Raw genomic sequence first — 81,359 nt, forward strand, 5'->3', positions numbered from 1 at the left:
TGGCACCTATCGCTGGATGCTGAGCCGAGGGTTGGCAGTACGCGATGCCAAGGGTAAGGCGACCCGCATTGCAGGCTCTCAAACTGACATCACAACTCACAAACAGGCAGAAGAGCAGCTTTTACACGATGCTTTTTATGACGCACTGACAGGTTTGCCAAACCGTGCCCTGCTGACCGACCGGCTCAAACAGGTTGTCCAGATGGCAAAGCGTGATTCCAGCTATCAGTTTGCGGTTTTGTTTATCGATGTTGATCGCTTTAAAGTGATCAACGATAGCTTGGGTCACATGCTAGGCGACGAGTTGCTGATGGCGATCGCCCAGCGACTGTGTGACTGTCTCCGCCCCACTGACACGGTTGCCAGGTTAGGCGGCGATGAATTTGTGATCTTGCTAGAAGATATCAATGATGTCAATAGCGTTACCACCATTGCAGATCGGGTGCAGCAAGAACTCACGTTACCATTTAGCCTAAACGGGCATGAAGTGTTCACCAGCGCCAGCATTGGCATTGCTCTGAGTGAAACAGGGTATGAATTGCCAGAAGATCTGCTGCGCGATGCAGATACCGCCATGTATCGGGCAAAAGCTCAGGGCAGGGCGCGATACGAAATCTTTAATACCGGAATGCATGTTCGAGCGTTAGCCCTCCTGCATTTGGAGACTGACCTGCGGCGGGCGATCGCGGCTGACCAGTTAACGGGCGATCGCCAAGAATTTCAGCTTTATTATCAACCTATTGTTTCGCTCAAAACCCGCTGTGTGGTTGGGTTCGAGGCGCTGTTGCGCTGGCAACATCCCACTCGTGGTTTCATTTCTCCCATCGAATTCATTCCCATAGCGGAAGAGACGGGGCTAATTATTCCAATTGGAGATTGGGTTTTGCGAGAAGCCTGTCGTCAAATGCAGATTTGGCACGCTGAGTTTCCGATGAAACTGCCTTTGTCATTGAGCGTGAACCTATCAAGCAAACAATTCACACCGCGCTTGATTCGCCAAATCGAACGAGTTCTGCAAGATACGCATCTAGATACTCGATCCTTAAGACTTGAGATTACCGAAAGTGCGCTGATGGAAAACTTAGAATCAGCTGCAGACTTATTGGCACAAGTGCGATCGCTAGGAATTCAGCTTTCAATGGATGACTTTGGTACGGGCTATTCTTCGCTCAGCTATCTGCATCGTTTTCCAATCGATACTTTGAAAATTGATCGGTCTTTTATTAAAAAAGTGGATGCGGACGGCGAACAGTTGGCGATCGTTCGCACCATCATTACCCTTGCCTGGAATCTAGGTATGGATGTGGTTGCAGAGGGGGTAGAAACTCTCAAGCAACTGGCACAACTGCGATCGCTCAAATGTGAGTATGGACAGGGATACTTATTCTCAAAGCCGCTCGATAGCCAAGCCGCCGAACGGGTCATTGCAGCGCAATCGCAGCTAGGAATTGGCATCCCAAATCTGGGGCAGGACACGAGTCACTGCAACCTGTAATGGCAGAAGAGACATCGTTCTATACCAATCGTGCTAAAGCCCATCTGGGCGATCATTTGGATCTGAGCGGTGATGAAGATTTAGGCAATTCCCAAAATCTGAGCCGCGATATTGTCAATTGTGTACCAGTTGGTTTGATCATTTGGCACCTAAAAAATCTGGATGATCCTAATAGTTTTCAGCTCATTACGGCTAATTCGGTAATGAGCGAAATTCTAGAGATGCCGCTAGACCAATTGTTGCGTGAGGCGATCGCGGCTCCCTTTCCAGCTTTTTTGGGCATCGAACCTGCTGATTTCTACGCCGAGGTCGTTCGCTCTGCCCAAACTAGGAGCCTGGGCGAAGTTCGCTACCGAAACCGCCAAAAAATTCAGACCGTGCTGTCGCTCACCGCATTCCCCATGCCCAATCAGTGTGTTGGGGTCGTGGTAGAAGACATTACCGAGTTCAAACAGATTGAAGCAGGACTGCAAACTGATAGAAACCTATTTCAACGCATCGTCGCCACCACGCAGGAAGGAATCTGGCTGTTTGACGTTGAGGGCAAAACGAGCTACGTCAATCAGCAGATGGGCGACATGCTGGGCTATTCTGTGGCAGAGATGCTGGGCCGTTCGCTGCTGGACTTTGTCGATGATGAAGCCCGCACAGCGATCGCCGTTCCGTTTGCCAAACTGCATGGTCTGAGAGGGCAGCACGACTTGCGGTTTCGCTGCCGCAGTGGGGATTCTCTGTGGGCGATCGTCTCAGCCACCCCCATGTTTAACGAAGATGGCGAATTCGTCAGCACCCTCGTGATGGTGACAGACGTAACCGAGCGCAAACAGGCAGAAGTCAATCTGGCTGCCTCTGAAACCCTTTATCGACGGCTATTTGAAAGCGCTCAGGATGGCATTCTGGTTGTTGCGCCTGAGAATGGCAGCATCACAGATGCAAACCCATCGCTTCTCAAGTTGCTAGGCTATGCCTACCAGGAGCTAGTCGGGAAGAAACTATGGGAAATTGGTTTCGTTTCTGATGCAGAAGGACAACTGACTTTCCAAACGCTGATGGAGCAAGGCGACCTACGCTACGACAATTTGCTGCTACGGACACGCTACGGGCGGCACATTGAGGTAGAGTTTATCAGCAATGTCTATCAGGCGGGCAGCAGGCAGGTGATTCAGTGCAATGTTCGAGACATCACAGAACGCAGGCAAACGGAGGCAGAGTTACGGCAATTCACCACTCGACTGCAGCAGAGCAATCAAGAATTAGAAGATTTTGCGGCGATCGCCTCTCATGATTTACAGGAGCCGTTGCGAAAGATTCAGGCATTTGGCGATCGGCTCAAGAGCCAATACAGCCAAGCCCTCACCCACGAAGGGCAAGATTACCTGGAGCGAATGCAAACCGCTGCTAGGCGAATGCAAGTCCTGATCAACGACCTGTTGTCTGTCTCTCGCATCACGACCAGAGCAAAACCCTTCGTCAAAGTTAACCTTAACGAAGTGATTCAAGAAGTTTTGTCTGACCTGGAAATTCAAATTCAACGGGTAAAAGCACAGATAACCGTAGAAGAACTGCCCACCATTGATGCAGATCCGCTACAAATGCGCCAACTGCTGCAAAACTTGCTTAGCAATGCCCTTAAGTTTCACCAACCTGACGTTCCACCCATCGTTCTGATTCGCAGTCAGATCTTCAACTCTGCGTGTCCGGATGGTTCCAATCCTCTACAGAATGCCCGGTGCCAAATTATCGTTACCGACAATGGAATTGGCTTTGCTCAGAATTATACTGATCGAATTTTCACCGTGTTTCAACGTTTGCACAGTTCCAGCGAGTACGAAGGTACAGGAATTGGGCTAGCAATCTGCCGAAAAATAGCTGAGCGGCACGGTGGCACTATTACTGCCAGTAGCGTGCCTGGACAAGGCTCAACATTTACGATTGTGTTGCCGCTGCAACAGCCTAACTAATACGGAATCCACTTTGTAAAGAGACACTATCTTTGTGTAGGGGGCGAAAGCATTCGGGCATAAACTCTGCAACTTACAGCAATTTCTGTAAGGACGCACTGCGGTGCGTCCCTACCGATATCCCTACCCTGTAGGCGGATTCAATATTAAACGTCCTTCTGCAAAAGCTCTGCAAAGGAAAATTGCATTGCTTGAGCATAGGGCAGCAAAATTTCAAGATACTCAGACTGTATCCGGGCTTGAATCTCTTCGAGCAAAAGTTGGACTCCCTGGTGAGCTAGATCCCAGGAGACACCAACGGTTGGATAAACCATCATGCACAGAGGCACTAGCTCTTCTTCAATTGATGTTGTGCTGCCTTCAAGAATGGAAAGCCAGAGGTAGCCCTGAAACATCTGCATGTCGCGAATGCTAGATGTCATAATGCCCGGGTCGCTCAACGTTCCCCGCCGACTTTGATAATGCGGGTTTATCTCAAAGGCACGTTGAAATACAGCAACGGCAATGTCATGACTGTAGGGCAACATTTGTCGAACTAGAGCCAAACTGGGAGACTGCACAGTGTATCCCGCAGCTGCTTGACAGACGCGCTTCCAGGGAATGCAAACTTGCTCTTCAAGAAACCTGAAGTAAGGCGAGAGCAGTAATTGCTCGGTGGGGGTGAGTCTGCTCAGCAAAAATTGAGTGGTGAAATGAAACTGCGTACTCAAGAAGCCGATCGCCCTTGGGTCTTTTGCAGCAAAGTGCTGAAGCCGCAATTCTTGTAGGGAGGGTTCAAGTTCTTCTAATAGTTGTGCGATCGCCTGAATGGCCAACGACGGCATCAGCACAAACGACGAAGGCGACGGTGACTGCTGCTCGTAAAAGTCTAGAACCTGTGTGTAAAGTCGCGTTGCAGCAGTGGCAATTCGCTGGGCATCGCTGAGGTTGACTACATTGGGAATGTAAGAGAAGAGCGTATTAGTCTGAATTCCTGCTCGTTCACAGTTGAGTTGCAGCACTCGTTTTAGCTGCTTAACCGTTTGGCTGCGTCCCGTTGGAGAAGAAGTTTTGACGAGGGTTACAACTGCTTCTTGCCCTGTCTCTGAAGAGAGTATGGATAGATCGGTTGTATAGCAAGATGCCCATAGATTAGTCAGGCTTTCCACGGGTGTGTTATCCCGACAGGGGGTATAGATGGGTACATATTCTAGTAGCACGCTTTTCTCCATTGAAGATATCCAGGCTTAAAGAGCAAAGGCTGCGAAACACACCGATGGAGTAGATGATCTAAAAATGTGGCAACAGAATAAATGCTGCGACAGAATAAGTAGCGTCCAGGTAAGCGTACCTAGACCTACTTAGGAAATTTCGCAGATCTACGAAATTTCACAGAGGGCTACGTAATAATCTATGCCTCATTGTTGTGCAATGAGTTGAGCCATTTGGCTGAATTCGCAACACACCGTAATTGCACGCAACACAGGAGCCCTTTTGTACCAATCCATTTTTGAGCATAAACAAGTAGCACGGCTCAACCGCGCTACCGTTCACGTTGGAGGTCTAAGAAATTCTGACTATTTTGTAGTCATGGTGTGGACACCATCCCAGGCAGTAGGGGGCGGGCTGATTAGGTAAGCATTGGCGCGCTCTAGGTGGACCGCGATCGCCCGGTCGTCTTGCTGCAAGCGCTGCGCTTTCTCAAAGCAGCGAATCGCCTGCTGAAAGTTCATCTCTGTGTAGGCTGACCGTCCCTGCTCATAGAGCGCCAGGAACTCATGGGTCTGATCGTCGAGGGTATGGTGGCGATCGCCAATCAACTCGTAGATGCTGATCGGCTTTGTCTTACCCTTGACTCGAATTCGGTCTAGCTCTCGCACAACGATGTGTTCTTGACATAGCCCGTAGGTGTACTCGCTGAGAATGATGTCACAGCCATATTCCTTGGTGACTCCTTCCAGGCGAGAGCTGATGTCTACGCCATCGCCAATGACGGTATAGTCCATCCGCTTTTGGGAGCCGATGTTGCCCGATACAACTTCTCCAGAACTGATGCCGATGCCGATGCGGATTTGGGGTTGATGCTTAATCCGGCGATTTTGGTTAAATTCTGCCAGCCGCCGTCGCATATCCAGCGCCGACTGCACGGACATCCAGGCATGGTTTTCGGTTAATGGCAGCGGCGCACCAAATACCGCCATCAGGGCATCACCGATGAATTTGTCGAGCGTGCCTTCATAGTTAAAGACCGCTTCTACCATCGTTTCAAAGTAGTTGTTTAGCAGCGAGACGACCTCTGCCGCTTCCATCTTTTCGGTGAGGGAGGTGTAGCCGCGAATGTCAGAAAACAGGATGGTGACTTCTTTGCGTTCACCGACCATCAGCGCATCTTCGCCCAAGGCCATGACTCGCTCTGCTACTCCAGGCGTCATGTAGCGGTACATCGTCGCTTTCATCCGCTTTTCCTGGCTGATGTCTTCCAGCACCACCAGCCCACCTCGGACGGTGCCTTCTGGATTGGTCAATGGGTTGACGGTTAGGTTAATGCTGCGCTCTATTTCTCGCACCTGTTCTTGAGGAATGGGGGAGATGGGATGCGCTTTGCTTTTGGCTGTCGTCAGATTCCAAGGAAGGAAGCTGTTGGGGTTGTGGCGATCGCGCATTGCCATTGCATACATTCCTGCCCCACTTCCATTGCCATTTCGGTCGGCAGGATCGTCTGGCTGGTTGACAAATAACCCAACTGTCAGGCTTTGTTCAGGAACGTAGTGCTTTGCGCCAAGTTTAAGGCTGTCCTCAACACGCATTTGCAGATTGTCAATCGGCACTACTTCCCAAACCAGACGACCGACAAGCTGCTCTATCCAAAAATTTTCTTGGTGGCGATCGCCTTCCTTTTGGCGCGGACAGCCCAATAGCTCCAGTGCTGCGTCATTAATGGTGACAATTCTGCCCTGCATGTCGGTCGAGATTACAGCATCCGACAAGCTTTGCAGCATATCTTTTTGATACTGCTTTTCTAGCAACACGCTTTCAAACAGTTGAGCGTTTTCCAGTGCGATTCCCGCCTGAATGTTGAACGCCCGCATGAATTCTTCGTCGGAACTGGTAAAGCTGCCCTGGTGCTTGTTAATCAGTTGGGTGACACCAATCAGCACTCCTTCTGAGTTGTAGACGGGCATACAGAGAATGTTGCGGGTGCGGTAGCCCGTGCGTTTGTCAGTAGACGGATCAAAGCGCGGATCCTCGTAAGCATTGGGAATGTTTAACGCCTGCCCAGTGGAAGCAACATAGCCTGCAATGCCTCGATCTGCTGGAATGCGAATCTCCATCAGCGTGCTGCCATCAGCGGTTTCCACCTTTGACCAAAGTTGCCCCTGTTCTCGATCCAGCAGAAACAAGGTGCTGCGGTCAGCCTGCATGAGTCCACGAGCTTCGTCCATCACGGCTCGTAGGGTTTTTTCCAGATCCAGGCTTTGTGCTAGACAGGAGGTAGCTTTTAGCAGAGCCGCTACGCCTTTCTGGTTTCGGGCGGCAATGTAGAACGAGTTGCAGCTTTCTAGAATAATGCCAATTGACGAGGCAAACTCACGAAACTGACGTTCGTCATCAGAATCAAACGGTTCACTGCCCGCCTTGTTCATCAGTTGCACGACGGCAACAACGCGATTTTTGGTGCTAAAAATCGGCATGCAGAGGACGTTGCGGGTGCGATAGCCCGTCTGCCGATCAACATCCCGGTTGAATAGGGGATGGCTGTAAACATCGGCAATGTTGAGGCATTTCCCGGTTGCGGCGACGTGTCCGGCAATGCCAACATTCAGCGGCACCCGAATTTCTAAAGATTTCTCGCCTTCGCCCTGGGCAATCTTTGACCAGAGCTGCTCCCTTTCTTCGTCAACCAGAAAGATGGTAGTGCGATCGGCTTGCAAAATCTGCCCGATTTTCAGCGTGAATGCCTCTAGGATTTGCTCCAGCATCGTTTCCAGGGCTTCGTTGTTGATCATTTCGATCGCCCTGAGAAAATGCTCAAACTCTCTTGTAATTTGTTCGAGCAGGCTAGCAAATTGAGGAACGGGAAGATCCTTAACGCGGCGGGTGAGATCGCCTTTGCGATCGCCCTGTGACAAGGCTGCCAACATGCTGCCAGGAGAAGTGCCAGGAGTAGTCATGGTCATGGCCGCTAGTAGGGGTGTAGTGTTGCCCCGAATTAAGGAAACATTGAATGCAAATTGGGAGACACACCGTTACATATAGTTATACAGGAGATAGCTATACAGGCAGTTATCGCCTTGCTATCGACTGCTATCTCCTATATTCATCGCCGCAGTCGCCAATCAGTTGGTATAGGTCGCGGGATTGTCTGAGTACAGCATCAATTTGGGAGCGGTCGTCCTCGTCTAGCGTCAGGTCAAAAACTCTAGCATTGTCCTGCAAATGGTCTGACACACCTAACCGTGCCCCCACAATCACACCTGCTACCGTTGGCTGATCTAAAACGCAACGCGTTGCAATGTTGGCGATGCTCACCCCGTGCTTTTGGGCAATAAGCTGGAGTGCCGAGAGCAGGCTTTGAAATAACTCCCAACCACCCCACACATCGATCATGTTCTTGTACTTTCTCAACGAAGCCGTATCGAGTGCGCTTCGCTCGGGCTCGGGCTGCCCCAAATAACGCTCCGACAATAGCCCCCCACAGACTGTGCCGTAGGCAAGCAGCTTAACGTGGTGCTTCTGACAAAACGGTACCATACGAACCAGCGGACGGCGATCGATCAGAGAAAATTGCACCTGGTTGGAGACAATTGGAATGTCATTTTCTAGAACAGTTTGTAAATGCTCTGTGTCAAAGTTGGTTAGGGCCAGGCGTTTGATTTTGCCTTCATTTTGCAGTTCTGTGAGGTATTTGAGCGCATCCAGATAGCTTTTGTTGCGATATTCCCACCAATGAAACTGGAGCAGGTCTAGGGATGGCACATCCATTCGCCGCAGTGAGATGTCAACGTTTTCCTCAACCAGGTTGCGGGTCATGCGTTCAGGGCGCGGCACCCATTTGGTAAACGCTTGCAGGCTAAGCAAGACTGCCGTACCGCGCGTTGCAGAAATCTGTCGTCTAAACTCACCGATAAAATCCTCAGCCGGTCCGTAGTGATCTGCTAGGTCCCAGGTGGTAAAGCCTGCATCAAAGTAATCGAACATACTCTGAACCGCTCGTTGGGGAGCGATCGCCCCATGTGCTCCCGACACCTGCCACATGCCGTTGAGAATGCGGCAAATGTTTAACTCTGGAGTAAATTGCAGCCTGCGAGAATCAGGTGGATTCATCGTGAAGTTTTGTTAACGCTACACTCCTATAAGGTATCCCGTTTCCACAAAAGCGGGCTATGTAGGGAATTGATAGGGAACCAGGAATTTTTTTAACAGTCATACATTTCTGCAATTAATCTAGTATCTTTAGACTTGAATATTTTTCGTTCACCCGGCACAGCAGCAAAGTTAGCTTGCGCGTCTAGGAACATAAGTTAGGTTCGAGATTTCATAAAGACGAGGTATTTGGCAGATGTCCTGATCAATGCAAGGACTTTTATCAAACGCCGCGTTTGTGTAAACCAGTAAGAAGTGTTGCTTGATCCCCGTTCTTAGTCATTTACTCCTGAGGAATCACAAGAAGTCGCGCTGTTAATGATGCAAAAGAATTCTGTTCGGTTTGGGAAATTGCTGCTGTTGTTTGGGCTGGGTCTGACAGCGCTGGTTGTTTTAGAAACGCACCAGGAAATTGGTGGGGCGCTCGATCTTAGCCATGTACCTGGCAATGGTCTTTCAGATCTGGTTCGAGAGGCTGCTCCAGATGCGGCGGCCGATCCTCCTCTCGATGCAGAGGTGCGTACCGATGCAGAGGCAAAACCGGATGCGGATGCTGCTTCATCTGAATCAGAAAGGGAAACTTTGGCGATCGATGCGGATGTTGAGGCGGTGAATCCACAGGAGGTTGCTCAAATTGATCCCAGTGAGATGGCAGTAAACCAGTGGCAAGGGGCTTCCTTTCCGCTAGAAGGCTTTCAGGAGTACACGTCTCCATTCGGCTATCGCTCGTCTCCAATGGGTGGCTACAGCCAGGAATTTCACTACGGCTTAGACATGGCTGCCCCCTCTGGCAGCTACATTCGCAACTGGTGGTCAGGCACCGTCGTTGAGGTGACGGACGATAGCAACTGCGGTACTTCGGTCGTGGTGGAGTCTGGAAGCTGGCTGCACATCTACTGCCACATGCAGGGACATGTTGAGTCCAATAGCCAGGGGCGTTACATGATTGACCGAGAAGGCGGTTTGCAGATTTGGGAAGGGCGAGAAGTGCTGGCTGGGGCGCGCATTGGTCGGGTTGGCATGACGGGACGGACGACCGGACCTCACCTGCACTGGGGACTGAAATATAACGATAACTGGGTTGATCCGGCGCTGGTGCTGCGGGCTATGTATTCAGAACAGCAAACTGCTGCTTCTAATCGGGTTCAGTAGACCTAATTGATCTACGATCCCCATTCCCGATTACTATGACAGTGTTGCCTCTGATGCAGATTGGGTATGCGTTCTTTTTGGTCTGATCCTTACCTGTGGATTCACCTGGCGGGTATTGCTGCGCTACCGATTTTTTTGGAAATTTGTTTGTTAGGACTGGCGGCGGGTGATCCTCTCTTGCCTGCAGTGCTGGAGCTAGGGTTTGTTGCCGCAGTGGGAATTGCACCTATTTTTTGGATGCAATGGCAGCGTCCCTTTTACATTTTTAGTCTACTGGCGATCGCCATTCAGCCTGCCCAACTCACTGATGAAGAGCGGCGAATGCTGCGTTTCTTCAAGTCTCAAGAAGTGCGGGTGTTGACTGTGATCGCCCCAATCCTTCTGACAATCATCCTCTGGCAACTCTACAAACTTGCCCCGCTTGCGACGGAAGTAACCCCCTTTTCGGGGCGGCTGGTCGGGTTGCTGGTGGCAGCGAGCGCTTTTCTGGGCTGCAATCTGTTTTTGCAAGTTCCCTTGAGCGTTGTGCGGGTGCTGTTAGCGGGTGAAACTAAGTTTGCCGCTGCGGAACCCTATCCCTTAGAGCGAGTTGGGCAAGATTTTACCGTCTTGGGGTTGCGCGTCAAGCAGATTTTGCCTGCGATCGCCCCCCCTCCACAACTCGTAGCCGTTGCTAAGCCTGAAGCGGCTGCGGAGACAGAGAAAATACCTGTTGTAGAGGCGATCGCTTCAGATGCGGCAACCGTTGCAGCAGCAGTTCCTACAGGCGAAGAAACTGCCACAGCCGAAATTGCAGAAACTGAAACAGCGGAAAACCAAGTGGCTGTAGATGAGGCCGTCACCGTCGAAGCGGAAGTTGCACCCATTCCAGATCAGGAATTAGAAACGTCGCCCTCAGAGGCGGAGACGACTCCAGTCGGTCAGCCATTCCCTGATCCAACAGAGGCAGAAACGGTTACTGCGGCTGAGATTTCAGATGTTGAAGAGGCGATCGCACCTGAGGCAACTCCGGAGGCTGAAGCCGCCTCGGTGATTGAAGAACAGGCAGCAGAGGAAGTGATAGAAGAAATGCTGGCGTGGGAATCGCAAGACATTCAACCCGATGCTCAGCCAGATACTGAACCAGGCGCTCCTGCAGAATCGACATCTGAGCCTCCTCATTCATGAATTTTGCACTAATTTACCCAACCGTGTAGCTCAACACAGTCAAATAGATTGACTACGCTATGCTGTGATTAGGAGAAATTTCATTTCCCCTAAATCCTTGCACCATTCCTGAAACTTCTATGGCTATTACTTCTTTCCCTTCTGGTATACAGTCCCCTGGAGATGAACAGGTCTGGGATAGCTTAAAGCGGGCGATCGCCTCCAGTTCTGGGTTCAAGCGCTGGCAAACTGAGCGTAGCGACGAGCGGCATCCGCCACTCAGCCAAGATCAGCTTGTGCGTCGATACTTGCGCGAAACTTTAGAGACTTTGGCTTATTGAGGTTCCGCCCTTATCCCAATTCCCTTTAGAGCTGCATAGTTTGGAGTGTGCCCCATTTACGCTCCAGGCTGTGCAGCTTCAGATACAGACTGTATTGTCTCCAGTCTGTTACAAATATTGTTTATAAAGCTCTGCTTCTTGTACTTTCAGGAGGCAGAGCTTTTGATCTTCTCAAGCTTCTCAAAACTGAATATTATCGAACACGCCTTCTAGCCCACCTTCCAGAAGTCCGCCAAAGCGTTCTTGAATCGCTTGAAGCTGACCGTAGGCTGCAACGAGGCGATCGCCATCAACCACCACCTCATCAGTCGGGTAGTTTTGAATCACTTCGATTAAGCTAATCCGGTCGTCATCACTAGCCGAAAGGACCAGAGCCGATCGCAATGCCTCCCGGCTAGCTTCACCGGATGGTGGATAAATAGCTTCACCCACTTGGTCAAGCACGGTATCGCCGATTGGATTGTTCAAGCCGCGATCGACCAAAACCACGTTTACTTGGGCTTCTTCGGTTAAGGTCTGGCGCACTTCTTCAGGCTGTTTGCCCGCTAACCGCAAATAGCGACGCAGCGATCGCGACGTTTCTCCCGTTTCGGCTAGCGTGGTTAGTTCAGCGACAGAAACCGATTGTCTCAAAACGCTGTATTTAAGAACAACCCGTTCGGCGGCCATCGCTCCTGTTGCCCACAGCGGCACAGAAACGCCAATCCCTACAATCAGCGACAGTTTTGTAATTAACGAATTTAAACGCATGACCCGTGCAGCGAACTGCAAATTAGTGTTTTCCCTTATCTATCCTGATGATATCGATTCGGTAAAGTTCCAGTGAGGGCTGCGATCGCCTTGACTAACATTTCGGGGTCGATTGGTTTGGACATGTGCTGTTGAAATCCTGCGGCTAGCGCCTGTTGCTGGTTGAAATCACCTGCATAGGCCGTGAGGGCGATCGCCTTGACCTGTCCACCTTGCTCTGGAGGTAATGTTCGCACCTGGCGCATCAGCATATAGCCATCCATATCTGGCATACCAATGTCGCTCAGCAAGACATCGGGTGGCGAACGCTTCAATATTGATAGTGCTTCTCCTGCGGTCGTGACGGCTGTCACCTTTGCACCAGCCTGTTCTAACAGAAACTCAACAAGTTCACGGGTATCGGTATCATCATCTACTAGCAAAACGCAAACGTGGGCTAGGGGATGAGGGATGAAGGATGAGGGATGAAGGGGATCGGTTTCATTCATCCCTCCATTCTCGTGCTTTAAAAGCGGTAGCCTAACGATAAAAGTAGCTCCTAGTCCTTCCCCTTTGCTTTCGGCTTGAATGGTGCCACCATGCAGTTCAACCAGGTGCCGCACGATCGCCAATCCCAGTCCTAACCCGCCAAACTGCCGCGTAGTTGCACTATCTGCCTGCCGAAAGTAGTCAAAGATATAGGGAAGGAAGCTGGGGTCAATTCCTTTGCCCGTGTCGGTAATGGTAATTTGAGCCTCTCTATCGCTCTCAACTTGCTCTAGTCTCACTTTCACTAGTCCGCCTGGAGGCGTGAATTTGACGGCATTGGAGAGGAGGTTCCACATCACTTGCTGCAAACGTGTTGCATCACCTGCGGCTTGAGTGGTGGGAGCTAGATCTGACTCTAGGCGAATGGATTTAGCTTCTGCGGCGAGACGCACAGTTTCGATCGCCGCTCGAATGGTGGCTGCTAAATTGACTGGGCTAACTGCCAGACTGAGCTTGCCGCGCAAAATTCGAGAAACATCGAGCAAATCTTCGATTAGTTCTGCTTGCAGTTTGGCATTGCGTTCGATCGTTGCTAGAGCGTGTTTGGCTTTTGTCTCATCGAGCTTGCCATCTTGCAGCAGTCTCGACCAACCGAGAATGGGGTTGAGGGGCGATCGCAACTCATGGGACAGCACTGCCAGAAACTCATCTTTAACGCGGTTGGCGGATTCTGCTTCGGCACGGGCTGCTTGTTCCCGCTGCAGGAGATATTCCCGTTCTTGCTGCAATTGTTTCTGCTCTTCGATATCGGTTGCAGTGCCAAACCATTTGAGAATTTTGCCCTGAGCATCTTTCAACGGCACCGCCTGATGCAAATGCCAGCGATAGACTCCATCGGCTCGTCGCATTCGCCCTTCTGCCTGATAGTGGGTGTCGTTCTGTTGCGCGGCTGCCCAATCGTGGGTGAGTTCAGCTATATCATCAGGATGAATGACCGCTTGCCATCCTTCAGTTTGAACCTGCTCTAGCGTTAGCCCCGTATAGTCCATCCAGCGCTGATTGATATCCAACAAAATTCCTTCGGCGTTTGCTGTCCAGACCAGTTGGGGAATCGATTCAGCCAAATATCGATAGCGTTCTTCGCTTTGACGCAGAGCATTCTCGACCTGTTTGCGGTCGGCGATATCGATGAAGTAAGCAACGCCGCGATCGCTATAACCGGGCAACAAGGCTCCGCCAATTAGGATGGGCACCTGAGTGCCATCTTTGCGGATGTAAGCTTTTTCAAAGGGAGGACATACGCCATCTGCCAGCAGTTGTGACTGCATGGCTGCATCAATTTCGTGAAACTCAAGAGGGGTAATGTTTTGCCACTGCACCTGTCCTGATTGCAGTTCTTCCTGGCTGTAGCCCAACATCTGCACTGCCATTTCGTTGCCAGCGGTGATGTAGCCAGATGCATCCCAAAAGAGAATCCCAACCATGTTGGATTCGACCACACCCCGAAAGCGGGACTCACTTTCGCGCAGAGCAGCTTCAGCGTAGACCCGATCGCTAATATCCACCAGGGAAACCAGCACCCGGTCATAGGCTGCCGAGGCAGGCGGGAAAGCGATGGTAAACCAAACGGGAAAGCGATCGCCCTGCAAAGTTTGCAGAACGGTTTCAGCAGCGTAGGAGGGTTTCTCATCCGCAATAGCCAGCAGCTCTTCTACAAAGATTGCTTCGGCTTCGGGTGTGAAAATCTGATGTAAAGAATTCAACAGTTCTGCTTTGCTTTGTGCCCCAAATAGGTGCAGCGTTGCTTGATTGACATCTCGCAGATGCACCATTGCAATAGCCTGTTGGACAAACTCCGGATGGTGGGTGAAGTATTGTCGAAAGTCTTCAACTCCAGACGCTTTGAGTTGGGCGATCGCCGCTTGGACTTGAGAAAAATCTTCTTCCCAAATTGAAATGCTGACTGCTTCAAAAATGTAGCGATAACGCTGTTCTTGAGCAATCAAAGCCATTTCAGTTTGCTTGCGATTAGTGATGTCGATCGCAGTGCCAATGAATTCTACTGGCTGTCGGGATGCTCCCTCTCCGTCAAACTGAACCTGTCCATTCGCTGAAATCCAGCGCTCAACGCCATCGCCTACCAAGAGCCGGTAATCAATTTCGTAACCGCCTGAAGAACTTGGGGAAAGAGCATGGCTTATAGCGCTTACCACTCGTTCCTGATCCTGAGGGTGAATTCGTTCTAGGACAGTTGATAGGGGAAGGAAAACCGCATCCTCTGGCTCTCCCCAAATTTCACGCATTCGCTTGTCCAGTTCAACCAGGTTGGTAGCCGGGTCATAGCGCCAACTTCCTAGCCGACCAATCTGAACGGCGAGTTGAATTTGTGCTTCACTCTCTCGCAGAGCCTCCTCTACTCGTTTGCGATCGGTAATGTCACTCACCAGGCTGAAAAAGCCCTCTACAGCCCCCTGACTATTGACGTGAGGAACATAATCCGCGCTAACGTAGCGAGTGCCGCCTGTTTGGTAAGAAATCTGGCTCTCAAAACTAACTCGCTGTCCTGAGAGTGCTTGCTCCATGTAAGGAAGCACAGTTTTGTAAGCCGCCTCACCCAACACCTCAAGAACGTGCTTGCCCGTCAGGTCTGAGGGACGTTGCCCAAACCAGGCTTCATAGGTTTGGTTGTTAAATCGGTAGTAATGGTCTTTGTCCACGTAGGCAATCAAAGCCGGAACGGCGTTGGTCACGAGCCGCAGTTGCTCTTCTCGGCGGTATAGCGCTTCTTCCAGGTCCTGGGGGGTAGGGTTGCTGGGGGTAGGCAGGCTATCTTCGACTAAAACTCTACACCCCGTGGCAAATACTCCATCTATTTGACCTGCTTCATTCCAAAGAGGGCTATAAGACCAGGTGTAATGACACTGTCTACCAGAGCAATCGCCCGGAAAGGGTTGATTTTCACAGCGTCGGGGCTGCCCTGTAGCAAACACTTGCTCAACATCAGCTTGGATTTGCCGCCAATTTTCATTCCAACTGGTGCTGATAGGTTGACCGACGAAAATCGGCTGGTCGTTTGCCCGCAATAGCAAAGAGTAGGCATCGTTGTAGAACAAAAGGCGATCGCTTCCCCAAACCAGGAACATGGGAGAGCAAGCATTCAACAAAATATTTAGGGCTGTCTTAAAACTTGGCGACCAGGTTGCGATCGCTCCAATGGACACTGACGAGCCATTAGTGACGTTCTCGGCACTTGCAAAACGGGACTGCATGAGTGCCGCCATCTCGCTGTTACCAATGAAGATATGCTCGGAGTTGGCATTCATCTTTTAGATTACAGGTTTAGCAGTCTTTCAAAGGCTGCCTGTCAGTTGTCCTAAAACCGCCCCTTTAGTTATAAACGTTATGGAGAAGTCAATACAAGGTCAATCAGGGTACAGAAGCCCTGTTTGAAATTTCCTGCGTTTTAGTGAGAAAAGTCTTCTACCCAGAGAGTCAGGCAAGCTGTAGTTTAATGAAAGATTAAACTAGCCCTCACAATCCTTATTGAAGAAGGTATACTATTTTCCCATCGGATTTACTCCTCTTTAAAGTTAGAACGGTAAGAATTAACGGTCACCTGAGGGAATGGTGAAAGGGCAATCGTTGAAATAAAGTTGAAATGAATGAGAGCGATCGCAGACTGAGTTCAGCCAGTGGAAGTCGAGCAAGCCCATCATGCACTCCTGGTTCCGTCGTCCCTGCTTATCTAGCCTCCGTCTGCGCCTAATTCTGCTCGTTCTTCTGGCAGTCATTCCAGCACTAGGGCTAATTCTGCATACGGCTAATACTCAACGACAGAGCGCGGCTAGAAACGCGCAGGAAAGCCTGCTGCGACTGACAAAGTCTACGGCTGCTAGTCAGCGTCAAGCAATTGAGGGGGCACGACAATTGTTGATCGCGCTTTCGCAAGTACCTGCAATTCATGAACTAGATACCGAAGCCTGTAACCAACTGCTGGCTAATCTATTAAAGCAATATCGTTCTTACGCAGGTTTTGTGGTAGCAGATGCAGCAGGTAACTTAACTTGTAGTGCCCCTGCAACACAACAGTCGATTAGCGTAGCCGATCGCGCTTACTTTCGTCTTGCGCTTGCTAATCGTGACTTTGCCATCGGCGAATATCAGGTAGAGCGAATTACAGGTAAGTCTACGCTCAATTTTGGCTATCCCATTTTAGATGAATCGGGGAAAGTAAGGGCGATCGTCAGTGCAGCATTAGATCTGGACTGGATGGATCGATTAGCTGCCGAAGCAGAGTTACCAGAAGGCTCGACCGTTACCGTAACCGACCGCAACGGAACGATTTTAGTTCGCTACCCAGATTCACAAGATTGGGTCGGCAAGTCTGTCCCGAATGCTCCTATCACCCAAAGGATTTTGGCTCAGCGCGAGGGTACGACTGAAGCCACTAGTTTAGATGGGGTTGAGCAGCTTTATGCATTTACCACATTGGGTAATGGCTCTCATGGCTCTTTTGATCAAGATGTCCATATCAGAATTGGAGTGCCCAGAAACGTTGCTTTTGCAGAAGCTAACCAACTGCTCGTGGAAAATCTGGTTGGGCTAGGATGCGTCACTGTTTTGGCGCTGACGGCTGCCTGGTTTGGGGGAGATATTTTTCTCACCCGCAAAGTGCAATCCCTCGTACAAACTGCTCAAAAGCTCCAAAGTGGCGACCTTAGCGCCCGCACTGAACTAGCTGATGATACAGGAGAGCTGGGGCATTTGGCACGCGCCTTTGACGAGATGGCAGCGGCGATCGCCGCTCGTGAACAGTCGATCGCCAGCCTCAACCAGGATTTGCAAACGCTGTTTGAAGTGATTCCAATTGGCGTATTGATTACCCAAGATCCAGCATTTAGGCAGGTCAAAGCCAACCCAGCCTTTGCCAAAATGTTGGGAATTATCCCAGATGCCAATGTTTCTTACACCCCCGCTGATGCTCCGCCTCCGTCCTACAAAATCATTCAGGAAGGACGAGAACTCACGCCCAATGAATTTCCCTTGCGCTATGCCGCCCTGCACAATGTAGAAATCAAAGGAACAGAGGTCGATATTGTCCGAGCAGATGGCAGTCGCTTTAGCTTGTTTGGTTATGCCAAACCTCTGCTCGATGAGCAAGGACAGGTTAGAGGCTCAGTCGCAGCATTTCTAGATATTAGCGATCGCAAGCAAGCCGAAGCCGAGCGCGAACAACTGCTGCATCAGCTAGAGACAAGCGTCGGACAGCTTGAGGCAATTCTCAACAACATGACTGAGGGGTTAGTGATTGCTGACCCGCAAGGCAACATGTTGACGTTTAATCCGGCGGCGCTTGCCCTGCATGAGTATGACACCGTCGAGCAAGTACGACGGCACCTGCAAGAGCTTCCAGACACCTTTGAGGTGCATGATTTGCAGGGCAACTTTGTCTCCGTAGAGCAGTGGCCGATCGCTAGAGCGCTCAACGGTGAAACCTTCTCCAACTATGAGATTCAGGTTCGTCGTCGAGATACTGACAAAACCTGGATTGGCAGCTACAGCGGCACTCCCGTACAAGATAAACAAGGAAAAGTCATTCTGGCAATTGTTACGATCCGCGACGTGACCAAACAGCATCAAGCGCAGCTCGAACTTGCCCGTAGCCTGACCGCCGAGCAAACAGCTAGAGCCAACGCAGAAGCCGCAAATCGCATTAAAGATGAGTTTTTAGCCATTCTTTCCCACGAATTGCGAACTCCACTGAACCCAATTTTGGGCTGGTCTAAGCTGCTGCGATCGCGCTCATTTGATGCCGCAACCACCGACCGCGCCCTGGAAACCATTGAGCGCAATGCCAAACTGCAAACCCAACTGATCGAAGACCTGCTGGATGTTTCCCGCATTCTCCAGGGCAAACTGCGGCTGGACAACATCCCGGTCGATCTAGCAACAACCATTCAAGCCGCAATTGAAACGGTTCAGCTCGCGGCAACCACAAAGTCGATTAACCTTCAGGCTGTGCTTGACCCAACCGTTGGTAAGGTTTCTGGCGATCCGGGTCGCTTGCAGCAGGTCATTTGGAATTTGCTCTCCAATGCCGTCAAATTCACGCCTCCAGGCGGACAAGTTGAGGTGAGGCTGTCATTAGTCATGGGTCACGGGTCATGGGTGAAAGGTCAGCAATTCAAAACAGATCCCCAAGGACAAAGGACGAATTACGCTCAGATCACCGTCATCGACACGGGCAAAGGAATTACTCCCGACTTCCTGCCTCATGTGTTTGATGCCTTTCGTCAGGCTGATGGAGCAACCACGCGACAATTTGGGGGACTGGGACTGGGATTGGCGATCGCCCGGCATTTAGTTGAACTACACGGTGGCACGATCACGGTAGCCAGCCCCGGAGAAGAGCAGGGATCGACCTTTACCGTCCGGCTACCGCTGCTGAAGGATGAGGAGGCAGGGATAAAGGATGCAACCGATCCCCATCATCCTTCATCCTTCGTCCCTCATCCTTTGAAGTCGCTGCGCGTCTTGCTAGTCGATGACGACACAGACACCCGTACTTTCTTTACGTTTGTATTAGAGCAGGCTGGAGCCGAGGTGATTGCAGTGGCATCCGCAGAAGCAGCACTACACACACTGACACACACCAAACCAGACCTATTGTTGAGCGACATTGGAATGCCGGACATGGACGGCTACGCATTGCTCAAGCAGGTGAGAAGCCTACCACCCGAGCAAGGTGGCAACATTCCAGCGATCGCCCTCACTGCCTACGCAGGAGAACTGAATCAGCAACAAGCCCTGGCAGCAGGGTTTCAACAGCACCTCGCAAAGCCCGTTGAACCAGAAGAATTAATCAAAGCGATCGCGGCATTAAAAATTGGCGATCGGACTTTCAACCAAGAAAGCTGAAGACTCGTTTTAGCCCTTATCCTTCATCCTTCTCCCGCTTCATCCTTTTTCTCTTGCTCAACTGCATCCTCAATAGCCGCAATTTCCCCCTCAACTTCGGCAGCGACTTCTTCCTGAGTAGGTGCCACTGCTACGGGCGGAGCAAACACCAGCAGTCCTTGTGGAATACACTCAATCTCAACGGGTGTGGTGCCAATAATTTCTCCATCAACTACAACCTTTTGGGGTGGGTCAGTGGTGACGGTGAGCCGTTGGGTTCGCAGACAGATAATGTCTTCCCGATTAGTAGCAGTTTTGATCAGCGCGGAGCCAAACAAATTCAGCATCGTGTCGATCGCCTGGAGCCGAGTATTTGCAGTGCTGATCGTCACATCTAGCAGCCCATCATCCACAAGCACCTGCCCAAAGCCTTGAGCTAACACAGAAGTCGGAGGCGCAACGTTAGCAATGGTGATTGCTCCTGCTTGACACTCGCTGACGGTGCCACTAACGTCAATTTGGGCAAGAAATTGCTCCTGCTGCCCAAATTGCTGCACCCCTGCCAGAATGTAAGCCAAAACGCCCAGGCGATTTTTCAGGTCGCGATTGGCCCGGTCAATCGTTTCTGCCTCAAACCCAATTCCAGCCAGCAAAATCATCGGCGCACCGTTACAGCGGGCTGCATCTACAGTGCGCGTTAGCCCAGACAAAATTGTCTGGCAGGCTCCCTGCACGGCTCTAGGAATTCCCAATGCAACGGAGAAAGCGTTGGCTGTGCCCCTTGGAATCACACCCAAAGGAACGCCTGTGCCAATCACCCCAGCCGCCGCCGCAGAGATGGTGCCGTCGCCTCCCGAAGCCAAAATCATGTCGGCTCCAGCGGCGATCGCCTCCTGCGCGACCTGCTTAACGTCGTCTTCTGGAGTCGTGGTGTGAACCGTCAGCAGCATGTGTGGCTGCAACAATTCTCGAATCTGGGACAACGCCTCCACGGGATTGCTTTGACCCGCAACCGGATTGAAAATCAGAAAAGCATTCTTGGTATTAGAGAGCTGAGAAGCGATCGCCTCCGCAGTTGCCAGATTGGTCGCAAACAAAACATTATGCACCTCACAGATCCGCAGCAGGGCGCGAATATCAGGTTCGTGGGGCTGAGCATAGAGCGGATCAATCAAAAAAATCACCGCAGCGACATCCCCTGTCGTCACCTCAGCCGCAATCTGAGCATCCCCACCCAACGGTCCAGATAGCTTACATTCGACCGTTAAATCCGTCCCAGCCTGAACCCTTTCTCCTGTTGTGCCGGTAGCAATGAGTCGGTAGCGAGACAGAAGATACACATACTTCTGAGCAAACGCCACCATATCGCTTTTTTTGCGATCGTGGGCAATCAGAGCAATCGTTGGAGGCATATAAAACAGGGATTTTCTCTCAATTTAACTACTAATCGTAGGGGAAAGGGGAAAACACACCCTTTTTCCCCTTTCCCCAAATCAAAACAACCCTAACGCTTTAAGACTGCGCCGCGTCACTTCGATGCGGGCGGGAAAGTCATCTTCGTCTTGCGTGGCGATGTTGGTCGCAAAGAAGTAGACGTTATCGTTCTGTTCTAAATAACCGACAAATCGTAAAGAAACACGATTGGGTGTACGGGTGAAGCATTCGCCAAAAGAATTGCGCTTCAGTAGCAAGGATTGTAACCGAATGCTTCGCCCCTACCGATACCGCTACTCTACAGACAGATTTGGTATTAGATCTTGCTTTCTATGCAGCACTCAGCCAGCGATAGAGAGCCTTTTGCTCAGATTTAACTTCATCTAGGGAGGTGTAGTAGTAATCTTCCCAGTTCTTTTCAGGCAGACCTGAGAAAACCATCAGGTTGAGTGGGTAAAGCTCACTGTCGGTACAGCGGCGGAAATCATCGCGAAACAGGAAGATGGCTTTGTGAAGGGCGATCGCCATTCCCAGTTCAACCATGACCCCTTCATCGGGCGGTGTTCCGTTCACGACAGCAAAAATGCCATCACAGTTTTTCACATCATTGAAATCTGCCTGTGCGACCTGATAAGCCCAGCCGACTTGGGAGAAATCGACCTGATTGTTGCGCTCAAATGGCTCCCAAACTTCTGCCCCTAGCGCCTCTAGCGCCTGAACGATAGGCGGTAACAGCAATGCCTTTTGTTGTTGAGAAAACCCGTAGGGGCTAGCTAAATAAATTGTCTTGCGCGTCACCTTTGTCTCCCAATTACTGCATAATCCGAGATGCATTCTAAAAGCATCGTGCCAAGCTTGTTTGTATCATGCGATTATCTGAAAGGAGGCAGCGATCGCACAAAGTCACATGGATCTGAAGGAAAGTTGAATGACTAGCTTGAAATGGGGGCAAACCGCAATCAACCTGAACGAAGTCAATCAGCAGTTTGCAGAAGCAGACGCAGTTCAGATTGTGCAATGGGCGGTTGATACGTTTGACAGCGGCTTGGCAATGACGACGAGCTTTGGCATTCACTCTGCTGTAATGCTGCATATGGTGACGTGCATCGTTCCTGACATCCCGGTGATCTGGATTGATACGGGCTATTTGCCCACTAAAACTTACCTCTTTGCAGACCAGTTGAGCGATCGCCTCAAGCTCAACCTCAAGGTCTATCAGTCTTCCCTTAGCCCTGCCCGAATGGAAGCCCTTTATGGTCGGCTGTGGGACCAAAACGATGTGGAGTCGCTTAATCGTTATGACCAACTCCGCAAAGTCGAGCCGATGCAGCGAGCCCTGCGCGAGTTAAACGTTACTGCATGGCTGGCTGGGCTTCGCAGCAGCCAAACCGATCACCGTAAAACGCTGGATTTCGTCAACCTCCAGGGCAGCATTTACAAGGTGCTACCGATTCTGCGGTGGAGTTCTAAGCAAGTGTATGACTACCTTCAAGCCTATGACTTGCCCTATCATCCGCTGTTTGATGAAGGCTATGTCACGGTGGGCGATTGGCACTCTAGCCGCCCCCTCACCGCTACAGATGAGGACGAACGCGACACCCGCTTTAATGGCTTGAAGCAGGAATGTGGAATTCACTTACCGCAAAGCTTGGGAGAATCAGCTAGCCTCGACTCTAGTTCGCTGTAAGCCGTTGCAGCAATCAACTCGATCGCTGGCTCATCAAAGATGAAGTGGAATACAAAATCAGGGCTGTCCAAATCAGCCCAAACGTGATCGCGTGAGTTAAGGTAAACGGTTCACGGTAGAGCCACAGGGCTAACACAAGCTGCAAACTGGGAGCTAGATATTGAAAGAATCCCAATGTGGAAAGCCTCAACCGTTTAGCCGCATTGTTAAACCACAGCAGTGGCAGTGAAGTTGTTACCCCTGCACCAATAAACAGCAAACTGGTTGCCCAACTTGTGCCAAAGTGTCCTGTGCCTGTCGCGGCCCAATAGCCAGTGGCAGCAAGGGCGATCGGGGTAACGAGTAACGTTTCCATTGCCAATCCGGCCATTGGCGCAACGGGCACCACTTTTCGCAACAAGCCGTAGCAGGCAAAGGAAAACGCCAGCACTAGCGCAATCCAGGGAACTTCTCCCAGTTGCCAGATAAAGTTCGCGACTCCGAGTCCTGCTAAAACTACAGCCAGGGTTTGCCATCGGTTTAACTGTTCTTTGAGAAACACAAATCCGAGCAGGACGTTCACAAGCGGGTTGATGAAGTATCCTAAGCTGGTTTCTACGACGCGATCGGCATTCACGGCGTAGATGTAAAGTCCCCAATTAAAAGTGAGTAGTGAGGCAGTTAAAAAGAGAGTGGAGAGATGAGTGGGCGATCGCCAGATTTTAGCAAATTCAGCTCTGCGCCGTTGCAGCAGCAATAACCCGGTGAGAAACACCATTGACCAAATGATGCGATGGCTAAGAACTTCTATAGGCGGAATCTGCCCAAAAAACTTCCAATAAATGGGCAGTAGCCCCCAGGATGAATAGGCAAAAATAGCATACAAAGCACCCGTTTTAGTTGTAGTGCTGGGAGATGCAGAATGATCAGGATTGCGGTTCAAAGGAATTTAGTGGAGAGCATACAATCCCCATCCTAAAGCCCCTATCCTAAAGCGTAGTATGAACTTTTTTGGGTTAGCTGCATTAGAAGGGCGAAAAGAAGAACACATCCACGGATAAATTGAATTCTCCCGTATTAACTATGTGAGAGTTTAATTGTGAGAACCGTTTTTATTAGGGATAGATGTAGGATCGAGGTTCTTCACGTACTTTTGCAAAGATGCGATCGAGCGGTAGTTATTTTCTACATACCGAACGATCAGGCTCATGCGAGTAAACAATTTCTCTAGAGAAACGATCCGTTTTTCGATGGCCATTACATCTTGCTCTACTTTTACCATTTGATTAAGGGTAAGATTTTCACTCTCAATAGAGCTTTCGATCAGCGAAAGGCGATTTTCAAAAGTACCAATGGGTTGAGTTCCTGTTTCAATTTGCTGCTCTAAACGCTGCTCCATCTTTAGAAATTCTTCAGTTGAGATTCCATCAACTTGCTGAACTAAGCTTTCAACCTGAGCCAGTCGATTCTCTAAATTGGCAAATAATTCGCTCAACTCTTTAACTTGTTGTTCTAACTTATAGTCCCTTCTCAAGTAGGTCTCAATTGCACGGATGCGGTTTTCTAAGGTTGTGGTAGATTGAATGCGATCGTGCGACTGCTGGATTATACAGCTAAATTTTACTAATAGTTCTTCTACCGTACGCGTTTGATCAACGTCAGAATCACTAGAGGGATTGGAAGCAGCAGTATAGCTGGCATCAGGATTGCTCTGAGCTACAGTAGCAGTGGTCGTTGGGGCTTCTGCGACTGGGGCGACTGGAGCAACTGCCTTAGCTTCTAAACTACGGTTGACTAACGTCACCAACCATTTTGCAACAGCCATTACGGTTTCTTCAACTACAACCTGTAGCATCGTATTAGGATTTTGAACTGTATCTGAACTTTGATCTGCTGGAGAGTTAATTGGTTGCTGACAAGGTTGAGACTTTTTGGGGTTAAGGAATCCTGATATCCAACGCATAGTTACACCAGTCCAATATTTTGAAGGTGACACAGAGAGCAGAAACCAGCCCCCTGCACCCCGTCTGCTACAACCAAGAACCTGTAGAAGGGATGAGCAGCCCACGCTTTAGGCTGCTCATTTCCCATCTCACAATTAACCCAACTTAATGGGGAAATTGCTTTAAGAGCCTGATTCACTTGAGTTAACTGGGATTAGTTTGTAAAGAGTGTCATTTTCTGACCCATTAGCTTCGCGTTGATTGGATGTGGTTACTTCCTCGGTTGTACAGCGAACCGCATCAGCCGTGCTTTTTACAGTGTCGTTGACATTCTCGGCTGTATTTTGCACAGTGTTGATTGTGTCTTTCACCGTGCCGCCGATACCTTCAGCTGTCTCTCTAACCACGTCACTAACCTCTTTGGCCGTATCATTTACGCCCGTAGCAACGCTTTGCACTGCATCACCCACTCCTCTGACCGCGTCGTCAACGCTATTAGCAGCCCTTTTAACGGTGGAGCCAACTCCCCGAACGGTCTGATTGATGCGGTTGACAATGGACCGATTGGACAAAGCAGTGGCAACTCCACCAATGGTGGCTCCAACGAGTGCACCAATCGCAATTTGAGTTAAGGCGTGACTTGACCCATCCGAGATATCATCGGAGCCGATGTAGTCTATAGATGTATCTACATCACCCAATTCAGTATCACCCAGTTCAGCATTATCCAATTCAGCTAGAGCTTCATTACTGTCCGTGACCATCATTCTCTCCTTCTAGGGGCTTGGGTGACTGATTTCAACATCTGCAAACAAACCCTCTTGAAGAGCTGCTTCGGTGTTTTCTTGGATTTTTTGCTCAATCTCTCCTTGACCGGTTCCTTCTGTCAGAGCAAGAAAATCTTCATCCGCTTGCAACGCATTCATGAGTTCTATATCAACATCAGATTGAACAGGTACTATTGCTTCGGTTTGCGGTACTTGAGCAATCACCTGTTGATTAGAGTTGCTAGTCTCTTCAGCCGCCGCTTTAAGGGTTTCTGATGTTTCTTGAGCAGCACGACTTACTCGCTCTGTTGTTGCTTGCACAGCCTCTAACGTTGCCGTTTTAGCTTGCTGTGCACCTTTGGTCACATCCCTGACAGTCTGGTCTACCTGATTAGCGGTTGTTTGTGCAACCCCCGCTGCTGCCGTTTTGATTTGCTGTGTGCCCTCAGCGATGCCCTGTACTGCGTCCTGAGTTGAACCACTGATTGCGTATCCTAAGCCTTCACCAACGCTCTTGGTCGCATCAACAACACCACTAGCAGCATGGCTTAAACCTTCACCGACAGTTTTGGAAGCGCGGTCTACTCCTTGAACTGCGTGTTTGAAACCTTGAGAGGTCTTCCGGTTAGCTAATGCCCCTGCGAGCGCACCAACCGTTGCACCAACCAACCCTCCGACGATTAATCGGGTTAGAGAAGGATTAACCCGTTTCTCTACAGGTTTCTTTTCAGCTGTGTTTTGGTCGAAATCAGGTTTTTGCTCGACCTGAACAGTTACAGGAGTTACGTCAGCAGTTCGGACTTTAGTCGGTTGGACCTTGGTCGGCTGAACGTTAGTCGGTCGGACATTGGTAGGATGAGCATTCTCTTGGCTTGTGCTACCCACTGAAAACTTTTCTTCGTCTTGAACGACGGGTCTCTGATCGCTGATCATGGTTGCTCTTCCTTTGTAAAAATGATTTAACGCAAAGCAAAAAGGCAAGTTAAGGGAGTATTCTTAAACGTACTTAAAAGTTATTACGAGAAAGATTGGTGTGCCTGTACCAAACGTTATAACTACTGAATTTAACACCTCCATAAAAAACTCAACTAACCTAGAGAGGTATATGTAGCAATACTTTTGGGCATCTATAGCTATAGCTATACAGGTTAGAAACTAAAAGGGAGGTAGAGCTTTACCCTACCTCCCTTTTAGTTTCTGGGTTATGTAACCAGCATTACAAAATCGGAATGCTTTCTACCAACCCACTGACAAGTGGAGATTACATCTTTAGCCAGATGGCGCTTCTCTCCACTTCACACAGCCCCAACGTTTATAGAAGGCAATGTTCAAGTTATAGGAACAGGTGTTCCTGGTATTGCTGGTTTATTCAAACCTAGAACTGGTTCCAAGCTTGAACTACTTCCTGGAGCGCTTCAGGCAAATTATCTTGCTCCAAATCGATGTATTCAACTCGGCTACCCATTGCGTAGAAGGTAGTCGTTGGATAATCGGCAAGTGCAACATCAGTAATGTATCTCAACCCATTTAGATTAGGGAATCTTTGGTCTTCTAAAAGCTGCTGAAACTGCTCTACCTGTTCTGGTGAAAGGCGACTTTCAACCACTGGGTCAGAGGGGCGAGGAGAGCTTGGTTGCGACACCTGGCGATAAATCGTGCCATCCGCCGTTAAAATCACTTCAGAGACAATCCCTGCAAAACCACCGGACGTCACGGCTCGAAAGACAACTGCGCTGTCGATCGGTTCAGGAGTTCCTCCATCTGTTGGAATAAAGGATGGGGTCAAGTTACCGCTTGCTGTGGAGTTTTGCACGATGCGTGAGCCATCTTCGCTCAAGTGATAAACCCAGCTTTGATCTTCTCCAGCCACGATTACCTGCCAGCCCGAAATCGCAATCCTGGTGCAAGCCTGGTCAGGGGCATAAATTCCCATGCAGCCATCCCACACTCTGGGCTGCGCTTCCGTAATGCGTAGGCTGTTGATCGACACGCTCTCTTCTTGGGCAATCGTTTGGAGCAGGCGATCGCGCGCTTCGGGCAGCAGATCGTTGTTCTGATTGGTTTCCAATCTAATCACCTGCGCGGTCATGTCGGTGCGATAAACCCAGTTTTGTTGACCGTTAGTCAGTTCCACCCGCCAACCTTCGACCGTTGCTGTGGCACAGCGTTCGTTCGCGGCAGCTAGTCCCAGGCAGCTATCGGGCCAGGTTTGCCGGTCAAAGCTGACAATTTCTAAGTTGCGTCGGGGAATGTCAAGACGTTGGGACAAGTCGCGCTGCACCTGTCGCGCAACCGCTCGCGGCAACCGATTTTGAGAGGATTGGCTGGAGTTTGCTTGAGCGATCGCTGAATTGGCAGGCTGTGGTGAAGCTGTTGCAGCTTGCTGAGGAGCAGCCAGCACTACAAGACCCATTAAAGCTAGCGACCAAATGCCGCGAAGTGATCTAGCTCCTGCTTGTGATGAACTGTGGCGAGACATAAGTGCAGTACCGGGATAAAGGATGTCAAGTACGATTCCTTTACCTTAGCTAGCAGACCAGCAAACCTTGGTTCTGTTGCAGAAATAGTTACAGGAAATACAGTTACAGAAAATACGAAGGGCGATCGCTGCCACTTAGGAGCATGAATTTAATAAAGTACAGTATTTCGGTTAGGGGCTTGGCAATGCCAAGCCCGTACAGCAGGGAATTAGGCAGTTTAATTAATTCATGTTCCCTAATAAATCGGATGGTAGTAAAAAGCAACGCCCAGCAGAAAGTAAGTCGCCAACAAAAACGCACCATCCAGCCAGTTAGACCGTCCGCCTGACAAGATCAAATTACTCACAATCACAGTGATGGCCAGCGCAATCACCTCAAACGTGTTGAAATTAAGGTCAATGGGTTGCCCCATTGCCTGCCCCATAAACACCAGAATTGGTGCAACAAACAGCGCAATCAGTAGACTATCGCCTGTCACAGTAGCAACTGCCAGATCCATCTGGTTTTTCATCGCGAGGCGAACGACCAATACATAACCTGCCACATCACTAATTAACGGCAGCAAGATCACACCCGTAAACAAAGGTGTAAGTCCCAGACGAGATGTTTCCTGCTCGACAACACCGACAAACAGTTCTGACTCAACCGCAATGGCGCTCGTAGATGCAAGCAACACACCTAGCCAAAGCAACAAACGACGCATTCCTTTATCCGGAACATCAGCTCCAGGTTCCAGGATCGGTTCTTCAGAGATACCAATGTCGTAGAGAAAACTGTGGGTTTTTAGGGAGAATAATAACGTTAGTCCATACACCACAATCAATGCCCCTGCGGTGATTAGAGAAAGATTGCGAATGGATGATGCGTCGACGATTCTGGATGTATTAATGACGAGAGTGGGAAGGGCGATCGCCACGGCTGCTAGCGTCATTGAGGAACCATTCACCCGTGCCAAAATTGGTTTAAATTCCTGTTCTTTGTAGCGCAACCCACCCGTAAATAGTCCCAAACCTAACAGTAACAGCAGGGCACCAATAATACTTCCAGTGATACTCGCTTCTACAATATCAACTAACCCTGCCCGGAGCGCAGTCAGGGCAATAATTAGCTCCGTTGCGTTGCTAAACACAGCATTGATTAATCCGCCAAAGCTTGGACCTGTGACAACAGCAATCTTTTCTGTTGCGGTGGTTAGCCAGATTGAGAGGGGAACGATCGCCAATGCAGAAGTAACGAATACTGCCGTTTCGCCCCAATGTAGCTGCTCAGCGGCGATCGAGATTGGGACAAAGATCAGCAGAATGAGCGGAATGATCGTTCTGAGAGCCATAACAATTTAAAGCATTAAAAAGTAAAAGTTAGAAATTCAGAGTGAGAATTTGAGGAATTTTGAGTTTTTGGGTTTTAGGTTATCCATTTCCCTACGTTAATCATCCCCTGAATCAGCACTTTCTTCTTCTAGCGCTTCTTGAATGAAGATTTTAGCGAGGCGATCGTACATTCCAGCGCCAATATACTGAGGATATTTATGACTTCTGCTGTAGACCCAAACCAATTCATCAAATAGGAAGATGCGGATATCTTCAGTCCAGCTTTTACACTGAGGAATCAAAGAATTGGCAGTATTGAGAGCATCTGTCCAACGCTCAAACTCTTGTGAGAAGCCAGGAGTAACAACCTTAAACATGATACAAATTACAAGACAACCCCAATTTTCCCACGAGATCTAGCAGTCCTGAAAATCATTTGTGAGCTAACTTAAGCCATCTTAGCAACACCTCATATAAGCTATAGGAGCAATTCGCGAATCGCCCCTGCAATGGATCTGCAACCAGAGAAGTTATTGTACGGGACAGCGCTACATAGAGAGCGATCGCACTAACTCTGGACAGACGCAGAATTGAGCAGCGATCGCTACACTGACAGGTGTTTTGAACTGAATCAATCATTACCCATGAATTCCACCACTCACTCCTCCCATCGCCGTAAAGAGATTTTGCGTGGCATTTTGGCTGTCTGTACCATTATCGTTGGCATTACTCATTTTATCCGTCCAGAACAATATGCTCGGATTGTGCCACCGCCCTTTCCGCCGCTAACATCTGTTTATGTGAGTGGATTCTTTGAAATCTTGGGTGGAATTGGCTTGATGATTCCACTGGTGAGTGTTGCCGCTGCATGGGGACTCATTTCTTTGTTTATTGCGGTATTTCCTGCCAACATTTACATGACCCTGCACAATATTCCGGTTGAGGGAATTCCTCACAGTCAGGCTCTTTATGTTGCCAGATTGCCCTTTCAAGCAGTGTTAATTGCCTGGGCATATTGGTATACCCGCAATCCAGAGACTCAACTAGGTGCCGAAAAAGTCGCTAAGTTAACTTGAATTTTGGTATCGACAAGCTGATTGCCAATGGGCAAGCGATCGCCCGTAACCCAAGCTTCTGTGGGCTGAAAGTGATAAATTCGGCGCGGTGAGTCGTTCAAATAATCTTCAGCCGTTCTAGGCAATACTCTACCTGAACGCTTAAACAACAGTTGCATCACAGCTTCTACCCGTGTTGGCTCAAGCTCAGCAGCCGTTCCATAGAAGTAAATACCCTGTCCTTTTCCTTCTTCTACACTAGAGTTGTAGACGGCGATCGCCATCCGTCCATTGTTGGCATAAAGGTTTTGAGAATGGCGAGAGGCGATCGCTGATGACCAGTAAAAATTTAGCTGCTCATCGTAGGTAAAAAACACCGGAGATACCCAGGGAAAGCCATCGGCTGAGCAGGTAGAAAGGCTGCAATAATGCACACTTTGAAGGATGTGACGGGCCTGGGCGATCGCTTCTGGATTAGAGGAAGCGATCGTGTTCACCCAACCATTTTCAGCCGTTGCAAGTTCCATTATGGACTTTCTACTTTTACGGTGTGTACATAATGCAGCCCCTTGATATCTCCATGTTGGGAGACTGTGAGCAGTTCGAGCTTTACTGGGAATTTCTAAGACCCAAAGCGCTGCTTAGCCTGCTCATAAATTTCAACAGTAATTTGAATCACACCTGCCTCCTGAGCAAACTTTTCAATCTTCTTACGGGCAGCAGGACGAACAAAAAACGGAATTTCCTTCAGACGGGCTTCAGCTTCACTCGTCCACTCAATCGAATTGCTCATAAAAAGTCTGATTCAATACGCTGCACAACTTCTTCACTTTAATACGAATTCATCTGAGCTTATTGGCACTGATTTAAGCCCTGAACTAAAGTTCGGGCTGAACGTTAAAGTCAAACCAATTTAATTGGAGCATGTTGCAGATGTGGGTAGGGGCGCACCGCAGTGCGCCCTTACAGAAATTGATGTGTCGCGAAATCCGTCTAAATCGGTATCAGTTGAAGCCGGCCAAGATGCTTGTTGGACAAACTTTCAACCTGTCTTAACAGATCTAAGCCCCTTGTTCAAGGTGACTTTACCAGAAAGTGATATCGCCCATCTGCTGAATCAAACCAAAACTCGACTGAGAATGCTGATCACTTTCCCTGGACACTGCGACAAAGGCAACGGTTTACTCCACAAACCCGCCTCAGTCACCCCCAAGGTATGCTGCCTCAGAATATGCGCTCTCACATTCTCCTCTGTACCAATCACAATCAAAGTGAGAATACGTGGATCAGCATTATCAAAGCGATCGAAATCAAACAAAAGGTTGTCTGTCATGGCAGTAAAGCTCCGTTAGTTGAGAGACTAACCCCTAAAACTCAAAGCCACCCCCGTTGCAATTTTGTGCAGCAAAACAAGGGTGGCTAGAGGAAGTGCTAAACTGCCTAACTAGCCCACCAGACTGCTCATTCCAGTTTGGGGGTTAGTTCCTTGAGGGTGCTGGTAACACCTTCAGGGAACGCTTTAAGTCCAAGGTATTTTAGGTTGTGAGATACGAGACTACGCTAAAGAAAAGCTTTTGGCAAGTAGTCGATGTTGAAGATTTTGGGAAGGGCGATCGCCATCCCCTTTCCCTCTTCAGCCATCATCACTTTACGCATTAAGAACTTCTTCCTACTGAGTTTTAATCTGTAGATAATTTGATCCTGAGTCGCTAAACTGACAGAAACTACAGCTTGTTATTAATCGCATGACTGGTCTATCTAACTCACGCTCACTCAGCTTTCTTAAAGCAATAACACCTCAGAGCAGTGAGTCAGATGTTGAACTTAAAGTTGTAATTCCACTTCTAAAGATTCTTGGCTATAGTAATGCAGATTGGCGATCGCAAGTCCGATCCGCTAAAACCAAACTCGACTTCCTAGTTCACCCCAAAGAGTTATTTACCACCTGTTTACCCTATCTGGTTGTTAAAGTTAAAGCCACAAGTAGGGAAATAGACCTAATTCTTTAATAGGTTATTGTACTTTTCAAGCAACTATCAGCCTTGTCAAGCAAATGAGTTTTAAGCTAACCTGATGGACAGTCGTCATCAATTTAAAGCACTAAGTATAGGCTTACCGAAGTCTAGGATTCAAATCTACTCCATTACCTTAATAGCTAATTTAGGTTATTAGTTCTTCATTTTAAATAAGAGTTTCAATACGAACTTTAAAGTAAGTTTTGATGGAGGATACCTGCTTGAATTTCGATCCTGAACTCTGCCGCAACGAAAGCGAAGTTGAAAGCAAACTTATTGTTCAATACTTGCTACCAGAGTTAGGTTATTCTCCAGATACCTGGCATCAAGAAGTCACTTTTGGCAACATTCGCCTAGACTTCTTAGCCTTTGCAACTCAAGTTCTTCCATTCGTTTTAGATGCAACTTCACCACTAAGTGTTGTCATGGAGGCAAAGCATCCAGATCAAAATTTGGACAAACATGTGCGTCGCCTTAAGAAGTATCTAACAAGCTTAAACGTAGAGTATGGGCTGCTATCAAATGGAAAAGAAATTAGAATCTATAGGATGATCGGAAATGATATCAATCTAACTTTTCAGTGTTTCGGACGGGAAATAGTTAACAATATTGAAATCATCAGGAATATAATTGGCCGAAACAGTCTAAGAGAAAGAAACAATAAAAATAGTTTGACTGACGCAAAGCCTTCTAACTCTGAAACTGAACTAGACCTTAAAAAATCTTCTAAACTAGAAAGGAGAAGCCCAGTGAAAGTAATTGCAATTTACCATAACAAAGGTGGTGTAGGCAAAACAACTGTCTCAGTCAATTTGTCGGCAGCTTTGAGAAATAAGGGACATAAAGTTCTTTTAATAGATTTGGACTCACAAGCAAACACAACCTTTGCTGCTGGGCTAGTAAAATTTCAGTTTGAAGAAGATGATGATCTGAAAGACAATAATGTTTTTCACGTTCTAGAATCAAGTGACTTCTTCTCTATTCCAGATGTTTCAAGGCAATCTCATTTTTTCAACAATCCCGAATTTGATGTCATACCCTCACACATTATCTTGATTGAAAAGCAAAGCAGGTTAACTGCTATCAGTGCTAGTAAAACTAGGCTTATCAAAAAACTCAAGCAAGTTCAACATGAATATGATTTTGTCATCATAGATACACCACCATCAAGGGATTTGTATGCTGAAGTTGCTATGATTGCGGCTGACTACCTTATAATTCCTTCAGACCTAAAACCATTTGCAAATCAAGGTTTGTCAAGCGTGAAAGGTTTTCTTAAACAGGTCGATGAGTTTCGAGAAATGGTAGGGAAACAGCCTATACAGATTCTTGGCGTTCTTCCATCTAAAATTTCAACTAACACTAAATTCCTACAAGCAACGTTTCCAAAGCAAAGAAAAACTATTTTAGATCACTATAATTTATCGCTAATGAAAAGTGTCATCTTTGAAAGAGCGGCTCTTTCACACTGTCTCAATCAAACTTTGATAGTAGGAGACATGGAGGTGCCTGATCCAAAGTCTATCTTTGAACATGCTGAAGGTAATGCTTCAGCACGCCAATCTGCTGATGAATTCGAGGATTTGGCTAAAGAAGTCTTAGAAAAAGTAGGAATTATTCAATGATTAAGTTTTCCCTGGTTGATGTAAAGGATATCAATTCAAGTACTCCTCGGTCAGAGTTTTCAGAATCTAAATTAGATCGTTTGGCAGACTTGATTTTAGATTCTGGTGGTATCGTTCGTCCTCTTGTCCTCAAACAAACAGATATAGATAATTACGTTGTTATAGATGGGGACTTAGAATACTATGCTGCCGTTAAAGCAAAAGAGAAAAAACCTCGTGAAGCCGAACTTGTTAATGCATTTATAGTTTCACCAAAATCTGAAGAACTGGTGACTGAACAGCTTCAGATGCTAGCACCTGCTTTAAAGCATACAAGAGAAGAAAAAGCTCCTAGTAATCTAGAGACTCGTCTTACTAATATTGAGTTAAGATTTGAAAAACATATCAACCAGTTGAACAAAGATAGATTAGAAGAAAAGCAAAAAATAGAAGCTAGATTGAAGGAACTTGAGAGTAATACTACCCAAAAAATAGAACCGTTAGAGACTATAAACACCTTAGATCAAGAGAATTTAGTTCTAAAGTTAAAACGCTCTAAAATTCCCAGCGCAGAAAAACTTGCTAAAGCTATTTGTGTAGCAAGAGATCAGAAAAAGCAGAAGAAATTTGAAGACTATCAAGATGTAGTTGAATCAGTCAAGGCAGTAGGTAAAGGTCTACTTGGAGAAAAAAAGCTGCTGATGATTATTGATGATTGGTCTCGTCGTTGAAGCGTTAAATTGGGCTAAACTATCTGTAAAATTCTGGATTATTATCCGGTCGTCAAAATTAGTCAGATAGATTTAATAGAACATGCCGCGTGAGTTGATTGGCAGAGGAACCCGTCATGAATTCCAGGAATGGCTCGTAAATTGGATATTGAGAACGATCGGAAGCCTCTTTGAGAACCATAATGTGAAGCATGTTCCTCTTCCAGTTGAGCAACTTCCGAGCGGAGAGCGACGATCACTTGTAGAGTGCTATTACGCCTCAGTAGATTGGAGCAATCCTCAGGCTGTTCGACGGATACTTAATGCTTATGAAGATGTTTTGATTACAATTCCAGCACAACACGAAGAGGAGAAACAAAAACTCATCCGCTATTTAAAGAGGGATGGGTATAAATACGAAAATGGACGAATAGTTTCACATGCATTAGATGCTGCTTTAGTATATGCCATTCCAACTACTGGCTTAGATGCGGAACATTTGTATGTATATATTGACAGAATTAATGCATCAATTGAATCTGATCCTTCGCTAGCAATTGGTTCTACCAAAGAGCTTATTGAAGCTACATTGAAAACAATTTTGCATGGTCATGGATCAAGTTATGATGATAAAAAAGACGATATTCCAAAATTACTGAAACAGGTTCAAAAAATATTGGAACTCGCTCCAGAAGAAGTAGACAACTTCAAAAAAGGTGCAGAGATAATCAAAAAAGTTTTGAGCAATCTTGGTTCGGTTGCTGTAGGCATTGCTGAATTGAGGAACCTCTATGGTTCTGGACATGGTAGAGGACAGCAACCTAAAGGGCTTACTACTCGTCATGCAAAACTTGTTGTTGGTGCTGGGACTACCCTTTGTTTATTTTTATTGGAGACTTACGAGCATCGAAATAATGCTAAGTCTTAGTAGAAAGCCCAATTAGCGCAATAATCTTCAGCAAGTTGCAAGAGCGTCTTCGGAGTTACATTGTACGTCTGGTGAGCGGTCAATGGTTCCCGATGTGTCTTTGGACTACCGCAAAGTTAGAATGCTTAAGCAAGTTGATCGGGAAGATAAACTAACTGTTCTTCTGGATTGGGGTTATCGCCAAGAACCTGAAGCTGATTGTCTTCCGAGAGTTGTTGAATTAGCTCGTTTACCTGGTCTTCACTAATTTCAGTGAACTGACCGACAGTGGTTTGCACCATCACTTGCCGTCCCAGCAGTTGGTGAGTTTTGAGCAGGTCTAGTAAAAAGTCTTGAATAGGTTCGTTGTCGGGTTGAAACTCGGGTTCGGAGTCGTCGGGTTGAGAGGCGATCGCCCCCTCTCCTTCCACCTCAACCGTCTCCTTACTCGAAAGAACCCCCAAATCCTTGAGCAGTGTGCAGTTCTGCAAAATGTGAGAGTCTCGAATAAAGAACTCTAGCGCCTGAATGTCCAGTGTCTTTCCGGCAACAACGATTTCTCCAGCGTAAGCGGCATTCACCAGGCTGTGATAAGTCGCTAGGTAGTGAACCGAGTGCAGGCTAGGCTTGAGATGTTGGTGAGGAGTGTTTTCTGCAAAGATTTGATCATGTAACTCATAGCCCCGATTGCCAGGTTTACCAATGCCTTCTGCTCGAATCAAGAATAGCTTTTCGCACAGGTTTAGCTCAACGGCGCAGCGGTAGGCATTCATGATGTGGAAGAGAGTGGTGAGGCTGGGGTCTTCGTTCCAACCGATGCCAACTCGTCCCTGATTGTTGGGCTGATAGCTAAAGGAATGGCTGGCGTAGGTGGAGCTGGGCAGGAAACGCGGACGAATTTCACCTACTTGCAGCGCGGCGAAGGTTTCCTTCAGCATTTGGGTAAGTTCAGGGGCGGAAAGTTGGCGGATGCGGATGATGCGTTCCTGTACTCGGTTAAATTCTTTGAGCCACACCAGTTTGAAAGCGGCAATCGCATCTTCCGGTTGTTCTGCCTTGCTGGGGCCAACTTTGTAGCTTTGAATGATTCGTCGTCCCAGTTCCAGTGCATTACGCGGATAAGTTTTGCCGCCTGGATACTTCTGCTCTAAGACCTGACGGGTAAGCGGAAAGGTAGGGGAGTCAGGTCGGGGATCAGCCTGCCGATGTAAAGGTCGCAGTCGGCTGACCCAGACTGCCTCTGCCTGGTCGAGTGAAATCGGCTTTAGCGGCACGGAAGTATCGATCCGTACCTGATCGGCAAGTTGGACGCGATCGGCATTTTGTCGCCAGGTGCTAGTGATGATGCTGATGATTACCAGGAAGTTTTTCAGCAGTTGATTGTGAATGCTGGAATTGACGTTAAACAACGCTTGCAGATCGATCGCTCCATCTGAAGTGCGGGCAATATTATCAAGCTGGTCAAAGCAAAGGACAATCGGCTGCGTTTCGGCGGCAATTCTGCCAAAGTTTGCTAACACCTTTTGGGCTGCGTCTTCTGTCTCGATTGAGTGTTTGACGTTGAGCAATTTCAGGCTTTCGTCGTCCAGGTTGTCGCCCCGCAGCCACTCACAGGCTAGAGGATAGCGATCGGGATCAATCAGGTCATACAGTACGCCAAAAAACTCATTGGCATTGTAGATGCCGCTAGGGTAACTGGCTTTGAGGCTGCGGACAAAGCGTTGGCGATCGCTCAACACCCAACTGACAATGCCACCCTGCTTAAATGCAGACAAACTCTTGAGCCAGCGCAAAAGCTGCGATTCTGCCTCACCTTCTGGCTTTTGCACCAAGCTATCCACCGTGTAGCGCAACACATGCCGCCAGATCGCCTCACTTTCAGGAAAGGGATCAATGTAGACAAAGAAAGCTTTGGGGTTGAGAATCCGCTTTAATCGGCCCAACACATGAGTTTTTCCAGCACCAGAGTCACCAAACATCATCACCGTGCGGGTGCGGTGATCTCGCGCCACCTGTTCTAAAACCGCCTCCACTTCACGGATCACTTCCTGATGAATCGACTCCACGTCTAGTGCCGGATCTTGCTCCTCATGCCAAAAGTTTCCCGGCTTAAAAGTAGCGGGATCAAAGGGGTTAATCGCTTGGCGAATGATCTGATCAATGGCAGTCATGGTTTTAAGTTTTGAGTTCCCAGTCCCCTATACAACGGTAACGAAAAACAGCGATCCGCCAATATCTTGAGGAATACCTGCCTCGACCTGGTCAGCGGTATAGCGGGTTGCATCTTGTAGTGAACTGAGTTCAATCTGGTCTTGCCGCTGCAATCGGTATAGTACCTGGTCTAGCTCATCTCTAGAGAGAGGCTGTAATTTTTGACGTAGGTGAAACAACGGCAAATAGTTTTGGCTGCCTAGCTTACGATCTAGGGTTTGAATGACTTGCAAAACTTCAGCATCGCTAAACTTAGCTGGGATTGAATCTGTCTGTGGGGACGACCCGTTTGAAGATTCAGGCTGACGCAAGAAACGCAAGTAGCAGTTCAGCAAACTGAGACTGATGTTGCCGCTACCCTTGGGGCTATATTCCGAACGTAGGTAGGCTTTTCCCCGCTCGCTTAGCCAGATCTCGTCAATTTTGGTTTCTGCTTGAATCAGCCCTCGCTCGGTTAGTTTCCTGAGAAGGGCTTGTTTTTCGGCAGCAGGTCTGATATTTAGCTGTTCAGGAGTAACCTTCTGGTCTTCACACGCTTTAAGAACTTTTAGCTCCTGCCCACTGACTGGCAATTCTGATTTGAGCTTGAGTAGCGCTTTGCCTGCGGGAGCAATTTTGAAACTCACAATTTTCTGAGAACAGTCAATTAAGCCGCGATCGCACAATTGGCTACAGGTCTTATTTCGCTCTGAGGACGAAGTTTTGGCACTCGGCTGAATCTGCGACAGCGATGCCCGATAGCCCGAAAAACTGAGTAACTGCAAAAGAAACTTAAGTTCTATGGTCGCTATTTCCATGCGATCGCCCGACTTATCCAAACTAAGGTTAACGCTAGCTCGATGCCCAACTCACAGCCTAGAGGAAAGAAAGTTTTTGGAGCAAGTCTTTCAAAGTCAGGTAATTTCAGCCTTCTAGCACGAATTGTGCATTTGTACTAGTAGAGAATGTAAAGTTTTGTAAGTTTAATTCGATTGAGCGCTGCTGATAGTGGATAAGCTGTTATCTTTTCCTACAGATAGTGTTTGGGTAGCTCTACTCCCACTAGTCAGGCTTAAAGTTTAATTAATCGCTATTCACTTGGCTGCTACTCACCTGTAGGCCAATGTAGCTAACTTCGTCCTATCACTACGCCTGATTTTTTCGCCCTGTTAGCCTTCGCACCACCTTAAACTTATGAACTACCAAGAACATCTCAGTCCCTGGGTTATTCACCAGCTTTTACCCGACTGCCAGCAGGAGGCGATCGCCCGCTTTCGTCACCGCAACGATGCCGAAGGATATTTGAAAGCAATGTCTCAGATGCGTCCTAACTCAAAGTTTGCTATTGCTTTTGATGTCAACATCTCAGAAGGCAATCTTGCTTCTAAAACTCAAGCCGCCACATCAAACCCTAAGTCCAACAAGAATAGCACGCGGTCTAAAGCAAAGACCGTAGCGCCAAACTAAGCTCAGACCTTACGTTGTCTCCCCTAAGAGTAGCTGCGGCTAGGAATTGGCTCACAGATTGATCAGCAAGATGGAACCAAGTTTATTGGTTCTGACGATCGATCAGCCATCCTAGCCGCACTTTGTTCTTCTCAAATACCCTTTCAGAGCCAATTTTAATCTTTGTTGCCTAGATTGAAGTTTACGTTCTCATAAATATCTTCAACCAGCATTTCAATACCTATTGAAGCAAAAGTAATTTTCTCAGCTTCAGATTCGTAAGCTTGAAATAGCCAGGAATTCCCCTCAGCCTTTGTATATTGCTCAACTCCAACCGCGTATTGGTTAATCAATACATATTCTTGAAGCCCCGGAATAGAACGGTAATAGCGAAATTTATCGGTGTGATCATAATCTTTCGTAGATTTAGACAGAACTTCAACAATTAGGTAGGGATTCAAAATCGTATCAGTCCGCTGATCTTGGAATACAGGCTGACCTTGAATTAGAAATACGTCTGGATAAGTGTACTGGCGATATTGAGGAATCCACAGCCGCAAATCACCAATGTATGGTTTGTAATCTGTCTTACGAAGCGCGAACTTTAGAAAAGCGTAGATGTTTCCCGCAATTTGATTGTGGTTAATCGAGCCACCGGTCATTGGCACAATTTCTCCATCTCGATACTCGTTACGAAACTCCGCAACATCCTCTTGTGCCAAATATTCTTCTGGAGTGTAGTAACGTTGTTGAGTTTGCATCGTCCTGTTTGCGATCGACCATTTTTCATCAAAAGCAGTAAAGCGATTAGGTTTTGCTCTTATACTGCGCTCTGTTTATGCTGCCCTCTGGGTATATACAACATCATACAGATGAAATTCAGCTCATTGCGGGTTCTAGCTCAGCGGGGGCGCGCTTAGTTATCTCAGATTGATGAGTGGGGGTCATGCAAAATTCGATAAGGTGAGTGATGCGAGTTAAAGAGCCTACTCACTGAATGTATATCTATGTTTTGCGATCTTAGTAAGGTTCTTTCTGCTTTTTGAGGAACTGTTTAGGTGTGTTTTTGGTGAGACGTTTCAAGGGTCTACCAATAATTTAGGGTGAACGCTGTTTACTCTTACAGGTAAATCCAGCAGTAACCAGTTCCTTAGAAAGAGGAAAAGCCTCCTGTGTAGGAGGCTTTTGGGGAGCTTGAATTAAGTCAAGGGACTGTCAAGGAAAAGTTTAGAGGACAGCTAGCCATCCAGCGCCAGCGGAGGCTGCGGCAGAAACTAGAGCAGTTGCAAATAACCACCAGGCAGCATTTGCGGCTGCTTTACGGGTTTCGTCTGCCTGAATTTGAGCCTGGCGCTTGGCAGCTTCTAGACGACGCTGGGCATCTTGCTGAAGCCGTTCGGCTCTTTGCAGAACGCTGAACCGTGCCCCTTCAACCTGGTCGATGATGCGGTTAGCATCGGACTCAGAAATGTCCTCACGGGAGCTAAGCAAGGCAACCAGGGTACCTCGGTCAACTTGACCTAGGCGACCCCTTAGAGCATCAAATCCGGCTTGAGGATCGTTGAACAGGGTACGCAGGTCACGCTTGATGCCATCGTAGTTGAGCTCAGGGCGCTCTAGCGCGTTGAGGTAGTTGCGAATCCGGGCAAAGATACCGTCAATCACAGCCTGAATTCGATACTGAACATTGCGGAACTGGGTGACGATCTGGTCACGCACAGATTCAATCTGTCCCACTACTCGCTCAGCTTCTTCGGGGGTCATGTCTTTGCGCTGAGACAGGAGGGCAACCAGGGTGTTGCGGTCAAAGCGGGAGAGGCGATCGCCCAAATTTCTTAGACCAAATCGCGGATCTTGGACTAAAAGCTGCAGGTCACGCTTGATGCCTTCAGGATTCAGTTCTTCCTTGTCGGTATTTCGCAGATATTCCTCAACCGTGGACTCGAAGTCGAGTACCTGTTGCTGTGCCCGTAGAGCCAGACGACGAGGAGCGCGCAGTACCGTCCGAATCGATTCTTGAAGTTGGTCGATGGTCTGGTTGATTTGCTCTTCACTCAGGTCTTGACGCTGGTTGAGAAGCTGCACCAGGGTTTCTCGATCCATACGAGAGAGGCGATCGCGCAAGGCAGTCGCTCCGGCTTTGGGGTCATTGAGCAGCTTTTGCAGATCTCGCTGAATCCCTTCAGGGTTTAGCTCGTCTCTGCCTGTCGAACGCAGGTAATCAGCGATCGTGCTGGTAGCCTGGTCATACTGTTGTTTTGCCTGCCCAGTGAGAAGTTGAGGCGAATGAGTTACCTTAAACCAGGTCGATTCCACCTGGTTGAGGATTTCACTTGCCTGGTCTTCGTTCATGTCCTTCCGCTGAGCCAAAAGCTGTACCAGCGTATTCCGGTCAAAGTGAGAGGCTCTTGCTCGAAGCAATTCCATGCCTGCTTGTGGATCGTTCAACAGGACTTGCAGCTCATTCCGAATGGCATTAGGATTCAGCTCATCTCTGCCCGTGTTTTGCAGGTAGCCCTGGAGGTTTTGCCAGGTTTGCTCGGTTCTTTGTCTTGCTTGCTCATTGAGCGACAAACTTTCAGAGAGAACCTGATCGCGGGTCTTCTCTAGCTGGTCTAAAATTGGGCCTCTTTCCTCTGGCAGAATGTCTTGCCGAGATTCGAGCAGAAGTCCCAGCTCAGAACGGGTATAAGGAGCAAGACGACCGCTCAGGGTTTCATAGTCTGCCTCGGAATCTTCGAGCAATGCTTTAAACGCCCGCTGGTTGTCATTGGGGCTGAGCAGTTGCGTTTTAGGTGTGAAAGACAAGTAGGTTTCAATCCGCTGACGCAAAGACAGGGCTGCTTCCCGCTCTTCTGCGCCTCGTGCAGTCACCAAAACTTCTCGACGAACCATTTCTAGCTGGTCGGCAATTCGTTGAAGTTGTGCCTGAGTCAACAGTCCGCGTGAGGCAAGAATATCTATGAAATCGGAGCGATTGATTTGCTCTAGCTGACGACGCACGGCGGCGGGGTCAGCGGCGGGATCATAGAGGACGTTGCGGAAGTCACGGGCGATCGCCTCAGAACTCATCTGCCAAGCGTAGGTGTTGAGCAGATAGTTTTCGATGTCTGCACGAATGGTGTTGTAAGGCGTAACTGAGGTTTCAACCCCAAACTGACTGCCCAGCTTGCTTGCCTGTTCACCAAAAACGCTTTGAGCCGTACCTTGAACAGACTTCAACCGATCCATCACTTTTTCAAGGTTGAGATCGGAGATGTCCGCCCGTCCCATAATCATGCCCATCAGAGGCATCAGGCTAGTTTGTAGGGACTGCACAGAGGCAGCAATTCCGCTCTGTCCACTCTGCCCGCTTTGTCCACCCGGTCCGCTCTGATAACCACCAGCGCCTTGCTGAGAGTATGTATCTCTAGACTGACGAATTTCGTCGATTAGCTGGTCAATTTTGCGGTTAAATTCTTCTGTGTTGAGCTGCCCTTGTTGGGTTGAGCGCAGGTAGTCAAGTAACTCTGCCATGCGATCGCCTTGTGCTCGCTGTCCTAGAGTTTGCTTCCAGGTGCGCTCTAGCTGATCGGCGATTCGATTAACTTCCCGCTTAGATAAGTCAGTACGGCTGCTGACCAGGTCAACAAAGGTTTGACGATCGACATTTTGAAGGCGATCGCTACCTGCTACAGCCCGCAGTTCCGGATCATTCAACATCCGCTCAAACTCACTGCGGATCTCCGACATATTCAGCTCAGTCGGACGCAACGTATCCAAATAATCCTCAACCGTTTCGCGAATGCTAACCGGATCGACCGCCGCACCGAACTCTCGTCGCACCGCCGAAGCAGCCGCTTCAGCCGTTGACACGACCTGACGGTTGACCGCAGAGCCACCGATTGCCGCTGCCGCAGTTCCTAAAATTGCTTGGAAACCAGAGGTCGCAGCATTCACAACTGTCCCAACCAAAGAGCCAGCAGTGGTAGAGCTAATCCCAACGAGCAATGAGAAGTAAGTTCCCCAAATCACCAATCCAGTAATTGCTCCTAATACCGGACTCACTAGCAAACTCAGCTTTACAGCCAGGAAGCAGGATATCAGCAGAGCAATAGTAACTGTAATCAGCGTCCATACTCCTACACCCAGGCTGATTTTGCGAATCGTCGAACCGATACCGCCGCTCGAATCATCATCACTGCTGCTACTGCTACGATTGCTATGACTAGCATCGGGATCGGTATACTTGCCCAGGTAGGAGATTCCAACTGCGACTGACAAGTTAGTCAACACAAGCTGAATGGCAAACGCCAGGACAAGACCTGAGATTAAAGCAATCAAGAATTGAGTACCCCAGTCTGCCCCTTCAAACAAGGCTGATGCCTGTTCAGGATTTTCTACCTCTGGAACTTGCGCTAGCCAAAACTGACCACTCCATATATTTATCGCACTCACTGTAGCTCTAATCACAACCTTAGCCTCTTCGATAGGTGGAACTCACGCACATCAAGAACTCGCGTGAACGCAAAACGCTATATTTCCGAACTCGACAGCAGCACCGAATCGCCTCAAGGGAACTAACAGTACAACCGTTGAGATGCCCCCTGTGAATCACTTTTGCCCAGACATTTTTCCAAGCAAAAGAATCACATGCTGCCCCCAATCGCGCTGCTGTGATGGCAAATGAATTTAGCCAGTTCCCACAGAATCTCTGATCACTAGGGGATTTATCATCTCCCGTAGGTGGGAAAAGCCCGAAAACCACGGGGAAGAGGTGTCCAAAAGAACTAAAAGGAATAGGACTAGAAGGAGTAACAAGAACGACTCAATTTCTGTTTTTATCCGGATTAAAGTCTTTAACCTTGGGATGAGTAAAAGTGGCGATCGCTCTCTTCGCTTTAGCCTATTCATCATTCATGTCCTGACTACCTATTTTCGTAAGGGAGTGCAAGTCCTTGCGACAGTTTAGAAAATTATTTGGGCAAACCAAGTCTAGGGAAGCTAACCTACCACAGACGGACTCTACTACGCCTCACGACACCGGGGATTTGCAGCACGATTCTCATCGTCACCACTTAAGCTGGATCATCCCTGGGAAACTGGCGGTCGGCGGTCTACCCCAGATGGGAGATGGCGCGATTTTGGCGCGAGAAAAAATTAAGGTAGTGCTTTCCCTATGCGCCCAATCTGAAGGCACCTTACCTGAAGATGTTGTGCAAAAGTTTCGCTGTTTACGGTTCATTTTGCCGGACAGCCACTACATTTTGGGGCTTCAACCCAATCAGCTTGAGCAGGTCGTAGAACTGATTCACACCCACATCCAGAGCCAGCAGCCAATCTATGTTCACTGCTTAGCAGGGATGGAGCGATCGCCCACTGCCTGCATTGCCTATCTCTGCTTACACCACGACATGGAACTCTGGGAAGCGATCAACTGCGTCAAGCAAGCTCATCCCAACGCCAGACCCACTGAAGGTCAAGTTCAGATTATCCGTGACCTAATTCGCCAGCCTCAAAGCTTTCACAACATCTTTAGTGATTAGATTCCTGCGTGAAGGGTGATGCCACCATTCATGCTTCAAATAATGATCCATGCAAGAAGTCTATTGAGCAAAAGTAAGCTTAAGAACTTGTTAAGAGTAGAAGGCAAAGCAGTTTCTAAGGATACCTTAAATGTCAAGATACCTCCTAACTGCGTCTCCAGCTCTACTTGAAATCCCGATGGGTAATCAGGTGGGGCTGATATTTTTTTCGGGATTTGCTGAGAATTGTGCGTATTTACAGAAGTAGCTGTTTGATGAGTGGCTTTGATAAATGGGATTGTCGCCAGCTTGGCTGTTGAGTTTTGTGCCTCAATCCAACCTAGAGGCTGCTCAGCTTAGACAGCTTAGACGGCATCTAACAACGCTTCAACTTTCAGATGGGATCGTGGTGTGACGAGGATGGCAAAGCGACTCAGCAGGTTTTTTCAAGGAAATTTTAAGTACAGCGTTTCGCAGATAGGAAGCAAGGGTCAGGTTTTCATGGCGCTGACGACGTTGCTATTGCTGTCTGCCGACTTGCCGCTGCAAGGAGAACTGCCTCGCACCCTGCCGTCGCCGCAGGAAGCATCTGAGCAGGCGGAACAGCTTAGCCCTGAAGAATTGGTTGACCTGGAAATTGATGAAGAAATCCGCGATCGCCTGCGCTTTGACCCAACCTGGAGAGCGATCGCCCAGGCAGTGCAGCAAGACATCATGATCATCAAGTGGGGCGACGGACAGGTTCAAGACCCCATTTGGAAACGGTTTGGCACAAAAACATTTCCGCTGTTGAGCTATTACGTGCAGTCGGCTGACCCAACCCGTCAAGCTTATGGGATGGCTGGCATTCGCAGCTTGGGTGCACCTTATTCCACACTATGGCTAGAGCGTCAAATAGAGCAGGGGCAGTCTGGCACAAACTTCTACTTGCTGACTCAAGATCCGGCTACTTTGCTTAATCAAGCTAGCTATACCCCCTCCTACGATTATGATCAGTGGAAGCGAGATTTTGGTTTGGATGATCCCCAGACGCGCGATCGCCTGATTGAACTTGCTAGAGCCAACCTAGAGCCTACCAACGCTGGCAATAATTACGGTCAATTTAATCTGGCATTTCTGGAAGCCATGTTGGGCTATGAAGCTGTTCACCCAGAGGCAAATCCACCTGAGGAGGAGCCTGCACCTGAGATTCCCCAGTGGGACCAGTTGGCAGAATTGCCCCAGCCTAGTGAAGCACAAGTGCAGGAGGCGATCGCCTATTACCGCAGCCTTCCCCCTAATACGCAGGAATACATTTTGGTAGAGCGTTTGGGTCCGGTCAAAGCGGGTGAGCTTTCGCCTGTAGGCACAGCACTGCTGAAAAACTTGGCGGCTAATGTGGAATTGGAGAACCGCATGTGGGCGATCGCAGAACTCAACCGGCACGGCGACCCCGAAGGCAAAGCGGCATTACAGGAAATCATCAATGGCGATCTGAGTCAGCTTCAGCCGCTCACTTATATCGTGCAGTACGACCCATTTTATGACGGCGATCTGGCAAAAAGTTCTCACGCTTACTTCTTGCTGGTTGGCATTGCCGAACAATATCCCGACTCCAAATTTATTCGTGCCAGTCGAGAATATGGTGACCTCACGGGATATTCCTACTTTGGCAGTGCGCCCCGCAGTCAGGAAATTCGCGATCGCATCGCCAACAAAACATCCCAAGAGCGAATGCAGGACTGGCAAGACTGGCTTAGCCGCTATCCTGACCATCCCGGTGCTGATGACGCAACCTACTTCCTGGCACGCGCCTTAGAAGACCAGAACGACCCTGTCGCTGCAATGCGCTACTGGGTGCAAATGATGACCGAAACGCCTGGTGACGGAGATGCTTCCTATCTAGCATTTCCCCATGTGCGAACACTGTTAGACATTGGGCTGACGACTCAGCAAGTTGAAACGCTCTACGAACAGTATCAGGATAAAGCGATCGCTCCCCTATTCCGCTATACCCTGGCAGTTCGGCAGGCGCGAGAACACAACTATACCGAAGCACTAGAACTCTCCGAAGGGCTAAACCTAACCGAGATGCCTGCCGAAATTCTCAACAGCTACTATCGCAACGACTCCTGGTTTAGTAGCTACAACCGTCAGGTTGAGATTCAGATTGAAATGCAGGACATGCTGACCGAACAGCGTCAGCGCTGGCAACAGCTTCAGCAATTACAGGCAGAAAACACACCCGAATCTCGCTATCAGCTTGCTTCAAACTGGGCAGGGGCAGGCGGTTGGAAGAATGGCTACCTGGCAGTGTGGGATCAGTGGCGCACGGGTTATTTGCCAACGGGAAGCTGGGGAAATGAGTACTGCGAAAAGTTTTGGGTTTGCAATCTCAACTTGAGGCAGGCAGACGCAGTGCAGAACAGCTATCGGCAGGCAAGCCAAAATGCGATCGCCCTCTCGCTCTACCAAGATTTATTGGAAGACCCCACCACTCCCGCAAACCTGCGCGAAAAAACACTCTACATGGCTGCCTCAACGCTTCTGTGGCAATGGGAAAACCACCCCCTTGGTGAAACGTTGCGAATTCATCCCGTAGCAGGAATGAGTGGCGATCGCCCTTCCCTAAATTTCACTCCTATCTCTAATCCAGAAGCAGACTATGAACAGCGGCAGGAAAATTACAAGCAAATCGAGCAGGATTACCTGAGCTATTTGGATAATGCGATCGCTACGCTACAAAGTGAGTTCTCCAGCAGCCCCTACACTGATGATCTACTGTTTTCTCGCTATGCCATAAGTGGAGAATCGCAATACTTGGAGCAGATTGTGGAGAACTATGGGGAGGGCGATCGCGCCGCCGAAGCCCGCTTTCTGCTAGAACATCACCCCAACCAACCTTTCAGCGAATACAGTTGGTGAGTTGTCGATACTCCTTCTAAGTCATCTTTTGCGGTGTGAATGATAGCGCAGCGGAGTTACGCTATCATTCACACCAGAAATTGGTTGACTAACAAAACTCCTAAAGCTATGGGTATCTCGTAGGTTGGGTGAAGCGAATGCGTAACCCAACACAATCTAGGTAAGTATTGAGTTTCACGTTGTTTCACCCAACCCAAATCAGAAGAGTTATGAGTTAACCAGCCAGAAATCTAGTGATCTCCTTTACTAATCCTGCATTTCTGAGGTTGAATGGAAATCAAATTAAGTAAAACCTAGAGGTTGGATATGACATCAGAGAAAGTCGCTGAATTCATTACCCATTCTCCTCCCACAGATGCACATCCAACCCCTATCACTTCTGAAAACACCAGTTTTCCAATTATTGATATTGCCCCTCTATTTACAGAAGATCAGTCATCTCGACAGCAATGCATCAAACAGATCAAGCATGCTTGTTTAACAGTCGGCTTTTTTGGCGCAAAAGGAGCTTGCTCTCAAGACCTAATTAACCGCGTTTACCACCAGTCAGCGAACTTTCACAGCCTCAGTGATGTGGACAAACGCCCCTATTACAGCCTGGAAAAAGTGATTACTCGGGGGTGGGTACCTCTACATGAAGAACCCGCTTACGAACCAGGCACAATCTCTCATGTAGAATCTTTTGACCTGGGTTTACACCTACTACCAGACGATCCAGATTATGTGGAATCTCCTTTATTAGGGCCAAATGTATATCCTAACTTGGTAGGTTTTCAGGAAGATATCGATACCTATTACGCTGAAATCAATCGTATGGGTAGTGCACTCTTAGAAGCATTCGCTGAAATGCTGGAATTGGAGCGCAACACCTTCAGACAAATGAGTACTCGTCGTGCAGGTTCTAAGATGCGACTGTTGCACTATCCGGGTGCTGATGAACAGGATAGACAACCCGAAGAAGGGAGTTCTCTCAAAGGCGTTAAGGTTGGCATCAGTTCACATTCTGACTTTGAGATGCTCACCATCATGCATCAAAATGCTCCAGGGTTGCAGTTGTTGAGCCGCGGTGGAGAGTGGGTTGATGTGCCTGTGATTCCAGATGCATTTAGCGTAATTCTAGATGACGCGCTGGAATTTTTAACCAATGGCGTTCTTAGGGCAACTCAACATCGTGTACCGCTCACAACGTGGGAGCGCTACTCACTCATCATGTTTCATGCTGCTGATGTAGATCAGGTGTTGCAACCCCTGCCCGAATTTGTTTCGCCAGAAAATCCACCCCGCTATCAACCTATTACTCAGGCAGCTCACATTTTGCAACAAACCTACGCGGGAATCGACAACTCCCGAGAAATGGAGCAGTTGTCTTCATAGAAAATTGAGTTAGGGACATATAAAGGATTCAGATGAAAGGGCACTTCCCCTCACGGGTACCCTTTCATCTGGATCCCTTTTTGTTGAAACGGGATTACAGCAATGCTTGAGCTTGTTTTTTCAAGCGGGGTATGTCATACTTCGTCAAATCTACGATAAACCTAGTGACTTACCGTAGATTAGGGTCAATCTTTTACATTGCATTCAACCAGGAGAGAAATCGTATGGCGATCGCCACCTCGCTTCACAGTTCAAGCGATCGAGTCACCCTTCAAACCCAGATTACTAAGCAGAGACATATCAAATTGCTAAAGTCTCGTTGGAGTGGCGGACGAGCCTACCTGCCACTCCTGGGAATCGTTCTACTGCTTGCCATCAGTTTGGTGCTCATTCGTTTGCACAGATTTGGCTTGACCTTGTTCAGCAGCTTAAAGCGAGACATTCGATAGCCAGCCTTACTCAAGCCAGTTCCGCCATTCAAACTGCTTCAACTTCTTAACGCCACCCAAAACAAATAGCGTCATCAACGTTCCGATGACGCTTAACTGCCATAGCCCACACCCTGCCGCTGCGCCCAGCCCACCAGCTAGCCAAATCGCAGCGGCAGTCGTTAATCCTTTAACCTCTGTCCTGTCCAAACTGGGATGGCGCTGCTGCAAAATCACGCCACCGCCCAAAAAGCCTACTCCCGTTGCAACGCCTTGAGCAACGCGGGCCATTGCATTGAGTGCCGTAGAACGAGCAACCTCGCTAGATGCCGTAGCATCAGCAAGCTGATCAGCAATCTCATTCTGCAAAGGCAGCATTACAAACAAAGCAGAACCAAGACTCACAATCATAAAAGTTCTCAATCCAGCAGGTCTACCCGTGCGTTGACGATTGATGCCAATCGCAAAGCCAACCACGAGAGCCAAAGACAGTCTTGCGGTTACACTCTGCCAATCATTAGGGCTAAAAAACATTGAGGTCATGACTCAAGCCGGACATAAATCCGGTAACTCGCTGTACTTAAAGGTGATTTAAAGGTTAAGTCTAGGTTAAGAACTAGTTAATTTCAAGCAAATAAACCCCGGGAGAACGTTTGCGGGATTTATCTTGCGTGGTTTTCGGGGGTATGAGATGATTTTGAATGTTAAATACGGTTTGTTGATTGAGTTACCGTATTTTCCTCATTCATCTACTGAAGACCCATACAGATGCAGCTTTATCGCAAGGCACAGCTTTATCAGAAGTAGAGGAATGGGGAAGGGAACCGTTTAGCAACTCAATGATTAACTGCACCATTCTTTGAGGAGACTCAATATGATCATGAGGTTATGGAGGAAGTTCACTAAGACGACTTGGATAACGAGAGGGGTTGCCTTCTTTGCATCTTTGTTGGCATTTACAGTAGTGATTCCACTGTTGCCGTTTGCTTCATCAGCGAACCCGTCTGCCAGCGTGCAATTTGTCCAACCTGCTTGGGTAGCGGAACATGGCAGCGATTCAAATCTGCGTATTTTGGACGTGCGGCTTAACCCGTTGGAATATTTTGCAGGTCATGTGCCTAACGCGGTTCATATTGCAGACAACACATTTCGTGGTCCAAACGGACAGCTTCCGGTTCAATATTGGCAGCCTGACAAGCTTGAAGAAACATTCAGGCTGGCAGGAGTCACAGATGAGAGCAAAGTTTTAGTTTACTCGGATGGTCGAGACGTGCTGGGAGCAACGATGGTTGCCTATCTGTTAGAGCGCACCGGACATCCCGATGTGGCGATTTTGGATGGCGGCTATGCTGGCTATGTGTCGGCTCAACTTCCTGTTGTCAAAGAGTTTCCCCAATATACTCCTGGTACTTTTACAGTCCGTGATGATGACTCAGTCAGAGTAACGCTCGATCAGGTACGTGGACTGATTGGTCAGCCAGGAGTCACTTTTATCGATCCGCGTCCACTAGAACTGTTTTCAGGAGAGCGGGATCTGTGGATTCGTAATGGACACATTCCCGGTGCAAAGAACATTCCCTGGCCCACGTTTACGGTAGGAGAGCCAAATTTCCATCAGCTTAAACCACTAGATGAGATTCGGCAGATCCTAAGCGATCGCGGCGTTTCACCCGAAGACAACATTATTGTTTCCTGTAGCACAGGGCGTGAGGCAACGTTGCAGTACAACGTGCTAAAGCATCTACTGAATTACCCCAACGTGAGAGTCTATGAAGGTTCTTGGACAGAATATTCTTCCCATCCTGACTTGCCTGTAGAGACGGGTCCTGGGGTGTAGAAGCGTAGCACTCTAAGTGATAAGAGCTAAAAGTGATAGGAGGAAGTTCTTAGATGAAATCTGGAGTTCTGATAGCATTTGGGGCGATCGCCACGCTCTCTTCAACAACCCCCACTCTGAGTTCACATCACGTTATCCATTTCGGCTCATGGAGTGGGCAGGAAGATCAGCAAAAGCTAACAAGCTGCGATCTTCCCGAACCCACCTCTACGCCTGCACCAACCGACAGTAATGATGAACCATCCGCTTAAACTTGTGCAGTTGCGGAAGTAGTAGATTTCTGGCGTAAATGTGATGTAGGGGCGTGTCGTAATGATACGCCCCAAACTGCGTTGTTTAACTTGCTGCTATGGGTCTTGCGGCTCTCTGTACTTTTTCAACCTGCTTAGGCGCAGGAATCTTATGGAAAAGCTGAGTTGCCGCTCGGAAGTTCGCTTCGCTTTCGGCAACTGATCCCATAGCTTGGCAGGTTAACCCAAGCTGATAGTGAACTTCGGCTAAATCAGCTTTAGCTTCAATCTCAATCAACAGCTTTTTGGCGGACAAAAGATGGGCGATCGCCCCCTTAAAGTCATTTTTGATCAAACAAAGTTCTCCTAACCCTTTGAGTGCATTGGCTTTGACCTGCGTGTAATGGCTTTCCTCAGCATAATTTTTGGCTAAGCTGTACATTTTGTGTGCTTTTTCAAGCTCTCCTAAGTTCTGATAGGTTTGACCTAAGAAAATTAGGCTGTAGCCTTTGCCTCGGCTTGAGCGAATCGCTGAATAATCGGTGTAAACCTTTTTCGCGAAACCAATCGCAATCTGATTGCGCCCGGAGCAAGACATTAAAAATGCCAAACAAGCAGAAGCGGTGACGGCATATCTGTGAAAATCGGTTCCTTCGGCGAGAGAAATTACTGCCTTGAAGTATCTGGTAGCTTCCTCAACTTCCCACAGGTCAATTTGGCATAGACCAATGTTGTAAAGAGAAACGATTTCAAGCTCTTTGATTTTGAGGGCGATCGCTACTCGACGAGACTCCTGATGATAGCGAATTGCCCGATGAATATCGCCTGCTATCCAATATAAATCACCCAAAATATTGTGCAGCTTACTGAGCGAATAGCCAGGTTTAACGCGATCGATAATTCGAGTGATGGTCGTAACCATCTGTTGCAGCAAACCCAGCCTGTAGAACGAAACGCCCAGCGGCTCATTCTTACCCCAGCGGTTATCTCTAGCATAGAGAATCACATCTGCGGCTAGCTCAACTCGGTCTGTTTGAAGATAATGATAGTAGGCTTCCAGCGCCCGAAACGCATCATCGGGTGTGCTAATTGCCTTGACACTGTGCGTCCAAAACTCCGCTGCCTCTAAGTTGGCAATTTCCCATTCACCGCTTGCCTTTAAGATTTCTAGCGCCTTTGCCTGAATGGTTGGATGCAGCCGATATTCGCCATCAATCAGTTCAATTAAGAACAGATCGCGCAGAAAACGGATCACTCGCTTGTGTTGCTCTGGTGGCACATCCCAAAGCAAACAAGCGACTGCCTCAATGGGCATTCTGGCAATTCTTTGATAGCGATAGCAGCCTAACCGATAAAGCAACCGATAGGCTTCAGGATAAAGCCGTTGTAAGCGGCTAAAATGGCTTGCAACTAAGTTCTCAAGCTCAACTTCAACTAACAAGTCAGAGCTATTTTCTCGCCAGTATGCTTCCAGATTGCCTGCATAATCCATCTGGATAATGCTGCTCAAAATAGTCATTGCCTTAGCATTACCGCGATAGGCTGTATGAATATCTTTTAGAACTGGAAAGTTGACGTTAATTTGATTTTGACTAAAGAACTGTCCCCAAGCTTCTTCTTCTAAACCTGCTAGGACGTAGGGATGCACACTGACACTTGCCTCATGCACAGGCTCACGGCTAGTAATCAGCGTGACAGAATTTACTTCTGGGTCAGCTAGAACTCGCAGCAGTTCAGCATAGTCTCGATGTGGTTCAACAAACTTTCCGTTCTTGTCTAGTGCAGGTTCCAGATTGTCAATTAGAATGCAGACTTTTTGAGTCTTTAATTTGCGCCTGAGCCGTTCTAGCGATACGCCAAATTCGCGTCCGGGTTCCTCGTTAAAGTTGCGCCGTAGCCACTCCTGGACGATGCTTTGAGCAGACGTGAGGTTGCGGGTTTCTTTGGCCATCCAGCACTCTAAGCTTTGCCCCAAGTTTTTTTGGTTAAAGTATTGCCGCGCCAGGGTGGTTTTACCCAGACCGCCGCTACCCTGAACCACAATGACTTTTGCGCCAGCGTTGACCAGGTTGTCGAGATCGGCGATCGCCCCTGTCCGCCCGACAAACACCACATTGGTGTCAGGGAGCGACGGTTCAGGACGAATCGGAGGTTGTCCTGGTAGGCTGATCGGTGCATTCAGCGTAGACATCAGGGCTGAGCTGGCAGGTTGCGGAGTACTGCGTCCGACAATTTCCTTCCAGTCCAGCTCTAGCACCTCACAATAGGCTTTGAAAGTATTGACGTTAATGGGCTTTGCCTGGAGGAAACGATCCCAGGTTTCGGCTGAAATTCCACCGGCCTGCTGGCTGGGCATCCCAATCGTTAAGGTATCGGGGATCAAGACTTTACTAGCCGCTTCGATAGGGCGGCGATCGCCGGCCCACCAACCCTTTTGGGCAACCGCCTGGTTAATCCGCGTCAAGCCAGAAGCAGAAGCTTTGAGCAATAGCGCTGGCTCAACCAGCAGCGTAATATTGCGATGAATTCCAGCAACGTCTACCACTTCCCCCGGATCAATCGTAATTCTCTGCTCACACCAGGCAGGCCACCACGACCCTTGAAACTGCACCCGTCCCGCCTTCAGCGGTTGAATGGTTTGTGTGACAATTGCCTGTCCGCCCAAGTAACTGTGATTAGGGTTTGGTAGCAGCTTTGCTGCTTTGCTGTCTAGGTCAGATGGTTCAGTTGGACGAAATGACGTAAAAACTTTGAGCAGACCCAATTTCATTTGCGGCTTCCTCCCGACGGTAGATCTTCTGATGAGTGGAAGTTGCAAGTTCTCCGATGCACCTCTGGTCGTTATTGGTTTTTAGTTCCACAAAGCTTGCCAGAATTGCTCTGAGATAGCGACTTTTCCAGGATTGACATGACTCTATCACGTCCAGACAGACGGCGGGTTTCCACCGTTTCTAGCCGAGTAGAGTCAGGGTTGCTCTCACACCGTTTTTTTCGACGCAAGAGGCTATTCCTTCTTGCGTTCGTGGAGCAATCATACAATTCCCGTTTCAGTTCATGTTGCAAAATAAGCTGCAAAGATAACGGCAAAGCTGAGGAAATAGGGCTATGCCTTCAGACAGCGAACGCAAACCGAAAACACTGCCATGACTGAAATTATCTCGACGAACAGTTGTAGGGACAGGGGCGTAAGGGCAAACCCCCAAACCAACAAAATTGCCCCTGCGATCGCCGCTGCAATTCGAATAATTTCCTCCCCTGTCTTCAGTCCAACCCAAATAATTCCTAGACCCATCAATAAAAAAATCGAATAAGCGGGAGGCATGAAAGTCATTAACAGTAATCTCCTAGCATTTCACCTACTTTGAATTTTAGATTGGCGATTTTCAACTGTAAAAACGAGAACAAAACCTACCTAACTGACCAGTGGACTTCCCACTTAAGAAAGACGAGCCGGGAACAGTTCCTCAGTTAACGTTATGAAGCTTTATGAACCCAACCTCTAGGTTTGGGTCGCTAAAAACTAAAGGAGATTTGAAATGAAACAGGTAATTGGTCGTCTTTTTACAGTGGGGCTTCGCCAAGTCCTCGCAATTTTTCTAGCTACTACTGCATTCTTAGGTATTCCTGCGTTTAGCACGAGCGTGTCGTCTCAGGCACTAGCCGTCACCAGCGAATTTCAAACTAAATCCCCCACGCCTTCCAACCCCTCCGCAGTGTCCAAAAAGACAATTCAGCGGATTCAGGATAAGGCTGAGGACTTGGGTGACAGCCCTGAGCATCCCATTGGCGACACGGGGCTAGGAAATCTGAGAGAGCTAGGTGAGAACGTTCGTGAAACCTTTGACCTAAACGTGCGCCAAAAGGGTGCGATCTATGACGGAGATCAGCCGAGCAATGTTAAGTCTCTGGACAGAGCACAGCGTGAGACAGAGCGATCGGCTCGATAGTTTGTCAATCAGCTTGTAGCTGTAGGTTGGGTGGAACATCGTGAAACCCAACAGACACCAGAAACATGAATGATATTGAGTTTTGCAGCCGCTATTATCCAACTTGTCTTGGTTGGTAACGCAAAGCAATGCAAGCTCTGAGCGGGCGTAGCATTCGGGCGAAGAATCAGTTCTAAGTTTTTTAGAATAGCTGCCGAATGCTGCACCCCTACCCAAACCCCTATCCAAGCAAACTCAACTGCGTTATGGATTGACCTCCACTTGCGGCTCTGCTCTCACTCGGCGAATCGGCAAATTTGCGATTAAGGCAGTTGCTCGCTGGTCGTTCTCTAGCGAAAATTCTGACTCCTCTGGGTCAATTTCCACGTATCGTGAAACGACTTCCAAGATTTCTTGGCGCATCTTTTCCAGCGTTTCAGCGGGTAAATCAGCCCGATCGTGAGCCAACACAATTTGTAGCCGACGCTTGACCTCTTCACGGCTAGAACTGGGTTGTTGACGCGGGAAAAGTCGTTCGAGAAGTTCGCTGATCATGGAGCTTGGGGGAGAAAATCAATCAAGGCTGGATAAGAAACCGAATTAAAGCTGAGAGTGACATTTAGTTGCGGGACGAGTTGCGAAACAGCCGCCGAATGCGACTGAATAGATCGTCATGAGCAGCCATCAGATCGAGGAAAGGCACCTTCTCGCCCTCTAGCCGGCGCGCGATATTGCTAAAAGCTAGCCCCGCCATTGAAATGTTTTGCGACAGCACCAGTGGTTCGCCTCGGTTGGTTGAAACGATTACTCGCTCATCGTCTGGGATCACACCCAGCAGCGGCACTGCCAAAATTTCCTGCACGTCTTTGACCGACATCATCATGTCCTCTTGCACCATCGCGGGCCTGAGACGATTGACAATTAAGTGGACTTTTTTGATGTCGTTTGCTTCAAGCAAGCCAATGACCCGGTCAGCATCACGCACAGCAGCAATTTCGGGCGTAGTCACAATGATCGCCTCTTTGGCTGCAGCCGTCGCATTCTGAAAGCCCATCTCAATTCCAGCAGGGCTGTCTACCAGGATGTATTTGTAAGTAGCGGTCAACGAAGTGACCAGTTGCTTCATCTGGTCGGGGTTAACCGCATCTTTGGTGCGATTTTGAGCGGCTGGCAGTAGGGCTAAGTTGGGTTGGCGTTTGTCCTTGACCAAGGCCTGATCGAGCCGGCATTCGCCTGCTATAACTTCCACCGCGGTGTAGACGATGCGGTTTTCTAGCCCCAAGAGCAGGTCTAAGTTTCTCAAGCCAAAGTCGGCATCGACAACAGCAACTTTATGACCGCGCTGAGCCAGAGCCATGCCCAGATTGGCGGTGCAGGTGGTTTTTCCCACCCCACCTTTGCCAGACGTAATAACGATAATGCGACTCATTGAATTGCTGGGGTTGATAAATGGACGATGGGGGTAGGGGATTAGGAATTGAAAATGCGATCCGCACGCCTGCGCTGACTAGATTGGCTGTTACAGTTCATAAACCAGATTACGAGAGACGTATTCTGGAAAACTCGGCGGCTCTGGCGATGCGAATGCCTTCTGAGGACACGTAAGCAATTTCGGGATGAAATTGGTCGGGGGGCATTTCGGGAGCACGGGCAACAAATTCGGCAATCCGAATCTGGGTCGGCTCCATTCGCAGGGCCATGATCAGGCATTGTCCGTTTCCGGCGGCTCCAGCTTGGGCTAGCCCTCGTAGACAGCCCCAAACCAGCACGTCGCCATCTGCAATTACGGAACCACCGGGATTCACATCTCCCAAAACAACAATTGTACCGGGATGACGGATTTCGACACCAGATCGAACTACGGTTTGCACATAAAGTGGGTCAGCTAGAGCTTGCCCGGACTCAGCAGAGGGCTGATTTAGGTGAGCGACGGGCGAATGTTGCTCAACAGAATAGCCTGTAGTGGCGGCAGCGACAGCAGTTTGACGGCGGCTGGTGTAGACTCGCTTGAGCTGAAGCTGGGCATCGGCTAGGGCATCAGCGATCGCCTGCAATTGACGCACATCTAAAAGGCGATCGCGGGCAACTAGATGCACTGCTGTTTCAGGTTGCCAAAACCGCTCTCCGGCATTGAGCCGCTGTTTTAGCTGTTGCCAAAGGTCATTCCAGTTACTTGTGTTAGCGCCGTTACCGGATGGACTGTTGCCAGCAGCGCTATCAGAATTAGCACCCTCTTGACTAGCATTGCTTTTGCTGGCGCTGCTGTGGTTGGCGCTTACCTCTGCCTCTGGCGGCAGAAGCAGCAACAAGCGCCCCCCCTCACTCTTAAACCGAACCTGTAGATTGGGGTTATCTGAAGCGGGCTGTAAAATTGCTGGCGCAGGTGCAGAGGAGTCATTCATGCAAGGACTTGGGCTGTCAGAGTCTAACAGGAACTACGTATGTAACCCAATATAAAAGCCGGGGGAGTGCCCCGAAGGGGCATTCCCCCGGCTTTTATATTGATTGTGGCTACCTACTTGAGTTAACTATCTATCTTAGTGGTCAGGTCGTCATTCACAACAAAAGCCACTAGAAAAGTTATGGCGTTTGAACGGCATGGACTGAAATCATTTTGAAAACATACTGGATGCTAGCCTGATAGAGCCAAATATTCAAAGAAGAATAGATTGCGTTGGCAGATCAACCTGATTTTTGGGCAGATGAAATTCTTTTCAGGCAAAAATTCTAGCTTCAGTCAATTTAGCTTTAAGCATCAGCAATCAGAATTATCAGAATTAGCCAACGTCATTTACCTCACCCTATGCCTCTGATTCGAAATCGAACTTGGCGTTATCTGATCATGGTGGCTGTGCTGGCTCTGTGTCAGTTTGGCATCACTAAACTGATTTTCATGGTGCCAATTGAGCAACAGGGTATGCGGGTTTGGCCGCTGTGGTTGCCTGCGGGTTTGGCTCAAGCCGCCCTGTTGTTATTTGGGCGCAGACTGTACCCAGGCGTGGCAATTGGCTCGTTTCTGTTTTCGCTGTTTCAATCCCAGGAAATCTCTTGGCTGTTGGCAGCAGCGATCGCCCTCAACAACACAGTGCAACCTCTGGTTGGGGCAACGCTGCTGAAGCGAGTTGACTTTCGCAACGACCTTCAGCGCCAGCAGGACGTGATCGCCTTGTTTGCTCTGGCAACCATTCTGCCGTCTGCACTCAGCGCCACCCTGGGAATGCTGACGATCGATCTGGCGGGGCTGATGGACTGGGCCAACTTTGGCAGAAATTGGTTTCAATGGTGGATTGGTAATGTCACAGGCATCCTGACGCTAATGCCTGTGCTGTTAACCTGTCGGCAGTGGACGGCGATCGCCAAAAATCCTCGCCGCTGTGCTGAAGCTTTCATCTGGCTCTGTTTGCTCACGACAGCCAGTTGGCTAATCTTTTGCCCCACCAGTGAAACGCCCTTAGCACCCTACTCAATGGCTTCCTTATCATTTCCATTGATCATCTGGGGAGCGTTGCGCTTTGGGCAAATGGGCGCAGCGTTATCAACTGCCATCCTCACCAACGTCGCAACTTGGGGAGTGATCCAAAATAAGGGGCCGTTTATCATCGCGGCGAGAGAGAATGCCGCAGTGCAGCCTGTTGAGTCGCTGCAAGCGTTCATTTGTGTGACAGCGCTGACAGCACTGACGCTAGCAGCGGTGATGGCAGAGCGAGAACAAATGAAGGTGTGGTTGCAGGCAGAAAAAGAAAAGTCAGAGCAGCTATTGCTCAACATTTTGCCGCTGCCGATCGCCAACCAGCTCAAGCAAAACCATCGCAACATTGCAGATAATTTTGCCGAAGCGACGGTCTTGTTTGCGGACATTGTGAATTTCACCAAGCTCTCGGCAACGCTATCGCCCCAGGAGCTAGTCGCGTTGCTCAACGAAATCTTTTCGGCGTTTGATCAGCTTGCAGAGCAGTACGGGCTAGAAAAAATTAAGACGATTGGCGATGCTTACATGGTGGTGGGCGGACTGCCGTTTCCCCAGGAAAATCACGCTGAGGCGATCGCCGATATGGCTTTGGCAATGCAGTCCGAGATGCGTCAATTTAGCAAGCGCCACCAAAAGCCATTCAGTATGCGGATTGGCATCAACACGGGTCCCGTCATTGCAGGCGTAATCGGCACCAAAAAGTTTATCTATGACCTCTGGGGTGACACTGTCAACGTTGCCAGTCGCATGGAGTCTCATGGCATTGCCGGACAGATTCAAGTCACCGAAGCAACTTACGAATGCTTGTGCAATCGCTACCACTTTAAATCACGCGGCAAAGTCCACATCAAGGGCAAAGGACAAATGTACACCTACATCCTTTCGGGCAGAAAGGCTGCGCCTGTACCGTTGCCGACAGTGCAGGCGAATTGAGGGGTTAGGGGGCGGGGGTTGAAATCTAAGGTGTATTTTGAAGCCTTCTAAAGCTCCCCAAATTTTTGTTTTAGGGCAGACCTAAGCTGCTTTTGGAAGGGATTGTCGCCTCTGACGCGACAAAACCTGATTCCATCGGGACAAAACCTGATTCTGACGCGACAAAACCTTGTTTCAGCACAGCAAAACCTAATTCCAGCACGACAAACCCCTATTTTGTCGCGAGGGAACCTTGTTTTGTCATACCAAAACTCGATTTCATCGGGACAAAACCTGATTCTGTTGGGGCAGAACCTGATTCGGGCGCGATGGAATATGGATTTTAGTGTGATAGCACCCGACGCTTGGATTCGTATTCCACAAAAGGCTGCAAATGTTGGGCTCCGCTGCGCTTCACCTAACCCACTGGCATGTCAAGCTTGAGATGTTGGGTTCCGCTGCGCTTCACCCAACCTACGGTTCTGCTATCTGTAGGTTGGGTGGAGCAGCGCGAAACCCAACGCTTTAGATTTGCTGCGCTACTATGCAAGTTATTTAATCCACAATCCCAAAGTTAGCCAGCAGATGTAGGGGCGCAGCATTCGGCAAATAAATCTTGGAATACACCGACCATTTTTGCCCGAATACTACGCCCTTTCAAGAACATTCGCTGCTTCTGGACATGCACCAAAGAAACTTTTAAGAACGAAGAGGCGATCGCTCTCATCCCTCACGATGACAACTGCTTTCCGGCTTTGGGTTTACGTTTCCAAACACAAACGGCACCCCAAACGGTAGCAGCAAGCAAGCTCATTAAGGACGATGGTTCTGGAACGGTAGCGGATGCGCTAGATTCATCCGTTTCCCTGTTCGTATCCAGCGAGTCTGCTAAAGCCACCGACGAGGTTCCCGAAGCGTCTCTACCTGTCGCAGCAGACGCTAAAACAGATGCGGGAATGTAAGAAGGATTGATGGTTCCATCCAGGACACGAGCGATGTAACCCCGATAGGAAGACACCCTTGTCTCACTAGAATATTCACCAAAGCTAGAGTTGACTGTGTCATCAAGGTCTGTGCTGCCAGTTCCTCTCTCACCGTAGGTCGTGATTCCAGCAATCAACTTGCCGATAAAAGCAGGACTGCCTGAGTCGCCCGGAGCTGTATTTACCTCACGACTGCCCAAGCCCAAGTCACTATCCGCGAAGAAGTTGTTCGCTGGTCTACCGTTATCAAAATCAAATAGAAGCTGGCTTCCGGGCGTTGAATTTGGAATCAGGTTAGGAAAATCTTCGGCGCGTGCATCAAATCGGTTTTGTCCGAACAGTTTGCCCCTGCCAAACAAATCAGCCCTCTCGCCCAAATTGCCCGTGCCAATCCTGCCGTATCCAACTTTGGTAAAAATTTGTCCGACTTCGTCAGTGTCGCGATAGATGCCGTATCGATCTACGCCGACTACCCGTCGATTTAATTTAAGAATGGCCAGATCGTTGCCGCTCAAAAGATCACCCTGCCAGCCTGGAAGGATAAAGAAGCCATTAGTGGCAACGCTGAATGAGCTAGTCAGTTCCGTAAAGCTAGCAGTAGCGCTGACGATATCGCGATCGCCCCGGCCGTCTGTAACGCAGTGAGCGGCGGTGAGAAGGTGGAGCCCATCTCGCAGCAAAGAGCCTGTACAGGAGGTTGTATTTCCCGAAACGTTGGTTAGAGACAGTCGCGCAACGCCGCTGTAAGCTCCCGCTTCCACCAGGCGGGCGTCGGGATTGTTGGTTGCTGTGACAATCGCCCTGCTTGCTTCTGCGCTTGCTAGTGTGGAGAAAGTAGCCGCAGTCAGTGCGATCGCTGAGTTTCTTAGGTTCATTTTTACCAGCATTTTTAGTCCCCTTACCCAATATTGTAGTCATCCGTTGGTTTGACTAGAATCAGGAAAGATAGGCGAATTTTGTAAGCAAAATTTAAGATAAACGAAATCGGGGATCGGGGGTTTGATTCAAGCTGAAACTTTAGAATTACTGGAATGGTCGCGTCTGTGTCAACATCTGGCAACTTTTGCAGCGACCAAGCTAGGGGCAACCGCAGCACGTCACTTACAAATTCCAGCAGCGTTATCAGAAAGTTTAGGGTTACTCGCGCAAACCCAGGAAGCCTACCAGATTGAGCAAAATTTACCGTCAGGCTTAAAGTTTGACGGCATTCAAGACATTGGTGAAGCACTGGAGCGATCGCAGCTTCAGGGCGTTTTGTCAGGAGATGAACTGCTGGCGATCGCCACGACTCTGGCGGGTGCAAGACAGCTTCGCCGAACCATCGACAGCCAACCCGACCTGCCCGTTTTGACGGAACTCGTGTCGGAACTGCGAACCTACCCAGAGCTAGAGCAGGAGATTCATCGCTGCATCGACGATCGGGGCAAGGTTGCCGATCGAGCCAGTCCTAAACTGGGTGGCATTCGAGAACAGCTTCGGCAGGTGCGCGATCGCATCTATCAGATGTTGCAGCGAATTCTTCAGCGGCAGTCCAATGCTGTGCAAGAGCCAGTGATTACGCAACGGGGCGATCGCTTTGTGATCCCGGTGAAAGCCCCCCAAAAAGATGCGATCCCCGGCATTGTTCACGATACGTCTTCCAGCGGTTTGACGCTTTACGTTGAACCCCATTCTGTGGTCAATCTGGGCAACCAGCTACGGCAATTAACCCGTCAAGAACAGGTGGAAGAAGAGGCAGTGCGCCGAGTTCTCACGGAACAGGTCGCAGCCGTGAAGCCTGATTTGGAAAGATTGCTGGCGATCGCCACCATCCTCGATCTGGCGACTGCCCGCGCCCGCTATTCTCTCTGGCTAGGCGCAAACCCGCCCCGCTTCATCGACCGCAGCGCAGGCGAAAGAATCACCCTGCGGCAACTGCGCCATCCCCTGCTCGTCTGGCAGAATCAGCATGAACAGGGAACCCCTGTGGTTCCAATCGATTTGTTGATTCAGCCGCAAATCCGCGTCGTCGCTATCACCGGACCTAACACGGGCGGTAAAACCGTCACCCTCAAGACCCTGGGACTCGCCGTTCTCATGGCAAAAGTGGGCTTGTTTATCCCTGCCCGTGAACCCGTAGAGCTTCCCTGGTTTGACCACATCCTCGCCGACATCGGCGACGAACAGTCTCTAGAACAAAGCCTTTCCACCTTCTCCGGGCACATCCGGCGAATTAGTCGAATTCTGGAGGCGATTGGGCAGGGGGAGGGAAAGGGGCTAGGGGAAGAGGAATTGGCAACTGAGACGCAAGGCTCAGAAGAAATTCAAGAACAGAATATTGAAGAGCAAGCAGACAATCCATCTCCTCAACCCCTAGCCCCTAGCCCCCAACCCACAGCCCCTTCCTCCTCCCTGGTTCTTCTCGACGAAGTCGGAGCCGGAACCGACCCTTCGGAGGGAAGTGCCCTGGCGATCGCCTTACTTCGCCATCTGGCAGACCATGCTCAGTTGACGATTGCGACCACTCACTTTGGTGAACTGAAGGCGCTGAAATATCAAGACGAGCGATTTGAGAATGCCTCGGTTGAGTTTGATGACGTGTCGTTATCACCCACCTATCGCCTGCTGTGGGGAATTCCCGGTCGCTCAAATGCATTGGCGATCGCCCGTCGTCTAGGATTAAAGCCTGAAATTATCGACCAGGCGCAGGGGCAGGTGGGGCTACAGGCATCCGAGGATGTAAATCAGGTGATTGCAGGGCTGGAGGCACAGCGGCGACAGCAAGAGCAAAAGGCGCAGGAAACAGCCCAGCTTTTGCAACAAGCAGAGCGGCTGCACGCAGAAGTAGCGCGCAAAGCAGCCTTGCTTAAAGAGCGAGAACGTGACCTTCAGCAGCAGCAAGAGCAGGCAGTGCAGAGTGCGATCGCCCAGGCAAAAGCAGAAATTGCTCAAGTGATCCGACAGCTTCAACGCGGCCCAGCAACGGCGCAGGATGCTCAACAGGCAACGGAATCGCTCAATCAGATTGCTCAACAACAGCTTCCCTCTCGAAAGCCTGCTAAGCCCAAACCGGGCTTTCGTCCGCGGGTGGGCGATCGTGTCCGCATTCCTCGGCTTGGACAAACCGCAGAAGTCCTAACCAATCCCGATGAAGACGGCGAACTCAGCGTCCGCTTTGGGTTGATGAAGATGACTGTTTCCCTAGCAGATGTGGAATCGCTGAATGGCGAAAAAGCGGAACTTCCTGCCAAGCCCAAACCCGCCCCTGAACCGCCACCCCCACCCCCTGCTGATCCCGCTCCAACTGTCCGCACTTCTCGTAACACAGTAGATATTCGTGGCAGCCGAGTTGCGGATGCAGAAGTGGTGCTGGAACGGGCGATCGCCTCTGCCGAAGCGGGAGCGCTGTGGATCATTCACGGTCACGGCACCGGGAAACTGCGTCAAGGAGTTCACGAATTCCTCAAACAGCACCCCCAGGTTTCTCGCTACGAATTAGCAGAACGCACAGATGGCGGTTCTGGGGTGACGATTGCTTACATTCAGTAAATGGTCCTTTGACTACGTATTGCGACAGGTTCACAAAGCGGTATAAGTTTATAGGATTAGGTGAAAAGCTGATTCTGACTCTGAATAGCTGTTGCGCTTCAACCATTCAGGTCAGGGAAAAGTAGGCAAAAGAATATAGTCATGGCACTGATTGTCCAAAAGTACGGCGGCACTTCTGTTGGCTCGGTCGAACGAATTCAGGCGGTTGCACAGCGAGTTTCAAAAGCAGCACAGGCAGGAAACTCGGTTGTAGTCGTCGTTTCAGCAATGGGAAAAACGACCGATGGTTTGGTCAAGCTGGCTAGCCAAATCTCGACCAGTCCCAGTCGGCGCGAGATGGACATGCTGCTGTCTACCGGAGAGCAGGTGACGATCGCCCTACTCAGTATGGCGCTGCAGGAGTTGGGACAGCCTGCGATCTCCCTCACGGGAGCACAGGTCGGCATTGTCACCGAAGCAGAACATACCCGCGCCCGGATTCTCAATATTCAAACGGATCGGGTTGAGCGACATCTAAAGGACGGAAGAGTTGTTGTTGTGGCAGGATTTCAGGGAATTAGCAGCACGGCTGACCTGGAGATCACGACGTTAGGACGGGGCGGTTCCGACACTTCAGCCGTTGCTTTGGCGGCAGCACTGAAAGCGGATGCCTGCGAAATTTACACCGATGTACCGGGAATTTTGACGGCTGATCCCCGAATTGTGCCCGATGCGCAGTTGATGACTGACATCACCTCGGACGAAATGCTGGAGTTGGCCAGCCTCGGTGCTAAGGTGCTGCATCCCCGTGCCGTAGAGATTGCGAAAAACTATGGCGTAATGCTGGTAGTGCGCTCTAGCTGGACGGATGATCCCGGTACTCGTGTGGTTTCGCCCATTCCTCAACTGCGATCGCTCGAAGGTTTAGAAATTGCCCATCCCGTTGATGCAGTTGAATTCGACACTGACCAGGCAAAGGTGGCGCTGCTGCGAATTCCCGATCGCCCCGGCGTTGCTGCTCGGCTGTTTGGCGAAATCGCAGTGCAGGATTTAGACGTTGACCTGATTATTCAATCCATCCATGAGGGCAACAGCAACGACATTGCCTTCACCGTCACCAAACATTCGCTCAATCGAGCTGAAGCCGTTGCAGCGGCGATCGCCCCTGCCCTGCGAGGAGAAGCCACTGCCCTGGATGAAGCCGAGGTCATGGTCGAACGCAAAATTGCTAAGGTCAGCATTGCCGGAGCAGGCATGATCGGACGACCAGGAGTTGCGGCTCAAATGTTTTCCACCCTAGCGGCAGCGGGGATCAATATTCAAATGATCTCCACTTCTGAGGTGAAAGTAAGCTGTGCGATCGCTGCCGAAGATTGTGACCGGGCGATCGCCGCGCTGTGCAAGGTATTTAGTATTGCCAGTTCTCCGGTGCGGTTAGATTCCGTTTCGCCTCAAGTAAGCGACAGCAGCAAATTGCCGGTTCGGGGGGCAGCACTCGATGTGAATCAAGCAAGATTAGCAATTCGCCATGTGCCCGATCGCCCTGGTATGGCGGCGAAAATTTTCCAACTGCTGGCAAACCACAATGTCAGCGTTGACATGATCATTCAGTCTCAGCGTTGCCGTTTAATCAACGGTATGACCACGCGAGATATTGCCTTTACAGTGGCGCAAATGGATGCGACCGCCGCCCAAAAAGTGCTTCAGGAAGCTGCCCCGGAATTAGGCTGTGGAGAAGTCACTGTGGACTGGGCGATCGCCAAAGTCAGTATTGTTGGCATTGGCATGGTGGGACGACCCGGCATTGCTGCCCGGATGTTTGAGGCGATCGCCCATCAGCAAATCAACATTCAGATGATTGCCACCTCGGAAATCAAGATTAGCTGCGTCGTAGCTGAAACCGATGGTGTGAAAGCGCTCCAGGCAGTTCACGCTGCCTTTGGACTTTCGGGTCAAGAAAAGATCCAAATTCCCGCCTGATTTGCAGTAGCGCATCAATCCTAAAGCGTTGGGTTCTGCTGCGTTTCACCCAACCTACATCACTGTAGGGGCGCAGCATTCGGCAGGTAGACTCTGGATAGACCGAAAAATTTTGCCCGAATGCTACGCCCTTCCGAAGATTCAAGCTACGAGTTGTAAACCTGCTCTAGCCAAGATCTGAATGATCAAAGAATTAATCAGACCTAGCAAAATTGCGCCCAAGATAGCACTCAAAAATCCTTTTTCTAGTCGAAAACCTCGGACAAGATAAGCTGCTAACCCAAAAATAATTGCGTTAACGATAATCGCAAACAGTCCTAGCGTTAGAAACGTAATTGGAAAAGCTAGAAACCTTAGAATTGGCCCCAAAAAAGCATTCAATACACCAAAAACCGCTGCTGAAGTAAGAGCTTTTTGAGGGCTAGAAATTTCTACTCCCACAAAAGGTAGTTTAGAAATAATGTACAAACTAGCCGCAGTAACTAACCAAATAATTAAAACTCCAACAATCCAAGGCATGGTAAGGACTCCTCATCTAACTTGATTTGCCTGAAGCCGATAAAAAAAAGCGATTTTTGAGTCAAAGCTAATCGATTGACCCAAAATCCGCCCTCATTATCTCTGATTTAGTAAATAGACATGCTATTTGCAGGAATTTCTTCAAACAAAGGATTCTACCCATACCTTACAAAGCGGTTCGACTCCTCGCTGCTAAGCAGGAGCGTGGGAATTCAGAAGACTACCTGTTTATGGAGTAGCAGGCTGCGGCGTAGAGGGAGCAGGTTCCAGGGAACCCGAACCATCAGGAGCGCTGGGAAAAGGTTCCAACCCTGGGAATAGGTCTTGATTTGGAGCAAGCGGATCGGTCGTACCCGGTGCGCCCAATCCAGGCTGTTCAAAGGGGTCATTGGGAATAGCTCCCGGGTCGGGAACCAATCCGGGAACTGCGGTATCGGCTGCAGATTCTGGCAGGGTTGCCAGGGCTACGCGATCGCCCCCGACCGAACGCAGCAGATCAATTACACCAACCACATCGTTGTAACGGGCTTCTCGCGATGCATAGAGCACCATCAACCCGTCTGGACTAGTTTGCTGATAGTTCAAAATCACCCCCAAAAGCTGGTCTTGCGTGACGGGCTGTTGCTCGACATAGACCTGTCCAATCGGGTCAATACTAACGATCAGCATTTCGCGCATCTGTGGCGTACCCGTCGAGGCAGACGGCAAATCTACGCCAATGGCAGCCTGCCGGGTTAACCCCACCGCTGCCAGAATAAAAAACGTCAGAATGCAGAAAATTACGTCAATCAGCGGAATAATCTCAATCCGCACTTCTTCTGCTGGGGAATCTAAATTAATCTTCATGGCGATCGCTAAACAACTAAAAATCAAACGCCTAGATCTGCACTTCTTAAAGGAACCGTAGGATGCGTTAGACGACCAGTCGTAACGCATCACCTATAGCAACGATGCATTACGCTAGCGCTAACACACCCTACATGGTTCTTGATTAAAACGTGGTTCTTGATTAAAGCCCACTGCCGCCTCTTAGATCAGGTGGGACATCAGGATTGATGGGTCTTGGCAGAGGATTATGTCGTAGTGCCCAGTTCTTTCGATAGATCAGCTCTAGCTCATTGCCAGACTGCCGGAACAGTTTTGCCTGTCCAAACACCAATCCCTGAAAGACGCGATAAAAGGCAAGACTCGCGATCGCAATAATTAGCCCCACCGCAGTGGTAATCAATGCTTCTGCAATCCCCAGCGTCACTCCTGCCGTTGAAGCCGTACCCAGATCGCCTAGACGAATGGAACCTAGCGAATTGATTAGACCCAGCACCGTTCCTAATAGCCCTAATAGCGGCGAAATGGCAATCACGGCTTCTAAAATCTTGTCGCCTCGGCGCATCGCTGCTAATTCTTCATCGGCGCTAGATTCCAGAGCAAGCTGAAACACTTCTGGATCTGGGTTGTTTAGCTCCAGAGCTGAGTAGAGAAACCGTCCAATCGGTTTATCGTTCGACTTTCTGGCGATTTCGGTTGCGTCTCCCCACTCGCGCCGTGCCGCTTCCATCACCCGTCCTGCGATTTCACGCTCACGGCTCAAAGTCTTTGACCAAAACCAAATCCGCTCAATGATGGTGCTCAGTGCCAAAACTGATAGCAGCAGCAGGGGCCACATTGCGGGACCGCCCCTAGCAAATAGCTCAGGAATATTCACAGCCTCGTTCTACCTCCGTTTCTCGTTCCCAGCCCAATTTTGCCAGAAAGCAGGGCATCTCAATTCTAGAGACTTAACCTTCATACGCAATAAAAGTTTGACCTCCGAAAAGTTTAGACCCTAATTTCGGCGAAAAGGTTCAGCTAAAAGAATTTCATCTGGGTTGGACCTGGGTTTCTCGTCGATTCCGTGTTTGAGTTGAGAAACCAGTAAAAAATTTTGTCATTTGACGATCGCCCCATGCGCTCCTGATATCATGATGAATCGCTCTCACCGACTGCCCTATGAAAGATTTTCAGGACGCATTTATTTCTTATGGGCGGGCTGACAGCACACAATTTGCTACGAAGCTCCACGACCGATTAGTTGAATGTGGCTTGGAAGTTTGGCTAGATCAGCACGACATTCCGCCGAGCGTAGATTTTCAAAATCAAATCAACGACGGTATTGAGAAAGCACACAACTTCATTTTCATCATTGCTCCGCATTCTGTCCAATCTGTCTATTGTTTGCGCGAAATTCAACATGCGGTGCAATATCGCAAACGAATCATTCCACTGCTGCACGTCAAAGCGGATGACTTCCTGCATCTGACCCATCCGATCATTCGTAAGCTCAACTGGATCTGGTTTCAGGAAGGAATTGATAACTTTGAAACTTCACTTGCTGAGCTGCTGAATGTGCTGCAAAGCCATGCAGACTATGTGAAACAGCACACCTGGATTTTGAGCCAAGCGCTGGAGTGGGAAAAGCATCAGAAACAAACTCGCTGTTTGTTAATTGGGCAGGAGCGGATTCAGGCAGAAAACTGGTTGAGGAAGCAGTTTCAAGGAGAGCAAGCTTCGTGTGAACCGTCCGATTTACACTGTGAATTCATTTGCGAAAGCACTAAAAATGCTGACAATTTGATGACTCAAGTTTTTATCAGCCATGCGGCGGCTGATCAAGACGCGATGACGCAAATCAGCAAAACTTTGATGCGACAGGGCATTACCATTCGGACTCATTCCGTTGAAGGTGAAATGAGTGCTGCGGTTGAGGCGAGCATTCAACAAGGAGTTGAGCAGGCGAATAATTTAATCTACTTAGTGTCGCCAAGCTCACTGATGTCTAAGGCTTGTCAGCAAGCAGTGAAACAAGCTTTTGCTGATCAAAAGCGAATTATTGCCCTGCTGGTTCAGCCGCCAACTCAGCCAAAAGCATTGGCGGCACTCCAGCGCTTTACTTGTATTGATTTCAGAGCTTATCAAGATGCAGCGCAATATGAAGCGGCGATCGCCAAACTCCTCAACACCTTGCATCAAGATGCTCACTATTATGAGCAGCACAAAATTTTGCTGGTCAAAGCCCTGAAATGGCAGCGACAAAACCGCAATTCCAGCATTCTGTTGCGCGGCTATAACCTGCAACACTACGAAACCTGGCTGAAGCTAGCAAAGCAGCGATCGCACCATACGCCAACCCCACTACAAGCAGAATTCATTGCCGCAAGCCTGAATCAACCGCCCGAAGCTGCCTTGGAGGTGTTTGTTTCTTACTCACGAGCCGATTCTGACTTGGCGCGTAAGTTGAATGATGCGCTGCAAGTCCAGGGCAAAACCACCTGGTTTGACCAGGAAAGCATTGCTTCTGGAACAGAATTTCAGCAGGAAATCTATCGCGGCATCGAAAGTTCTGACAATTTCCTGTTCATCATTTCCCCCAGTTCGATCTATTCGCCCTACTGCAAAGATGAGGTGGAATACGCCCAGAAGCTCAATAAGCGAATTGTCACGGTGCTGCATCGCCCAGTTACCGTTCAAGACCTGCATCCCGCCCTAGCTAGCATTCAGTGGATTGACTTTAATCGCTATGTTGGCGACTTTTATGCCAACTTTAGTGAGTTGGTGAGAGTGCTGGATACCGATCGCATTTACGTTCAGAGCCATACTAAATGGTCACTGCAAGCATTGGAATGGCAGCACGACCACAAAAACCCTGATTTGTTGCTGCGTGGCAGTGAGCTGATGCTGGCAAAAGGATGGCTCCAACAAGCCCAACATCAGCAAAAGCAGCCAGCCCCCACTGCATTGCAGGAGGAATTTATTATTGCCAGTGCTGAGTCGAGCGATCGCCTGATTCAACAGGAGCAGGAACGGCAAAAGCGAGAACTGGAGCAAGAGCGGGCACTTCGCAAAACGGCACAGAGAACCACTGTCGGGGCGCTAATTGGCGGAGTTGCCTTGCTGGGAGTCAGCATTGCTGCGGTATTGAATCAGATAGAAGCCTGGAATGCCGAAAATGCGGCTCAGGTTGCTCAAATCCATACGCTGAGTGCCTCTTCTCAGCTTTTATTTAGCTCAAACCAAAGTCTGGAAGCGCTAATTGCCAGTTTGCAAGCCGCTCGCAAGCTCCAGCAACTCGACTCACCCGATGCCCAACTTCATGATCAAGTCAGGGGCAGCTTACAGCGCATCGTCTCTGGCATTCGCGAACACAATCGACTAGTAGGACGAGTCAGCAGGGTTTACAGCATCAGCTTCAGCCCCAATGGCCAACAGTTGCTCACCAGCGGTTCTGGAATTGCCAACCTGTGGCGTGCTACAGGTGAACCATTAGTGCAGCTTGGAGGGCACGAGGGATTAATTAGAAGCCTCAGCTTTAGCCCCAACGGATGGCGAATTGCTACAGGCGATCAGTCCAGCACGCTGCGCCTGTGGGATCTCAAAGGCAATCAAGTCGCTAAAGTGCCAACCAATCAAACCAAAATTTGGAGCCTCAGCTTTAACCCCAACGGAGACCAACTGGCAACGGGTGGAGAAGACGGGACGGTCAAACTGTGGAGGCTAGAAGGCGATCGCATCACGTTCATCACTCAATTCAAGGCGATTGACGGAAGCTGGATCGAAGACATCAGCTTTAGCCCCGACGGTCAGCTTCTCGCAGTCAGTGGATTAGGTGGTACTGCCTTCCTTTGGGATTTAAGCGGCACTTCCCCCTCACGCAGAGTTCGCCTCACCGGGCACGAAGACCTGGTTTATAGCATCAGCTTTAGTCCCGACGGTGAGCAAATTGCCACCAGTGCCCAGGACGGCACCGCTCGTCTATGGAATCTGGACGGCAATCTGCTGGGTGAACTGCGAGGACACAACGGCTGGGTCTACAGCACGGACTTTAGCCCGGATGGACGGCAACTTGTCACCAGCGGACAAGACAGCACCATTCGTCTGTGGAGTTTGGGCGATCGCAGACAGCTTGCTGAACTGAGTGGGCATCAGGGTCGCGTCTATGACGTTCGCTTCAGCCCTGATGGAAATCGCCTGATCAGCAGCGGCGAAGACGGTATCGTGCGGCTGTGGGAGCTTGGCAATCAGCCCTTGGCACTGAGCAGACATGTGAAACGGGCGACCGGCGTTCGCTTCAGCCCCGATGGACAAATCGGCACCACAGGAGACGACGGTATGGTGCGATTGTGGAATGCCACAGGCGAATCAATTGGTCAATTTCCCACAAACCAAAACCGCAGCTTGAGCCTGGCATTCAGTCCGACAGAGCCAATTTTGGCAACTGGTGGCATCGACTTTACGACACGACTGTGGGATTTTCAGGGAAACCAGTTAGCCATTCTGGAGAGGAGTCAGGATTGGATTCGTGCTGTCAGCTTTAGCCCAGACGGACAGCAAATCGTCGCCGCTGGCGCAGATGGCAAAGTGTATCAGTGGAATCGTGCAGGCGAACCACTACCCGAATTTCAAGCCGATCCCAGCGAGATCCACAGCATCAGCATTAGCCCCGATGGACAAACCCTGGCAACGGGTGGCGATGAAATGGCAGCCTTATGGGATTTCCAAGGAAACTCATTGGCTAAACTTGACCATCAAAGCCGAGTCTTAAGCGTCAGCTTTAGCCCCAATGGAAAAACGGTTGCCTCCGCTGGGGCAGATTACCGCGTGCGGTTGTGGGACTTAGAAGGGAACCAGATTGCTGAATTTAGCGGACATCAGGGACAGATCAACAGCGTCAGCTTTAGCCCCGATGGAAAACTCTTAGCAACGGGCGCAGAAGACGGCACTGCTCGCATTTGGGATTTAACAGGCAATCAAATGGGTGAATTTAAAGGCAACCAGGGAGCGATCTGGAGCGTCAGCTTTAGCCCCGATGGAAAAACTTTGGCAGCCAGTGGCGAAAATGGCATCACTAAACTCTGGCGCGTTGAACCCATAGAAACTCTGGATCAACTGCTAACGCGAGGCTGCGACTGGCTAAGAGACTATTTGCAATACAATCCCGATGTAGAAGAGAGCGATCGCCAAACCTGCTCATAGGCTTAAACAAACGATTCACCAAATTTCAGAACTATCGTTATCTGGTCAAGGCTTACATTCATAAGATCTGCTTAAGCGGACTTCAAGTCAGCATAAGCGATCTCCAAGTCGAGACTTACAGTTACCAAGTCAGAAGTTTCAGTTACCAAGTCAGAAGTTTCATTCATAAGATCCACTTAAGCGGACTTTAAGTCAGCATAAGCAGTAACCAGATCAAAACTTACGTTTATTAAATCAGAACTTACGTTTATCAAGTCAGCATAAGTGTTTGTGGTGTAGACGGGAATGGAGAGGATGGGGAGGGATTGTTTTTGGGGATAGGGGGCGATCGCTCCTCACCTCTCCATCTAACAAGCAATCTCCTCCAACACGACCCAACCTAGTAGGCGTTCGAAAAGCCTAGAGGAGAAGTTCATGGTTTATGGCAATCACACCTTTTATTCGTGTAACAAACCTCGCTACCGAATGCTGAAATCATGCAGAAACTTTCAAGGTAATTCCTGAAGCGACGGGTATTATACGGAAACTTTCAGGGTAATGCGATCGAAAGGCATTTTATCTAGAAACTTTCGGGAATAGGAGCCTGGAGTAAAAAGTTATACGGAAAATTTCAGTACAACAAATTGTTAGCTGGCTTCATTCTGGTCTGTTGAGACAGTAGCTTCGAGGTTGATTGTGGGTGGCGCGTTTACCTTTGTTCTATAACCAAGAGCACCTGTATGAGTTAGCGAGAGGTAAACACGTTAGGATCAAGATAAAAAACTTACTTTGATAGAGCTAAAGAATTCTTCTCTTGCATTTGTAGTTTAGTCTAGAGCATTTAAGCGTCTTCACACTATGGATGTCCTGCGAAAGAATAAAGACAAACCACGTTGTCATTGAGTTGATTTAGCAATAGCCAGAAACTCGCAATCAAGTCAAAGGGGAGCAAACTATGACTGAAAGCAAAGAGAAAAGCAATTTCTGGACAACTTTACCAGGAATACTCACAGCGATTGCAAGCCTAGTAGTAGCCATAGGAGGGATCTATGAAATCCAAGCACGTGTTAGAGATGATTCACCACGACCACCACATACTGAAAATCCAACACCATCACCTACACCACCAGATTCCACTTCACCTCCGTCGTCTGCTACAACCTCGCCATCTTCTGCTCCTGACTGGTTGAGAGATGGTGAAGAGATTGAGTTGCGAATTCAATCTTCTCCACCTCCAACAACAAGATGGTTGGATGGCAGGACTGCTGATGGAACAGTTGGATTAGCTAACTCAACAGGAGATGATTTCACGGGTACCAAGTGGAAAGTTCACGTTGTCGGTAATGAAGATGATCGAATTATTCATCTAGAGACATTGGGTAATTTTGATGGTTTGAGATGGTTGGATGTTAAGACTGATGGAACAGTTGGATTAGCTGACTCAACAGGAGATGTGAGTACTCAGTGGAAAGTTCACATTCTCGGTAATGAAGATGATCGAACTATTCATCTAGAGGCATTGGGTGCTACTAACAATTTGAGATGGTTGGATGGCAGGACTGCTGATGGAACAGTTGGATTAGCTGACTCAACAGGAGGTAATTTCACGGGCACCCGGTGGAGAGTTTCTCTACCCTGAAGCGTTAGGGCAATCAGCGTTGCCCCCAAGCGATCCAACGTAAATCCAAAGCTGAAGGGGTAATCACGTAGGAGTTCAGTAGGCAATAGTTGATAGTATTTTTACTGAGCCGCCCGTAGGTTGGGTTGCCGAAGGAAAACCAACAACTTCTTAGCCACTTACTTCATCCGCTTCAGCGATCGCACTAGTACAGAAGTGGTAGGGTGCGTTGCTGTTAAGCAAACGCACCGTTCTATGGTGCTTGTATCTTCCAGCAAATGTTTTGACTATAGTGACATGTGTTTGAAGGTGCGTCATGACGCACCCTACAAGATGGCGATCGCAAAAATTACGTTGGCAGCAGTACAGGCGATCGCGAAAACTGCTCTCGACCACGATAATGAAAAGACAAAAGCTTCATTGAATTAGGCGATCGCTAACTAACCGTCAGTTACTCGAAAGTGCGATCGCTCATCTTAATAAAATGTGTTGCTGCCAAGTAAACGCACTATTTCAAGCCCTCTTTGGCAGATTTAGCGCTTGTATATACTAGAGCTAGCCGCTTTCGTTGTGTCAAGGAGCCTTGAAAGGATGACAAATCGTGAGCAATTAATTCAGGAACTTGAACAGGCTCCCGATGACCTAGTGCAGACCATGCTGGATTTTTTACATCGAGTTAAGGCTGTACGCCAAAAACATCCTCTCGCAAAGTTTGCTGGAATTTTGAGTGACTCAGAAGCGGAAGAGCTACAACGAGCAGTTGCAGCAGAGTGCCGACAGGTAGATTTGAATGATTGGTGAGATTGCATTAGACACTTCTGTTGCAGTTCGCTTTTTGAATGGAGACATAGCAGTTACCGAAAGAGTATTAGCAATACCAGAAGTAGTTCTGTCAATGGATGATGCAGACTTTGATTACGTGGATGGATTGATGTTGGAACACTGGTAATGCGATCGCCATAAAAAGCTTCATTAGATTGAGCGATCGCCAACCTATCTTTGACTGCAAAGTCAAAAACTCTCGCTGAACAGATATTAGAAGTAGCTTTTATCTGGGCACTCTCTAGTGGATGAATTCAGTTTTGCTGCCCTGCAATCCTAGTTTGATTGTGTCTGTAGATGCGATCGCTAGACGTTGAGGACACGTAGCGAAAGCAGATGTTCTTTGAACAAGAACATAAGAAGAGAGGAAAAATTCAATGCGTTTCTTCAAACGGCCTATTGAAGTTTTAGTAGGTCATGATGTTCTTCAGAGAGCTAGAAGCTTTTCAGAAAAGGTTGCTCCTACTGTTGGAACCCACGGCACATATACAGATACGAATCAAAGCAATTTAAGAAAAATTCGGCATGACCATTATGTGAGTAAAGTGGGCGAAGAAGCTGTCAAACAAGTTCTTCAACAACTGGGTCAGACAACTAAAGGACCGGACTATGAAATCTATCAAGGTAAGCAAAAATCATGGGCTGCTGATTTGTGCGTTGATGGAGTTGATCTAGCCGTAAAAACTCAAACAAAAGAATTGGCAAACAGGTTTGGACTTTCCTGGACATTTCAAGCCAGTCAACAAAGAAGAGATCCGATTTTAGATAAACCCGATGCATGGGTATGCTTCGTCAAATTTGATGAGCAGAAGCGACAATGTTTGGTTTATCCACCTTGTCAAATCAAGGAATTAGAGTTTGGTGAGCCTGTACTAGCAAAGCTAAAGGGAACCAAGAAGGTTGTATACGTTCAGAAATTGCCTATTCTATAAACGTTGTGCGATCGCCAACCTGCTCGTGACTTAAGGTTAGGGCGATCGCAATCCAACGGCAACGTTAAAATAGGTAACGACGAGTTCTTTACTACGTGTAGCAGTATAGGTTGTGGTTTTCGCCTAATCTTCTGCTCGCATGGGTTACGTTACGCTGACCCATCCTACAGGCTGCGTTCGCCTCTATTCTTTCGCCTTTATCCTTCCGCCCCATGAGTATCTTCACCCTACAGTCTGTTCAAAAAGACTTTGGCATTAAGGAAATTCTTAAAGATGGCAGCTTTAGTCTGGATGCCACCGATAAGGTAGGGCTGATTGGCACGAATGGCTCTGGCAAATCCACGCTGCTGAAGATGATCGCGGGACTAGAACCCATTGATGGCGGTCAACTGTTGGTTAACTCTGGAGTCAACATCGTTTACCTGCCCCAGCAGCCTGACCTGGACGAAAATCGCACTGTGCTAGAGCAAGTCTTCGCCGACAGCGGTGAACAGATGGCTATGGTGCGGCAGTATGAGGAGGTTTCGCATAAGCTGGCACACGGACAGGGTGATGCCGATAGGCTAATGTCGCAGCTTTCTCACCTGACTCACCAAATGGAGTCTACTGGAGCCTGGGAACTGGAAACCAACGCCAAAATTATTCTGACCAAGCTGGGAATTGAAGATTTTGACGAGCGAATCAGCAACCTGTCGGGCGGCTACCGCAAGCGAATTGCCCTGGCGACCGCGCTACTCGCTGATCCTGATGTGCTGCTCATGGATGAGCCAACGAACCATCTGGATGCGCTATCGGTCGAATGGCTGCAAGATTACCTCAACCGCTACCGGGGCGCACTGCTGCTGATTACCCACGATCGCTACTTTCTCGATCGCGTCACGAACCGGATTATCGAGATTGACCGGGGCGACCTCTACGGCTATTCCGGCAACTATTCCTACTACTTGGAGAAAAAGTCGCTGTCTGAGGAATCTGCCGTTAGTTCTCAGCGCAAACACCAGGGCGTATTGCGGCGCGAGTTGGAATGGCTAAAGCGCGGCCCCAAAGCTCGTAGCACCAAGCAGAAGGCGCGCATCGAGCGAATTCGTGACATGCAGGCGCAGGAATTCAAACAAGTCCAGGGCAAAGTAGATATTGCCACTCCTGGTCGGCGGATTGGTAAGAAGGTGATTGAGCTAGAGCAGGTTAGTAAGGCGTATGGCGATCACACCCTGATCCACAATTTCACCTATTACTTCAATCCTGAAGACCGCATTGGCATCATTGGCGGCAACGGCGCAGGCAAATCAACCCTGATGGATATCATTACTGGACGGGTGAAGCCCGACTCCGGCACGGTAGAAATTGGCTCCACGATTCACATTGGCTACTTTGACCAGCACTCCGAAGCGCTTCTCACCGCTCTCAATGAAAACCAGCGGGTAATTGACTACATCAAAGAAGTAGGTGAATTCATCCAAACTGCCGATGGAACTCAGATCAGCGCCTCTCAAATGTTGGAGCGATTCCTGTTTCCTGGGAATCAGCAGTACGCACCCATTCACAAATTATCGGGTGGCGAAAAGCGGCGGCTGTTCTTGATGCGAGTGCTGATGAGTGCGCCCAACGTGCTGATTTTGGACGAGCCAACGAACGACCTCGACGTACAAACTCTGGCAGTTCTAGAAGACTACCTGGAAGACTTCAATGGCTGCGTTATTGTCGTTTCTCACGATCGCTATTTCCTCGATCGCACCGTAGACACGATCTTTGCCCTGGAACCAGGCGGCAACATTCGCCAATATCCTGGCAACTACTCGGTCTACCTTGACTTCAAAAAAGCAGAAGAGGAATCCGCCGCACAAACCGAAGCTAGCAATTCTAAGTCTTCCAAATCCACTCGTGTTCCGGAGCAGATTGCAGATTCTCCCGCCGATTCAACTGAAAGCTCAAAACCCAAAACTCAAAACTCTACCAAACCTCGCAAACTTTCCTACAAGGAGAAGCGCGAATTTGAGCAGCTAGAAGCTGAAATTCCCAAACTGGAAGCGGAAAAAATAGAGGTCGAAAAGACGCTTTACCACAATCCTCCAGCAGGCTTTACGCAGGTGCAGCAGTTATCAGAACGATTGGCAGAGTTAACCCAGACGATCGATTCCGCTACCGAGCGCTGGCTGGAACTGGCAGAACTAGTGGATTGACAAACCTTAGGACCTTTAGGAACAGATTTGGCGATCGCCCTTTTCCACACTGGGGTTCGTTTCCAAATAGTCCTGTACCCAATCGCAACCGCGAGTGACTAGCTCCTGCAAATCTCCAACGTAGTCCAGATTCCACAGAGTCAAGGCGTTGTCGTTTCCTGCTGTTGCTAGGGTACGACCGTCTGGGCTAAAGCTGACATCCTGATTGACGTTTTTGGTGCCCGTCAGAGTATGTAACAGTTCTCCTGTTGCGCTCCAGAGCTTGATGGTTTGGTCATGGCTAGCCGTGGCGATCGTGGTGCTATCGGGGCTGAAGCTGGCATTGTAGACAATGCCGTCGTGCCCTTTGAGAATTCGCAACAGTTTGCCGTCTCGCGTCCACAGGCGTGCTGTTTTGTCTTGACTAGCTGTGGCAAGCATGGTGCCGTCTGGGCTAAAGCGCACGTCGTAGACAATTCCTGTGTGTCCAGTGAGGGTATCGAGCAATTCACCCTCTACCGTCCACAGTTTTACCGTGTGGTCATTGCCAACGGTGGCGATCGTGGTGCCATCGGGGCTAAACGCAACGCCTGATACTTCTCCGTCGTGTCCGAGCAGAGTTCGCAACAGTTTGCCCTCGCGGTTCCACAGTTTCACCGTTTGATCAGCACTGGCGGTTGCAATCACTTGGCTGTCTGGGCTGAAAGTAACGCTCAACACGCCGCCGTCGTGTCCGGTGAGCGTGGTCAGCAATTTCCCGTCGCGTGTCCAAAGTTTTGCAGTCGCGTCATTACTGGCTGTGCCGATTAGATTGCCGTCCGGACTGAAACTAACGCTCCAGACCGCGCCGTCGTGTTCCGTTAGGGTGTGGAGGAGTTTTCCATCTTGACGATTCCAGATTCTGACAGTGCCGTCTCGGCTGGCGGTGGCGATCGCCTCTCCATCAGGGCTAAAATTTAGCCCAAATACCCAGTTTTGGTGCCCTATTAATCTTCTTAGCCCTGTATCTTCAATTTGCCATAGCCTGACGGTGCGATCGAAACTAGCCGCAGCAAGGGTTTTACCGTCAGGGCTAAAGGCTACTCCACCACCGCCATCGCCATCATGAGTGTATGTGCCAATCAGGTCGCCATTCAGATTCCAACGTCTCACCACTTTTTCATAGCCAACAGCGGCAACGCTTTGCCCATCTGGGCTAAAGCTGGCGCTCAAAAATGCATCTTCGCCATTAAAAGTGTTGAGCAGCCTGCCATCTAACGTCCACAGTTTGACAGTTTTGTCCTGGCTAGCTGTCACAAGGGTTCGACCATCCGGACTGAAGCTAACATCCCAAACGGCAGCGTTGTGGGAGATGGTGCGTATCAGTTGCCCTTTCAAAGTCCAAATTTTGACTGTTTTATCGCGACTTGCCGTTGCAAGGGTTTGTCCATCCGGGCTGAAACTGACGCTGTGAACCTCGTCTGTATGTCCTTCGAGTGTGGTCAACAGTTTGCCATCCGAGCGCCAAAGTTTTGCAGTACCATCTCGGCTTGTAGTAGCTAACATGTTGCCATCGGGGCTAAAGCTAACGTCCCAAACTCCCTGACTATGTCCCTGAAAGGTGTGCAGTAAGTGCCCGTCGCGTGACCAAAGTTTCATCGTTTGGTCGAAACTACCTGTGGCAATTCTTTGTCCATCGGGGCTAAAGCTGATGTTGTTGATGCGATCGCTGTGCCCCCGCAGGGTAATTGCCTCCTGCCCATCAATGCTCCAAATCTTAGCCGTACCGTCCCAACTTGCAGTGCCAAGGGTTTGTCCATCGGGGCTAAAACTTACTCCCCAAACCGTCTCGCTATGTCCTTCTAAGGTGTTGCGCTCTCTCACCCAGTAGACTGACTGCTGGAGCAAGGTGACGATATCAGAATGAATCTGAACATCACGAGTCCAAGCCGAACGATTCAGGGTAGTTCCAGCCCGCAGGCTTTCGATCAATGCATCAAAAACTTGATTGGATGAAAACAGGGCTTCTGAAGTGGTGGCGATCGCCGTCAGTTGCCGCCGTTCTGCCTTCTGCCACTGAGAAAAAGCAACTAGACCAAATATGCCTGCAATACAGAGAGCAAAACTAACACTAACCAGGGCAATTTTCTGCCGCCGATTTTCTGTTTTCTGCCGCTCCGTTTGAGCCCTACGGCTTTGAATAATATATTCGCGCTGCACTTGAGCTGGAAAGGGTTCTTTGTCCGTTCCTTTGGTCAACCATTGTTCTGCTTCTTCTAGATCACTACCTCTCAACAAGAAGCTTTCGTTGCGCCTTTTGTAAACCCATTCATTCGCTCTCACCAACAAGCGAGTGTGCGTTTTAACATGCTCTAAATCTGTGTCGAGCGCTTTAATTAACGTGAGTTCGGGATAAGAAATCGTCAGAACCCCTGATTTTTCGTACCTCATTTCGTTGCAGTGAATCAAGCTATTGTCAGCAAGGTCCACAGATGCAATTTTTCTCAATAAACAACCTTATTGAGAAGAGCCTACAGCAATACCCTTTGCCTAAAGCCTTTTATACCAAACCTTGCAGCGTTTAGCTTAACCCGAACTCACGTTAATTAGCGACTGAAGTGCTTGATCAGAATCATCACTTTCCCGAAAGAAAAGCCAATTATGTCTTCTCAGCGCTGGATGAACTTGCTCCTGTTCAAAACCCTCTCGCCACACAATTGGTAATAATCGTTTGTGATTAAAAACGGCGTGATCAATTTCCTGCCGACACACTTTTGATTGAACCGAAGCGGGACTGATAATAAAGACAAATGTATTCGTTGATTCGATGCCAGCCTCAATCTCTCTCCACCATTCAGCGGTAATGGGAATGTCTTCCCAATCAACCCAAGCGCCGCGTCCAGTCGCGCTGAGTTTTTCGTAGAGCGATTTGACAAAGGTTTTGTCTGCCCGCGAATAGGAGATAAAAACATCCTGGTCAGTTCCGTCAGTTGAAGAGTCAAGATGAGGAGCGCTAGCAACAAACATTTCGCCTCCGGGCATTGCCCACCCTACTGTTTAAGGGATCAAAACCTAACAGGAGAATTACGGAGAAATACTAGACTTCCTGCATGAATCAAGAGGCATGTGCCAATTCATAGTTGAGTAAGCCAGCAATCAGGTTCAAGCGCAAGCCAAACCGTTTTCTGCGGTTGCGATAACGTCCTGCAAA

Annotated in this window: 66 protein-coding genes and 2 pseudogenes (1 of these 68 cut by a window edge); 30 read left to right on the forward strand and 38 right to left on the reverse strand. The window is 49.0% G+C overall.

Annotated elements, in window-relative coordinates; genetic code table 11:
* Together H6F88_RS26480 and H6F88_RS26485 are read left to right on the forward strand one after the other, a co-directional pair.
* On the forward strand, window positions 1-1,495 hold the 3' portion of the coding sequence (locus tag H6F88_RS26480; RefSeq protein ID WP_190645805.1) for an EAL domain-containing protein. 1,064 nt of this gene lie to the left of the window's left edge; the window shows 1,495 of its 2,559 coding nt (coding positions 1,065-2,559); the start codon falls outside the window, past its left edge; the stop codon is at window positions 1,493-1,495.
* Window positions 1,495-3,456 carry a PAS domain-containing sensor histidine kinase gene (locus H6F88_RS26485; RefSeq protein WP_190645806.1) on the forward strand — a complete coding sequence of 654 codons (1,962 nt, stop codon included), beginning with the start codon at window positions 1,495-1,497 and terminating at the stop codon, window positions 3,454-3,456. The genes H6F88_RS26480 and H6F88_RS26485 overlap by 1 nt, the downstream gene beginning before the upstream one ends.
* A gap of 146 nt (window positions 3,457-3,602) precedes the next feature.
* On the opposite strand, the gene H6F88_RS26490 is transcribed toward H6F88_RS26485, so the two are convergent.
* The 3 genes from H6F88_RS26490 to H6F88_RS26500 form a co-directional block, all read right to left on the reverse strand.
* On the reverse strand, window positions 3,603-4,667 hold the full coding sequence (locus H6F88_RS26490; protein WP_190645807.1) for a hypothetical protein: 1,065 nt from the start codon (window positions 4,665-4,667) through the stop codon (window positions 3,603-3,605).
* Between the two features lie 345 nt (window positions 4,668-5,012).
* A complete protein-coding gene (locus H6F88_RS26495; RefSeq protein ID WP_242050720.1) occupies window positions 5,013-7,613 on the reverse strand; it encodes an adenylate/guanylate cyclase domain-containing protein in 2,601 nt (866 codons plus the stop codon).
* A gap of 127 nt (window positions 7,614-7,740) precedes the next feature.
* Window positions 7,741-8,760 carry an aldo/keto reductase gene (locus H6F88_RS26500; RefSeq protein WP_190645808.1) on the reverse strand — a complete coding sequence of 340 codons (1,020 nt, stop codon included), beginning with the start codon at window positions 8,758-8,760 and terminating at the stop codon, window positions 7,741-7,743.
* A gap of 357 nt (window positions 8,761-9,117) precedes the next feature.
* Here H6F88_RS26500 and H6F88_RS26505 point away from each other — a divergent pair, with 357 nt between their 5' ends.
* The 3 genes from H6F88_RS26505 to H6F88_RS26515 all read left to right on the forward strand — a co-directional run bounded on the left by H6F88_RS26505 (window position 9,118) and on the right by H6F88_RS26515 (window position 11,438).
* Window positions 9,118-9,951 (forward strand): M23 family metallopeptidase, encoded by an 834-nt coding sequence (locus tag H6F88_RS26505; RefSeq protein ID WP_347277745.1) that lies wholly within the window; start codon window positions 9,118-9,120, stop codon window positions 9,949-9,951.
* A gap of 66 nt (window positions 9,952-10,017) precedes the next feature.
* Window positions 10,018-11,118 carry a low-complexity tail membrane protein gene (locus H6F88_RS26510; protein WP_190645809.1) on the forward strand — a complete coding sequence of 367 codons (1,101 nt, stop codon included), beginning with the start codon at window positions 10,018-10,020 and terminating at the stop codon, window positions 11,116-11,118.
* A 119-nt stretch (window positions 11,119-11,237) separates the two neighbouring features.
* Entirely contained in the window at window positions 11,238-11,438 is a 201-nt protein-coding gene (locus tag H6F88_RS26515; protein WP_190645810.1) for a hypothetical protein, read from the forward strand.
* A gap of 180 nt (window positions 11,439-11,618) precedes the next feature.
* Here the strand turns inward: H6F88_RS26515 and H6F88_RS26520 are convergent, their stop codons facing one another.
* Window positions 11,619-12,188 (reverse strand): alpha/beta hydrolase, encoded by a 570-nt coding sequence (locus H6F88_RS26520; RefSeq protein WP_190645811.1) that lies wholly within the window; start codon window positions 12,186-12,188, stop codon window positions 11,619-11,621.
* A gap of 35 nt (window positions 12,189-12,223) precedes the next feature.
* Window positions 12,224-15,979: a PAS domain S-box protein gene (locus tag H6F88_RS26525; protein ID WP_190645812.1), complete on the reverse strand. Its 3,756-nt coding sequence runs from the start codon at window positions 15,977-15,979 to the stop codon at window positions 12,224-12,226.
* A gap of 391 nt (window positions 15,980-16,370) precedes the next feature.
* Here H6F88_RS26525 and H6F88_RS26530 point away from each other — a divergent pair, with 391 nt between their 5' ends.
* Window positions 16,371-19,574, forward strand: coding sequence for an ATP-binding protein (locus H6F88_RS26530; protein WP_190645813.1), 3,204 nt, complete (start codon window positions 16,371-16,373; stop codon window positions 19,572-19,574).
* Window positions 19,575-19,597: 23 nt separating this feature from the next.
* On the opposite strand, the gene mgsA is transcribed toward H6F88_RS26530, so the two are convergent.
* From mgsA to H6F88_RS26545, 3 genes and pseudogenes are all read right to left on the reverse strand, one after another.
* Complete coding sequence (gene mgsA, locus H6F88_RS26535) at window positions 19,598-20,965, reverse strand: methylglyoxal synthase (RefSeq protein ID WP_190645814.1); 1,368 nt, start codon at window positions 20,963-20,965, stop codon at window positions 19,598-19,600.
* Window positions 20,966-21,046: 81 nt separating this feature from the next.
* Window positions 21,047-21,178: pseudogene (locus tag H6F88_RS26540) on the reverse strand (class D beta-lactamase); the annotation flags it as partial.
* A gap of 139 nt (window positions 21,179-21,317) precedes the next feature.
* A complete protein-coding gene (locus H6F88_RS26545; protein ID WP_347277746.1) occupies window positions 21,318-21,785 on the reverse strand; it encodes a nucleoside 2-deoxyribosyltransferase in 468 nt (155 codons plus the stop codon).
* A 130-nt stretch (window positions 21,786-21,915) separates the two neighbouring features.
* Here H6F88_RS26545 and cysH point away from each other — a divergent pair, with 130 nt between their 5' ends.
* Window positions 21,916-22,674 (forward strand): phosphoadenosine phosphosulfate reductase, encoded by a 759-nt coding sequence (gene cysH / locus H6F88_RS26550; RefSeq protein ID WP_190645816.1) that lies wholly within the window; start codon window positions 21,916-21,918, stop codon window positions 22,672-22,674.
* A 13-nt stretch (window positions 22,675-22,687) separates the two neighbouring features.
* Here cysH and rarD read toward each other — a convergent pair whose 3' ends face one another.
* The 8 genes from rarD to H6F88_RS26590 all read right to left on the reverse strand — a co-directional run bounded on the left by rarD (window position 22,688) and on the right by H6F88_RS26590 (window position 29,792).
* Window positions 22,688-23,596: an EamA family transporter RarD gene (gene rarD / locus H6F88_RS26555; protein ID WP_190645817.1), complete on the reverse strand. Its 909-nt coding sequence runs from the start codon at window positions 23,594-23,596 to the stop codon at window positions 22,688-22,690.
* Window positions 23,597-23,746: 150 nt separating this feature from the next.
* Entirely contained in the window at window positions 23,747-24,616 is an 870-nt protein-coding gene (locus tag H6F88_RS26560; RefSeq protein ID WP_190645818.1) for a hypothetical protein, read from the reverse strand.
* Between the two features lie 162 nt (window positions 24,617-24,778).
* Window positions 24,779-25,360 carry a hypothetical protein gene (locus tag H6F88_RS26565; protein ID WP_206756469.1) on the reverse strand — a complete coding sequence of 194 codons (582 nt, stop codon included), beginning with the start codon at window positions 25,358-25,360 and terminating at the stop codon, window positions 24,779-24,781.
* Between the two features lie 12 nt (window positions 25,361-25,372).
* On the reverse strand, window positions 25,373-26,296 hold the full coding sequence (locus H6F88_RS26570) for a hypothetical protein (protein ID WP_190645820.1): 924 nt from the start codon (window positions 26,294-26,296) through the stop codon (window positions 25,373-25,375).
* Between the two features lie 442 nt (window positions 26,297-26,738).
* Window positions 26,739-27,842: a hypothetical protein gene (locus tag H6F88_RS26575; protein WP_190645821.1), complete on the reverse strand. Its 1,104-nt coding sequence runs from the start codon at window positions 27,840-27,842 to the stop codon at window positions 26,739-26,741.
* 236 nt (window positions 27,843-28,078) lie between these two features.
* Window positions 28,079-29,173, reverse strand: a complete 1,095-nt coding sequence (cax, locus tag H6F88_RS26580) for a calcium/proton exchanger (protein WP_190645822.1) — start codon at window positions 29,171-29,173, stop codon at window positions 28,079-28,081.
* Between the two features lie 96 nt (window positions 29,174-29,269).
* Window positions 29,270-29,530, reverse strand: coding sequence for a hypothetical protein (locus H6F88_RS26585; RefSeq protein ID WP_190645823.1), 261 nt, complete (start codon window positions 29,528-29,530; stop codon window positions 29,270-29,272).
* Window positions 29,531-29,585: 55 nt separating this feature from the next.
* Entirely contained in the window at window positions 29,586-29,792 is a 207-nt protein-coding gene (locus H6F88_RS26590; RefSeq protein WP_190645824.1) for a hypothetical protein, read from the reverse strand.
* A 5-nt stretch (window positions 29,793-29,797) separates the two neighbouring features.
* Here H6F88_RS26590 and H6F88_RS26595 point away from each other — a divergent pair, with 5 nt between their 5' ends.
* Window positions 29,798-30,229 (forward strand): DoxX family protein, encoded by a 432-nt coding sequence (locus H6F88_RS26595; RefSeq protein WP_190645825.1) that lies wholly within the window; start codon window positions 29,798-29,800, stop codon window positions 30,227-30,229.
* Here the strand turns inward: H6F88_RS26595 and H6F88_RS26600 are convergent.
* From H6F88_RS26600 to H6F88_RS26610, 3 genes are all read right to left on the reverse strand, one after another.
* Window positions 30,193-30,735, reverse strand: coding sequence for a pyridoxamine 5'-phosphate oxidase family protein (locus tag H6F88_RS26600; RefSeq protein ID WP_190645826.1), 543 nt, complete (start codon window positions 30,733-30,735; stop codon window positions 30,193-30,195). The genes H6F88_RS26595 and H6F88_RS26600 overlap by 37 nt on opposite strands.
* Window positions 30,736-30,830: 95 nt before the next feature.
* Window positions 30,831-31,001, reverse strand: coding sequence for a PCP reductase family protein (locus H6F88_RS26605; RefSeq protein WP_190645827.1), 171 nt, complete (start codon window positions 30,999-31,001; stop codon window positions 30,831-30,833).
* A gap of 324 nt (window positions 31,002-31,325) precedes the next feature.
* The gene (locus tag H6F88_RS26610; RefSeq protein ID WP_190645828.1) at window positions 31,326-31,541 is read right to left on the reverse strand and encodes a hypothetical protein; all 216 of its coding nucleotides are present in this window, start codon (window positions 31,539-31,541) and stop codon (window positions 31,326-31,328) included.
* Window positions 31,542-32,444: 903 nt separating this feature from the next.
* Between H6F88_RS26610 and H6F88_RS26615 the strand changes: the two genes are divergently transcribed.
* Complete coding sequence (locus H6F88_RS26615; RefSeq protein ID WP_190645829.1) at window positions 32,445-33,848, forward strand: AAA family ATPase; 1,404 nt, start codon at window positions 32,445-32,447, stop codon at window positions 33,846-33,848.
* A complete protein-coding gene (locus tag H6F88_RS26620) occupies window positions 33,845-34,558 on the forward strand; it encodes a chromosome partitioning protein ParB (RefSeq protein WP_190645830.1) in 714 nt (237 codons plus the stop codon). The genes H6F88_RS26615 and H6F88_RS26620 overlap by 4 nt, the downstream gene beginning before the upstream one ends.
* Window positions 34,559-34,616: 58 nt before the next feature.
* On the opposite strand, the gene H6F88_RS34185 is transcribed toward H6F88_RS26620, so the two are convergent.
* Window positions 34,617-34,739: a hypothetical protein gene (locus H6F88_RS34185; protein WP_277882237.1), complete on the reverse strand. Its 123-nt coding sequence runs from the start codon at window positions 34,737-34,739 to the stop codon at window positions 34,617-34,619.
* A gap of 3 nt (window positions 34,740-34,742) precedes the next feature.
* Between H6F88_RS34185 and H6F88_RS34675 the strand changes: the two genes are divergently transcribed.
* The gene (locus tag H6F88_RS34675) at window positions 34,743-35,465 is read left to right on the forward strand and encodes an abortive infection family protein (protein WP_190645831.1); all 723 of its coding nucleotides are present in this window, start codon (window positions 34,743-34,745) and stop codon (window positions 35,463-35,465) included.
* A 125-nt stretch (window positions 35,466-35,590) separates the two neighbouring features.
* Here the strand turns inward: H6F88_RS34675 and H6F88_RS26630 are convergent, their stop codons facing one another.
* Both H6F88_RS26630 and H6F88_RS26635 read right to left on the reverse strand, forming a co-directional pair.
* Complete coding sequence (locus tag H6F88_RS26630; protein WP_190645832.1) at window positions 35,591-37,615, reverse strand: AAA family ATPase; 2,025 nt, start codon at window positions 37,613-37,615, stop codon at window positions 35,591-35,593.
* Window positions 37,616-37,642: 27 nt separating this feature from the next.
* Window positions 37,643-38,452, reverse strand: a complete 810-nt coding sequence (locus H6F88_RS26635; protein ID WP_199333802.1) for a hypothetical protein — start codon at window positions 38,450-38,452, stop codon at window positions 37,643-37,645.
* 376 nt (window positions 38,453-38,828) lie between these two features.
* On the opposite strand from H6F88_RS26635, the gene H6F88_RS26640 reads away from it, so the two are divergent.
* Complete coding sequence (locus H6F88_RS26640; protein ID WP_190645833.1) at window positions 38,829-39,101, forward strand: hypothetical protein; 273 nt, start codon at window positions 38,829-38,831, stop codon at window positions 39,099-39,101.
* A gap of 155 nt (window positions 39,102-39,256) precedes the next feature.
* Here H6F88_RS26640 and H6F88_RS26645 read toward each other — a convergent pair whose 3' ends face one another.
* Both H6F88_RS26645 and H6F88_RS26650 read right to left on the reverse strand, forming a co-directional pair.
* Window positions 39,257-39,841, reverse strand: a complete 585-nt coding sequence (locus H6F88_RS26645) for a Uma2 family endonuclease (protein WP_190645834.1) — start codon at window positions 39,839-39,841, stop codon at window positions 39,257-39,259.
* 466 nt (window positions 39,842-40,307) lie between these two features.
* Window positions 40,308-43,532, reverse strand: coding sequence for an MFS transporter (locus tag H6F88_RS26650; protein ID WP_190645835.1), 3,225 nt, complete (start codon window positions 43,530-43,532; stop codon window positions 40,308-40,310).
* A 485-nt stretch (window positions 43,533-44,017) separates the two neighbouring features.
* On the opposite strand from H6F88_RS26650, the gene H6F88_RS26655 reads away from it, so the two are divergent.
* The 4 genes from H6F88_RS26655 to H6F88_RS26670 all read left to right on the forward strand — a co-directional run bounded on the left by H6F88_RS26655 (window position 44,018) and on the right by H6F88_RS26670 (window position 49,311).
* Window positions 44,018-44,605 (forward strand): dual specificity protein phosphatase, encoded by a 588-nt coding sequence (locus H6F88_RS26655; RefSeq protein ID WP_190645836.1) that lies wholly within the window; start codon window positions 44,018-44,020, stop codon window positions 44,603-44,605.
* Between the two features lie 480 nt (window positions 44,606-45,085).
* On the forward strand, window positions 45,086-47,488 hold the full coding sequence (locus H6F88_RS26660) for a hypothetical protein (protein ID WP_199333803.1): 2,403 nt from the start codon (window positions 45,086-45,088) through the stop codon (window positions 47,486-47,488).
* A gap of 306 nt (window positions 47,489-47,794) precedes the next feature.
* Entirely contained in the window at window positions 47,795-48,862 is a 1,068-nt protein-coding gene (locus H6F88_RS26665) for an isopenicillin N synthase family oxygenase (protein WP_190645837.1), read from the forward strand.
* Between the two features lie 164 nt (window positions 48,863-49,026).
* On the forward strand, window positions 49,027-49,311 hold the full coding sequence (locus tag H6F88_RS26670; protein WP_190645838.1) for a hypothetical protein: 285 nt from the start codon (window positions 49,027-49,029) through the stop codon (window positions 49,309-49,311).
* Between the two features lie 6 nt (window positions 49,312-49,317).
* Here the strand turns inward: H6F88_RS26670 and H6F88_RS26675 are convergent, their stop codons facing one another.
* Window positions 49,318-49,824, reverse strand: a complete 507-nt coding sequence (locus tag H6F88_RS26675) for an MgtC/SapB family protein (RefSeq protein ID WP_190645874.1) — start codon at window positions 49,822-49,824, stop codon at window positions 49,318-49,320.
* Window positions 49,825-50,164: 340 nt separating this feature from the next.
* Between H6F88_RS26675 and H6F88_RS26680 the strand changes: the two genes are divergently transcribed.
* Together H6F88_RS26680 and H6F88_RS26685 are read left to right on the forward strand one after the other, a co-directional pair.
* Window positions 50,165-51,127, forward strand: a complete 963-nt coding sequence (locus H6F88_RS26680; protein WP_190645839.1) for a sulfurtransferase — start codon at window positions 50,165-50,167, stop codon at window positions 51,125-51,127.
* Window positions 51,128-51,180: 53 nt separating this feature from the next.
* Window positions 51,181-51,378, forward strand: a complete 198-nt coding sequence (locus H6F88_RS26685) for a hypothetical protein (protein WP_190645840.1) — start codon at window positions 51,181-51,183, stop codon at window positions 51,376-51,378.
* 85 nt (window positions 51,379-51,463) lie between these two features.
* Here H6F88_RS26685 and H6F88_RS26690 read toward each other — a convergent pair whose 3' ends face one another.
* From H6F88_RS26690 to H6F88_RS26700, 3 genes are all read right to left on the reverse strand, one after another.
* The gene (locus H6F88_RS26690) at window positions 51,464-54,127 is read right to left on the reverse strand and encodes an NfeD family protein (RefSeq protein ID WP_190645841.1); all 2,664 of its coding nucleotides are present in this window, start codon (window positions 54,125-54,127) and stop codon (window positions 51,464-51,466) included.
* A 71-nt stretch (window positions 54,128-54,198) separates the two neighbouring features.
* The gene (locus H6F88_RS26695) at window positions 54,199-54,357 is read right to left on the reverse strand and encodes a hypothetical protein (RefSeq protein ID WP_190645842.1); all 159 of its coding nucleotides are present in this window, start codon (window positions 54,355-54,357) and stop codon (window positions 54,199-54,201) included.
* A gap of 103 nt (window positions 54,358-54,460) precedes the next feature.
* The gene (locus tag H6F88_RS26700; protein WP_242042524.1) at window positions 54,461-54,688 is read right to left on the reverse strand and encodes a hypothetical protein; all 228 of its coding nucleotides are present in this window, start codon (window positions 54,686-54,688) and stop codon (window positions 54,461-54,463) included.
* Window positions 54,689-54,893: 205 nt separating this feature from the next.
* Between H6F88_RS26700 and H6F88_RS26705 the strand changes: the two genes are divergently transcribed.
* Window positions 54,894-55,304, forward strand: a complete 411-nt coding sequence (locus H6F88_RS26705) for a hypothetical protein (RefSeq protein ID WP_190645843.1) — start codon at window positions 54,894-54,896, stop codon at window positions 55,302-55,304.
* 243 nt (window positions 55,305-55,547) lie between these two features.
* On the opposite strand, the gene minE is transcribed toward H6F88_RS26705, so the two are convergent.
* The 3 genes from minE to minC form a co-directional block, all read right to left on the reverse strand.
* Window positions 55,548-55,838, reverse strand: coding sequence for a cell division topological specificity factor MinE (gene minE / locus H6F88_RS26710; protein WP_190645844.1), 291 nt, complete (start codon window positions 55,836-55,838; stop codon window positions 55,548-55,550).
* 64 nt (window positions 55,839-55,902) lie between these two features.
* Window positions 55,903-56,712 carry a septum site-determining protein MinD gene (gene minD, locus H6F88_RS26715; RefSeq protein WP_190645845.1) on the reverse strand — a complete coding sequence of 270 codons (810 nt, stop codon included), beginning with the start codon at window positions 56,710-56,712 and terminating at the stop codon, window positions 55,903-55,905.
* A 109-nt stretch (window positions 56,713-56,821) separates the two neighbouring features.
* Entirely contained in the window at window positions 56,822-57,685 is an 864-nt protein-coding gene (gene minC, locus H6F88_RS26720; RefSeq protein ID WP_190645846.1) for a septum site-determining protein MinC, read from the reverse strand.
* Window positions 57,686-58,086: 401 nt separating this feature from the next.
* Here minC and H6F88_RS26725 point away from each other — a divergent pair, with 401 nt between their 5' ends.
* Window positions 58,087-59,685 (forward strand): adenylate/guanylate cyclase domain-containing protein, encoded by a 1,599-nt coding sequence (locus tag H6F88_RS26725; RefSeq protein WP_242050721.1) that lies wholly within the window; start codon window positions 58,087-58,089, stop codon window positions 59,683-59,685.
* A gap of 102 nt (window positions 59,686-59,787) precedes the next feature.
* Window positions 59,788-60,108, forward strand: coding sequence for a hypothetical protein (locus tag H6F88_RS26730; RefSeq protein ID WP_190645847.1), 321 nt, complete (start codon window positions 59,788-59,790; stop codon window positions 60,106-60,108).
* 286 nt (window positions 60,109-60,394) lie between these two features.
* Here the strand turns inward: H6F88_RS26730 and H6F88_RS26735 are convergent, their stop codons facing one another.
* Window positions 60,395-61,522 (reverse strand): trypsin-like serine protease, encoded by a 1,128-nt coding sequence (locus H6F88_RS26735; protein WP_190645848.1) that lies wholly within the window; start codon window positions 61,520-61,522, stop codon window positions 60,395-60,397.
* Between the two features lie 124 nt (window positions 61,523-61,646).
* On the opposite strand from H6F88_RS26735, the gene H6F88_RS26740 reads away from it, so the two are divergent.
* Together H6F88_RS26740 and H6F88_RS26745 are read left to right on the forward strand one after the other, a co-directional pair.
* Window positions 61,647-64,175 carry an endonuclease MutS2 gene (locus H6F88_RS26740; protein WP_190645849.1) on the forward strand — a complete coding sequence of 843 codons (2,529 nt, stop codon included), beginning with the start codon at window positions 61,647-61,649 and terminating at the stop codon, window positions 64,173-64,175.
* 141 nt (window positions 64,176-64,316) lie between these two features.
* Window positions 64,317-66,134 (forward strand): aspartate kinase, encoded by a 1,818-nt coding sequence (locus tag H6F88_RS26745; protein WP_190645850.1) that lies wholly within the window; start codon window positions 64,317-64,319, stop codon window positions 66,132-66,134.
* Between the two features lie 141 nt (window positions 66,135-66,275).
* Here the strand turns inward: H6F88_RS26745 and H6F88_RS26750 are convergent, their stop codons facing one another.
* The 3 genes from H6F88_RS26750 to H6F88_RS26760 all read right to left on the reverse strand — a co-directional run bounded on the left by H6F88_RS26750 (window position 66,276) and on the right by H6F88_RS26760 (window position 68,355).
* Window positions 66,276-66,653, reverse strand: a complete 378-nt coding sequence (locus H6F88_RS26750; RefSeq protein ID WP_190645851.1) for a phage holin family protein — start codon at window positions 66,651-66,653, stop codon at window positions 66,276-66,278.
* Window positions 66,654-66,881: 228 nt separating this feature from the next.
* Window positions 66,882-67,499, reverse strand: a complete 618-nt coding sequence (locus H6F88_RS26755; protein WP_190645852.1) for a biopolymer transporter ExbD — start codon at window positions 67,497-67,499, stop codon at window positions 66,882-66,884.
* A gap of 163 nt (window positions 67,500-67,662) precedes the next feature.
* On the reverse strand, window positions 67,663-68,355 hold the full coding sequence (locus H6F88_RS26760; protein ID WP_190645853.1) for a MotA/TolQ/ExbB proton channel family protein: 693 nt from the start codon (window positions 68,353-68,355) through the stop codon (window positions 67,663-67,665).
* A 284-nt stretch (window positions 68,356-68,639) separates the two neighbouring features.
* Here H6F88_RS26760 and H6F88_RS26765 point away from each other — a divergent pair, with 284 nt between their 5' ends.
* The 7 genes from H6F88_RS26765 to H6F88_RS26790 all read left to right on the forward strand — a co-directional run bounded on the left by H6F88_RS26765 (window position 68,640) and on the right by H6F88_RS26790 (window position 78,190).
* Window positions 68,640-72,659, forward strand: a complete 4,020-nt coding sequence (locus H6F88_RS26765; protein ID WP_190645854.1) for a TIR domain-containing protein — start codon at window positions 68,640-68,642, stop codon at window positions 72,657-72,659.
* Between the two features lie 934 nt (window positions 72,660-73,593).
* Window positions 73,594-74,277, forward strand: a complete 684-nt coding sequence (locus H6F88_RS26770) for a hypothetical protein (RefSeq protein ID WP_190645855.1) — start codon at window positions 73,594-73,596, stop codon at window positions 74,275-74,277.
* Window positions 74,278-74,511: 234 nt separating this feature from the next.
* A complete protein-coding gene (locus tag H6F88_RS26775; protein ID WP_190645856.1) occupies window positions 74,512-74,685 on the forward strand; it encodes a hypothetical protein in 174 nt (57 codons plus the stop codon).
* Between the two features lie 162 nt (window positions 74,686-74,847).
* Window positions 74,848-75,057, forward strand: coding sequence for a hypothetical protein (locus H6F88_RS26780; RefSeq protein WP_190645857.1), 210 nt, complete (start codon window positions 74,848-74,850; stop codon window positions 75,055-75,057).
* Entirely contained in the window at window positions 75,047-75,205 is a 159-nt protein-coding gene (locus tag H6F88_RS32940; protein ID WP_206756470.1) for a hypothetical protein, read from the forward strand. The genes H6F88_RS26780 and H6F88_RS32940 overlap by 11 nt, the downstream gene beginning before the upstream one ends.
* Before the next feature lie 250 nt (window positions 75,206-75,455).
* On the forward strand, window positions 75,456-76,010 hold the full coding sequence (locus H6F88_RS26785) for a hypothetical protein (RefSeq protein WP_190645858.1): 555 nt from the start codon (window positions 75,456-75,458) through the stop codon (window positions 76,008-76,010).
* A gap of 212 nt (window positions 76,011-76,222) precedes the next feature.
* Window positions 76,223-78,190: an ABC-F family ATP-binding cassette domain-containing protein gene (locus tag H6F88_RS26790; RefSeq protein ID WP_190645859.1), complete on the forward strand. Its 1,968-nt coding sequence runs from the start codon at window positions 76,223-76,225 to the stop codon at window positions 78,188-78,190.
* A 15-nt stretch (window positions 78,191-78,205) separates the two neighbouring features.
* On the opposite strand, the gene H6F88_RS26795 is transcribed toward H6F88_RS26790, so the two are convergent.
* The 3 genes and pseudogenes from H6F88_RS26795 to H6F88_RS26805 form a co-directional block, all read right to left on the reverse strand.
* The gene (locus H6F88_RS26795; protein ID WP_190645860.1) at window positions 78,206-80,599 is read right to left on the reverse strand and encodes a WD40 repeat domain-containing protein; all 2,394 of its coding nucleotides are present in this window, start codon (window positions 80,597-80,599) and stop codon (window positions 78,206-78,208) included.
* Window positions 80,600-80,734: 135 nt separating this feature from the next.
* A complete protein-coding gene (locus H6F88_RS26800; RefSeq protein ID WP_242050722.1) occupies window positions 80,735-81,190 on the reverse strand; it encodes a toll/interleukin-1 receptor domain-containing protein in 456 nt (151 codons plus the stop codon).
* 73 nt (window positions 81,191-81,263) lie between these two features.
* Window positions 81,264-81,359 (reverse strand): annotated as a pseudogene (locus H6F88_RS26805) (IS5/IS1182 family transposase); the annotation flags it as partial.

The sequence above is a fragment of the Oculatella sp. FACHB-28 genome (genome assembly GCF_014696015.1).
Classification (GTDB): domain Bacteria; phylum Cyanobacteriota; class Cyanobacteriia; order Elainellales; family Elainellaceae; genus JAAUTN01.

Excerpts from the sequence above, each read along its gene's own strand:
- H6F88_RS26485 (WP_190645806.1), top strand. The coding sequence starts at position 1,495 with ATGGCAGAAGAGACATCGTTCTATACCAATCGTGCTAAAGCCCATCTG.
- H6F88_RS26490 (WP_190645807.1), bottom strand. The coding sequence starts at position 4,667 with ATGGAGAAAAGCGTGCTACTAGAATATGTACCCATCTATACCCCCTGT.
- H6F88_RS26495 (WP_242050720.1), bottom strand. The coding sequence starts at position 7,613 with ATGACCATGACTACTCCTGGCACTTCTCCTGGCAGCATGTTGGCAGCC.
- H6F88_RS26500 (WP_190645808.1), bottom strand. The coding sequence starts at position 8,760 with ATGAATCCACCTGATTCTCGCAGGCTGCAATTTACTCCAGAGTTAAAC.
- H6F88_RS26505 (WP_347277745.1), top strand. The coding sequence starts at position 9,118 with ATGATGCAAAAGAATTCTGTTCGGTTTGGGAAATTGCTGCTGTTGTTT.
- H6F88_RS26510 (WP_190645809.1), top strand. The coding sequence starts at position 10,018 with ATGCGTTCTTTTTGGTCTGATCCTTACCTGTGGATTCACCTGGCGGGT.
- H6F88_RS26515 (WP_190645810.1), top strand. The coding sequence starts at position 11,238 with ATGGCTATTACTTCTTTCCCTTCTGGTATACAGTCCCCTGGAGATGAA.
- H6F88_RS26520 (WP_190645811.1), bottom strand. The coding sequence starts at position 12,188 with ATGCGTTTAAATTCGTTAATTACAAAACTGTCGCTGATTGTAGGGATT.
- H6F88_RS26525 (WP_190645812.1), bottom strand. The coding sequence starts at position 15,979 with ATGAATGCCAACTCCGAGCATATCTTCATTGGTAACAGCGAGATGGCG.
- H6F88_RS26530 (WP_190645813.1), top strand. The coding sequence starts at position 16,371 with ATGCACTCCTGGTTCCGTCGTCCCTGCTTATCTAGCCTCCGTCTGCGC.
- mgsA (WP_190645814.1), bottom strand. The coding sequence starts at position 20,965 with ATGCCTCCAACGATTGCTCTGATTGCCCACGATCGCAAAAAAAGCGAT.
- cysH (WP_190645816.1), top strand. The coding sequence starts at position 21,916 with ATGACTAGCTTGAAATGGGGGCAAACCGCAATCAACCTGAACGAAGTC.
- H6F88_RS26560 (WP_190645818.1), bottom strand. The coding sequence starts at position 24,616 with ATGCGTTGGATATCAGGATTCCTTAACCCCAAAAAGTCTCAACCTTGT.
- H6F88_RS26565 (WP_206756469.1), bottom strand. The coding sequence starts at position 25,360 with ATGGTCACGGACAGTAATGAAGCTCTAGCTGAATTGGATAATGCTGAA.
- H6F88_RS26570 (WP_190645820.1), bottom strand. The coding sequence starts at position 26,296 with ATGATCAGCGATCAGAGACCCGTCGTTCAAGACGAAGAAAAGTTTTCA.
- H6F88_RS26575 (WP_190645821.1), bottom strand. The coding sequence starts at position 27,842 with ATGTCTCGCCACAGTTCATCACAAGCAGGAGCTAGATCACTTCGCGGC.
- cax (WP_190645822.1), bottom strand. The coding sequence starts at position 29,173 with ATGGCTCTCAGAACGATCATTCCGCTCATTCTGCTGATCTTTGTCCCA.
- H6F88_RS26585 (WP_190645823.1), bottom strand. The coding sequence starts at position 29,530 with ATGTTTAAGGTTGTTACTCCTGGCTTCTCACAAGAGTTTGAGCGTTGG.
- H6F88_RS26590 (WP_190645824.1), bottom strand. The coding sequence starts at position 29,792 with ATGATTGATTCAGTTCAAAACACCTGTCAGTGTAGCGATCGCTGCTCA.
- H6F88_RS26595 (WP_190645825.1), top strand. The coding sequence starts at position 29,798 with ATGAATTCCACCACTCACTCCTCCCATCGCCGTAAAGAGATTTTGCGT.
- H6F88_RS26600 (WP_190645826.1), bottom strand. The coding sequence starts at position 30,735 with ATGGAACTTGCAACGGCTGAAAATGGTTGGGTGAACACGATCGCTTCC.
- H6F88_RS26605 (WP_190645827.1), bottom strand. The coding sequence starts at position 31,001 with ATGAGCAATTCGATTGAGTGGACGAGTGAAGCTGAAGCCCGTCTGAAG.
- H6F88_RS26610 (WP_190645828.1), bottom strand. The coding sequence starts at position 31,541 with ATGACAGACAACCTTTTGTTTGATTTCGATCGCTTTGATAATGCTGAT.
- H6F88_RS26620 (WP_190645830.1), top strand. The coding sequence starts at position 33,845 with ATGATTAAGTTTTCCCTGGTTGATGTAAAGGATATCAATTCAAGTACT.
- H6F88_RS34185 (WP_277882237.1), bottom strand. The coding sequence starts at position 34,739 with ATGGTTCTCAAAGAGGCTTCCGATCGTTCTCAATATCCAATTTACGAG.
- H6F88_RS26630 (WP_190645832.1), bottom strand. The coding sequence starts at position 37,615 with ATGACTGCCATTGATCAGATCATTCGCCAAGCGATTAACCCCTTTGAT.
- H6F88_RS26635 (WP_199333802.1), bottom strand. The coding sequence starts at position 38,452 with ATGGAAATAGCGACCATAGAACTTAAGTTTCTTTTGCAGTTACTCAGT.
- H6F88_RS26640 (WP_190645833.1), top strand. The coding sequence starts at position 38,829 with ATGAACTACCAAGAACATCTCAGTCCCTGGGTTATTCACCAGCTTTTA.
- H6F88_RS26645 (WP_190645834.1), bottom strand. The coding sequence starts at position 39,841 with ATGCAAACTCAACAACGTTACTACACTCCAGAAGAATATTTGGCACAA.
- H6F88_RS26660 (WP_199333803.1), top strand. The coding sequence starts at position 45,086 with ATGGCGCTGACGACGTTGCTATTGCTGTCTGCCGACTTGCCGCTGCAA.
- H6F88_RS26665 (WP_190645837.1), top strand. The coding sequence starts at position 47,795 with ATGACATCAGAGAAAGTCGCTGAATTCATTACCCATTCTCCTCCCACA.
- H6F88_RS26675 (WP_190645874.1), bottom strand. The coding sequence starts at position 49,824 with ATGTTTTTTAGCCCTAATGATTGGCAGAGTGTAACCGCAAGACTGTCT.
- H6F88_RS26680 (WP_190645839.1), top strand. The coding sequence starts at position 50,165 with ATGATCATGAGGTTATGGAGGAAGTTCACTAAGACGACTTGGATAACG.
- H6F88_RS26685 (WP_190645840.1), top strand. The coding sequence starts at position 51,181 with ATGAAATCTGGAGTTCTGATAGCATTTGGGGCGATCGCCACGCTCTCT.
- H6F88_RS26690 (WP_190645841.1), bottom strand. The coding sequence starts at position 54,127 with ATGAAATTGGGTCTGCTCAAAGTTTTTACGTCATTTCGTCCAACTGAA.
- H6F88_RS26700 (WP_242042524.1), bottom strand. The coding sequence starts at position 54,688 with ATGACTTTCATGCCTCCCGCTTATTCGATTTTTTTATTGATGGGTCTA.
- H6F88_RS26705 (WP_190645843.1), top strand. The coding sequence starts at position 54,894 with ATGAAACAGGTAATTGGTCGTCTTTTTACAGTGGGGCTTCGCCAAGTC.
- minE (WP_190645844.1), bottom strand. The coding sequence starts at position 55,838 with ATGATCAGCGAACTTCTCGAACGACTTTTCCCGCGTCAACAACCCAGT.
- minD (WP_190645845.1), bottom strand. The coding sequence starts at position 56,712 with ATGAGTCGCATTATCGTTATTACGTCTGGCAAAGGTGGGGTGGGAAAA.
- minC (WP_190645846.1), bottom strand. The coding sequence starts at position 57,685 with ATGAATGACTCCTCTGCACCTGCGCCAGCAATTTTACAGCCCGCTTCA.
- H6F88_RS26725 (WP_242050721.1), top strand. The coding sequence starts at position 58,087 with ATGCCTCTGATTCGAAATCGAACTTGGCGTTATCTGATCATGGTGGCT.
- H6F88_RS26735 (WP_190645848.1), bottom strand. The coding sequence starts at position 61,522 with ATGAACCTAAGAAACTCAGCGATCGCACTGACTGCGGCTACTTTCTCC.
- H6F88_RS26745 (WP_190645850.1), top strand. The coding sequence starts at position 64,317 with ATGGCACTGATTGTCCAAAAGTACGGCGGCACTTCTGTTGGCTCGGTC.
- H6F88_RS26750 (WP_190645851.1), bottom strand. The coding sequence starts at position 66,653 with ATGCCTTGGATTGTTGGAGTTTTAATTATTTGGTTAGTTACTGCGGCT.
- H6F88_RS26755 (WP_190645852.1), bottom strand. The coding sequence starts at position 67,499 with ATGAAGATTAATTTAGATTCCCCAGCAGAAGAAGTGCGGATTGAGATT.
- H6F88_RS26765 (WP_190645854.1), top strand. The coding sequence starts at position 68,640 with ATGAAAGATTTTCAGGACGCATTTATTTCTTATGGGCGGGCTGACAGC.
- H6F88_RS26770 (WP_190645855.1), top strand. The coding sequence starts at position 73,594 with ATGACTGAAAGCAAAGAGAAAAGCAATTTCTGGACAACTTTACCAGGA.
- H6F88_RS26775 (WP_190645856.1), top strand. The coding sequence starts at position 74,512 with ATGGTGCTTGTATCTTCCAGCAAATGTTTTGACTATAGTGACATGTGT.
- H6F88_RS26780 (WP_190645857.1), top strand. The coding sequence starts at position 74,848 with ATGACAAATCGTGAGCAATTAATTCAGGAACTTGAACAGGCTCCCGAT.
- H6F88_RS32940 (WP_206756470.1), top strand. The coding sequence starts at position 75,047 with ATGATTGGTGAGATTGCATTAGACACTTCTGTTGCAGTTCGCTTTTTG.
- H6F88_RS26785 (WP_190645858.1), top strand. The coding sequence starts at position 75,456 with ATGCGTTTCTTCAAACGGCCTATTGAAGTTTTAGTAGGTCATGATGTT.
- H6F88_RS26790 (WP_190645859.1), top strand. The coding sequence starts at position 76,223 with ATGAGTATCTTCACCCTACAGTCTGTTCAAAAAGACTTTGGCATTAAG.
- H6F88_RS26795 (WP_190645860.1), bottom strand. The coding sequence starts at position 80,599 with ATGAGGTACGAAAAATCAGGGGTTCTGACGATTTCTTATCCCGAACTC.
- H6F88_RS26800 (WP_242050722.1), bottom strand. The coding sequence starts at position 81,190 with ATGCCCGGAGGCGAAATGTTTGTTGCTAGCGCTCCTCATCTTGACTCT.